Here is a 115,343-nt window from a genome sequence, read left to right as displayed (position 1 = left end):
GCACCCTCGAAAACGCCGGGCTTTCGTCGCCCAGCCGCTCGTCCAGCGTGCGTTCCAGCTGCGCCAACGCCTGCGCGCAACCTTCCAGCTGGCCGTCCAATTCGGAATAGAACGACGGCGGCGTATCGCGCCGCGCCGCATCAAAGCGGTCTAGCGTGAGCTTGCCCCGGGTCAGCTCGTTGGCGTTGTCCGGCGTGCGCTTGACGGCGTTAGCCAACTGGCTGGCGGCCTCCCAGAGCACCGCGCCATAACGCGCGCCGTCCGCCTGCGTCAGCGGAATCTCGCCAATCAGTTGCTGCGACCGCGACAGCAGCCACGCCAGGTTGCCCACGCGTTGCTGCACGTCGCCATCCTCGGGCACGGGGTGCAGGCCATCCCAATAGTTCTGACACAGGCCGTCGATCAACAGATAACCGTCGCGCAAGCCCGCAAAGCCGCGCGTCTTGGCCCACGCTTCCGCCAGCCACGACGCAATGCGTATGTCCTTGCTACGGTTGCGCAGCGCCTCGGAACAGATGCGCGCCACTTCCGGCCAGTCGGCCTCTTTCAAATCAATGATCCAGTCGCCTTGGTCCAGCTGCGGATCGTCGTGCCGACGCGCTTCGCGTATGGCGTCGAATTCGGGCGAGAACACCAGGTCCACGCCGCAGGGCGCATCGCCGGGTATCGGAAGCAACAAGGCGTTGATGTCGGTCATAGTTCTGGAAGGCGGTAGCGGGGCTGGCGGCGTCAGAGCCAAAGGCGAAGACAACGCTGCCAGCGGCGGGAATGGCGGAAATGATCCCACATTCGCTTACGCATAACGTTCAAAGATGACACGTCCTATTACAAGGCGCATCACGATGCATCGTTATGATTTCGGCTCCTACCCAAGGAGCGTCCATGACGACGAAATCCATCCGCATGTTGCCCGACGGGCACTTCATTGCCGGCACCCCGCGCCGAGCGCCCGACGGCACCTATGTCGGCGGCGAAGGCCCCATCACCCGCGCCCCCGACGGCACGTACGTGGCAGGCACCCCGCAACGCGCGCCGGACGGCAGCTACAAAGGCGGCGGCGGCCCCGTGCGCATGGCGCCCGACGGCACATTCGTGGTCGGCCCTGCCCGGCGCGCGCCGGACGGCACGTATCTGTAAACAGATATCTCGCGCCATGTCCCAACGCCCCGTCATCCGCAAAGGCGACAAGACGTCGCACGGCGGCGTCGTCGTGACCGGCGATGAAACCGTCATCATCTTCGGCCAGCCCATGGCCCGCGTCGGCGACCGCGTCACCTGCCCCAAATGTGGCGACACGCACACCATCGTCGAAGGTGTGCACAACGTCAGCTCCGACCGCATGACCGCGCTGGAAGGCATGCGCACGTCCTGCGGCGCGACGCTGATCGCGAGCCAGAGTTTTTATCAGTTGGAGTTTGGGTGAGGCGTGCAATGCAATGACGGGCCGGGGGTAGGTATCCCTGTCCCGTCGGAATCGCGCAAAGCAAAAGGCCGGAAAGCAAAAAGCCCACCGCATGCGGTGGGCTTTTTTTGCCTGGTGCACCAAGTTTCCCGGGTACGACCAAAAATTCTGGTGGGCTGTGAGTGGCTCGAACACTCGACCTACGGATTAAGAGTCCGCTGCTCTACCAACTGAGCTAACAGCCCTGCAATGCACGCATTTCGATTCGTTTTCAACCGCGCGGCTATCTGTTGATGGCCTTGCTGCTGACTGCGTTTCGCTATGTGTGTAGTGCGAAGAAGCAAGATTATATGTAGGTTTTTTTGTTTGTGCAAGTCGGGTGCGAAAAAACTTTCACACCCGCTGCGTCAGGCTGCGTAGCCGCCGTCCACCGACAGGCTGGCGCCCGTGATGTAGCGCCCTTCCGGCCCCGCCAGGAAGGCCACCATGCCCGCGATGTCGCGCGGTTCGCCATAGTGGGGCAGCGACAGCACGGCGACGAGGTCGGCCGCGTGGTCGCCGTTCGCCGGGTTCATGTCGGTGTCGATCGGGCCGGGGTGCACGACGTTGACGGTGATGCCGCGTGCGCCCAGGTCGCGCGCCAGGCCTTGGCTGAGTCCGATCAGCGCGGTCTTGCTGGCCGCGTACAGCGCCACGCCGGGGCGGCCGGCGCGTTGGGACAGGCAGCTGCCGATGTTGATGATGCGGCCGCCGTCCGGCATGGATGCCTGCGCGGTGCGGATGGCCACGAACGGTGCGCGCACGTTGATGTTCATCGTGCGCTCGTATTCCTCAAGGCTGGTGTCGCCGATGACGCCGGTGACAAAAATGCCCGCGTTGTTGACCAGCACGTCCACCGGCCCAAGCAGCTTGATCGCTTGTTCCACGGCCTGCCTGACGGCCAGCGCATCTTCCGCATCGGCCTGGATGGCGCGCACCTGGCGTGCGCCGGCGGTCAATTCCGTTGCCAGTGCCTTGGCTGCGTCAGCCGAGGAAGGGCTGACGTAGGTGAACGCGACGTGCGCGCCCTCGGCGGCCAGCCGGCGCACGATGGCCGCTCCGATACCACGACTGCCGCCTGTCACGAATGCGACCTTTCCGTTCAAGTTGCCCATGTTTCATCCTTATTTGTAGTGATCGATACAAATATCATCGCCGCGAAATATTTGCGGCGTCAACAAATTTTTTATCGATCAACACAAAATAGGCGTCGCAGGTAAAATCCCGCCATGGCAGAACGTGGGCGCCCCCGGAGCTTTGACCGGGCCCAGGCCTTGCAAAAGGCAATGGAAGTTTTCTGGTCGAAGGGATATGAAGCAGCATCGCTGTCCGAACTCACGGAAGCGATGGGCATCAACTCGCCCAGCCTTTATGGCGCGTTCGGCTCCAAGGAAGACCTGTTTCGTGAAGCCGTCGAGCTATACCGTGAGACCGCCGGCGGGGGATCGCGGCGCGCATTGCAAGACGGCGCGACTGCGCGTGAAGGCGTTCAAGCCATGCTGATGGCAGCAGCCGAACGCTTCACCGCGCCGGGCACGCCGCCCGGCTGCATGATCGTATTGGGCGCGCCGTCCGGCAGCGTCAACCACGCCAGCGTTGGCGAATTCCTCTGCGATAGCCGGCGAGAGATGCAGGCCCGGATTCAGACCCGCCTTGCCGCCGGCGTTGCCGACGGCGAACTGCCTGCCGGCACCGACGTGAAAGCGCTGGCGGCGTTCTACACGACCGTGTTGCACGGCATGTCGATCCAGGCGCGCGACGGCGCCGGCCGCAAGACTTTGCAGTCAGTGGCTCGGCAAGCCATGTGCGCCTGGGACGCCCTGACGGGCAGCCGGCCGCCTTCAGGCGTGCCTCCGGGCCACGCCCGTTCCTGACGGCCGCGACCATGTTCCGCATCGACCTTCGGCGCCTTATCCTTTGGATCTGCCTGCTGTCGGTCGTTTTGGTGCTGGCCGGCGGATTGCACGCCAGCTACCTGGTGCAGCGCGACCTGCTGCTGCACAACGCGCTTGAGGTCAACCGCGTCTACGCGTCCAAGCTTGCCGTCACCACCGACCTGTTCCTGGCGGACGTGCGGCGTTATCTGGCGTATAGCGCCGACGTGCTGACCGACATGGAAGCGCGCCCCGGCTTGATGGTCGAAGAAACGCGGCGCCAGCAAGCGCAGATGGGGCAGTTCAATTCCACCGTGGTGGTCTCGCCGACGGGCAAGGTCATTGCGGCATCGTCGGCGTATCCGCAACTGCTGGGCCAGCAACTGACCAGCGAGCCGTCGCGCAATGCCATCCGCACGCAGCAGCCGAATATCAGCGAACCCTATCAGGCCAGCAACAACCGCTGGCTGATTCTGTATTCGCATCCGATTTTCTCGCGTGATTACCGGTACCTGGGGTACATCGCCGGCACGCTGTATCTGCACGAGGACAACGCGCTGGATCGCCTGCTGGACAAGCATTTCTATCGCGATGATTCCTTCGTGTACGTGATGGATCGCAACGGCACGCTGATCTATCACCCGGATCGCAGCCTGCTGGGCCACAAGGCGCCGGACATCGACGCATTGGCGGCGGCGCGGCGGGGTGAAACGGGTGAAATGCGGTTTACCGATCAGCAAGGCCGCGACATGCTTGCGGGTTACGCCCCCGTGCCCAGCACCGGCTGGAGCATCGTCGCGCAGCGGCCGGTCGCGGGCACCCTGCAACCCTTGAGCGACCTGCTCATGGCCACCGCGCGCAATACCCTGCCCTTGCTGCTGTTGTCCATCATCACGATCTGGGTACTGTCGGGCTGGATTGCCCGGCCGCTGGGCGAACTGGCGGGCATCGCCAAGCGCATGGAGGACCCGGATTCCGCCGACCGCATCCGCGACGTGCGGTCGTGGTATTTCGAGGCGGCGCAGCTCAAGCGCGCGCTCATCATCGGCTTGGCGTCGATCCATCACAAGATTCGCGACCTGCGCCGTGAAAGCACCACCGACACGTTGACGGGGCTGCTGAACCGGCGCGGCCTGGACGAGGCCATGGCGCTCTTGCAAGCGGGCGAATCGCCCGTGGCGCTGCTGGCTATCGACATCGACCACTTCAAGACCATCAATGACCGCTATGGGCACACGGCGGGCGACCGGGCCTTGCAGGCGTTGGCAGCCGTCATGAGCGAAGGCTCGCGGGTGGGCGACACCCTGGCGCGCGCGGGTGGCGAAGAATTCGTGGTGCTGATGCCGGGCGCCTCGCTGCATTCCGCGGCGGCTGCCGCCGAACGGCTGCGGCAGCAGATCGCCTCGCGGCAGCCGCCGGATTCCATCGGGTCGCCGCTGACGGTGTCGGTGGGCGTGGCGCGCTATCCCGAACACGGCGCCACGCTAGAAGCGGTCTACCGGCGGGCGGACAAGGCGCTTTATCACGCGAAGAACAACGGCCGCAACGCCGTGTGCGTGGCGGATGACGCCGAACCGGAAGGTGCCCGGCGCGTGTCGCCGAAGTAGCGATGCCGCAGGTGGCGGCGCGGCGGCGGCGCGGCGGCGCGGCGGCACGGCGGCCCTTTAGCCGAGGGCCGCCATCCTGACCGACCTACTTCCCCGTCTGCGCCGGCGCGGTCGGCGGCTTGCGCATCTGTTCCAGCAACGGCCCGCACGCGTTTTCGTCGTTGGTGCTGGGCGCGATCAAGGCCAGCAGGCCGGCGGCTGGGGTCAGCAACACGCCCAGCGCCACCATGCCCGCGCCGCGCGCGGCCAGCGGGCCCACGTGCACGCCCACATCGGGGTCGCCGAACGTACCGCGCACGTACAAGGGTGAACGCAGTGAAAAGATGCGGAAGCCCTTGCTGTCGGGCGTGACGTCCATATCGATTTTTTCGTTCTTGAAATCGGCCGTGCCGGTGATGCTGATCAGCGCGTTTTCAGTGTCGAAAACAAAGACGCGCGGCGTCATCACGCCGTTTTTCATGGCCAGGTCGGCGGCGCCGCAATTGATCTTTACCTCGTCGTCGCCAAACAGCTTGGACACCACGTAGTTGCCCACATTCAGGCCGGCGATCTCCATCAGGCTGCGGCTGATGACGCCATCGTTGACCAGCATTTTGATGTCGCCGGTGGACGTGCCCAGCAGCGCCCCCACGGAATTGCCGGTGCCGCTGACGGCAAGATCCCCGTTCAGTTCGCCCAGCGTCTTCTGCATGGCTTCGGTGGCGGGGAACAGCTGCTTGAGCCGCAGGCGGCGCGCATGCAGGTCCACGCGCCCGGCCATGGCCTCGTGGGCACCATCCAGATTGATGGTGCCGTTGATGTTGCCCCCCGCGATGCCGAACTTGAAGGGGTCCAGCGTCAGCTTGCCGTCCTGCAAGACCACGTGCACCGACAGGTCTGACAAGGGCAGCTTGCTGTCGTGGATGATGCGGCCGGCGTCCAGCGAGACATCGGCATCCATGTCGCGCCAGCGGTCGGTGCGAAACGCCTGCGTGGGCAGCACCTTGCCGCCCTTGGGCTTGGCCGGCGCGTCCTTCGTCTTGTCGGCGGGCGCGGCGGCGGTGCCGTCTGCCGGCACCCCGATCAACGGCCCCAGGTCGACCATGCGCAATTGCTTGGACGACAACTTGCCCGTCAGCTTGGGCCGCGGCGCCCCCATGGCAAAGGTGATGTCGCCATGCAAGTCGCTATTGCCGACCTTGCCGTTGAAGTCCTTGTAGTCAAACACGGCGCCGCCCGGGTTTTGCAGCTTGGCCACCAAATGCCCATCCGTGGAATACGGCGGCGTATCCGGCAAGGTCACGCCCGTTAGCGGGTACAACTGCGCCATGGATGCGCCGGCCAGCTTCAGGCGCAAGTCCAGCGCGCCCAGGTTGGCGGGGTCGGTCACGGTGCCGGTGATCGACGCCTTGGTGCCGCCCACGGCGACATCCGCCTGGACCGGAAAGGGTTGCTTGGGATCTTGCAGGGCCAACATGCCGCCGACCTTGCCTTCGCCTTTGGTGTCCAGACCTTTGTATTTGCCGTCAACCTTCCAGCCGAAGACATAGTCGCGCGGCGCCGGGGCCTGGCCGTCCTGTGGCGCGACGGCGGCGCCCGCCACGTCGGCGAACGGGACAGGCTTGCCCAGCGGATCGACCAGCACCGTCAGGTCGGCTTTAAGCGTCTCGTCGACGAAACCAACGCGGCCCTTGTCGAAACCGATCTCGTTGATGTCCAGCACCCACGGCGACGGCTCGCCGGATTCAGGCAGCGTGAATACCCAGTTGGCGCGGCCATCGGCCAGCCGTTGCAGATCGGCGGCGGGCTCGGTCAGCTGGATTCTGCGAATGACGACGCGCTGGCGCAGCAATGGCAACAGCGCCAGGCTGAACTCGCCGCGCTTGAGGGTGGCGAAGGTCGGGGCCTTGGCCCAGGGCGCATTGCCGATCGAAATATCGTTGGCGACCACGTGCGGCCACGGCACCCAGGCCCGCCAACCGCCCTCGTCCCGTTCACGCTGCCACTTGACGCTGAGATCGCCATTGATGGCGAACGGCCTGCCGATGGCAGCGCTGGCGCGTTCGTTGATCATGGGCTTGGCGCGGTTCCAGTCAAAGGTGGCGATCACCACCGCCAATACCAGCACGAGCAGGGCCAGAGCCCCTACAATCCCGATCGCTATTTTTCTTGTTCGCGTCATGGCGTTCATCCTTGGCGTTATGGCCGGCCCATCACCGCCGACCCCATTTACCAACAAGGGTATCGCGGCCCGGGGCAAGGGTTAAGCTTGCCGGCCCCATAATGTGTGCGGATCTTTCCAAGCGGCGGCGCTGCGTACCGGCCGACATGGCGGTCGTCGCCTTGCCTGACGCAGCATGCGGCGTGCCCGGTAAAGGTGAAGCACAATAAGGGCCGTTACAAAGCGAAATAGCCGAAGCGGTGACCGGCGTGGTCGGGCGCGCGGATTCGCTGAATTTTCTACGCGGTCCCTGATCCAATGCCCGCAAGATTGGTTTCGGCCCACCGGGCCGGATGCAGAACAACCTGGAGGCCCAATGCGGCATTCAACCCTGATTTTCGTAGTGGCGGCATTTGCGCTGCTGACGTTGAGCCGCTTGGCGCTGGCCGCCTGGCAGTGGCAGCGCGTGCGCAATGCCGGTGGCCTGGTCCCCTTGTTGCTGGGCGGTTTGCGCATCGACGCGCATCAGATCGCCGTGCTGGCCGCGCTGCCGGCGGTGCTGTCGCCTTTCTTTGGCCACTTTCCGATTGCCGCCTCGCTTGCCGGATATTGGTACCTGGTGGCCTTCATGCTGCTGGCCTTTCTGGAAGTGGCCTCGCCGCCCTTCATCCTGGAATACGACTCCCGGCCCAACCGCCTGTTCGTTGAATACCTGAAGCACCCGCGCGAGGTTTCGGGCATGCTGTGGCGCGGCTACAAGCTGGTGCTGGTGGGCGCCTTTGCCGCCCTGGCGCTGATCGGCTGGGGCGCGTACGCCCTGTTCGGACACGCCCAGGCCGACGCGGCGCTGACCTGGTGGCAGATGCCGATTGCCAGCGTGGTGATCCTGGCGGTAGTCATCCTGGCCATACGCGGCACGCTGGGCCATCGCCCGATCAACCCGTCTTCGGTGGCCTATTGCTCGGACGGCATGCTGAACACGCTCGCGCTCAATTCGCTCTACAACGTGTTCTACGCCGTCTACAGCATGAAGAACGAAAAGTCGGCCTCGGCGGTGTACGGCGGCATGGACGATGACCAGATGCACGATCTGGTGCTGGCGCAAGCCGGCCTGCCCAATCCGCCCGCCAACCCCGACTACCCCAGCCTGCATCGCCAACCCGCCACGCGCAAGACGGCGCGGCCGCTGAACCTGGTGATCATTCTTGAAGAGAGCCTGGGCGCGCAGTACAGCGCGGGCTTGGGCGGCGCCAACCTGACGCCGGAACTGGATGCGCTGGCGCGCGAAGCCTGGGCGTTTACGCGCGCCTATGCCACCGGCACGCGCTCGGTGCGCGGGCTGGAAGCCGTGGTGACGGGCTTTTTGCCCACGCCTGCCCAGGCCGTCTTGAAGCTGCCCCGTTCGCAGCGCGGCTTTTTCTCGCTGGCTGACCTGCTGGGCCGTCATGGCTACCATTCGCGCTTCATCTACGGCGGCGAATCGCACTTTGACAATATGAAGGGCTTCTTCCTGGGCAACGGCTTCAAGCAGATCGTTGACCGCGCCGACTTCGTCGACCCCGCGTTCGTGGGCACCTGGGGTGCGTCGGACGAAGACATGTTCAATCAGCTTGACCGCCTGCTGCGCGAGGACGGCGACAAGCCCACCTTCACGCTGGCGTTCAGCGTATCGAACCACACCCCTTGGGAATACCCCGCCGGCCGCATCCAGACGGAAGGCAACCCCGCCACCGTGGAGAACACGGTGCGCTATGCGGACTGGGCGCTGGGCCGCTTCTTTGAACGCGCCAAGGCATCGCCGTACTGGGAGAACACCGTGTTCCTGGTGGCGGCCGACCACGATTCGCGCGTGTTCGGCGCCAGCCTGGTGCCGGTGCGCCACTTCCATATTCCCGCCGTGATCCTGGGCGCCGGCGTCGAGGCACGCCGCGACGACCGCCTGATCAGCCAGATCGACCTGCCGCCCACCTTGCTGTCGCTGATCGGCGTGGACACCGAACACCCGATGATCGGCCACGACCTGACGCGCAGCACACCGGGCCGCGCCATCATGCAGTACGACAACACGTACGGGTATCTGAAGGAAAACGACTTGCTGGTGCTGGCGCCCAACAAAACGCCGGTGCAGTACCGCTACACCGCGCCCGAAGACTACGCGCCCGTTGCCCTGAACCCCGAGCTGGCCACCGAAGCGCTGGCCCACGCGCTATGGCCCAGCTGGGCGTATCGCGAAGGCCGTTACAGCCTGCCCGGGCTGACGCCCGAAACGGCGGCCACGCCGGTGGACGCCGCCAAGCGCTGATCTACGCGCCACGCGCTGATCAGCGCGGGCGCAGGAACCCCTTGCGCGCCTTGTCGCTGGGCGCATGGCAATGGCAGTCGGGGGTGTGGTCGTTGACCATGCCCACCGATTGCATGAAGGCGTAGACGGTGGTGGGCCCGACGAACTTCCAGCCCAGCTTTTTCAATGCCTTGGACAGCGCGATGGATTGCTCTGACGTTGACGCGCCCAGCGTCGATGGCGACCCGTCGGGCGCTTCAAAGCGCCAGAAGAACGCGGCCAGGGACCCTTCCCGATCGATCATTTCCAACGCGCGCGCCGCGTTGTTGATCACGGCTTCAATCTTGCCCCGATGGCGCACGATGCCGGCATCGGCCAACAGCGCCTGGATGTCTTTCTCGCCAAACTTCGCGACGCGGGCGGGGTCGAACTCGGCAAAGGCACGACGAAACGCCGCGCGCTTGTTCAGGATGGTGCGCCAGCTGAGGCCGGACTGAAAACCTTCAAGGCAAAGCTGTTCGAACAGCGCGCGATCATCCCCTTGCGGGCGCCCCCACTCGGTGTCGTGATAGGCCATGTATTCGGCGGATGTATCCACCCAGCCGCAACGGGCAAGGCCGTCGGGGAATTCGTTTTTGGCGTTCAAGGCAAAGCTCCAGGCTGCGGTCAGGTATCGATGCTAACGCAGCAACGTCCCCGAAAAAAGTCGTAGCAGCCGCAGTCTGAATCCAGCTACTATTTGCGCGCTGATCCCGTGCCGGCCCTGTCCGCGCGCGCCCCGGATCCCAAACGGGCTTGCACCAACAGCAAGCCCGTTTCGCGTCCATCCCGGGGTTGGGCAGGCTTGCCAAACTTCTCCCCTCTCTCATGTCGCTGCTAGAGACCGCTGTTCTGACGTTCGTGTCGCCCGCCATCCTGGCCGGTGACAAGGCCGATGCCAACCCTTGCCTGGACTGCGGCGCCTGTTGCTCGCACTTTCGGGTGTCGTTCTATTGCGGCGAGCTGGCGGGCGAAAACGGTGGCCACGTGCCGGTGGAATTGGTCACGCAGATGAGCCCGCTGCGCGCCTGCATGAAGGGCACCGAAATGGGAGGCGGCCGCTGCATTTCACTGCGTGGCGAACTGGGCAAGCCCGGCATCCACTGCGCCATCTACGAAGACCGCCCCACGCCCTGCCGGGAATTCGATATCTGGATGCCCGATGGGTCGCCGAACCCGGACTGCCAGCGCCTGCGCGCAGGCCTGGGGCTGGCGCCCGTTGCGCCCCGCCCCGATGCGGAAAACGACCCGCAAGGCCCGATGCACCCGGATCAACCCGCCGCGGCGTAGCAACGCGCCCGCCGCACCGTCAATGCGGTTGCAGCCCCGCCAGATAACGCGTGGGCGTCATGCCGAAAGCCGCCCGGAAACTGCCGATGAAGGCGCTGGTGCTTTCGTAGCCCACCGACAAGGCCGCCTGCGTTACCGAGCCGCCCCGGCACAGCATTTCAAGTGCGCGCAGCAAGCGCGCCTGCTGCCGCCACTGCCCCAGCGTGACGCCGGTTTCTTGCCGGAACCTGCGCATCAAGGTGCGTGACGACATGTTCAGCCGCTGCGCCCATTCATCGATGCCCGCCATGTCGTCAGGCGTATCCAGCAGCGTGTTGGCCAGGTCCTGCAGACGTGGGTCAACGGGCATCGGCAGCAGTTGCGGCGTATGCGCGCGAGAGTCCAGTTCGTGCAACAGCACGTCAAACAACTGAGCCTGGTAGGCGCCGGAAATTTCGCCCGGCTGGCTGCCGCTGAACCGGTCAACCAGGGCTTCGATAAGTTTGGATGACGGCCATGACCGGCAGTGCGCCGGCAACCGGTGGCAGACGTCGGGCCGCACGTAGAGGAACGTGCCGCGGGCATCGCCGAACCAGCGGGCGCCATGCGGCGTGCCCGGCGGAATCCAGCCCAGGCTGCCCGGCATCACCGTCCAGACCTGCGAGCCGGCCTGAACCACCACCAGGCCTTCATGCACCAGCGTCAGCATGCCTTCGTCATGCACGTGCAAGGGCACGGCGATGCCCTTGGACTCGCGCCGCCCTTGCACGCTGAACGATGTCAGCAGCGTATCGGGGCGCGCGTTGGCGATGGCCATGTGAAGCATGGTTGGCAACTTTGAGCTACAGGTTGACGGGTTCCCGTTAGCGGGCGAAGTTGAAAATGTACATCATTCTCATCAGTCGGGCATCAGCCCCCCGAAGGAGAAAACGATGGACACTACGCGGCTGCGCGACGCCGGCATTAAAGCCACCTTCCCGCGTCTGAAGATTCTTGATCTGTTTTATCAGCACGCCGATCAACACATGAGCGCGGCCGACATTTACCGCAATCTGATCTCGGACCGCAGCAGCATCGGCCTGGCCACGGTGTATCGCGTGATCACGCAACTTGAAGACGCCGGCCTGCTCAAACGCACTCAGCTCGACGCGCACAACACCGTGTTCGAGCTTAACGACAAAGGGCACCACGACCATCTGGTCTGCAAGCACTGCGGACAGATCCTGGAATCCAGCGATCCCGCCATGGCGCAACTGGTGCGCAAGATTGCCAAGCGCAGCGGTTTCCTGCTGGACTCCTACAGCCTGGTGCTCTACGGCAGTTGCGGCTGCAAAGCCGCCGCGCCGCTCGCCCAAGGAGAATTCGAATGAACCGCGATCATTTTTTCTTTCATGATCTATCGCGCTTTCCCATCGTGACCGCCAAACACGGCGGCGCCCCCGACGGTTATTCGGCCAGCTGGATACGCGAGATGGAAATGCTGGTGGACAACCCGCAAAGCTTCGTCATGGTCATGCCAGACATGCGTATGGAAGCCGGCCACGACGACCGCAAGGCGATGATCGATTGGCAGACGCGCAATATGCAGCGCTTGAAAGCACGTTGCCGCGCCTTTATTGCGGTTGAACGGGAACCTGATGCGCTGAACCGCATCCGCCAACGCGGCGAGAAAATGGCGCGCGCGTTCGGCATGCCGTTCCTGGCGGTGGCCACCAGCGCCGAAGCCCTGCAATGCGCGCGAGAACTGCTCGGCCACAGCGGCCCCAGTGGATTCGTCGTGGATTGAATTTGCGTAGATCGCGGCAGTACCTGCGCGCCTTCGGGCGCGTTTTGCATTTCCGGCGCTGCGCAAAAACGCCGAGGTTGCCGAAATTCGAATGCAATATTGATTATTTTGCGATTGTGGCAAAAGGCGTTGCTGGCATAAATTCCGTCTTTGGCACTTCCGCTGGTCCCTGCCCGCCGGGACTTGCGTGCGACGGCCGTTTCCGATGCCATCCGCCCCGCGCGCCATTTTTGCGGCTGCCAACCGCTTGGACTCGACATTGAGATTTACGGCATCCACGTCAATGAAGCGATTCCACTTCGATAGCACCGCGCTTCGTTATTTTCTTACCGTCGTCGACACCGGGTCCGTCAATGGCGCCGCCGCGCGGCTGAACGTGGTCAGCTCGGCGGTCAGCCGGCAGATCGCGGGGCTGGAACAGCGCCTGCAAAACCAGCTGTTTGAACGCCATCCCAAAGGCATGCGCGTGACCGAGGTGGGCCGCATCCTGGCGGACCATGCACGGCGCGTGGAAGCCGATGCCGCACGCACGTATGCCGAAATCGGCGGCCAGAACGGGCGATACACGCAAACCGTGAAGATCGCCGGCGCCCATGGCATTGCGGCGCGCGCGCTGCCGCCTAAATTCGCGGCGTTCCAGACAGAGCATCCGTCGGTGCGCTTTAACCTGACCGTGCTGGACGCCGGGCTGGTCACTGAAAGAGTGCGCTCGGCGCAGGCCGACATCGGCGTCACGTACAGCCACGCAGCCGAAAAGGACATTGCCGTCATCTGTGCACGGCCGGCCGAGATCGTGGCCGTGATGCGCCCCGGCCATCCGCTGGCCGCCCATGGCTCGTTGCATTTGACGCAGCTGTCGGCCTATCCGCTGGCGTTGCCCGAAGGCGGCAGCGCGTTGCGCCGGCTGCTGGACATGGCCTCAAGCCTGTACAACACCACCCTGTCGCCCGCCTTCACCTCCAATCACCCCGATGCGGTCTACCACTATGTGCTGACGGGCAACGCGGTGACCTTGTGCGCCCGCTTGACCGCCGCCGCCCAGCTGACGGCCGGCACATTGGTTTGCCGGCCCGTTCAAGACGCGCTGCTGAACGGCGGCCAGATCCAGATCCAGACCCACGTATCGCGCCCGCTGCCCGACGCGGCCCAGCGGTTTTTGCGGTATCTGCGCAGCGACACCGAAGGATTGTTCTAGGCACGGGCGCGCCGCCGCCAGCTGCGTTGCCGAAACGACAACGGGGCGCTGAGAAATGATCAATTGTTAAAGTTGTAATCTAAATTTACAGTCGACGCGGGTTTATCACTTGATCTTGGCGGCGGCTTTGCGCCGACCGCCCTTGCTGGAGTCTCGCGCATGTTTAAGAACCTGAAAATTCGGACCGGGCTGTTGTCCGTCCTTACGCTGTTCGTCCTGGCGCTGGCCGCCGCCACCGGCATGGGCTGGTCATTCGCCAAGGTGGCCGATGAAGCGGTCGACAACCTCAATCTGGTGTCTACCGAGCAGACCCGCCCGCTTTACGAGACGCAAGTCCTGCTATTGCGTACCCGCATCACGCTGGTGGCCGCCTATCTGGACGTGCAGGCCGGACGCACCGCCCAGGCGCAGGCCAGCGTCGAGCAGGCGGGCAAGTTCCTGGCCAGCGCGCGCAAACGCTATGCCGTATTCCAGACGGTGCCCAAGCTGACGGATGCCGCCCGCAAAATGACGGCGGACATGGACGGCGTATTCGACGCCTATGTCCGCAGCATCGACGCGCTGGGCGATGCGCTGCAAAAGCAATCCGCCGAAGGCTACGTCGCGGCGGTGGCCGAGGCCCGCGTTGCGGACGCGCGATTCGAAGAACGGCTTGGCGCCATCCTGTCCCACACCGAGCGGCGCGCCGTGGCGATCAACGACGCGTCGGACCGCCGCTATCTGCAAGCCGAAACCGCCGCCATCGTCATGTTGAGCCTGGCGTTGATTCTTGCCATCGGTTGCTGGCGCTTCATCAGCCGCCAGGTGCTGTCGCCGTTGAAAGAGGCCGCGGTGCACTTTGACCGCATCGCCTCGGGCGACCTGACGCAGCGCGTCCACACCGGGGCCGACAACGAGATCGGCGTGTTGTTCTCGGCCCTGAAGCGCATGCAGGAAAGCCTGACGCGCACCGTGGCTGAAGTGCGCCGCAGCGTGAACGAGATCAACACGGGCGCGGCCGAGATCGCGTCGGGCAATACCAATTTGTCTTCCCGCACGGAAGAGCAGGCTGCGTCGCTGGAAGAAACGGCCGCCAGCATGGAAGAGCTGGCCACGGCGGTCAAGCAGAACACCGAACACGCCCACCAGGCCAACGCGCTGGCGGCGGAAAGCCGCGGGGTGGCAATGCGCGGTGGCGAAGCGGTGCACCAGGTGGTGGAAACCATGTCGCGCATTTCGGATAGCTCGCGCCGCATCGCCGAGATCGTTTCGGTCATCGACGGCATCGCGTTCCAGACCAATATCCTGGCGCTGAACGCTGCCGTGGAAGCGGCCCGGGCCGGCGAGCAAGGCAAGGGCTTTGCGGTAGTGGCGGGCGAAGTGCGGTCGCTGGCGCAACGCAGCGCGCAAGCCGCGCGCGAGGTCAAGGACCTGATCGAACAGTCCACCACCAACGTGGACAGCGGCGCCGAACAGGTGCGCCAGGCGGGCGAGACCATGCAGGAAATCGTGTCGTCCGTGCAGCGCGTTACGCAGATCATGGCGGAAATCACCGAAGCGTCGACGGAGCAATCGCAAGGTATCGACCAGATCAACCGCGCGGTTACGCAAATGGACGACGTGACGCAGCAAAACGCCGCCTTGGTCGAGCAAGCCGCCGCTGCCGCATCGTCGCTGGAAGACCAGGCCAAGCGTCTGGCCGCTACGGCCGCGTTTTTCAAGGTGCCAGCTGAAACCATTATCGACGTCACGCGGCAGGCGGTTGCGTTACGTCACGCCCACGCGCACTGAGGCGATGACCGCCGCCTCATGCAAATGGCCGATATTGCCCCGTCACCCCATCCATTTGTATGAGTATTTTTTCCCTAAGCCGTTTTCCGGTTTAAGACTTGCCGGCCTGTGGCCGTTGTTAAAGGTGTAGGCGCCGTTATCCACGCGGCGCCTTGCCCCCCACCACAACGAGCCGCCCGCCCAATGAATCGCGCCCTTGCCTGTATTTTTTGCCATTCAACGCTGGCCCAGGGCGCGCCGTTGCTGGAAAAAAACGGTGCAGCCATCTGCAAGCGCTGCGTCGACCAATTCTCGGAACGCTTTTCGGAACGCGCCTGGGTCATGGCGGCCACGCTGGAAGAACAGCTGGACGTGCTGCTGGAAGAAAGCCGGCGGGCGTTGACGCAAAGCGAAGCGCTGTCCGAACGGGCACGCAGTTGCGGCCTGAGCCTGCACTTGCTGTCGGGCGCATCGGCGCGCACGCCATCCTGACGCAACACGTATTCCAGGGACGCATGGCATTGGGATATATGGACGCTTATATCGGCCTTCCTTAGGGCTTTGAAGCTGTCAGCTATCCGTAAGATCGCCTGCGCACGTTGCAAAACACTGTTGGGCTGATTATTAAAAGCTGCACGCCTGACGCGTTTTTGTTTTTTGTCGACATTATCGAACGTGCCGGCCCGTCCGCTTTCCCTTCGTCTGTGAAATGGCCCTCCCGCGTTTAGTACCCAGTATTAAGCGTGCACCGTTTTGCCGTCGCCCATCTCATTACCGAAAAGCAAAAATGCCTTCCTACGAAATGAAAAAACGGGCGATCTGTCTTGCCCTGCAATCACTTGGCCTGAGCGGCGCGTGGTCGTTAAGCCTGCTGGCCGCGACGCCCGCGCTGGCCCAGAACATCACGTGGACCGGCACGCAGAACAGCGATTGGCAAGACGCGCAAAACTGGTCCACCGCGACGCTTCCTGGTGCCGCCGGTTATTTATTCATCAATAGCGTGGCACCCAACGCACCGGTTATCAACAACAGCGCCGGACAGGCGGGCATATTGTTTCTGGGCGCAGTCGGCGGCCCATCGTTGACGTTGATAAATGGCGGGACGTTAAACAGCGACAGTGCCATCGTCGGCAATTCGAATAATGGCTTTACGGCCGGCACGTCCGAGCTTGAATCTGGTACGGCCAGCATCAGCGGCACCGGCTCGCAATGGAACGCCACCTTTTTAACCCTCGGTTTATATGGCGCGGGCACGTTGAACATTACCGCGGGCGGCAAAGCCGTCACGGCCAACACCGTGTCGCTGGGCGCGCACGCCACGTCCCACGGCACGCTGAATATTTCGGGCGTGGGCAGCGCGTTGCAGGCGGGGCAGATTACCGTCAGCGACAGCGGCGCCAGCGTGTTGCGAATTTCGGATCACGGCACGGCGCAGGGTTCCTCCTTGCTGGTCGCCAATAGCGCCGGCTCGGTGGGTACCGTCGAGATCCTCGGCGCCGGGGCCTCATTACAGACCAGCGGCAGCATGACGATCGGCGCGCGCGGCACGGGCACCGTCACCATCACCGGCGGCGCGTCGGCCACATCGGCCACCCGAACCTATTTGGGCTCATATGCCGGCGGTGTCGGCAAACTGGCGGTGTCCGGCGTTGGCAGCCGGTTCTCGTCGGTGAACGATATGGTCGCCATCGGCATGGATGCAGGATCGAAAGGCGAACTGACGGCAACGGACGGCGCGCTGGTCGACACGTTTCAGATCGTGGCGGGATACAGCGCGGCAAGCGAGGGCACCGTCGTCGCCGACGGCCCGCAAACCAAAGTCAGAACGAACAGCGCATTCCTGGTGGGCTATCAGGGCAAAGGCACCGTCAGCCTGTCCAATGGCGCCATGCTTGAAACGGCTAACCGCGTCCGGATCGGTGACGCTACCGGCTCGACCGGCACCCTGAATATCGGCGCCGCCGCCGGCGATGCCGCCACGGCTCCCGGCGTGGTGCAGGCGGCGCTGGGCGTGCGCTTTGGCAATGGGACCGGCAAGCTGGTCTTCAACCACACCGGCACGGATTATGTCTTTGCCCCCGCAATCAATTCCTTGTCACCGGGAATGGGCACGATCGACGTGCTGGCGGGCACGACCATCTTCACGGGCGATTCCAGCGCCTTCAGCGGGCAGACCCATGTGCAAGGCGGCGCCCTGACGGTGAACGGCATCCTGGGCGGCACGTTGAACGTAGCCGGCGGCGCGTCATTGCGCGGGGTCGGCCAGGTTGGCACGACCACGCTGCAAAGCGGCGCCATTCTGTCGCCCGGCAAGCTTGGCGGCGCGCTGACCGTAGCGGGCGACCTGACATTCTCGCCAGGATCGGTCTACCAGGTGATGGCGGATTCGCAATCGTCGGCAAGCAGCCGCGTAGTGGTCAGCGGCACGGCGAATCTGGCGGGGTCCGCCGTCCATATCGGCCCGGATGGCGGGTTCCAGACGCAGCGCGAATACACCATTCTTAGCGCCGGCACGATCAACGGGCGGTTCGACTCCTTGTCGTCCAACTACGCTTTTCTGGACCCGGCGTTGCATTACGACGCCCAGAACGTCGTGATGCAGCTTGGCCGCAAGCAGGTGCCCGTGGACCCGGGTACGCCCGGCACCCCGGAAACGCCGACCCGCCCCATCGCCTTCGCCGACGCGGCGCAAAGCGGCAACCAACGTGCCGTGGCTAACGCGCTGGACAGCCTGCCCGCCGGCAACCCGCTGCACGACTACATCCTGACGCTGCCGGAAGGCGCCACCAGCGCCGCGTTCAACAGCCTGTCCGGCGAAGCGCACGCCAGCGTGACCTCCAGCCTGACCGGCTTTAACAACACGGTGCGCACCGTGCCGCTGGCCTATCTGCGCGCCAATATGGGCGCCGGCATGCGGCCGGGCGCCCCCACCGCGCAAGCCGGCGGCACGCCCTTAGCGTCCGCCTTGCCTTCGTCAAACGCGCAGCCCGCCTGGGCCGAAGTGATCGGCAACTGGCAAACCTTGAAAGGCAACAGCGATGCCGGCCAAGTCCGCCAGAAGACCGGCGGCGTCTTCGCCGGCGTGGACCATGCCCTGGGCGGCGGCTGGCGCCTGGGAGGCGCGCTGGGCTTTACCGACGCCGACATACGCGTTGACGACCGCTCGTCCAAAGCCGACGTCGCCGGGTACAGCGCGGCCGTGTTCGGCGGCAAAGTGTTTGAGATGGGGCCGGGCAAGTTGAATCTGATGCTGGGCACGTCGTACACCTGGCACGACATATCCACCGAACGTCACGCCAACGTGGCAGGTGCTTCGCAAAAGCTGACGGCCGATTATGGCGCCAGCACGACGCAATTGTTCACGGAACTGGGCTACGCCCTGCCCGTTTCGGAACACGTCAGCATCGAGCCCTTTGCCGGCCTGGCATGGAGCGACACGCGCACCCGCGGCTTCTCGGAATCAGGCGGTTCAGCAGCGCTGCGCGGGGAAAGCGACAGCACCACGCAGACCAGCAGCACGCTGGGCTTGCGCGCACTGACGAACTTTACGGTGGGCCAAACCGAAGGCCGCCTCCAGGCGACGTTGGGGTGGCGACATGCTTTTGGCGATGTGCAGCCCCAATCCGTGATGTCTTTTGATGGCGGACAAGCCTTTACCGTGGCGGGCGCGCCCATCGCACGCAATGCCGCGCTGGCCGAGTTGGGCGTCGAAACCGCAGTCACCAAAAACGCGACGATTGGTTTGACCTACAGCGGCCAGTTCGGCGGTGGTAACCGTGAAAACGCGGGGTCACTGCATATGACATGGAGATACTGACCGGCGCGTTTTGTTTTGTCGTTCAATAATAATTAGTGTTTCAAACTTCGCATTTTATATAACAGGATGGTATCTGCGGGCCATTTATTAATACAGCGGTTGGTATCCGCCGCGCCTGCGATTTCAGAATGGATGGTATCTGTTTGCAGGCGTTTTGTTATATAAAAGAACTGGTATAAATTGCGTCCTTTTTTTCGTTAACCCATTCGGTCCACACATATTGGCCTGTTACGTAGAAATACGTTTAAAACAATCCAGCAATGTTTGTGCCGTGGATTATTAATCGAGACAAAGGACGCAGTTTTGATATACGGCACGAAGAAGTGGCTGACGGCGACACTGGCGCTGGGTACAACTTACTGCGGCGGCGTCATGGCCGCCGACTTGACGGTTTCGCCCGGTAATACGCAAGTGTTCGACGGGTCGGCCAATTACGCCGGGGGCGTGGACGTCAACGGCGGTACGCTGGTTATCGGTGGCAATGGCGGTGGCGCGGGCGTCACGCTGGCCGGCAACGTCAACGCATCATCGAATGGCACGGTGGCGGGCTTCGGCACCGTCAATGGTGACTTGAACGTCTCCGGCGCGCGGGTTGCTCCCGGCTACGAAGTCGGCACGCCAACGGGCGTTTCCAACGGCAACCTGGTCGTCAACGGCAACCTGTCGATGAACAACAGCGTGTTTGCCTTCGAGACCGGCTACGCGGGCCTGCCCATCACCCAACCCGGCACGGGCGACAACATCACGGTCCGTGGCGACGCCGCCATCAACAACACGACGCTGAACGTCACGGTGAATACCTTGGGCGTGAACGCGGGCTATTACCGCATCCTGTCGTACGGCGGCAGCTTGTCGGGCAACGGGCTGACGCTGGGCAGCGTCACCGGCGACTCGGCACCCGGGGCCACCATCCAGTCGTTGACGGGCGATAAGCAGATCAACCTTATCCTGGGCCCCAGCACGACCAATCTGTGGAACGGCAACGGCGCGGCATCCGCCACGCGCGCGGGTGGCGGCAACGGCACCTGGAGCGCCGCAAGCACCAACTGGAACAGCCCCGGCAACGCCACGGGCGCGCTGCCGGATGGCGGCTACGCGATTTTCACGGGCGCGGCCGGCACGGTTACCGTGGACGGCGGCGCGGGCCCTGTCCGCGTGTCGGGCATTCAGTTCGCTACCGACCGCTACCGCCTGCAAGGCGCGCCCATCACGCTGGTGGGCAACGGCGGCAACCCGCCGGCGATCGTCGTGGGCGATGGCACCTATGCCTCGGGCCAGTTCGTCGACATTATCGACAACCCCTTGCAGGGCACACAGGGCTTCGTCAAGACCGGCCCGGGCTCGGTCATCCTGACCGCCGACAGCAGCGGCCTGACCGGCCCCATCCTGATCGCGGACGGCGCACTAGAAATCGACGGCAAGTTGAACGGCCCCGTGGATATCGGCCGCGAAGTCGTGCTGGCCGGGGTGGGCCAATTGGGCAGCACCACGCTTTACCCGACCGCCGTGGTGTCGCCGGGCAATGATGGATCGCCCATCGGCACGCTGACCATCAACGGCAACCTGAACTTTGGCCAGGACACGATCTATCGCGTGCACGCCGACCCGGCCAGCAGCGCCAGCGACCGCATCCACGTCACCGGCGTTGCCTACCTGGACGGCAGCGTCGCGCATGTGGGCCCGGACGGCAACTACGCGCCGCGCACAACGTACAACATCCTGACGGCGGATGGCGGCATCCAGGGCCGGTTCACGGGCGCGTCGAGCGGCTATGCATTCCTGACGCCCACCCTGAGCTACGACGCCAAGAACGCCTTCATGACGCTGACGCGCAACGACGTGCCGATCGGCAGCGTGGGCAACACGGGCAACGAAAACAGCGTGGGCGGCGCACTGGACCAGGAAGCACCGGCCGCGGGCGGCAACGGGTCCGCGTCGGCGGGTAATGGCTCGGCGCCGGCAGGCGGCGGGTCGGCGTCCACCGGTAATGGTTCGGCGCCAGCAGGCGGTGGGTCGACATCCACGGGTAGTGGTTCGACGCCGGCAGGCGGCGGGTCGGCGTCCACGGGTAATGGTTCGACGCCGGCAGGCAATGGTTCGGCGCCTGCGGGGAACGGTTCGACGTCCACCGGTAATGGCTCGGCGCCGGCAGGCAATGGATCAACGGCCACGGGTAATGGATCGGCGTCGGCAGGCACCGGCTCGACGTCCACCGGCAACGCGTCGACCGCAACCGGCGGCACTTCGGCCTCCACCTCCACCCCCTCCGCATCGACGACGCCCCCTGCCACCGGCAACGGCGCCACGCCGACTACCTCCGGTTCCACGGTCGTCGCCAGTGGCAGCACATCCGGCAAAGCCACGGCCGCCAGCCAGGTAACCAACGCGGTGCTGGCCATGACGCCGGGCCAAGCGCGAGCGGCCTTGGCGATGCTGTCTGGCGAAGCGTACGCCAGCACCACCAGCATCCTGCAAAGCCAGTCGGATGCCGCGCGCACCCTGCCCCTTTCGCACCTGCGCGCCAACCTGGACGCACCCGCGATGGCGGGCCGGCCCACGGCGCAACTGGGGTCACCCTCGTCCAACGCGCTACCGCAAAGCGGTGCGTACCCCGTATGGGCGCAGGCGTTCGGCAACTGGAGCACGTTCAAGGGTGACGGCAACGCGTCCAGCGTCAACCAGTCGGCCGGCGGCTTCTTCTTCGGCGCCGATGGCGACGTGGGCAATGGATGGCGGATGGGCGGCGCGCTGGGCTACATCGGCAGCCACAACTCAATGGCTGACGTGTCGTCGCGCACGAACGTCGACAGCTACACGGCATCGTTGTTCGGCGGGCGCAATTTCAGCGCAGGCCCGGGCGCCATCCGCTTCATGGCGGGTGCCGCGTACACGTGGCACGACATCGACGCCAAGCGCAACGTGGCGGCCGGCAGCCTGAATCAACGACTGGAATCGTCTTACCACGCGTCGTCGACGCAGCTGTTCACCGAACTGGGCTACAAGCTGCCGATGAGCGACACGACCAGCATCGAACCCTACGCCGGCTTGGCGTGGAACCAGCTGCGCACGCGTGATTTCAAGGAGACGGGCGGCACGGCGGCATTGCACGGTTCGGGCAACACGGACGACGTGACCAGCACCACGCTGGGCCTGCGCGGTTCGTGGGATTTCGCATCCAACCGCGCGCCGGGTCGACTGACCGCAACGCTGGGCTGGCGCCATGCGATGGGCGATGTGAGCCCCAAGCAGGAATTGGCGTTTGAAGGCGGCAGCACGTTCTCGGTGACAGGCGTTCCCATCGCGCGTGACGCGGCAGTGGTGGGCTTGGGCGCTGAAATGGCCATCGCCCGGAACACCACGGCGGGCGTGGCCTACGACGCGCAGTTCGGCGGCGGCAACCGCCAGCAGTCGGGCGTGCTGAAGTTGGCGGTTCGGTTCTAAGAAGGAAAGTCCGGAAGCGGGCTCATCGAGCCCGTTCTTGGATGCCGCCTTGGACGCCGGCTTTGCGCGGCGGTCCTGGATGCCGGTCTTGGCCGGCGGTCCTGGATGCCCTTCTTGGGCGCCGTTATTGGTCACCCGTTATTGGTCACCCCGTTCTTGGTCGCCCCGTTATTGGTCGCCCCGTTCTTGCCGTCCGTTCTTGCCGTCCGTTCGTAAAGGCAGATCCAAGCAATCCCCCCCCAAGAGGTTCCACGAAGCGCCTCCGACCCGCAGATGAAAAAAAACGCCGCAAAAAAAACGCCGCAAAAAAAAACGCCGCTAGTGATAGCGGCGTTTTTTTCATTGCGGGTCTTGCGGTGTTCTGTGGTGGGCTGAGCGAGACTCGAACTCGCGACCAACGGATTAAAAGTCCGCTGCTCTACCGACTGAGCTATCAGCCCGACCGAAGCCAGAAATTATGGCGGATTTCTTCGGACTTGTCAAAATAATGACGCCCCGTTCCGCTCAAGCCATCCGTGCGCCCATAAAAAACGGCCGCTTGCGGCGGCCGTTTTCGAGCGGTGCGGCGTCCTGGATTACCAGGCGGCCACCACCGCGCCCTTGTACTTGGTCTCGATGAACTGCTTCACGGCCGGGCTGTGATAGATGCTGACCAGCTTGGCGAATTCGGCGCGGTCCTTGTCCTTTTCACGCACGACCAGCACGTTGGCGTAGGGCGAATCCGGCGATTCCTGGGCGATGGCGTCCTTGGTCGGGTTCAGGCCGGCTTCCAGCGCGAAGTTGGTGTTGATGGCCGACGCGTCGGTGTCGTCCAGCGAACGCGGCAATTGGGCGGCGTCCAGTTCGATGAAGCGCAGCTTCTTCTTGTTTTCCACGACGTCGATCGGGGTCGCCTTCAGGCCCGCTTCCGGACGCAGCTTGATCAAGCCATTGGCTTGCAGCAGCAACAGGGCACGACCACCGTTGGTCGGGTCGTTCGGCAGCGCAATGCGCGCGCCGTCTTTCAGTTCGGCCAGCGACTTGATCTTCTTGCTGTAGATGCCGATCGGGAAAATCACCGTCTTGGCGATGCTGACCAGCTTGTAGCCGCGGTCGGCGTTGGCGTTGTCCAGATAGGGCTGATGCTGGTAGCTGTTCACATCCAGGTCGCCCGCGGCCAGTGCCACGTTGGGCTGCACGTAGTCGGTGAATTCGATGATCTGGATGTTCAGCCCTTGCTTGGCGGCTTCGGCCTTGACCACATCAAAGATCTGCGCGTGCGGGCCGGCGGTGACGCCAACCTTCAACGGCTTGTCCTGTGCCAGCGCGGGCTGGGCGAATACGGCGGCGCCAAGCGCGAATGCAGCCAGCGACTTCAAAACCTTGATGCTCATGTTGCGATATCCCGAGTAACGGAAGTAGAAAGAAGATTGAAGCAAGAGTGAAGCGATGTCGCGTTCAGCGATGCGACATGCGGCGCACGAAACGGTCGCCCAGGCTTTGAATCGCCTGCACCAACACGATCAGCACGATCACGACCGCGGCCATGACGTCCGATTGAAAACGCTGGTAGCCGTAGCGAATGGCCAGGTCGCCCAGGCCACCGCCACCAATGGCGCCGGCCATTGCCGAATAGCCGATCAGGCTGACCACGGTGACGATGGTGGCGGCGATCAGGCCAGGCAAGGCTTCGGGCAACAGTACCTTCAGGATGATCTGCATCGGCGATGCGCCCATGGCGCGCGCCGCCGTGATCAGGCCCGGGTCCACTTCCCGCATGGCGTTTTCAGCGATGCGGGCCATGAACGGAATCGCGGCCACCGACAGCGGCACGATCGCGGCCGTGGTGCCGATGGACGTCTGCGCCACCAGCCGCGTGAACGGAATGATGGCGACCATCAGGATCACAAAGGGCACCGAACGCGTGGCGTTGATGATGGCGCCCAACACGTGGTTCACCGGCTGGTTCTCCAGCATGTTGCCGCGCGCGGTGACGGTCAGCGTCACGCCCAGCGGAATGCCGATGACCACCGCTATCGCGCTGGCCACGCCCACCATCAACAAGGTGTCAAGCAGCGACGTAATAAGCAGGTCGATCAGTTGCGGACTCATGAGCTATTTCTTCAACGGTAATGTCACGGGCGGTCAACGCGGCAATCGCGTCCTTGACCGCGGCGGGCGTGCCTTGGGCCAGCACGAACATCGTGCCCACGGCCACACCCTGGATGTCTTCAACGCGGGCCTGCACCAGGCCCACGTCCAACGAAAACTGCTTGGATAGATCGGTCAGGAACGAGCCCGACGAATCCGTGCCGGTCAGCGACAGGCGCAACAAGCGCACGGCCTGGCCGGGCTGTGCGGCGGCCAGCGCGGCGATGCGCTCTTTCACGGCGGCCAAGGTGGCGTCGGTCAGGTCGGAGGCGGTAGCGGCCGACACCATGCCGCGCGTGACGTCATGGCGCGGCTGCGCGAACACTTCGCGCGTGCTGCCGATTTCCACCACTTCACCTTGCGACAGCACGGCCACCCGGTCGCACACTTCGCGCACTACTTCCATCTGGTGCGTGATCATCACGACCGTCACGCCCGTCTTGCGGTTGATGTCGCGCAGCAGCGCCAGGATGTTGTGCGTGGTTTCCGGGTCCAGCGCGGACGTGGCTTCATCGCTGAGCAGCACGTCGGGGTTATTGGCCAAGGCACGCGCGATACCGACGCGCTGCTTCTGACCGCCGCTGATCTGGCTGGGATAACGGTCACGCAGATGCTCCAGGCCCACCAGCGCCAACAAGCGCTCGACGCGGGCCGGGATCTCGGCCTTGGCCACGCCGGCGATTTCCAGCGGCAGCGCAACGTTGCCGTACACCGTGCGGCGCGACAGCAGGTTAAAGCCCTGGAACACCATGCCGATACGACGGCGCTGACCACGCAGCTGCGCCTCGTTCAGTCCGGTAAGTTGCTGTCCGCCGATGGCAATCGTGCCTTCGTTCGGGCGCTCGAGCAGGTTGATGCACTGGACCAGCGTGCTTTTACCGGCCCCGCTGGGGCCGATGATGCCGAAGACCTCGCCCTGCTCAATGTGCAGGTTGATGCCTCGCAGCGCCTGGAATTGTCCATGCGGCGTGGCATAGGTCTTGGATAGGTTCTCGATGTGAATCATGGCAAGCGATTTTGTATCTTTTCTCTTCTGAAGAGAACGACCGTTTTTTTCATTTTTAATAACTATAAGTAATATGGCGCGCCGTACCGCGCCCGCGATTCATTGGCCCGCGTCACCGCAGGAAGGGTCGCGATACGGACACGGCAAAACGCGTAAAGGGCAGTCAGGAAGGAAAGCCTTCCTGACTGCCCCTTTTATGACGATGACCGGGGAGCCGGCCGCGCCGATGTCAGCGTGCGCGCGAAATGCGGACTTCCGCCCCCCGGCGCTTGACCTCAAGGCCTTCGGACGGCGAAATACGAAGCCCTTCCAGCCCCTTGATGTAGCTGGAGCCCTGCATCTGCATCACGCGGATCTTGTTGCGCATGACAACCGGGTTGTGCACCGGCATGCCGAACATCCAGACTTCGTCCAGGATACGGGCCGAATTGAATTCGCCCGTATGCTGCGCGGCGGGCCCCAGACAGAGCATGTGCCCTTCACGGCCAAAAACCGGGAACTGGCCCAGCTCGCAGTCGATCGTCCAGGTGGTGCCGCCTTCGTAGCGATGGCCGGTGTTCAGATCCCACCAGGCTTCGCCCTTGGGCAGATACACGCGCACCTGCTTGCCCGGTTCGGTAACCGGCGCCACCAGCAGGGCCGGGCCCAGCAGATATTGCAGATCCCATTCGTGGGCGTGCGGGTCGTTCGGGAACGACAGCGCCATGGACCGCTGCACCGGCAAACCGGTGCGGGCGGAATCCTCGATGGCGCCCAGCACATAGGGAACCAGGCGATAACGCCATTGCATCCAGGTGCGGGCTTGCGCCAGGGTGTCTTCGTCGAAGTCCCAAGGCATCAGGCCTTCCACGCCCTGGAACGAGAAGTTGGCCGAGAACACACCCACGGTCAACCAGCGCAAATACAGTTCGGACGTCATGCCGGCGCGATCGCGCGAGGCCGAACCAATGCCATGGACCTGCACGGGCAGGCCGCTGGCGCCGATCGACAAGGCGGTGCGCAAGGTATGGCGCAGGCCATCCCAGGAGTTTTCCGCCTGCGGCCCCACCTGCCACGGCAGGCGCTGCGCGGCGGGGAACAGGTCAGAGCTGGGCACGACGCCTTCGGGCGGCACTTTCAGGCCGGCCACGGCATCGAACAACGCGCGGCGCACCAGCAGCGGGTACATCGTGCGCAACGCGGGGCCCGTTTCGCCGTTGCGTGCCGTCACGCCATCGGGGATGGCGATCTGGGCGTCGCAAGCGGGCGCGTCCAGGCCGTCGTCGATCAGCTGGCGATGACGCTCGACCCACAGGTTGTAGATGTCGCGATAGGTCAGGTCCAGCAAGCCGAAGGGCTGACCGGAGGTGGCGGCGATGCCGTCGAACACCTGCGCGGCGCCGTCTTCCTTGGCCAGCAGCCAGCCGCGATCTTCCAGTTCCTCGAACAACGGGCTGCTCTTGAGCACGCCGGGGAAACCGGAGGCCGCGACATGCACGTTGTGCTTATGGAAAAGCGCCAGCATCTGCTTGGCGTCAGGGAAGCGCTGGGCGTCCCATTCGAAAACCGCCTTGTCGGACTGGAAGCCCCACGCCACCGGCTGCGCCAATGTGACGGCGTCCACCGGAATCTGGTTTTCGCGCATGCGCGCCACCAGGGCGACCGTCTGCGTAGGCATTTCGCCGGCAGCCTGGGTCAGCCACGCGCCCATCGCCCACAGCACGGGCTGGCCGGCGCGGCCGGTCAGCGCGGTGTATTGGTTCAGGATTTCGGCGGGCTCGCCGGCGAACAGGAACACGTCCAGCACGGCATCGTCAACGGTCAGCACGTAGGCCGAATCCGCCGGCGCGACGCCCACGGCATGTTCCACGCGACGCATCGTGTTGACGTAGACGCCCCAGCCGCGCGGGCTCCATGCCAATGGCAAGGCGCGATGCTCGGGGTCGTCAGAGACAACAGATTCTTCGCGGCGGTTCAAGTCGCCCGGGGTTTCGCCCAGGCCAAAGACACGCTCGTCGGCCAGCAAGGTGAACCCCGCCGTCCAGACTGCGTCGTCTTCCTTGTCCAGCGCGTTATGCCCGAACGCGGGCGTATGCGCCGAGACTTCCGACTCGAATACCCGTTCGTCGTTGCGATACATCGCAACGCGCACGGGGTTGGACTGGATCTCCAGGGCGACGTCGCCCTGGGTGATGCGCCAGCCATCGCCGCCATCGCGCGGGGCAATGGTGGCTTCGCCCACGGCCTCTTGGCGCGCGAGCAGCATCTCGGCCACGGCGCGCGCACGCGCGCCGGGCTTGTCATCGTTCAGGTGGTTCGCCTCGCCGCAGCGCAGGCGAAAAACACCAGGCGCATGCGCCTCGACTACCAGGTGCAACCCATCGCCCGCGTCGAAATCAAAACGACTGGGGCGGGACGTCAGCAGCTCGATGTTGTCGAGCTGGGTAGTATGGGCAAAGTCGAACTTGGGCGGCACAGAGCATCCCCCGGCTTAAGCCAAAAACCATCAAAAGACGCTATTTTGACGGATTTGAGCTTTGAAATAAACTCGGTCCCTCTTCTGGATGGCTTTCTCATCCTTAAAAAGGGGTCGTAAAGCCCTCGGCCAACGCTTCTCGGCCTAGAGCCGCGCGCCGCCGAAACGCCAACATCAGGCCCATTACGGTCTATTTGGCGCCAAATCCTGGCAATTACCGCAATTCTACGCCACCTGGCTCCGGCCCCTGCCAGAGACCGAACTTTTTTTCACCTTGGTGAAATAAGTTGGGCCAGATCGGTTTCCAGCACATCCGGCTCGCCGCTCAGGCGTGCCGCGATCACATCGCCCATCAGCGCCGACCACGACAAGCCCCGCGACGCATAGCCCACGGCTATCCACAGCCCGGGCGCGTGCCGCAATTCCCCCACGGCGGGCAGCCGCCCAGGCAACACGGCGCGCCAGCCCGCCCACCCCGGCAGCGACCCGGGCACCAAGGCCTCAAAACCCGGAAAGGGGCCGCCCAGCAGCCCAGCCGCCTTGGCCAAGGTGGTCCGCTGGCCCGGCTCGGTGACCAAGGCTTGGGCCGCGCCGTGTTCGTAAGTGCTGCCGACCACGCAACCTGCACCCACGTCCGGCAGCAGATAGCCTTCGCCCCCCACAATGCAGCGCGGACCGCCGTCAAGCGCCGCAGCGGGCACCAGCGTGACTTCGCCCGCCAGCGCGTGCATCTGCGCCACGCGCGGCAGAGGGTCCAGCAACCCGCTTTGCTTCAATACCGCTTGCGCACCAAAGGCGTTGGCCAGGATGACGGTTTGCGCCTGCGCCAATTCTTTGCCCTGGGCGTCCAAGACACGCCAGCCCTGCCCCGACGCCTCGACACGGGCCGCGTTGCCCGGCACAACGCCGACGCCGGGCGTTTGCAGCAACGCGTCGATAAGACGGTTGGGCTGAACCAGCATGCCTTGTCCGAAGTACACGCCGCCCCGGGCCACCGGCAGGCCGGCCAAGGCGCTGGCTTCGTCACGGTCGACCACCCGCACCCAATCGGGCGGGAACGCCAAGGTTTGCAATGTGCCGGCCAGCGCGGCGGATTTGCCGGCGTCGCGTTCAACCTGGACCGTACCGCAAACCCGGGGCGCGGCATCGCCGCCCAGCCCTTGCCAGCGGGCCTGCGCGCGTTGGCTTCCGGCGCGGGACAGGCGTGCGCGTGCATTGTCGTCGCGTGCCACCACGGGCGTCAGGGCGGCGGCCACATGGCCCGCATGCGCGGGCTTGCCCACGGCCCGGGCCGCATCCAGCACCGTTACACGCCAACCGCGCCCGGCCAGCGACTGCGCGATGCCGGCCCCCGCCAGCCCTGCGCCGATCACCACGGCATGCTTGACGGCCACCGGCCCGGCGATGGCGGCGGCTACCTGGCCCGGCGCGCGGGCGATGCCCTCGGTCATATGCCATTTGCCGCCGTAGCCGGGCGTGCGCCGCACGTCAAAACCCGCGTCCTGCAGGGCCTGCCGCAGCTCGCCGGTGCATGCCCAGGTGGCTACGGTGGCGCCGGGCGCGGCCAGTTGCGCAAGATCGCGCAGCAAGGGCGCGGACCACATGCCCGGATTGCGCTCTGGCGCGAAGCCGTCCAGGAAGAAGGCGTCCACGCGCGCCGACAGGCGCGGTGCAATCACCCCGGCATCGCCAAAGCCCAGCGTCAACGTCACCGCGCCGTTCTCGAATTCGAGCCGATGCAGCCCCGGCAGCAGCGCGGGCCATTGGTCCACCAGGCGCTGCGCCAACTCGGCCAGTGGCGTGGCGGCGTAGCGAGCCAACAAGGCGGCAAGGTCATCGCGGGTAAAGGGATGCCCCTCCATCGACACCACATGCAGCGCGGCAGGCCGCTGGGGATCTTGCCGCCAGGCGTGCCACAGCGCCAGAAAGTTGAGTCCCAGGCCGAAACCGGTCTCGCAAACGGTAAATGCGTCGCGTCCACGCCAGCGCGCCGGCAGCCCGTTACCACGCAGGAACACGTGTTCGGCCTGCCCCACCGATCCGGGGTGCGGGTGATAGACGTCGCCGTACACGGCGCTGTACAGCTTGCCGTCGGCGTCGAATTCGATCACTGCGGGGGTCAGGGGAACGTAAGGCGCGGACATGGGGTTTTTCGAAAGAATGGACAGAGTTGTGACAAACGCGAATTATCGACGGGCCGCCGCGCAGACGTTGGATGGACGCCACGCGGCGCCCGGCTTTCGCGCGGCTGCCGCGGGTTTGACGCAATCATGGGCTTACACTGGTTTGCATGGACACCTATGATCAGCCCCGCTCACTGGCCCAGCCCATCGACCTGTGCGCCGCGATCGATGCGGCAGTTACCGCAGCGCATGGCGGCGCGGCCATCTTGCAATCCTACGCGCATCATCGCGCCGATCTCGTGATCGACCGCAAGGCGCGCAACGATCTCGTCTCGCAGGCGGACCGCGAAGCCGAGGCCGTCATTATTCAGGAACTGCGCGAGCGTACGCCCAAGTTCGGCATCGTGGCCGAAGAGACGGGCGGCAAGCCGCAAGGCAGCGCCACCTGGTACATCGACCCGCTTGATGGCACCACCAACTTCCTGCACGACATTCCCCACTACGCCGTTTCCATCGCGCTGATCGCGCACGCGGGCACGGCGGTATCAGCCACCGAAACGCTTGCCGAAGACACGCCCGTTATTGGCGTGGTGTACGACCCGAATCGCGAAGAACTGTTTACCGCCGTGTACGGCATCGGCGCCTGGTTGAACGGCCGCCGCATCAAGTGTTCGCGCACGCAGACCATCGAAGATTCCGTGCTGGCCACCGGCTTTCCGTTCCGCGACTTTTCCTTTGCCGACCAATACATGCCCATGCTGAACGACGCCATCAAGCGCGCGCGCGGCGTGCGGCGCATGGGCGCGGCCGCGCTGGACCTGGCATGGACGGCTTGCGGCCGCTACGACGGGTATTGGGAGATGGGGCTGGCGCCGTGGGACGTGGCCGCCGGCACGCTGATCCTGCGCGAAGCGGGCGGCACGTGTTCAGACATGCACAAGCTGGATCCCTGGCCTATCGGTGGACGCGTCGTGGCGGGCAACCCCGCCATCGAACGCGCCCTGCACGACATGATTGCGCCGCATCTGGACAACGGGCCGGCAGCCGCCTAGCGAGCGGTCGCGCCCGCATTTGCGCCTGTGTTCGCGCCTGGGTTGACGCCAGATGGCGACGCGGCGGGTGCGGATGAAGACGCGTCGGGCCGCAATTCGCGGCGCAGGATCTTGCCCACGTTGCTCTTGGGCAATTCGTCGCGGAATTCCACGAAGCGCGGTCGCTTGTACCCCGTGAGCTTTTCGCGGCACCAGTCCTGCACCTGCGCCTCGGTCAACGACGGGTCGCTCTTGACCACGAACACCTTCACCGATTCTCCGGAGTGTTCGTCCGGCACGCCGATGGCCGCGCATTCAAGTACGCCCGGCATCTGCGCCACCACGGCCTCGACCTCGTTCGGATAGACCTTGAATCCGGACACCGCGATCATGTCCTTTTTGCGGTCCACGATGCGCGTATAACCCTTATCGTCCATGATGCCGATGTCGCCCGTGCGAAAGAACCCGTCGGCCGTCATCGATTGCTGCGTTTCTTCGGGCTTTTGCCAATAGCCCAGCATGACCTGCGGCCCGCGTATGCCCACTTCGCCGCGTTCGCCCAGCGGCACTTCGTGACCCGCATCATCAAGAATGGCCACATCGGTGGACGGCAACGGCAGGCCGATCGAACCGGAATATGCCGTGGCGTTGGTGGGGTTCACCGTCGCCACCGGCGACGTTTCCGACAAGCCATAGCCTTCGATCAAAGGGCGGCCCGTGATCTTCAGCCAGCGTTCGGCCACCGGTTGCTGCACGGCCATGCCGCCGCCCAGCGTCAAGCGCAGGGCCGAAAAATCCAGCTTGGCAAAGTCGGCGTTGTGGGCCAGCGCATTGAACAAAGTGTTGACGCCCGGGAACAGATTGATCGGCACCTTGCGCCAGGCCGCAATCAGCGAAGGCTGGTCGCGCGGGTTGATGATCAGCACGTTGCGCATGCCCGCATGCAAGCCATACAAGCCGCAAACCGTCATCGCAAACACGTGATACAGCGGCAGCGCGCTGATGATGGTGAGCTGGGAATTTGCCAGATCGTGCACGACGGGCTGCGCGACCGCTTCGGTTTGAAGCACGTTGGCCGTCAGGTTGCGGTGCGACAGCATCGCGCCCTTGGGTACGCCTGTGGTGCCGCCCGTGTACTGCAACACCGCCACGTCATCCATCGTCAGCGCGGGCGGCGTGAATGGCAGGTTGGCGCCGGCGGCCAAGACCTTGGGCAAGGACTGCGCGCCATCGATGTTCCAGGCGGGAACGATCTTCTTGATATGGCGGGCCACGAAGTTGACCAGCGGCGCCTTCAGCCCACCGAGCAGATCGCCCGGCCCCGTCACGACAATATGCTTGAGCCGACCGCGATTCTTCACGCCCTGCAAGGTGTGGGCAAAGTTTTCCAGGATCAGGATCACGGACGCGCCGCTGTCTTGCAACTGGCGTTCCAGTTCGTCGGCTGTGTACAGCGGGTTCACGTTCACCACGACCATGCCCGCGCGCAGCGTGCCCAGCATGCCGACCAGGTAGGCCGGCACGTTGGGCATCATCAGCGCCACGCGGGCGCCCTTTTCCAGGCCCAGGCTTTGCAACCATCCGGCGAAGGCGCGCGCATGCCGATCCAGCTGCGCATAGGTGATATCGCTGCCCATCGCCGTGCAGGCGATGCGCGTGGCGTACTGTTTGCAAGCGCGGTCGAGCAGGTCGGCCAGCGAGGAATAACCCTCGGTGGAGATCTCTGCCGGCACCCCCTGCGGGTAATGGGCAAGCCACGGACGCGTCATGGTGTTTGTCTCCATTAAATAGATTTTTGAATGATGATAACCTTGTTGCGTTCCCTTTTTTCGCCCGACCTTTCCCCATGAAACTGCTCGAACCCATCGTCGCCTGGCACCAGGATATTTCGAAGATCCGCCGCGACATCCACGCGCATCCCGAACTGGCTTTCGAAGAATTCCGCACCGCCGACGTGGTGGCGGCCAAGCTTGAAGAATGGGGCATCGAGGTCGACCGTGGCTTGGGCGGCACGGGCGTGGTCGGCATCATCCGCGGCAACCAGCCCGGCGATCGCGCAGTGGGCCTGCGCGCCGACATGGACGCGCTGCCCATGCAAGAAGTGAATAGCTTTGCGCACGCCAGCAAGAACGACGGCAAGATGCACGCCTGCGGTCATGACGGCCACACCGCGATGCTGCTGGCCGCCGCGCAATACCTGGCGCAACACCGCGATTACGCCGGCACCGTCTATGTGATTTTCCAGCCGGCCGAAGAAGGCGGCGGCGGCGCCAAGCGCATGATCGACGACGGCCTGTTCAAGCGCTTCCCCATGGAAGCCGTGTTCGGCATGCACAACTGGCCCGGCATGAAGCCCGGCCAATTCGGCTTGACGCCCGGCCCCATCATGGCGTCCAGCAACGAGTTTTCGATTGTCGTCAAAGGCAAGGGCACCCACGCCGGCATGCCCAACCTGGGCATCGACCCGGTCATGGCCGCTGTGCAGTTGGCGCAGTCGTTGCAGACCATCATCACGCGCAACCGCAATCCGCTGGACGCCGCGGTGCTCAGCATTACGCAGATCCATGCCGGCAGCGCCGACAACGTCGTGCCCAACCACGCTGAACTGCGCGGCACCGTGCGCACGTTCACGCTGGACGTGCTGGACCTGATCGAACGCCGTATGGAAGAGATCACGCGCCACACCTGCGCCGCCATGGATTGCGAGGTGGAGTTCACGTTCCAGCGCAACTACCCGCCCACCATCAACCACGCCGAAGAGGCCGCGTTCTGCGCCGAGGTGCTGCGCGACATCGTGGGCGAGGCCAACGTCAACGACCACGTGCAGCCGACGATGGGCGCGGAAGACTTTGCGTTCATGCTGCAGGAACTGCCGGGCTGCTACGTCTGGATCGGCAATGGCACGGGCGAACACCGCGACAGCGGCCACGGCCTGGGCCCCTGCATGCTGCATAACGGCAGCTACGACTTCAACGACGAACTGCTGCCGCTGGGCGGCACGTATTGGGTTCAGCTGGCCTTGAAGCGCTTGGCCAAAGCCTGACCGCTACCCGCCGTCCGCCGCCCCGACCGCCAGGCACATCGCCAGAAAGCGTTCAGCGGCGCGGGCGGCCGCATCCGCATGCGGCACCAGGATGCTCAGGGTGCGCGTCAACGGCCGGGGCAACAAGCGCAGCGCCGCCAGGGCGCCGTCTTCATGCCGCATCGACATGACGGACACAAAGCCCACGCCCAGCCCCGCCCGCACCGCCTGCTTCACCCCTTCCACCCCCGCCAATTCCAGCCCCACCGACGGCGCCAGACCGGCATCGGCAAAGGCGCGCTCGACCAGCCGACGCACGCCGGAACCGGGCTCGCGCATAACCAGGGCAGACGCCGCCAGATCACGCAAGGTCACCGCGCCCTTGGACGCCAGCGCGTGGTCGGCGCGCACGATCGCCACCACTTCGTCCTGGCGCCACGCATGTACGGCCGTGTCGGCGGGCAGCCCCGAGGGCACATCCCCTTCAATAAAAGCCAGGTCCAGCGCGGGCAAGCGCTCGACGATTTCGCGGGTGTTGCCATCTGACAGATGCAGGCTGACCGCCGGAAAGGCGGAACGGAAGTCGGCCACCAGCCGGGGCAGCAGATAGCTGGCGGGCGTGGTGCTGGCGCCCAGCCGCAACGCGCCCGTTTCCAGCCCGCGCCACGATTCCCGGACGGCCTGCGCCTGCCGGTACACCTGCCGCAGCTGCCGTGCCTGTTCGGCCAGACGCTCGCCGGCCTCGGTCAGCGCAATGCCATGGCCGCTGCGCCGGTACAGCGGTTCGCCAAACCAATCTTGTAGCGCACGCAACTGCCCGGATACGGCCGGCTGAGACAAATTCAACACCTGCGCCGCGCGGCTGATGTTGCCGGTATCGGCCACGCAGGCGAATGTGAGGAGTTGGTCAGGGGTCATGGATTGCGGCGCTTATTATCAGAATTTCCGATATTACATATCCGAATTGAAGATTTTTCAAATAACGGCCCACGACTTAATATTTCGTCTAGTTATTTAGATATGCCGCAAAGGCCCGTCATGAGCACCTCTTCCAGCACCGCCGTTCCCCTGCCCGCCTCGGCGGCGCCCGCCGCAGCCGCCCCGGGCACCGCCACACCCTGGCGCGACAAGCTCAATGGCGTGTTGTTCGTCGGCCTGATGGCGGCTGCCGTGATGCAACTGGCGGACTTGCCCGCCATTCGCCAGCTGGGCTTTTCGCCGCTGGTCGTGGGCATCGTCTGCGGCATGCTGTATGGCAATTTCCTGCGCGGCACCATGCCGGCGGACTGGGGCGTGGGCGTGAACTTCACGGCGCGCCGCCTGTTGCGCATCGCCGTGGCGTTCTACGGATTGAACATCAGCATCCAGCAGATCGCCGCCGTGGGCCTGCCCGGCCTGGCCGTGTCGGTCGCGGTAGTGCTGGGCACGTTGGTAATTGGCACGGTCGTGGGGCAGCGCCTGCTAGGCCTGGACCGCGACACCGCCATGCTGACCGCCGCCGGCAGCGCCATTTGCGGCGCGGCGGCGGTGCTGGCGTTCGAACCCACGCTGCGGGCGGCGCCCCACAAAAGCGCGGTAGCCGTGGCCACGGTCGTGCTTTTCGGCACGCTCTCCATGTTCCTGTATCCGATTCTTTATCACGCGGGCTGGCTCGGCCTGGACACGCAGGCGCTGGGCATCTATATCGGGGGCACCATCCACGAAGTGGCGCAAGTGGTGGGCGCGGCCAGCAATATCGACCCGGCCACCACCGAAGTCGCCACCATCGTCAAAATGACCCGCGTGGCGCTGCTGGTGCCGGTGCTGCTGGTGTTGGGCATGTATCTGCGCAGCGCGGCCAGCCAGTCGGGCGGCCAGGCCAAGGGCGGCAAGCTGCCCATTCCGTGGTTCGCCGTCGGCTTCCTGGTGCTGGCCATCATCAATTCGCTGAACATCATCCCCGCCGACGCCATCGCCGCCATCCGCCGCCTGGACATCTTTGCGCTGACCATGGCCATGACCGCCCTGGGCATCGAAACGCGCTTTGCCCAGATCAAGAAGGCGGGCCCCCGCGTGATGGCCCTGGGACTCATTCTGTATGCCTGGCTGTTGGTTGGCGGCTACGGCATCGTGAAGTTGGCGACCTGATTTTCAGGCCGTCGCGGCAAAGCGCCGCGACGGCCTGCGCCGCGCACGCCGCTGTCTCGTTTTTCCTGCATAATCGGCTGGTTCCCATGCATTGGAGTCGGCCGCATGACCTCCAGCCCGAAAACCCCGTTTACGACTTTGCCCGCCAATCGCGACGCGGTATTGCGCGTCATGCCGATGCCGGCCGACGCAAATATCCACGGGGACGTTTTTGGCGGATGGATCATGGCCCAGGTGGACATCGCCGGCTCGATTCCCGCCGCGCGCCGCGCCGCCGGCCGAGTCGCCACCGTGGCGGTCAACGCCTTCCAGTTCAAAGAGCCCGTCTTCGTGGGCGACCTGCTCAGCTTTTACGCGGCCATCGTCAAGACCGGCACCACTTCGGTCACCGTGTCCGTCGAGGTCTACGCGCAGCGCCAACGCCTGGACGCTGAAGTCGTCAAGGTCACCGAGGCCACGCTGACCTACGTCGCCACCGACGAAGCGCGGCGCAGCCGCCCCCTACCTTCTCTTTGAGCCGTAACGCATGACGCAGTCCGCCGCCGCGCAGAAACCGCCCGCGACGCCCCGCCGCCTCGACCCGGAAGACGCCCAGACCGCCCTGGCCGAAGTGCAGGAACGCCTGCGCCGCCAGCAGTTGGTGGCCGACCTGGTGCATCGCCAGGAAGAAGGCGATGCCAAGGCGCCGCTGGTCGAAGACCTGGTCCACCGCCAGCACGAAGCCGAACTCAAGACGCTGCTTGACGGCCTGCACCCGGCCGACATCGCCTTCATCCTGGAATCGCTGCCCAAGGACGAACGCCAGGCCATCTGGAAGCTGGTCAGCCCTGAGCACGACGCCGACGTGCTGCTGGAAGTCGAAGACTGGGTGCGCGAATCGCTGATCGAAGCGATGGACCGCCAGGACCTGGTTGCCGCCACCGGCAACATGGACGCCGACGAGTTGGCGGACCTGGCGCCCGACCTGCCGCCCGACGTGGTGGCCGAAGTGCAAAAGGGCCTGACCGAAGAAGAACGCGCGCAGCTGCTGGAAGCCATGGGCTATCCGGAAGACAGCGTGGGCGCGATCATGGACTTCGAAATGGTCCGTGTGCGCGAGGACGTTACGCTGGAAGTGGTGCTGCGCTACCTGCGCCGCCTGCACGAGCTGCCCGATCACACCGACCAGATCTTCGTCGTGGACCGCCAGGACAAGCTGCAAGGCATTCTGCCCTTGTCGCGCCTGTTGGTCAGCGAACCCGAGACGGAAGTGCGCGCCGTCATGAACTCGGACTTTCTGGCGCTGAACCCGCTGGATTCCGACGCCGACGCCGCCGGCGCGTTCGAACGCTACGACCTGGTGTCCGCGCCGGTAATGGACGACCAGGGCCGCCTGATCGGCCGCGTCACCATTGCGGACGTCGTGGACGTGATGCGTGAAGACTCGCAAGAACAAGCGCTGTCGCGTGCCGGTCTGCAAGAAGAAGACATCTTCGCGCCCGTCACCACCGCCCTGCGCAACCGCGCACCCTGGCTGCTGTTCAACCTCTGTACCGCCGCCACGGCATCTTTCGTGGCCTCCCAATTCGAAGGCACGGTCAGCCAGATCGTGATCCTGGCGTTTCTGATGTCGATTGTTGCGGGTATCGGCGGCAACTCGGGCAACCAGACCATGACGCTGATCATCCGGGCGCTGGCCATGGGCCGGATCACCGGGCGCAACCTGTGGCAGCTGGTCAAGCGTGAGCTTTTCGTGACGTTGCTGGTCGGCCTGTGCGGCAGCCTGGTGGCGGCGCTGTTCGCCTGGGTCATCTCGCATTCGCTGTCGATCGCGCTGGTGATGATGGCGGCGATGATCTGCAACATGCTGGTCGGTGCATCGGTGGGCGTGCTGGTGCCGATGGTGCGCGCGCGGTTCGGCAAGGATCCTGCAATGGGGTCGTCGGTGCTGCTGACTTTCGCCACCGATTCATTGGGCTTCTTCATCTTTCTGGGCTTGGCCACGATCTTCTTGCTGTAGCTCGGCCACCACAGAAAATTCTTGTTTTTGCGCAGGTGTGCCGCCCCCTTCCTGGGGCGGTGGCTACGCACGCCGATGCATGACAGCCATCTGACAGGGATGCAGCGATGACTACATGTACAGTCATCGAATTGTCATCTTTACCCCTGTTTACCCGCAATGAACGCCAAATTTCGGGCAGCGATCCTCTGTCTGCTGCTCTCGACTTTCACCGCCGCCGCGCAGGCCTGTGAAAGCCTGCCCTCGTGGGCGCAATCCGCTTGCAATCGCCTGGACCAGATCTGGACCGAAGGCGGCCACGACCTCTACGTTTCCGGCTACGCCTGGCACAACCGCGCCACGTACAGCAAAGAAAAAATCGACAGCTTCAACGAGCTGGCATGGGGCGGCGGCTATGGCCGCAGCATCTACGACGAAGACGGCGACTGGCAGGGCCTGTACGCCATGGCGTTTCTGGATTCGCACAGCAAGGTCGAGCCCATTGCCGGCTATGGCTTCCTGAAAATCGGACAGGTCAGCGAGAACTTCCGGTTGGGCGCGGGCTATACCGTCTTCCTGACCGCGCGGCACGACATCATGGGCTACGTGCCGTTTCCGGGCATCCTGCCGCTGGTGGGCGCCGGCTACAAAGACGCGATGTTCTACGCCACCTATATCCCCGGCGCGTCCGGCGCGGGCAACGTGCTGTATATGTTCGGGCGCTGGCACTTCTAAGGCGCCACGCGCAAGCTTAAAACGCCTGGCCCAGCCTGCGCACCAGATCGCCCAGCCGCCAGTCGTCGATCCCGTGGGCGCGCAACGCGCGTTCGGTTTCCACCACGTAATCCAGGCAAGGCCCGGAGTGTCCCACGGCGCTGCGCACGGACGCGATCAGGCGATCGTCGCAAAGATCGGCGGCATATTCGTCGCAGGCGCGATTCAGCAGGAATACCAGCCCGCGCACCGGCGCGGATTCGGTGTGGCAGGTCAGCCAGCGGGGCGTATAGGCGCCCGTCACCATCTCGCGGCGCCACAGCGCCTGGAACACGTCGGGCACATCGGCGGCGGCGATTTGATACGCCACGCCCCGGCAGCAACCGCCCCGGTTCAAGCCGAACACCAGCCCCGGGTTGTCAGGAGAACCACGATGATCGCGCGACCACAGGCACAAGGACCGGTGATAGCCGCGCACGGTTGCCAGGCGGCGTTCGCGCCACGCAAAGCCGGGATGCCAGATCAGGGAACCGTAGGCGAACACCCACAAGTCGTCGACGCCGTTCCAGCCGGCCAACAGGTCGTCCACCGATAGCGCTTGCCGCGTTTTTTCCAGACCGGCACAGCCGGCGGGTACTGCGAACGACATAGGGTCCTCTGATATCCCGATTCATTCCCCAGCAGGGAATGAGCGATATCCTACGCCGACGGCCGCGCAAAAGAATTGCGAGATAGGCGTTTTGCAACGCGCCGAAAGAAATTTGCATCCGCCTCAACTGCCCGCAATGAAAAAAATTTGCGCGGCGCGTTGCTACACCGCGTCCAGCGGTAATTCGGTGGTGCTTTTGATGATTTCCATCGAGAAGCTGGCGCTGACGTCCAGCAAGTCCACGGCGCCGATCAGCCGGCGGTAGAAGCGGTCATACGCCGCCATGTCCTCGACCACAACCTTGAGCAGGTAGTCGATGTCGCCCGCCATGCGGTGAAATTCAACGACATTGGGCAAGGCCATGACTGCGTTGATCAGGCTTTGCGTCCATTTTTCGTTGTGCTGGCTGGTCTTGATCGAGACAAAAACGGTCAGGTTCAACCCCAGCGCGCGCGGGTCCAGCAAGATGGCGTTGCGCGCAATGACCCCGTCGTCCTTGAGCTTCTGAATTCGCCGCCAGCATGGTGTGACCGACAGATTCACCTGTTCGGCGATTTCCGCGACCGAGCACGTGGCGTCCTTTTGCAGCAACCCCAATATCTTGATGTCGGTCTGGTCCATGGGCTTTTTCTCGAACGGCATGGGTGCCAATCTTGCCTGTTAGTCCCGCGCGCGTCCAGCGCGAGGCCCGGCTTGCGCCTAGTACGTGCCGGGGTAGCCGCCGCCGTCGATCAGCACGCTTTGTGCGGTCATATAGCCGGCCTGCGCCGAGCACAGATACGCGCACAGCGCGCCCACTTCCTCGGGCTGCCCGTAACGCCCTGCCGGGTTGCTGCGCGCGCGTTCGTCCCACAGTTGCTCGAACGTCTTGCCGCCCGCCTCGTCCAGCATGCCCTGGATGTGGCGAATCTGTGCATCGGTCGCGAAGGCGCCGGGCAGCAGGTTGTTGATGGTGACGTTGTGCCGCACGGTCTGGCGCGCCAGGCCACCCACGAAACCGATCAGCCCCGAACGCGCCCCGTTGGACAGGCCAAGTTCCGCATGCGGCGCCTTGACGCTGCGCGACACGATATTGACGATGCGGCCAAAACGGCGCTCGACCATGCCGTCCACCACGCGCCGGATCATGTCGATGGGGCCCAGCATCATGGCGTCCAGCGCCGCGATCCAATCGTCCCGGGACCAATCACGAAAATCGCCGGGCAGCGGGCCGTCGGCGTTGTTGACGAGGATGTCCGGATGCGGGCACGCCGCCAGCGCCGCATCGCGGCCAGTTGCCTGGGTCAAGTCGGCCGACACCCAGCCCACGCCGATGCCGGTTTCCTTCGAGATCTCGGCGGCCGCCTGCTCTAGCGTCTGCGGGTTGCGTGCCGCGATAGTCACCGCCACGCCCTCGCGCGCCAGCTGCAAGGCGCACGCGCGCCCCATGCCCCGGCTGCCACCAAACACCAAAGCCGTCTTGCCACTGATCCCCAGATCCATGCCCGATTCCCCGTTGACGTGTTGCAGACCACGCGGCGTCGCCGCGCCAAAGCGGATCAGTATAGGACCAGCGGCAGTGCGCGCAGGCAAAAAAAAGGGCCCCGAAGGGCCCTGGGTACCGCTGCGCGATCAGGCGCGAATCAGCCCATCCACTGGCTGACCGGCGCGGCCGCGTCCTGCAAGGGCTGCGCCACCACGTCGATCAGCGCCGGGCCGTCATGTTCCATGGCGGCCTTGATGGCGGCGTCCAGCTTGGCGGGATCTTCCACGCGCCATGCCTTCACGCCATAGGCTTCGGCAATGCGGGCATGGTCGGTGCGGTTGAAGTCCACGCTGTAGTAGCGCTCGTCGTAGCCGGCCTTCTGGCTGGCCTTGATCCAGCCGTAGACGGAATTGGAAAACACGATCATCAGCAACGGCGCCTTGTGGCGGACGATGGTTTCCAGTTCGCCAACGGTAAAGCCGAAGCTGCCGTCGCCCATGACCGATACGCATTTGGACTGCGGGCGGCCCACCCACGCACCCAGCGCGGCCGACATCGAGAAGCCCAGCGCGCCATGTGCGCGGTTGGTAATGAAATGCCGGCCGGGGCGCGACACGTCGTAGTACGCCGAAAAGTACGGGCACGGCGTGCCCGGGTCCGCGCACACCACGGCATCGTCGGGCAGCAGCCGGTTCAGCGATTGCACGACGCGCTCGGGGCGAATCGGGGCCTCGAGGCTGTTGGCCAACGGCTCCAACTGCGCCCGACGCGCGGCCTTGGCGCGGCCGGCCAGCACAGCGCCATCCACGGCGTCCGAATTGCGGTGCGCCAGACGCGCCTCTACTTCGGCGCCCAGGGCCTCCAACGCCAGCTTGGCGTCGCCCACCAGGCCCACTTCGGTCAGGTAGTTGGCGCCGATCACCATCGGATCGACGTCGATGTGCAGGATCGGCACGTCGCGGTTCGGGAAGCGCCAGTGTTCCGTGGACGTGGACCCGGCCCGGCAGCCCACGAACAGCACCACGTCGGCTGCGGCGACCACGTCGCGCGTGGCCATCACGCCGCCGTTGGAGCCGACCACGCCCGCGTTCAGGGGATGCGTGTCGGCCAGGCTGCCCTGCCCGCTCACGGTCACGCACACGGCGGCCTTCAGCGCTTCGGCCAATTCCTGCAACGCGCCGCTGGCGCCGGCGATGACCACACCGCCACCGCAGATGATGACGGGCGACCGCGCGCCCACCAGGCGCTGCGCGGCACGCGCCACGTCCGCGGGGTCCGGCGCCACGCGCATGGCGGGGAAGCGGCCGTGTTCGGGCTGCGCCCAGATGTCGGACGCGTCCACTTGCTGCTTCATCACGTCATACGGAAAGCACAGGTGCGCCGCGCCGGGCTTGCCGGTCGTCATGGCGCGGAACGCCGCGCGCACCATGCCGGGGATCTGGTCGGCGCGGTCGATCGTGCGGTTCCACTTTGTCAGCGGGCGGTACAGCGCTTCCTGGTCAAGTTCCGTCAACGGATACTTGCCGCGCGAGCCCACCGCGACGTCGGACGTAATGCCCAACACCGGAATCGACGATTCATTGGCCTCGACCAAACCAGGCAACAGGTAGGTGGCGCCGCCACCGCTGGGGCCTTCACACACGCCGACCTTGCCGGTCACGCGCGCATAGGCGTCGGCCATGTAGCCCGCGCTACGTTCGTCGCGCGTCAGGATGTGCTGCATGCCGTGATCCAGGCGGTACAGCGCGTCGTAGAACGGCAGGCTGGTGTCGCCGCACAGGCCAAAAATATGTTTGACGCCGTTGTGTTGCAGCATCCGCACCATGGCTTCGGCGCCGGTCAAATTTTCCATGTCATCTCCACGAGTATCGCGGACGGGACCGGGCGGCGCGCCGCCCGGCTTACCGTCGCTCAGTTATCCAGATTGATGTTGCTGCTCTTGATGAAGGCGCTCCAGCGGTCGTATTCCGACTTCACGTAGGCGTCCAGTTCGGGGCCGTTCGACGCCACGATTTCGAAGCCCGCTTCCGTCACCTTCTTCTTGATGTCCGGGTCAGCCAGCACCGCCTTGAAGTCGGCCGTCAGCTTTTTCACGGTCGCGTCGGGCGTGCCCTTCGGGGCGAACATGCCGCTCCAGGAATACGCGACAAAGCCCGGAAAGCCCGATTCGATCACCGTCGGCACGTTGGGCAATTCAGGCAGGCGCTTTTCGCCGGCCACGGCCAGGGGCTTGATCTTGCCGCCCTGGATCTGCCCGCGCAGCGCCGCAAAGCTCAGCCACGTCATATTGGCCTGCCCGCCCACCACGGCCTGGATGGCCGGGCCGCCGCCGCCATACGGCACATGCAGCAGTTCAACCTTCGACAGGCGCTTGAGTTCTTCGGGCGCCAGATGGTTCAGCGAACCCACGCCGGTGGACGCGTAGTTGAATTTGTTGGGCGATTCCTTCGCCGCTGCGGCCAGGAACTCTTTCAGGTTATTGCCGGGCACATTGGGGTTGGCGCCGATGACCAGCGGAAAACGCACGGTCTGCGAGATGGCAACAAAGTCCTTGAAGGTGTCGTAGGGCAGCTTGGGCTTTACGGCCGGGTTGATGCCGTGATTGTCGAAGCTGACCAGCAACGTATTGCCATCGGGTTCGGCGCGCGCCACGAAAGCGGTGGCGATCTGGCTGGCCGCGCCGGGGCGGTTTTCAACCACGACCGCGCGCCCACCCAGTTGCTGCGACAGACGCGGCTGCAAAATGCGCGCCAGGATGTCGGTGCTGCCGCCCGGCGGGTACGGCACCACCAGGATCAACGGCCGTTCTTCGGCGGCGACGGGTGCGGCCACCATGGCGCCCCCGGCGGCAGCCAGCGTGCATAAGCCCGCCAGGATCCGCTTCATTGTGTGATTCATTATTTTTCCCCTGCTGTTGTGGTGTTGGCCGGCGCTACCGTGGCGGGTTCGGCCTGGTCCCGCATGTAAATCGTAGAAAAGCCTGTGCGTATCACGTCGGTAATCTGATCCAGCCGGCGTCCGATATGCGCGCCCATCAGCGCGGGCAACGCGTCCATGTCGCGCTGTTCCAGCGCCTGCACGATGCGCAGGTGTTCGGCCTGGGTGTGGCTGCGCCGGCCCTGCTGCATATCGATCCAGCGCACGAAGTGAATCCGGGCGTTGACGCTTTCCAGGGCCCGCACGAATTCTTCATTGCGCGACAGCCCCGCCAGATGCAGGTGAAACGCTTCGTCCAGTTCCAGCAAGCGGGTGGCGTCGCTGTCTTCCGGCACATCGCGCGACCGCTCGACAAATGCCCGCAACTGGGCCAGTTCTTCATCGCTGGCACGCTCGCACGCGGCGCGCACGATGCCCGCTTCCAGCACCGAGCGGTATTCGTACAGGCTGTGAATCTGCTTGGCGTCCAGCAAGCGGGCGATAAATCCGCGGTTGACCGAGCGGGTCAGGAAGCCTTCAACCATCAACTGGTTCAGCACCTCCCGCAGCGGCGTACGGCTGACGTTCAAACGGCGCGCCAGCTCAACTTCGTTGATGCGTTCGCCGGGCTTGAAATCAAAGCGCACCGCCATCGCCTTGACCGCGCCGTACAGCTCGGCCTGGCCCGCGGAGGTGCGGGCAGCGGGACGATGGACGGTGGGCGACTGCGTCATGGAGCGAAATCCGGCTGGCAAATAGAGGAGATCGGGCTGGGGAAATGCGGCGGGATGAAGTGCATACTAAAGTGCATACACTTTGCCTTGCAAGCAGGGTTTGCCCGCAAGAGACGGGTGCGGGCGCTGCGGGCAAAAAGGGGACGCACCGCGACACGGCTGCGAAAAGAGCAGCCCGGGATCACAAGTGTGGAAGTCAGAAAACGGGCGCGGCGCGACCGACACGCCCGTTGGGAAGCTACAGGCCGGTGTCCAGCGTGTAGTGGGCGCCGTCGCGGTTTTCCAGCGTCAGCGTGGACAACACCGGCGTCACCGCTGCCGCGTCTTGCTGAACGTGAATGCGCAGATTGGCCAGCGGCACGTCCCAGCCGCCCGAAGCGGCTTCGGCGGACACGTCCGCCACCCGCGCCAGGCGCTCGGCCACCGCTTGCGCATCCGCCGCGCGCGCGTCGATGCGAATCAGGCTGCGCGCGCCATTAGGATGCGCCATCAATGCCGGCGACCACACGCATTCCGGCGTCAGGTGTCGGCAGAAATACATGCGGATGCCGGGCAAGGGCTGCTCGGCAAAACGCACGGTATGGAACTTGGCCTGCACTTCCTGGCCGTCCAGCATCGCCGGGCGAGTCAGTTCTTGTACAGGGTTCACGGCGAACCCGGCTGCCTTGAGCCGTTCGTAGGTGGCGTCGGCGTCATAGGTGCGAAACACCAGTGCTTCCAGCCCGAACGGCGAATCCGCGATTTCCTTGCGGGCGGGCGGCGCCCCCGGCGGCCATCCCAGCAATTCCACATACGTGCCTTCCAGCACGATCAGCCGATTGCAGGACCCCAGGTTATGCACCGCCTTGTCGCTCAGGTGAAAGCCCTGGCGTTCAAAGTGCGGCGCCAGCGCATCCAGCCGGTCGCGCACCATCACGACGGCGTGGTCGAATTCGGTGCGGCCGACAGAATGCAGCATGGCGTTATCCCCTGATCAGACCAGCTTGCCGTGGCACTGCTTGTACTTCTTGCCGCTGCCGCACGGGCACGGGTCGTTGCGGCCAACCTTGGGCAGCGCGTTGCGCACGGGCTGCGCGCTGTCGTCCGATTCCGTCTGGGCCAGTGCCTCGTCGTAGTCGGAATGGTGGTATTGCACGTTTTGCACGTGCGATTGCGCCGCTTCCGCTTCGGCTTGCTCGACCTGCTCGGACGACTGCACGCGCACCGTCATCAACACGCGCACGACGTCGTCGCGAATGCGATCCAGCATGCCCGAGAACAATTCGAAGGCTTCGCGCTTGTATTCCTGCTTGGGGTTCTTCTGCGCGTAACCGCGCAGATGGATGCCCTGGCGCAGGTAGTCCAGCGACGACAAGTGTTCGCGCCAGTGCGTGTCGATCGATTGCAGCATGATCGAACGTTCAAACTGCGACCACGATTCAACGCCCACCTGGTCAACCTTGGCCTGGTACGCATCGCGCGCCGCGGCCACCACGCGTTCGCGCAGGTCTTCGTCGGTCAGGTTGGATTCTTTCTCCAGCATTTCCGTCAGCGGAAGGTGCAAGTGCCAGTCGGCTTCCAGCGCCTTTTGCAGGCCGGGGACGTCCCACTGGTCTTCGACCGATTCCGGCGGCACGTACGTGTTGAACAGTTCGACCACGGCGGCATCGCGCAGGTTGTTCACCGTGGCGCTGACGCTAGCGGCTTCCAGCACGTCGTTACGCTGCGAATACAGCACCTTGCGCTGGTCGTTGGCAACGTCGTCGTATTCCAGCAATTGCTTGCGGATGTCGAAGTTGCGGCCTTCCACCTTGCGCTGCGCGGTTTCGATCGAACGCGTCACCATGCCCGCCTCGATGGGCTCGCCCTCGGGCAGCTTCAGGCGTTCCATGATGGCGCGCACGCGGTCGCCCGCGAAGATGCGCATCAGCGAGTCTTCCAGCGACAGGTAGAAACGGGACGAACCCGGGTCACCCTGGCGGCCGGCGCGGCCACGCAGCTGGTTGTCGATACGGCGCGATTCGTGGCGCTCGGTGCCGATGATGCGCAGGCCGCCAGCGGCCTTGACCTGCTCGTTCAGCGGCTTCCATTCAGCGCGGATCTTCTCGATGCGCGCATTCTTTTCGGCTTCCGACAGCGATTCGTCGGCGCGGATCAGGTCGACCTGCTTGTCCACACTGCCGCCCAGCACGATGTCGGTACCCCGACCGGCCATGTTGGTGGCGATGGTGATGTGACCCGGCTTGCCGGCTTCGGCAACGATCTCGGCTTCGCGGGCGTGCTGCTTGGCGTTCAGCACTTCGTGCGGCAGCTTGGCCTTTTTCAGCAGGCCCGACAGCAGCTCGGAGTTTTCAATACTGGTGGTGCCCACCAGCACGGGCTGGCCGCGCTCGTGGCAGTCGCGGATGTCTTCGAGGATCGCGTTGTACTTTTCCGGATCGGTCTTGAAGACCTGATCGTTCTGGTCCTTGCGGATCATCGGCTTGTTGGTCGGGATGATGACCGTTTCAAGCCCGTAGATTTCCTGGAATTCGTACGCTTCCGTATCGGCCGTACCGGTCATGCCGGACAGCTTTTCGTACATGCGGAAGTAGTTCTGGAACGTGATGGATGCCAGCGTCTGGTTCTCGTGCTGGATCTTCACGCCTTCCTTGGCTTCAACGGCCTGGTGCAGGCCATCGGACCAACGGCGGCCCACCATCAGGCGGCCCGTGAATTCGTCGACGATCACCACTTCGCCGTCCTGCACCACGTATTGCTGATCGCGGAAGAACAGGTTGTTGGCGCGCAAGGCCACCATCAGGTGGTGCATCAGGGCAATGTGGCGCGGGTCGTACAGCGATTCGCCTTCCGGCAGGATGCCCAGGCGGGCCAGGATGGCCTCGGCATTCTCGTGGCCGGCTTCCGACAGGTAAACCTGCTGGCTTTTTTCGTCGACCCAGTAATCGCCTTCGGGTTCCGGCTCTTGCGGCTTGGGCTCGCTGGCCATGCGCTTGAGCAGCGGCGGCACCGCGTTCATGCGGATGTAGAGCTCGGTGTGATCCTCGGCCTGGCCCGAAATGATCAGCGGCGTACGGGCTTCGTCGATCAGGATCGAGTCCACTTCGTCGACGATGGCGTAGAACAGCACGCGCTGGCGGCGGTCCTCAACACGGTATTCCATGTTGTCGCGCAGGTAGTCGAAGCCGAATTCGTTATTGGTGCCGTAAGTGATGTCGGCGGCGTAGGCGGCCTTTTTCTCTTCGTTAGGCTGCTGCGGCACCACCACGCCCGTCGTCATGCCCAGGAAGTGGTACAGGCGCCCCATCCATTCCGCGTCACGGCGGGCAAGATAGTCGTTCACCGTCACCACGTGCACGCCCTTGCCGGCGCATGCATTCAGGTAAACGGGCAACGTAGCCATCAGCGTTTTGCCTTCCCCCGTGCGCATTTCGGCAATCTTGCCGCTGTGCAGCGCGATGCCGCCCAGCAACTGAGAGTCGAAATGGCGCATCCCGAACACGCGCTTGCCGGCTTCGCGCACGACGGCGAAAGCTTCGGGCAGCAGGTCGTCAAGCGACGTACCTTGGGCGTATCGGGATCGGAATTCGTCAGTTTTGGCCGCCAGCTCCGCATCGGAAAGCGCGGAAATCTTGGGCTCGAGCCCATTGATCTGGGTTACCAGCTTGCGATACTGCTTAAGCAGCCGGTCGTTGCGGCTACCTATGAGTTTTTTGAGCAGAGAAACCATGCGTATGTCGGCCGCACGAGCCACGCCGCGCCTGCAAAGGGCAAGGGCAGCGCCTCCCGTGACTTTGATTTATTGGTTGAGCGGGGGTCCGCTGGGAAACGAACCAGTTTAACGCACCTGGCGCGTAATAGCCTGGCCCTATGGCCAGAGTGCTGAAGATGACCGGTTTGACCGGTCAGCGCGCCGCAGGTTCAGTCGCGGCGGCCTGGGCCACGGCGGGCGGCGCGTTCTGCTGCGATCCCAGGAACAAACGGGGGTCCAGCGGTTGTCCGGCAAGGCGGACCTCAAAGTGCAGATGCGGGCCGGTCGAACGGCCGGAACTGCCCACGCGAGCCACTTGCTGGCCGCGTTCCACCAGTTGCCCCTGCTTGACCATCAGCGACGACGCATGCGCGTAGCGCGTGATCAAGCCGTCGCCATGGTCGATTTCGACCATATTGCCAAAGCCGGGCTGGAACTTGGCTTCCAGCACCACGCCGCCGGAAGCGGCCAGGATCGGGGTGCCCGAAGGCGCCGCGAAGTCCAGGCCTTCGTGCATGGCGGTGCGACCCGTCACCGGATTGCGGCGCCAGCCGTAGGAGGAACTCAGATAGGGATAATCGGTGATGGGCATCGCCGTGGGCATGCGGGCCTGGTCGGCCGACCGCTTGGTCAGCGCCGCGTCCAGCAGCTTCAGGTTGTCGGATTGCTGCGCCAGCCGCGCCTGGATTTCGTCCAGCTGGCGGCCCAGCGCTTCGGCGGACGCCGCGCTGGGCGGCGGGTGGTCGGTGAACAGGTCATCCATGACCTGGGTCGCTTCCGGCTGGGTCAGCGCTTCGGGCTGCGCCACGGCCAGTTGCTTGGCTAGTTCCGGGTCGGTGTACGCCACGCCCGCCACCTTGGCCACGCGCTGGCCCAAGCCGTCGATGCTGACCAGCTTGGCTTGCAGGGCGCCTACCTTGGCGGCCAGCAGGTTCATGTTTCCACGCAGGAAATCGGTATCGCGACCCGGCTGTTGTGCCAGCGGCCAGCCCACGGTGTGTACCGCCGGCAGGATGGGAGTAAGGTAGCGCTGTAGCGCGGCGCCAAAGATGGCGGCTGTCATCAGAGCGGCCCCAAGCAGCAACGCCAGCCGCGCGCCACCCAGGGTGAAATGCCCGTCCCGCCCGTCGCGGGCGTGCATAATCACGATTTTCAAGATTGCTTCCTAATTCTCTAGAGCCGGGATGAATAGACCCACTTCATACCGTCAACGTTCCAGTTCCAGCCGGCGGAAAGAAAATACCGCTCTGGGATGGCTGGGTCATGACATGCGGGGCGCCGGAGTGTTGGCGACTGCCCGCAAGCACTTGCAAATTCAGTATGCGGTGGCGGCGGTTCTGCCCGCCCCGCTAGGTGCCGTCTGCCAGGTGGGCAAACTGGAAAACCAGTGCCTGCATCTTGTGGTGCCCAGTGCCGCGCACGCAGCCAAGATGCGTCAGTTGGCGCCGCGCGTGGCGCGTGCCCTGGCCGATCAAGGCTGGAACCTTAACGAAATTGCCGTCAAGGTACAAGCGGGGTTACCGAAGCCCGGCGCCCGTCAGCCGCGCCCTCCCAAAGAGGCGCAACCCCTGGGCAATACCGCCTTGGGCGCGTTCGAGACGCTGCACGAAAAACTGCGCCCCGGCCCGTTGGCCGACGCGGTTGCCAAGCTCTTGAGGCATCACAAGAGTAGCTGAAGCTATCCGGCTTTGTCCGGCGCGCACGGCGCATGGAAACGAAGCGAAACCAAGTTCTTGTCGGACTACGACGATGGTTTGCAGCCGGATGGCGACTGTTGCATCAGGGGATGATGACCGGCCCCGCCCATTGGTCGGACAAGGCGGTAAACGGACGAAATCGGGGCATCGCGCCCCCGCCCGCATCCCGTCAGGAACCCGGCGTTACGCCAGCTTCCATTCGTGGCGGAAGGCTTGCGGCGCTTCAGCCTGCGATTCATAGGTGATCAGTTCCCAGGCATCTTGCTGCGCGAGCAGCGCACGGGCCAACTGATTGTTCAGGCCGTGGCCCGACTTGCACGCCACGTAGCGGGCCACCAGGGGCTTGCCCAACAGATACAGGTCGCCGATGGCGTCCAGGATCTTGTGCTTCACGAATTCATCGTCATAGCGCAGCCCGTCGCTGTTCAGCACCCGGTATTCGTCCATGACGATGGCGTTGTCCAGGCTGCCGCCACGGGCCAGGCCCATCGAGCGCAGCGCTTCCACTTCATTGACGAAACCGAACGTGCGCGCGCGGGCAATTTCACGCACGTACGAATGCGTGGCGAAATCGATCTCGGCAAAATTGGCGGTGGAATCAATGGCGGGGTGGCGGAAGTCGATCGAGAAGGCCAATGCGTAGCCTTCGTGCGGTTCCAGCCGCGCCCATTTTTCGTTGCGGCCTTCGCCTTCGCGCACTTCCACCGTCTTTTTGACGCGGATGAACTGCTTGGGCGCGTTCTGCTCGACGATGCCCGCCGAGCGCAACAGATAAACAAAGGTTGCCGCACTGCCGTCCATGATGGGGACTTCTTCGGCAGTGAGGTCGATATGCAGGTTGTCGATACCCAGGCCGGCCAAAGCCGACATCAGGTGCTCTACCGTGGATACGCGGACGTTGCCCTGTTGCAGGACGGACGCCATGCGCGTGTCGCCCACACCGGTGGCCTGAGCAGGCAGGTCCACGACTTCGGGCAAATCAACACGGTGGAAAACAATGCCCGTATTGGGCTGTGCCGGACGCAGGGTGAGCTCTACCCGCCGTCCGGAGTGGACGCCGACGCCTGTCGTGCGGACGAGATTCTGAATGCTGCGCTGTCGGAACATGATGCTTGGGTATTAGAGCCAGGAAGCCGGCACGAAGAGTACAGATTGCCGGCGTAACTGACGTATTGTAACGCTGTCCGATCCTTGGCGCCATCAAGCAACCCGGATCGACCGATACTTCCGTCCCTTTATAGAACCGTGCAAGGGAAACACGGACCGCTCCGCCTCCGGCTCGCCCGCGGGGACAAGCGAGCCGGAGATGAGGGAGTTGCGATTCAGAGCCTGTAGTCGGCTCTTTCGTTTAATCCGCCTGCTTGCGCAGGAATGCCGGGATGTCGAAATGATCCATGCCCGAGCTTTCCAACGCACGCACCTGGGCCGACGCCTGGCTGCGCGGGTTGCGCATGACAGACGGCATATCCAGATTGCGGTAATCGCCACCTTGACCAGCCGGCATCGTGCCCATGGGCATGTTGTCGGTACCGGTACGCAGCACTTCAGCCGTGCTTTGCACCAGTTGCGGACGCGCTTGCGCACGGCCCAGGCCGGTTGCAACCACGGTCACGCGCAGGTTTTCACCCATGGATTCGTCGTAGGCCGTACCGAAGATCACGGTCGCGTCGTCCGAAGCGTAGCTGCGGATCGTTTCCATGATTTCGCGCGTTTCGCGCATCTTCAGCGAGCGGCTGGCGGTGATGTTGACCAGCACGCCACGCGCGCCGTTCAAGTCCACGCCTTCCAACAACGGGCAAGCAATGGCGTGCTCGGCGGCGACACGTGCGCGGTCCGCGCCCGATGCCGATGCCGTGCCCATCATGGCCTGGCCCTGCTCACCCATGATCGTCTTGACGTCTTCGAAGTCGACGTTGACGTTACCTTCGACGTTGATGATTTCGGCGATGCCCGCGCAAGCGTTGTGCAGGATATCGTCGGCCGAACGGAAGCAGTCTTCCTGCGTCGCGTCCTCGTCCATCAGTTCATAGAGGTTCTCGTTGAGGACCACGATGAGCGAATGCACGTGCTTGGCCAGTTCGGCAATGCCGTCCTCGGCCATCTTCAGGCGCTTGTTGCCTTCAAACGTGAAAGGCTTGGTGACCACGCCAACGGTCAGGATGCCCAGTTCCTTTGCCACTTCGGCCACGACCGGACCCGCGCCGGTGCCGGTGCCACCGCCCATGCCGGCGGTGATGAAGACCATGTGAGCGCCGTTCAGCGCAGCACGGATCTCCTCGCGCGCGGTTTCAGCCGACGCACGCCCTTGCTCGGGCTTGGCGCCCGCGCCCAGGCCGGTACGGCCCAAGCGAATCTGCACCGGGGCATTGGTTGCCGCCAGCGCTTGCGCATCGGTGTTGGCGCAGATGAAATCCACGCCGTGCACGCCGCTGCGAATCATGTGCGCGACGGCATTGCCGCCCGCACCGCCCACACCAACGACCTTGATTACGGTCCCTTTGGTGTTGTTCTCAAGCATCTCAAAGTTCATCATGATGACTCCCTCACAAGTCCGATTTTGCAAATCACAAAAATTCCCCAACAACCTATATTTTGTGAATCGCCTCAAAGCCGATGCCGACTGCTATGGTCCGCGACGGGTTTGAGACGCCTCCCCTTTCTGGTCCGCCCCGCGATACTGCCGCGACGCGTTCCAAGGAGCAGGCCCCAACCTGCCCCTTCCTCTTTAATTCATGAACCATTCCTTCATGCGCGCTAGCAGGCTTTTGAAATTGCCTGTCTGAGCGGCGACCTTGCGACCTCGCACACGCTGCATCCGTGCTTCCTGCAACAAACCCATGACCGTCGAGAAGCGCGGGTTGCGCATCACGTCGGCCAAGCTTCCTTCGTATTCGGGTACCGCCACACGCACCGGCTTGAGGAACACGTCCTCGGCCAGTTCGATCATGCCGGGCAACTGCGCCGACCCACCGGTCAGGACAACGCCCGAAGCCAGCAGATCTTCGTAGCCGGAATCGCGCACCACCTGCTGCACCAGCGTGAACAGTTCTTCGACGCGCGGCTCGATCACGGCGCCCAATGCCTGGCGCTTGACCTGGCGCGGGCCGCGATCGCCCAGGCCGGGCACTTCGACGGATTCGTCCGGGCTGGCCAGCACCTGCTTGGCCACGCCGTAGCGCAGCTTGATCTCTTCGGCGTCCGGCGTCGGCGTGCGCAGCATGGCCGCGATGTCGTTGGTGATCTGGTCGCCGGCAATCGGCAACACCGCGGTGTGGCGAATGGCGCCGCCGGTGAAGATGGCGACATCGGTGGTGCCGCCGCCGATGTCCACCAGCACGACGCCCAGTTCTTTTTCGTCGGCCGTCAGCACGGCCAGGCTCGAGGCCAGCGGTTGCAGGATCAGGTCCTGCACTTCCAGGCCGCAGCGGCGCACGCACTTGACGATGTTCTGCGCGGCGCTGACCGCGCCCGTCACGATGTGCACGCGCACTTCCAGGCGCAGGCCGCTCATGCCGATGGGCTCGCGGATGTCTTCCTGGCCGTCAACGATGAACTCCTGGGTCAGCACATGCAGCACTTGCTGGTCGGTAGGGATGTTCACCGCCTTGGCGGTCTCGATGACGCGGGCAACGTCGGTGGCGGTGACTTCTTTGTCCTTCACAGCGACCATGCCGCTGGAATTGAAGCTGCGGATATGGCTGCCGGCAATGCCGGTGTAGACGTCGCGAATCTTGCAATCTGCCATCAGTTCGGCTTCTTCAAGCGCGCGCTGAATGGAATTCACAGTGGTCTCGATGTTGACGACCACGCCCTTGCGCATGCCGCGCGATTCGTGCTGGCCAAGGCCGAGCACTTCGAATCGCCCTTCGGGCAAAATTTCAGCCACCACAGCCACCACCTTGCTGGTGCCGATATCGAGGGCGACGATAAGGTCCTTGATGTCACGGGTCATGGCGTTAGCGTTTCTTGGGAGGTTTCGGTGTGGATTTGGATTTGGTTTCCGACGCGGGCAACGGAGCCAGCGCCAGGGCGAAACCATTCGGATAGCGCAGGTCGGCCTGCGTGATGGTGCGCCCTTCCAGGCGCCCCGACACGACGGGCCACGCCTGCACAAAGCGTTGAATACGAGCCGCGAACGGCAAGGCGCCGGGCAGGCCATGCGGGTCCGGCGCGTCGGCGCCCGGGTCGCGGCCCAGGTCCAGCAGCATGCCGTTGGACAGCACCACCCGCCAGGCATAGCGCGGGCTCAGCTCCAACTGTTTGACATGCATGTCCAGCGGCGCGAACCACCGCGCCAATTCGGCGTAGCGCTGCACCACCAGCGATTCCGTGCCCTCGGGGCCCGAGAACTGCGGCAGCACGGTTTCGTCGTCCACCTCGCCCGTGTTGGCCGTGAACGCTTCGCCCCAGGTGTTGATCATCTGGTTTTCGTTCCACAGCGCCAAGGGCTGCTGTTCCTCGATCCGCACGCGCAGCACGTTGGGCCAGATGCGGCGCACGGTGGCATGGCGTACCCACGGCACCGACTCGAAGATCTCGCGCGCGTCGTCCAGGTCCACCGTGAAGAAGTTGCCCTTGAAGCGACCCGCGATGGCCGAGCGCACCGCTTGCGGCGACACGTAGTGCAATTCGGTGTCCGGCATCGATTCCAGCTCGATGGCCGTCAGCGTGAAGAACGGGCGTTGCGCTACCCAGACCACGCCCGCGATCAGCATGGCGCAAACCGCCAGCACGGCTAGCGTGTTGGCGATCAGGTTGGTAGTGCGAGCGTCGTTCCACACGGATTATCCAGGTCAAGCGTTACGCGGGGCGCTGTGCACTTTGCACGAGGCCTCGGACAAAATCGCCACGCAGAGTTCGGCGTAGCTGATCCCCACGGCCTTCGCGGCCATCGGCACCAAAGAATGGCTGGTCATGCCAGGCGAGGTATTCATTTCAAGCAGCCACGGCCGGTTGTCACGGTCGAGGATGAAGTCGGCGCGGCCCCAGCCTTCGCAGCCCAGCGCCTGATAGGCCTTAACGGCAATTGCGGCGACTTCTTCAGCCACGCCGTCCGGCAGCGTTGCCGGGCAGAAGTACTGCGTGTCGTCCGAGAAATACTTGTGTTCGTAGTCGTAGTTGCCACCGGGTGCGGCGATCTCGATGACGGGCAGCGCGCGCGCGCCCTTGCCCGAACCCAGCACTGCCACCGTCAGCTCGCGGCCGGTGATGAATTGTTCGGCCAGCACCTCGCTGTCAAAACGCGCGGCGGCGGCATAGGCTTCTTTCATGTCGGAATAGCCCACGACCTTGGTGATGCCCACGGTCGACCCTTCATGCGGCGGCTTGATGATCAGCGGCAGGCTCAGACGGTCCGGCACCAGGCGAAGTTCCGTGTCGGCGTCCAACACTTCGAATTCGGGCGTGGGCAGGCCGTTTTGCAGCCACACGCGCTTGGTCATGGTCTTGTCCATGGCCAGGGCGGATGCCATCGGGCCGCTGCCCGTGTACGGAATGCCCAGCAATTCCAGCGCGCCCTGGATCGTGCCGTCTTCGCCGTAGCGGCCATGCAGCGCGATGAAGACACGGTCAAAACCTTCGGCGGCGAGCTCAGCCAGGCTGCGCTCGCCCGTGTCGAACAGGTGCGCGTCCACGCCGGCGCTGGCCAGCGCCTGCTGCACGCCCTTGCCAGACATCAGCGACACGTCGCGTTCAGCGGAGCGTCCGCCGTACAACACACCCACTTTGCCGAATTGCGCGCTCATGCCAGTTCTCCTACTTGGGCGGGGACCTTGCTGATCGAACCCGCTCCCATCACGATCACGACGTCGCCGTTGCGCACGAAGTCGACCACAGCCTGCGGCAGTTCAGCCACGTCTTCGACGAACACTGGCTCGACCTTGCCCGCCACCCGCAACGCGCGCGACAGCGCACGGCCGTCCGCGGCCACCAGCGGCGGTTCGCCGGCGGCGTAGACCTCGGTCAGCAACACGGCGTCGGCCGTGCCCAGCACCCGTACAAAATCTTCAAAGCAATCCCGCGTACGCGTGTAGCGGTGCGGCTGAAAGGCCAGCACGATGCGGCGATCGGGCCAGGCGCCGCGCGCGGCGGCCAGCGTGGCGGCCATTTCCACGGGGTGATGGCCGTAGTCATCAATCACCGTGAAGGTGCCGCCGCCATGGGTGGCCGGCACCGGAAATTCGCCCGTCTGGGTGAACCGGCGGCCCACGCCCTTGAAGGCGGCCAGCGAATCGCGGATGGCGTCATCGGACACGCCCAGCTCGGTTGCGACGGCAATCGCGGCCAGCGCGTTGCGCACGTTATGCAGGCCGGGCAGGTTCAGTTCCACCTGCAACGGCGGCAGCAGCGTGTCGCGATGCGTGCGCTGCACGTTAAAGCGCATGCGCGTGCCGGACGGCTGCACTTCATAAGCGCGCACCTGCGCGTCTTCGTTCAAGCCGTAGGTAGTGATCGGGCGCGACACGAAGGGCATGATCTCGCGCACATTGGCGTCATCCGAGCACAGCACGGCGCTGCCGTAGAACGGCAGTCGCTGCGTGAATTCGATGAACGCGCTTTTCAGGCGCGCCACATCGTGCCCATAGGTGTCCATGTGGTCGGCGTCGATGTTGGTCACGATGGCCATCACCGGCAGCAGATTCAGGAACGACGCGTCGGACTCATCCGCTTCGACAACGATGTAGTCGCCCTGCCCCAACCGCGCGTTGGCGCCGGCCGAATTCAAGCGGCCACCGATCACGAAGGTGGGGTCCAGGTCGCCGGCGGCAAGCACGCTGGCGACCAGGCTGGTGGTGGTGGTCTTGCCATGCGTGCCCGCCACGGCGATGCCGCGCTTCAGGCGCATCAGCTCGGCCAGCATGATGGCGCGCGGCACCACGGGGATACGCGCAGCGCGCGCAGCGATGACCTCGGGGTTGTCGCCCGCCACCGCGGTGGACGTGACGATGGCGGCCGCGCCAGTGACGTTGCTGGCCACATGGCCGATGGCGATCTTCACGCCCAGACCGGCCAGACGGCGCGTGACCGCCGATTCGTTCAGGTCGGAACCGCTGATCGTGTAGCCCAGGTTGAGCAGGACCTCGGCAATGCCGCTCATCCCCGAGCCGCCGATGCCCACGAAATGGATATGTTGAATTCTGTGTTTCATGATGAACGCCCCGCTGCTTGTTCGCAGACATCGGCGATATGGGCCGCGGCTTCCGGCTGCGCATGCGCGCGCGCACGGCCGGCGACGGCCTGGAGTTCTTGTCGGGAACGCTGGGCCAGCCAGTCCGCCAGCCACTCGGGCGTCAGGGCGGATTGTGGCTGTAGCCAAGCGGCCTCTGCATCGCTCAAAAAGCGCGCATTGGCGGTCTGGTGGTCATCGATGGCATGCGGCAGTGGCACGAACAGGGCGGCGACGCCCGCGGCAGCCACTTCGGACACCGTCATGGCGCCCGCGCGGCAGATCAGCAGGTCGGCATCGCCCATGGCGCCCGCCATGTCTTCGATGAACGCGCGGCAGTCGGCCTGCACGCCCGTCTGGGCGTAGGCTTGTTGCAGCGCGGGTAAATGTTGTTCGCCGGCCTGATGGACAACGACCGGGCGGCGCTCTTGCGGCAAGCGCGCCAGCGCCTGCGGCACGGCAATGTTCAGCGCCTGCGCGCCCAGGCTTCCGCCCACCACAAGCAGGCGCAACGGACCGGAGCGGCTGGCGTAACGCACGGCCGGATCGGGCAGCGCGCACAGGTCGGCGCGCACCGGGTTGCCCATCGCCTCGCCCTTGGGCAGCACGCCCGGGAACCCGCTGAGCACGCGGCGCGACATCTTTGCCAGGCACTTGTTCGCGGTGCCGGCAACGGCATTCTGTTCGTGCACCACCAGCGGCGTGCCGCGCAGGGCCGCGATCACGCCCCCGGGGAACGCCACGTAGCCGCCCATGCCCAGCACCACGTCGGGACGCACGTCCGCCAGACGCGACCAGGCTTGCGCAAAGGCGCGCAGCAGCAGGAACGGCAGTTTCAGCAGCGCGGACGCGCCCTTGCCACGCACGCCTTGAAAGCGCAGCGGCACCAGTTCAATACCGCGCGGCGGCACGAGCTTGCCTTCCATCTTGTCGGGGTTGCCCAACCACATCACGCGCCACCCACGCGCGCGCAGCACATCAGCCACGGCCAGGCCGGGCATGATGTGGCCGCCGGTGCCGCCGGCCATGATCAGGATGGTGCGCGCGGCGGTCATACCCGTCCCCCACGCATCATCACGCGATTTTCCACGTCGACCCGGATCAGCATGGCCAGTGCGCACAGATTCATCACCACGCCCGAACCGCCGTAGCTCATCAGCGGCAAGGTCAGGCCCTTGGTGGGCAGCAAGCCCAGGCACACGCCCATGTTGATGAAGGACTGCACGCCGAACCACATCGCCACGCCATGCGCCACCAGACCCGCGAACGTGCGTTCCATGGCGATGGCCTGGCGTCCGATATCGAAGCCGCGGTAGACGATGATGGCGAACAGCGTGATCACCAGCATGACGCCGGCAAAGCCCAGCTCTTCGCCCACTACCGCCATCAGGAAGTCGGTGTGCGCTTCGGGCAGGTAATGCAGTTTTTCAACACTGGCGCCCAGACCCACGCCCAGCCATTCGCCACGGCCCAGGGCAATCAACGAGTGCGACAGCTGATAGGCGCTGCCGTAGGCGTTGTCTTCGTTCCAGGGGTCCAGGTACGCGAACAGCCGCGCACGGCGCCACGGCGACAGCCAGATCAACATCAGGAAGGTGCTGACCAGCACGCCCAACAGGCTGCTGAAGTACTTGCCGTTGATGCCGCCCAAAAACAGGATGCCGATGGCAATGGCCACGATCACCATGAAGGCGCCCAGGTCGGGCTCAAGCAGCAGCAGCATGCCCACGCCCGCCAGCGCAAACGCCATCGGCAGAAAGCCGCGCGCAAACGCCTGCATGTGTTCCTGCTTGCGCACCGTGTAGTCGGCGGCGTAAAGCAGGGCCGCCAGCTTCATCAATTCAGACGGCTGGAAATTCAGCGGACCCAGCGGGATCCAGCGGTGCGCGCCGTTGACTTCGCGGCCGATGCCGGGGATCAGCACCGCTACCAGCAGCACCATCGCCACCACGAACAGCGGCACCGCCATGCGCTGCCAGACCCGGATCGGGATGGCCAGCACGACCGCGCCCGCAACCAGACCCGCGCTGACGAACAGGCCATGGCGGATCACGAAGTAGTAGCGGCCATAGGACGCGTAGCGCGGGCCATCAGCCAACGCGATCGACGCCGAATACACCATCAGCAAACCCAGCAGCAACAAGGTCGACGCCGCGATGACCAGCGGCAGATCGAAGTTGCGCATCTTGGTACGGCCGGGCCGTACGGCGTTGACGCTGGCGGTGAGATCGGCGATCAGGCTCATGCCACTTCTCCGCGATCACGGGCCAGGTCTTCGACCTCTTCCATGAACACTTGCCCGCGGTGCGGATAATTGCGGAACATGTCCAGGCTGGCGCAAGCGGGCGACAGCAACACGGCGTCGCCCGGCTGCGCCAATTCAGCCGCCCCGCGCACGGCGGCATGCAACGAATCAACAGTGATGCAGTTGACACCGGTGGACGCCAGCACACGGCCGATCTCGGGGCCGTCCACGCCGATCAGCATGACGGCGCGCGCATGGCGCGACACCACGGGAATCAGCGGAGAAAAGTCCTGGCCCTTGCCTTGCCCGCCGGCGATCAGCACGACTGGTTGGCCCAGGCCTTCCAGCGCGGCCACCGTGGCACCGACGTTGGTGCCCTTGCTGTCGTTGATATAGTCCACACCGCCGATCTGACGCACGAAAGATGCGCGATGCGGTTCGCCCGCGTATTCGCGCAGGGTACGCAGCATGGCGCCCCAGCCCAGGTCCAGGCAGCGGGCCAGTTGCAACGCGGCCAGTGCGTTCAAGGCGTTGTGGATGCCCCGAATGCGCAACGCGTCCACGGGCATCAGGCGGCTTTTGCGGCCATTGGCACGCACGGGTTCGGTCGCGTCTTTCTTGCGGCGCGTGGGCGGTGCGGGTTCGTCGAAATCGCTGGGCTCGCAGGCAACCAGCCAAGCCACGCCCTGCCCGAGTTCAAGACCCATGTCGCCGACCAGCTCGGGCATGTCGCGGCCAAAGCTGCGCACGTTCAGCGCGTTCACGGTGGGCACCATGGCCACGGTAAGCGGGTCATCACGGTTGACGATGGCGATACGCGCCATCTTCAGGATGCGGGCCTTGGCGGCGGCGTAAGCGTCCATGCCGCCATGCCAGTCCAGGTGGTCTTGCGTTACGTTCAGCACGACGGCGGCGTCGGCCATCAACGAGCGCGTCGTTTCCAGTTGGAAGCTGGACAGCTCCAGCACCCACACCTGCGGCAGCGCATCGTTGTCCAGCGCGTCCATCAGCGCGGTCAGCGCGGCAGGGCTGATGTTTCCGGCGGCCACCACCGACAGGCCGCTGGCGTCGATCAAGTCGCGCGTCAGAGCGGTAACGGTGGTCTTGCCGTTGGTGCCGGTTACGGTCAACAGGCGCGGACGGTATTCGCGCGTTTCGGCCAGATCGGCCAACGCGCGGGCAAAGAGTTCGATTTCACCAACCACCTCGATGCCGCGGGCCTCGGCCTCGCGCAGCAGATCGGCGGCGGGTGCTTGCGTGGGCGCCAGGCCGGGGCTGAGGACGATTTGCGTCACGCCATCCAGCAGCGCGGGATCAAACGACGCATCGCATCCCAGCTGGTACTGCACATCACTTTGCGCCAGCACCTCTTGCAGCGCGGCAAGGCCACCCGGTTCAGCGCGCGTGTCGGCCACACGCAAGCGGGCGCCCAGGCGGGCGCACCAGCGTGCGGCGGCGACACCCGTCTCGCCCAATCCGAGGATCAGGACAAGCGGCGCGTCAGCGCGGGAGGTTTCCATCGTATTCATCGCAACTTCAGGGTTGAGAGGCCAATCAGCACCAGCATCATGCTGATGATCCAGAAACGCACGACCACCTGGGTTTCTTTCCAGCCGCCCACTTCAAAGTGATGATGCAGCGGGGCCATGCGGAATATGCGTCGACCTGTTCCATAACGTCGCTTGGTGTACTTGAACCACGTCACCTGGATCATCACCGACAGCGTTTCCACCACGAACACGCCGCCCATGATGAACAGCACGATTTCCTGGCGCACGATGACCGCGATGGTGCCCAGCGCGCCGCCCAGGGCAAGCGCGCCGACGTCGCCCATGAAGACCTGGGCCGGATACGCGTTGAACCATAAAAAGGCGAGTCCCGCGCCCCCTATCGCCGCGCACAGCACCATGAGTTCGGACGCACCGGGTATGTAGGGGAACAGCAAGTACTTGGAATAGTCCACGCGGCCGACCACGTAGGCGAAGATGCCCAGCGCGCTGCCCACCATCACGGTGGGCATGATGGCCAGGCCATCCAGGCCGTCAGTCAGGTTCACGGCATTGCTGGTGCCGACAATCACGGCCCAGGTCAGCGCCACGAACCCCAGCACGCCCAGCGGATAGCTGACGGACTTGAAGAACGGCACGATCAAGTCGGCACGCGTGGGCAGCGACATCGTGAAGCCGCTACCCACCCAGGCCTTGAACAAGGGCCACAGGTCGGTGTTGGCGGGCGCCGACACGGCAAACGCCAGGTACACCGCGGCCACCATGCCGATGGTGGCCTGCCAGAAGAATTTTTGCCGTGCGGGCATGCCTTCGGGATCGCGATAGACAACCTTGCGGTAGTCGTCCATCCAGCCGATCCAGCCAAAGCCGAACGTGACCAGCAGCACCACCCACACGAAGCGGTTGGTCCAGTCGGCCCACAGCAAGGTGCTGATGGCGATGGAAATCAGGATCAGCACGCCGCCCATCGTGGGGGTGCCGGTCTTGACCAGATGCGTTTCCGGGCCATAGGCGCGCACGGCCTGGCCGATCTTCATTTCGGTCAACTTGCGAATCACACGCGGACCGGCCACCAGGCCGATCAGCAACGCCGTCGCGCACGCCAGCACGGCGCGCAACGTGATGTATTCGAACACGCCCAGGGCGCGCACATCATCGGAAAGCAGACGGGCTAGCTCAAGCAGCATGCTGCTCTCCCTGCGCCTTGGCCGTCTGTTCGTCGTTCGTGGAAAAAGCCTTCACTACCCGCTCCATGCGCATAAAGCGCGATCCCTTTATCAATACGCTGGACGGGCGCAAGCCGCGCAAGGCGGCCACCACTTCGTCTACCGATGTGCACGCTTGCGCGCCGGGTCCGTATGCGGCCGCGGCCGCCCGGCTGGCATCGCCCAGCGTGATCAACGCGTCAAGCCCTTGCTCGCGCGCATAGTGGCCCGCCTCGGCGTGCAAGGCGGGGCCGTTGTCCCCGATTTCACCCATGTCGCCCAACACCAGGACACGCGTGCCGGCGATTCGCGCCAGCACGTCGATGGCCACGCGAACCGAATCGGGGTTGGCATTGTAGGTGTCATCGATCAGCAACGTTCCGTCGCTTAATTGTTTGTGCTGCATGCGGCCGGCCACCGGCGCAAAGCCCGCCAGCGCGCGCACGGCAACGTCCAGCGGCGCGCCTGCTGCGATGGCGCTGGCGATGGCGGCCAGCGCATTGCGCAGGTTGTGCAAGCCGGGCACGGGCAAGACCAGGTCCGCAACGCCCACCGGCGTCACAACGCGGCAACGCGTCGAGCCCACATCGGCAAGGATCTGCTCGGCGTAGACGTCCAGCCCGGGCTGCAAGCCGAAGCGCAACACGCGGCGCGGTTCGGCCAGCGCGTCCCAAATGGCGCAATAGGGTTCGTCGCCGGGATACACGGCAACGCCGTCATCCGGCAACGCAGCGATGGCAGCGCCGTTTTCGTGCGCCACCGCTTCCACGGTGTGCATGAATTCCTGGTGTTCGCGCTGTGCGTTGGTCACCAGCGCGACCGTGGGCGCGGCCATGTCGGCCAACTGTGCGATTTCGCCCGGGTGGTTCATGCCCAGTTCAAACACCGCGGCGCGATGTTCGGCGCGCAGGCGCAGCAGCGTCAGCGGCACGCCGATGTCGTTGTTCAAATTGCCGGCGGTGGCCAAACGGCCCGACTCGCCCTGCCATTCGGCCAACATCGCCGAGATCATTTCCTTGGTGGTCGTCTTGCCGTTGCTGCCGGTCACCGCCACCACGGGCAGCGTGAACTGCGCGCGCCACGCGGCACCGATGCGCATCAGCGCAATGCGGGTATCGCCCAGCACCAATTGCGGCAGCCGGGCGTCGGGCACCGCGTGCGCCACGACGGCCGCGCAGGCGCCGCGGCCTTCGGCCTGGTCCAGATAGTTATGCGCGTCGAAGTTCTCGCCGACCAGCGCCACGAACAACTCGCCCGAGCCGATGCGGCGGGTATCCGTGGACACGCCCTTGACCTGCGGCAGCAGCAGCGACAGGCGCGCCCACTCGCGGTCATCAAAGGGCAGTTTTTCGCCGCCGACGTCCTGGTACGTTTCATGGCCCTTGCCCGCCAGCAGCACGACATCGTCTGGCGAGGCGGACCAGATGGTCTGCATGATGGCGCGCGCGCGATCAACCTGGGCGTCGGCGTGCGCCGCGTCCGGGATGCCGGCCAGGATCTGGTCGACGATGGTTTGCGGGGATTCGGTGCGCGGATTGTCGCTGGACACCACAACGTGGTCCGCCAGCTGCGCGGCGATACGGCCCATTTCCGGGCGCTTGCCCGGATCGCGCTCGCCGCCGCAACCAAACAGGCAGATCAAGCGGCCGGACCGGGCGACGGCCACGGGGCGCAGCGCGGTCAATGCGCGCGACAAGGCATCCGGCGTGTGCGCGTAGTCCACCACCACCAGCGCGCCCCGGCCAGCGGAAGACTGGGGCGACACCGCTATCGGCTCCACGGTCTGCAAGCGCCCGTCAACCGGGTCCGTCGCGGCCAATTCGCGCGCGATCTGTGCAAACGGCAGGCCCAGCTTGTACAGCACGCCGGCCACCAACAGCAGGTTCGACACGTTGTGCGCGCCCAGCAGGCGCGTCACGATCTGGGCCTCGCCGTGCGGGGACACCAACGTAAAGATCTGGCCCTGCGATGTGGCCTGCAAATCCCGCGCGCGCATCGCAGCGGGGATGTCGGGCGAATCGCTCAGGCTGTAGCCCATCGTGGCCATGCCTTGCGGCAGGCTTGCCAGCAGGCGGCGACCGGCTTCGTCGTCGGCATTGACGACGGCGGCGGTCAAGCCAGGCCATTGGAACAAACGCGCCTTGGCGGCTTCGTAGCGTTCCATCGTGCCGTGATAGTCAAGATGGTCGCGCGTCAGGTTGGTGAAGGCGGCCAGCGCCACGCGCACACCGTCCAGGCGGCCTTGCTCGATACCAATTGACGACGCTTCCATGGCCACGGCCTGGGCGCCGGCGTCGCGCATCGCGGCCAGCGTGCGGTGCACGGTCAGGACGTCGGGCGTGGTCAGGTCGCCGCCCAGCGTGCGGCCGTCCGGCAGCACGGCGCCCAAGGTACCGATGGTGCCGCAAGGCTTGTCGTTGCGGCTGAGCGCGTGCGCAATCCATTGCACCGACGAGGTCTTGCCGTTGGTGCCGGTCACGGCCACCACGGCCAGCGCGGCCGACGGGCGGCCGTACCAGGTGTCGGCCAATTCGCCCAGCAAGGCGCGCAGCCCCGTCACCGGCAGCATCGGCGTGCCCAACGCGGCGTTCTGAAGCGCTTCGGTGGCGGGCGCTTCGAACAAGACGGCGCTGGCGCCAAGCGCCAGTGCCTTATCTATATAGAGACGTCCGTCGCTGGACAGGCCCGGGCAGGCAACGAACACGTCGCCCGGCTCGATATCGCGCGAGTCCAGTTTCAGATGCGCCGTCAACGAGACGCGCGCATGCAACCACGCCACGGTTTCAGCAACCGTGGCGACAGGGGTAGAGAGGAAGCCGTTGGCGCTCATCTGCCTGGCTCCTTGAGACCAGCAACAATCGTGGATTCAAAAGGCGCGTCGGGCCGCACCCCCATCAACCGGAGGCTTCCGCCCACGATGTGGGAGAACACCGGCGCGGCGATGGCGCCGCCGTAATAACCGCCAACCGTGGGCTCGTCGATGGACACGGCCACAACGATCTTCGGATCGGACACTGGCGCAAAGCCTACGTACGAGCTGCGATAGCGCTGCGTGCTGTATTTACCGTCGACGATCTTGCGCGCGGTGCCGCTCTTGCCGGCCACGCGGTAGCCCTGCACCTGGGCGGCCTTGGTGCCTTCGGGGCCGGCGGCGGCTTCGAGCATCGCGCGCACCATGGCGGTGGTCTTGGGCGTGTAGATCTTGACGCTGGTCGGGTCGCTGTCGCGCTTGACCAGCGTCAGCGACACCATGTCGCCGTTACGGGCGAAGACGGTGTAAGCGCGCGCCACTTGCAGCAGCGACACGGACAGGCCGTAGCCGTAGGCCATGGTGGCCTTTTCGATCAGGCGCCAACGGTCCCAGGGACGCAAACGGCCGGGTGCTGCGCCGGGGAATCCCACTTGAGGGGCCTGGCCCAAGCCTAATTCGGTGAAGCGGTCCCACATTTCACGGGATTCCAGCTTCTCGGAAATCATCGTCATGCCGATGTTGCTGGACTTGCGCAACACCCCGGCAACGTCCAGCGTGCCGTTGCGGCTGACGTCGCTGATCGTGCTGCCTTGATAGGTGAAGCGGCCATTGCCCGTTTCGAACAGGGTCGACGTCGTGATGCGGCCCAGGTCCAGCGCCAGCGCGGCCGTGAACGGCTTCATGATGGAGCCGGGCTCGAACGTGTCGGTAATGGCCTGGTTGCGCAGCTTGGAACCATGAAAGGTTTCACGCTTGTTCGGGTCAAACGTCGGCACGTTGGCCAACGCCAGGATTTCGCCGGTATGCACGTCCACGACCACGGCGGTGGCGCCCTTGGCCTGGTGCTTTTCCATGGCGTCCTTCAATTCCTTGAACACCAGGTACTGCAAGCGGGTATCGATCGACAGGCGCAGGTCGCGCCCATCAACGGGCAACGTCACGGCCTGCACGTCTTCGATGACGCGGCCCAGCCGGTCCTTGATGACGCGGCGGCTGCCCGGGCGGCCCTGCAATTGCTGGTTGAACGTGAGTTCAACCCCTTCCTGGCCCTGATCTTCAACGCTGTTGAAGCCAACCACATGGGCCATGACGTCGCCGTCGGGATAGTAGCGGCGCGTTTCGGGCTGCTGATGGATGCCCGGCATGTTCAGCTGCTTGATCTTGTCGGCCACGTCCATTGCGACCTGGCGCTTCAAGTAGACGAAGTTCTTGTCTTCGTCGACCAGGCGATGGCGCAGGTCGGCCACCGGCGTTTCCAGCAACTTGGCCAGCGCATCCATTTGCGCGGGCGTGCCTTGCTTGGCGTCTTCCGGGATTGCCCAGATAGCGCGCGCCGGCACACTGGAGGCCAGCACCGCGCCGTTGCGGTCCATGATCTTGCCGCGCGTGGCGGCCAGCGTCAGCGTGCGTTCGTAGCGGCGTTCGCCCTGCTGCTGCAGGAACTCCGTCGACAAACCCTGCAAGAACAAGGCGCGCCCGGCCAGCACCGTGAAACCGCCAAACAGCAGTATCAGCACCAGGCGCGCGCGCCACGTGGGCAGTTGCCCGCGCAGTACAGGGTTATCGAAGAAGGGAACGCGTTTCATTGCGCGCCTCCGGTGGCAGCGCCGGACGCCTGATTTACATACAGCGTACGGTCCGGGACGATGGAGATCATCTTCAGGCCGTCGCGTGCAATGGCGTCCACCCGCGCATTGCGGGCAAGCTCGGCGCGCTCAAGCTGCAAGCGGCGCCAGTTGGTTTCCAGGTCGCGCGCCTGCGCCTGATCGCGTCCCAGCTCAACAAAAAGCTGGCGCGACTGATACCGGCTGGTGACCAGGGAAATGGCCGACAGCATCAGTAGCGCCGCAACGATCAGGTTGACACGACCCATCAGCGCCGCCCCCCTTTGCCACCGCGGCGAGGCGGCGGAGCCAGGTCGCTGCCAGGCAAGGAGCCGATCTTCACAAACGCAAAACCGCCCTCGGGGGGCAGCGGTGTTTCGGTGCGTTCGGCAACCCGCAAGACGGCAGAGCGGGCGCGGGCGTTGCCGGAGACTTCGTCGTCTTCGGCCTGCACCCTTCCCAGGGAACGAAGGATAGGCTGGGGCATCTCGCTTTCGCGCAGCGGCAGGCGTGCATGCGCGGCGGCCGGCCGAGCCGCCGCCACGATGCACTGCTTGACCATGCGGTCTTCAAGCGAATGAAAGCTGATCACCGCCAACCTCCCTCCCGGAGCAAGCAGGTCTAGAGCTGCCGCGAGGGTGCGCGCGAGCTCTTCGAGTTCCCGATTGATGTAAATCCGTAAAGCTTGAAAGGTGCGTGTGGCCGGATGCTGCCCCTTTTCGCGCGTGCGGACGGCGCTGGCGACGCACTCGGCAAGCTCGAGCGTGGTGCACAGCGGCCTTGTTGCGCGGCGAGCAGCAATCGCCTTTGCAACCTGAAAAGCAAACCGTTCTTCGCCATAATCCGCTATGACCTCCCGCATCTCATCCACACTGGCTTGCGCCAGCCATTCCGCCACCGTGGGACCACGAGTGGTGTCCATCCGCATATCGAGCGGGCCGTCTCGCATGAACGAGAAGCCGCGCTCGGCGTCATCGATCTGAGGCGACGACACGCCCAGATCCAGCATCACGCCATCGACCTTGTCGATGCCGAGCTGCTGCAATTCTTCTGCCATGGTGGCAAAGCCGCCATGTACTACCGTGACCCGCGGGTCCGCAGCCGCCAACGCATTGGCTACCGCGATCGCCTCGGGGTCCTTGTCGAACACCACCAGCCGCGCGGACTTGCCCAAGCGCCCAAGCAGTTCGCGACTGTGCCCGCCGCGGCCGAAGGTGCCGTCGACAAACACGCCGCGTTCCGCCCGCGTAGCCGTATCCGGCTCGGTCTGGGAGTGCGACCGTGTCGCGCCTTTGCCGCCAAAGTCTGGCAGCAGTAGTGCGTCCACCGTCGGCTCCAGCAGAACGGGCCGATGTTCGAATTCCATAAAATTTTTCAGAACGAAAACTGGTTCAACACATCCGGCATACCCTTGGCCAAGTCTTCCGCCTCGCGGCTGGCCAGAGTAGCGGCGTCCCACAGCTCGAAGTGCGCGCCCAGACCGAGCAGCATCACATCGCGCGTCATACCGGAAGCGTTGCGCAGTTCAGGAGCGATCAGGACCCGGCCGGAGCCATCCAGTTCGACATCCTGAGCGTTGCCCAGCAACAGCCGCTGCAACGCACGAGCCGTCATGGGAAAAGCGGCGATCTGCTCGCGCTTCTTTTCCCATTCAGGCCGCGGGTACACCAGCAAGCAGCCGTCAGGGTGGCGGGTCAGGGTCAGCCGGCCATCGGCCTGCGACATGAGCGCGTCACGATGCCGGGTCGGAATCGAGATCCGCCCCTTCGCATCCAGCGTGAGTGCGCTGCTTCCCTGAAACACCACTTTTACCCCACTTAATTGCACAATTTCCTACTATTTCCCACTCTACGGTATGGCAATGGGGCGGTCAAGCGAGTGGTTGCAATTTTTTCAATCACAACAAGGACTTAGGCCAATATGTAAAACCGCAAAAAGAAAAACCTCCTGATTTATCAGGAGGTTGCGGCACACACTAAAAGTCCTTCGTCAGAAGTAGCGGCTAACGATGCCTTTGCATTGTTTTACGCCGCGCCCTTTGCACCGGTTGGCGAGGCTTCCCGCCGAACGCCCCATTTTGGCGCCGGGAAAAAATCGCCGGCGCATGCCGCGCGGCCAGGCATTGATGCCCGGCGCCGCGCGGGTGGGAATATTCGATGCAAGACGGGTCTATAGGCCGGATTCTGTACACCAGGTTGCCCTGGCGGACGATCATTCCTCTGCGCGGATCATTGCTGAGCCGCTCTAGCCATCTACCCGCATGCTTGGACGGAGCCGCCCTTCGCGACCCGAGGGCCGCACGCATGCCTATTTGATGTTGCTCCGGATAGAGGTTGCCGCGTTTCACCCTGAGACGCCGCCATTCGTTGCCGAACGACGCGATACGGAGATGGCCGTACCTGTGCGCGCAAAGCGCGCCCGCTTCCCAGTCTCGTCTCTGTGGCCCTATTCCTCAACCGCGCCCGAGGACGCGGCCGGACGGCCGTTAGCCGTTATCCTGCCCTGTGGAGTCCGGACCTTCCTCGATGGATTCGCATCCACCGCGATCGCCCGACCCGTCTTGCGGTTCGTATTCTATTACAGGTAGCGGCACTGTCCCCGACACGCCCCGGTCTTGGCCCATTCAACGGCTTGCCGAGGTTCCTGCGACAATACGCGTTGATCCGCTTAGAAGCCGCAGAAAAGACCGACTACATGGCCCTCGCTACCCTCATCACCCTGACCGACATTCAGCTGGCCTATGGCCACCACCCGTTGCTGGACCATGCCGACTTCGCCATTCAGGCCGGCGAGCGCATCGGCCTGATTGGCCGCAATGGCGCCGGCAAGTCGTCGCTGCTCAGGCTGTTGGACGGCCGCACGCTGCCCGACGACGGCGACATCGCCCGCAGCTCGGGGTTGCGCGTGGCCACCGTCGAACAGGAACCCGAGCTGGACGAAAACGCCACCGTATTCGACGTGGTCTGCAACGTGGAAGGCGACCATGAAGACTGGCAACGCCCTTCTCGCGTACGCGCCATGCTGGAAAAGCTGGGCTTGCCCGCGGACGTGCAGATCGCGGGCCTGTCGGGCGGCACGCGCAAGCGCGTCGCGCTTGCACGCGCCCTGGTTGAAGAACCCGACCTGCTGCTGCTGGACGAACCCACCAACCATCTGGACTTCGAAGGCATTGCCTGGCTGGAAGAGATGCTGCGCGGCTGGCGGGGCGCCGCCGTCATCATCACCCACGACCGGCGCTTTCTGGACGCCGTCACCACCCGCATCGTCGAACTGGACCGCGGCCGCCTGCTGAGCTTTCCCGGCAACTTCTCGCAGTGGCAGGAACGCAAGGCCCAATGGCTGGAATCGGAACGCCTGGAACAGGCCCGCTTCGACAAGCTGCTTGCGCAGGAAGAAGTCTGGATCCGCAAGGGCGTCGAGGCCCGCCGTACCCGCAATGAAGGCCGCGTGCGCCGCCTGGAAAGCCTGCGGGTCCAGCGCGCTGAACGTCGTGAACGTATTGGCGACGTCTCGTTGGCACTGGCTGAGGGCCAACGTTCGGGCAAGCTGGTTGCCGAGCTTGAGCATGTCGGCAAGACCTTCGGCGACAAGGTGGTCGTGAACGACTACTCCACCACCATCCTGCGCGGCGACCGCATCGGCATCATCGGGCCCAACGGCGCCGGCAAGACCACGCTGCTCAAGCTCATCCTGGGCGAGATGCAGCCCGACAGCGGCACGACGCGAATGGGTACCAATGTGGCCGTCGCGTATTTCGATCAGATGCGCGCGCAGCTGGATGAAAACGCGTCGCTGGTGGACATCATCAGCCCGGGCAGCGAATGGGTTGAAATCGGCGGCACCCGCAAACACGTGATGACTTATCTGGGCGACTTCCTGTTCTCGCCCGCCCGCGCCGGCTCGCCCGTGCGCAGCCTGTCCGGCGGCGAACGCGCCCGCTTGCTGTTGGCGCGCCTGTTCGCCCGCCCTGCCAACGTGCTGGTGCTGGACGAACCCACCAACGACCTGGACATCGAAACGCTTGAGCTCCTGGAAGAGCTGTTGCAGGAATATGCCGGCACCGTGCTGCTGGTCAGCCACGACCGGGCGTTTTTGAACAACGTTGTCACGCAGACCATCGCCTACGAAGGCGACGGACACTGGCGCGATTACGTCGGCGGATACGATGAATGGGTGGCGCAGCGGCCCGCGCCTGCCGCAGTGGAAACCGATGTGGAAGCCACCGCCAAGCCCGCTGACGAAAGCGCCGCGCGCGCCAAAGTGGCCCGTGCCAAGCCGGCCAAGGCCAGCAAGATCAATGCATGGGACTTGCGCGAGCTTGAAGGCCTTCCCGATGCCATCGCCGCGCTGGAGGCGCAGCAGGCGGAACTGGCCGGCAAGTTGGCGGACGGCAGCCTCTACCGCGACGCGCCGGCGGAAGTCGAGCGCATCAACGGCGAACTGGCCAAGCTGGAAAGCGAGCTTGAAGAAAAGTTCGCGCGTTGGGAATTGCTGGAAGCACGCCGCGACGGCACGCTGTAAAACGCAGGCACGACTTTTTTCGGCAGCTTATATTTCGGTCATCTATATATAGGCACATCTATATCGGCCTATTGACCGCCCGCGACACAGCAAAAAATCGGGGTGATCGGCAACATGCCGATCACCCCGATTCACGTTAGTGGCCGCGCCCGAGCGCGCCCCGTGCCGCTCAAGCGTGAGCGCGCCAAGCCAGCGCCTCGCCCGCCGCCAACGGCACCAGCGTCGTGTTGCCGAATGCCAGTTCTTCGGGCACCTGATACGTTTCGCGCACCAGCGTCAGCGTGCCGGTATTGCGCGGCAGACCATAAAAATCCGGACCATGGAAGCTTGCAAAGCCTTCCAGCTTGTCCAGCTTGCCCACGGCATCAAACGCGGTCGCATACAGCTCCATCGCGTGCAGCGCGGTGTAGCAACCCGCACAGCCGCAGGCGTGTTCCTTCAAGCCGCGGGCGTGCGGCGCGCTATCCGTGCCCAGGAAAAACCGGGGGCTGCCGCTGGTGGCGGCCTCGACCAGGGCAAGGCGGTGCGTTTCGCGCTTCAGGATTGGCAGGCAATACCAATGCGGGCGCACGCCACCTTGGAAGATCGCGTTGCGGTTGTAGAGCATGTGCTGAGGGGTGATCGTCGCGGCCGTCGGCCCTTCAGCATCACGCACATATTCGGCGCCTTCTTTCGTCGTGATGTGTTCGAACACGACCTTCAAGGCCGGGAATGCGCGGCGCAAGGGTTTCATGACGCGTTCGACAAAAATGGCTTCGCGGTCGAATACGTCGATAGCAGGATCCGTCACCTCGCCGTGCACGAGCAGCGGCATTCCGCATTTTTCCAATGCTTCCAGGGCCTGCGTGCACTTGCCCAACAAGTCAGTCACGCCGGCGTCCGAGTTGGTCGTCGCACCAGCGGGATAGAGCTTCACCGCGTAGACCTGACCGGATGCATGCGCGTTGCGGATCTCTTCGGCTGAGGTGTTGTCCGTCAGATAAAGCGTCATCAGCGGAGTGAAGGCGTCGGCGTTGCCGCCCGCCTTGCGCAACGCTTGAAGGATGCGATCCCGATATGCCAGCGCCTGCTCGGTGGTGGTCACCGGCGGCTTCAGATTCGGCATGATGATGGCTCGCGCAAACTGGCGCGCGGTGTCGGCCACCACGGCTTCCAGTGCCGCGCCATCGCGCAGATGCAGGTGCCAATCATCAGGGCGGGTGATAGTAAGCTGAGTCGTGCTTTGAGTAGACATGGAAGAGGCTTCTTAATCTGCCAGCGGCATGCCCCGTTCTGCCAGCGCGGCAAACATCGCGCTGCCCAGGGGAATGACCGCATCGTTGAAATCAAAATGAGAGTTGTGCAGCACGCAGCCGGACTCGGCGCCGCCTTGGCCCAGGCGGAAGTATGCACCCGGCTTGCTCTGCAACATGAACGAGAAATCTTCGGAGCCCATCGACGGCACCAGATCGCGCACCACGTTTTCTTTGCCGATCATCTCGGTGGCGATGTCGGCCACCAGGTTCGCATGCTGCGGCGTGTTCAAGGTGGCGGGATAGATGCGTTCGTAGATCAGTTCAGCGGTCCCGCCGAACGCGCTGGCGATTGCGGTGACCAGCTCTCGCATGCGAGTCTCGACCATTTCCTGGACCGACTTGCGAAACGTACGCACAGTGCCCACCAACTTGGCTTCGCGCGGGATGACGCTCATGGCGCCGGGATGGCCCGCCTGCATCGACCCGATCGACACCACGGCGGAATCCAGCGGGTTCACGTTGCGCGATACGATCGTCTGGAGCGCCGTGATGATCTGGCCGGCGATGGTTACCGGATCAATGGTTTGATAAGGATGCGCGCCATGGCCGCCGCGCCCGGTGATCTGGATCTCAAAACGATCTGCCGCCGCCATCATCGGCCCAGGGTTGATGCCGATGGTACCTGGCCGCAAGCCGGGCCAGTTGTGCAGGGCATAGATGGCATCACACGGAAACGTGTCGAAAAGGCCATCCTCCAGCATCGCGCGCGCACCGCCTCGGCCTTCCTCGGCGGGTTGGAAAATCAAGACCGCCGTACCGTCAAAATTGCGCGTCTGAGCCAGGTATTTGGCGGCACCGATCAGCACCGCCGTGTGCCCGTCGTGACCGCATCCGTGCATCAAGCCAGGCTTGGTGGACTTATGACCGAAGTCATTGTCCTCGGTCATCGGCAAGGCGTCCATGTCCGCGCGCAGCCCGATCATGCGGCCGCTGTCGCAGCGCCGGCCACGTATCACGCCGACCACGCCCGTCTTGCCTATCCCCCGATGCACTTCGATGCCCAACGCTTCCAACGCGCCGGCGACGATCCCGGAGGTTCGCACCTCTTCGAAACCCAGTTCGGGGTGGGCATGCAAATCGCGTCGCAGCGCAGTCAACTCGTCATGAAAAAGTCGAATTGATTCCAAGGCAGATCGTGCGTACATAGGAGGTTACAGAATGGCGTGATAGAGGGGACGGTGCGTATATTTTAGTTGCTACAGAGGATAAATGCCTTTGTCTTTACCAGAGAGACACGTTATGCTCCGGCCGCAGGACAATTTTTCCAACAGCCAGAGAAGGAGCGCCGCATTATGGCCACAACCTCCAAACCCGCGACCGCGCGCAAGCCGAACGCTGCATTCATGAAGCCCCTGACCCCCAGCGCCGAGTTGGCCGCTGTCATCGGCTCGGAAGCCGTGCCGCGTACCGAGGTCACCAAGAAGATCTGGGAATACATCAAGAAGCACAACCTGCAAGATGCCAGCAACAAGCGCAACATCAACGCCGATGCCAAGCTGCGCCCGATCTTTGGCAAAGATCAGGTCACGATGTTCGAACTGACCAAACTGGTCAACGCACATCTGAAGTAAGCAGGCAAAGGGCGTACCCCGTACGTCCCTGCCTCCTGGATTGTCGCGACGCCCTGGCTTTTCGCCGGGCTAGCCAACCCTCTGTTCAGCTGCGCCATCTTCGGCGCACCATCCCAAATCCACGTTCTGTGGATGCGGCGAAGCTCAATCCCCATACCGCCCCAGCACTTTCGGATCGCCCCGTTTGCGCCCCGTTTGACGCGCCGTTGTGTCTGCTCGTGTGTGTGTCCAAGCCCTTGCGTCGGGACGCGCTTAACGCTTGTCTGCGCGCGACGCGTCTTTGCGAGGGCATCGCGATCACAGCCAATTCGTGGACGTAAAAAAGCCGGCATTTCTGCCGGCCTTCTAAGCGCCTACAAGACGCTTTTTCCCAATCACGCGTAGGGAGTCGGTGAGCTGCCTTCCAACAGCGCCAGCCAGCCTTTGATCAAGCGATACAGCACCCACACGACCGTCGCGATCAAGCTGATCCAGCCAATGAAGATGTACACCGCGATGGCGCTGATCGCCAGCCACAGCATCGCCCACCAGAACGTACGCAACATCCAATCGAAGTGGCCAGCGTAAACCGTGCCGGCGGCGTCAGAGCGTTTCAGGTACATCAGCACCACGGCCGCCAATGTCGCAATGCCCAGAATTCCACTTGTCAGAAATCCCAGGGCGAATAAACCGTATGCCACATGGGTCAGCGTGCGCAGGTCCAACGTTGTGCCGGGCACGGGGGTCTGGGGATCACTCACGATAACGCTCCAACGAATTGACTCGGACAATCTTACCGCACAATACCCACCCATCCACGGGCGTTGTTATTTCGGCACATTCAGCATTGGCGCGGCTTGCAGCGTGATTGATAGCGCCCTTGCGGCGTCAATTGGTCGTTCATTTGCGAGCTCATTTTGAGCCTGAGTTCGAACTATTATCGCCAAAGACAAAGCCCCACCGTGAACGGCGGGGCTTTGAGGGATAAGAGCTTGACGATGACCTACTTTCACAGACGTCCGTCCACTATCATCGGCGCGAAGGCGTTTCACTGTCCTGTTCGGGATGGGAAGGAGTGGTACCACCTTGCTATGGTCGTCAAGCGTAACTGCTTGAGTGGTTGCCTTGAGCGTCAACCTCTCGAATCTTTGTGTACTGCCTGGCACTGCATGAACATCCAATCACATTCGTGATGTGACGCCGAGTAGCTGTCATCACGCTTGACCGCGTTCTCACTTATACAAAAACAAAACCCCACAGGATTACCTGTGGGGTTTTGCACAATAAAAGCCTGACGATGACCTACTTTCACAGACGTCCGTCCACTATCATCGGCGCGAAGGCGTTTCACTGTCCTGTTCGGGATGGGAAGGAGTGGTACCACCTTGCTATGGTCGTCAGGCGTAACTGGTTGAGCGGTTGCGGGTTAGCGCAACGGCTCCAATCTTGGAAGAAACACAACGTGTGGATGATCAGAGGCTGGCTCGATGATCATGCACAGGGGGGTCGTAATTGGTGTTGGCTGGCTGCTGACGGTGCAGCCAGATTTTGTATTGAACGACACTTGGAACGCTATATCACCAGGTCAATAACCATCAGTGTTATAGGATCAAGCCTCACGAGCAATTAGTATCGGTTAGCTTAACGCATTACTGCGCTTCCACACCCGACCTATCAACGTCCTGGTCTCGAACGACTCTTTAGGGGGATCAAGTCCCCGGGATACCTAATCTTCAGACGAGTTTCCCGCTTAGATGCCTTCAGCGGTTATCTCTTCCGTACTTAGCTACCCGGCAATGCCATTGGCATGACAACCGGTACACCAGAGGTACGTCCACTCCGGTCCTCTCGTACTAGGAGCAGGCTCCGTCAAGTATCCAACGCCCACGGCAGATAGGGACCAAACTGTCTCACGACGTTTTAAACCCAGCTCACGTACCTCTTTAAATGGCGAACAGCCATACCCTTGGGACCGGCTACAGCCCCAGGATGAGATGAGCCGACATCGAGGTGCCAAACACCGCCGTCGATATGAACTCTTGGGCGGTATCAGCCTGTTATCCCCAGAGTACCTTTTATCCGTTGAGCGATGGCCCTTCCATTCAGAACCACCGGATCACTATGTCCTGCTTTCGCACCTGTTCGACTTGTCAGTCTCACAGTCAAGCACGCTTATGCCATTGCACTATCAGCACGATTTCCGACCGTACCTAGCGTACCTTCGAACTCCTCCGTTACACTTTGGGAGGAGACCGCCCCAGTCAAACTGCCCACCATGCACTGTCCCCGATCCGGATAACGGACCAAGGTTAGAACCGCAAACAAACCAGGGTGGTATTTCAAGGATGGCTCCACGTGATCTAGCGACCACGCTTCAAAGCCTCCCACCTATCCTACACAGGCCGGTTCACAGATCAATGCAAAGCTACAGTAAAGGTTCATGGGGTCTTTCCGTCTAGCCGCGGGTAGATTGCATCATCACAAACACTTCAACTTCGCTGAGTCTCAGGAGGAGACAGTGTGGCCATCGTTACGCCATTCGTGCAGGTCGGAACTTACCCGACAAGGAATTTCGCTACCTTAGGACCGTTATAGTTACGGCCGCCGTTTACCGGGGCTTCGATCAAGAGCTTGCACCCCATCACTTAACCTTCCGGCACCGGGCAGGCGTCACACCCTATACGTCGACTTTCGTCTTTGCAGAGTGCTGTGTTTTTAATAAACAGTCGCAGCCACCGATTCTCTGCGACCCCATCATGCTAAGCGCGCAGGCGCTTCACACTACCGGGGTATACCTTCTCCCGAAGTTACGGTATCAATTTGCCGAGTTCCTTCTCCTGAGTTCTCTCAAGCGCCTTGGAATATTCATCCCGTCCACCTGTGTCGGTTTGCGGTACGGTCTCGTACAGCTGAAGCTTAGAGGCTTTTCTTGGAACCACTTCCAATCACTTCGCAAGCAATGCTCGCTCGTGCCATACCCTTGATTTACGCGCCCGGATTTGCCTAAGCGCCATCTTCGATACAGCAACAGGGACATCCAACACCCTGATGATCTTCCGCGATCCGTCCCCCCATCGCACTGTACGACGGTACTGGAATATTAACCAGTTTCCCATCAGCTACGCATCTCTGCCTCGCCTTAGGGGCCGACTCACCCTGCGCCGATGAACGTTGCGCAGGAAACCTTGGACTTACGGCGAGGGGGCTTTTCACCCCCTTTATCGCTACTCATGTCAGCATTCGCACTTCTGATACCTCCAGCAGCCTTTACAAGCCACCTTCGCAGGCTTACAGAACGCTCTCCTACCGCGTGCACTAAAAGTGCACACCCGCAGCTTCGGTTTATCGCTTAGCCCCGTTACATCTTCCGCGCAGGACGACTCGATCAGTGAGCTATTACGCTTTCTTTAAAGGATGGCTGCTTCTAAGCCAACCTCCTGACTGTCTATGCCTTCCCACTTCGTTTCCCACTTAGCGATAATTCGGGACCTTAGCTGGCGGTCTGGGTTGTTTCCCTCTTGAGTCCGGACGTTAGCACCCGGTGCTCTGTCTCCCAAGCTGTACTTGCGGGTATTCGGAGTTTGCCATAGTTTGGTAAGTCGCCATGACCCCCTAGCTATAACAGTGCTCTACCCCCCGCAGTAATACTTGAGGCACTACCTAAATAGTTTTCGGAGAGAACCAGCTATTTCCAGATTTGTTTAGCCTTTCACCCCTATCCACAGCTCATCCCCTAATTTTTCAACATTAGTGGGTTCGGTCCTCCAGCACGTGTTACCGTGCCTTCAACCTGGCCATGGATAGATCATCTGGTTTCGGGTCTACACCCAGCGACTGAATCGCCCTATTCGGACTCGCTTTCGCTACGGCTTCCCTATTCGGTTAACCTTGCCACTGAATGTAAGTCGCTGACCCATTATACAAAAGGTACGCAGTCACCCCACAAGGAGGCTCCTACTGTTTGTATGCATACGGTTTCAGGATCTATTTCACTCCCCTTCCGGGGTTCTTTTCGCCTTTCCCTCACGGTACTGGTTCACTATCGGTCGATCACGAGTATTTAGCCTTGGAGGATGGTCCCCCCATCTTCAAACAGGATTTCACGTGTCCCGCCCTACTTGTCTTACGCTTAGTTCCACACACAAGATTTCATCTACAGGGCTATCACCTGCTACGGCCGGACTTTCCATTCCGTTCGACTATCTTGCGCGCTAAAACGTAAAGGCTCTTCCGATTTCGCTCGCCACTACTTTCGGAATCTCGGTTGATTTCTTTTCCTCGAGCTACTGAGATGTTTCAGTTCACCCGGTTCGCTTCCACTAGCCTATGTATTCAGCTAGGGATACTGCATTGCTGCAGTGGGTTTCCCCATTCGGACATCTACGGATCAAAGCTTGTTTGCCAGCTCCCCGTAGCTTTTCGCAGGCTACTACGTCCTTCATCGCCTGTGATCGCCAAGGCATCCACCATATGCACTTAGTCGCTTGATCCTATAACGCTGTAGGCTATAGGACCTGAGTATTAGCGCTTGTGCCGTTCATAAGTTTCAAAGCAGTCTGAGGTTATTCACCCCAGTCTTGAGAACTTGGAACAAAATAATGCAATCACAACCCGTACTTATTTTCTTCGGCTTGCGCCGAGTACTTAATAAGTACATTTCGTTGTGCTTCTTCCAGATTGTTAAAGAACGAATATAGCTGTTAGGTAAAACCTAACTCATAACGCTGACAACAGCGCTATGAGTTAGCCTCTACATCACCACCGGGGCGATTATGAGAATCAATGGTGGAGGTGAACGGGATCGAACCGATGACATCCTGCTTGCAAAGCAGGCGCTCTCCCAGCTGAGCTACACCCCCATATCCTGCATGGCAGAATACTTGGTGGGTCTGGTTGGATTCGAACCAACGACCCCCGCCTTATCAAGACGGTGCTCTAACCAACTGAGCTACAGACCCAAAACCTTCTCGGATCAGTAGTCAGGTAGCTGAAGACCCAGGGAAGATTCCCTCGACCCAAGCCTACAACTGATCCCAGCTATATCAAACAACCGATAAGAGTGGACGCTTAACACGAGCACTTAAGCTCTGAAAGGAGGTGATCCAGCCGCACCTTCCGATACGGCTACCTTGTTACGACTTCACCCCAGTCATGAATCCTACCGTGGTAATCGCCCCCCTTACGGTTAGGCTAACTACTTCTGGTAAAACCCACTCCCATGGTGTGACGGGCGGTGTGTACAAGACCCGGGAACGTATTCACCGCGACATGCTGATCCGCGATTACTAGCGATTCCGACTTCACGCAGTCGAGTTGCAGACTGCGATCCGGACTACGATCGGGTTTCTGGGATTGGCTCCCCCTCGCGGGTTGGCGACCCTCTGTCCCGACCATTGTATGACGTGTGAAGCCCTACCCATAAGGGCCATGAGGACTTGACGTCATCCCCACCTTCCTCCGGTTTGTCACCGGCAGTCTCATTAGAGTGCCCTTTCGTAGCAACTAATGACAAGGGTTGCGCTCGTTGCGGGACTTAACCCAACATCTCACGACACGAGCTGACGACAGCCATGCAGCACCTGTGTTCCGGTTCTCTTGCGAGCACTTCCAAATCTCTTCGGAATTCCAGACATGTCAAGGGTAGGTAAGGTTTTTCGCGTTGCATCGAATTAATCCACATCATCCACCGCTTGTGCGGGTCCCCGTCAATTCCTTTGAGTTTTAATCTTGCGACCGTACTCCCCAGGCGGTCAACTTCACGCGTTAGCTGCGCTACCAAGGCCCGAAGGCCCCAACAGCTAGTTGACATCGTTTAGGGCGTGGACTACCAGGGTATCTAATCCTGTTTGCTCCCCACGCTTTCGTGCATGAGCGTCAGTGTTATCCCAGGAGGCTGCCTTCGCCATCGGTGTTCCTCCGCATATCTACGCATTTCACTGCTACACGCGGAATTCCACCTCCCTCTGACACACTCTAGCTCGGTAGTTAAAAATGCAGTTCCAAAGTTAAGCTCTGGGATTTCACATCTTTCTTTCCGAACCGCCTGCGCACGCTTTACGCCCAGTAATTCCGATTAACGCTTGCACCCTACGTATTACCGCGGCTGCTGGCACGTAGTTAGCCGGTGCTTATTCTGCAGGTACCGTCAGTTTCACGGGGTATTAGCCCATGACGTTTCTTTCCTGCCAAAAGTGCTTTACAACCCGAAGGCCTTCATCGCACACGCGGGATGGCTGGATCAGGGTTTCCCCCATTGTCCAAAATTCCCCACTGCTGCCTCCCGTAGGAGTCTGGGCCGTGTCTCAGTCCCAGTGTGGCTGGTCGTCCTCTCAAACCAGCTACGGATCGTCGCCTTGGTGAGCCGTTACCCCACCAACTAGCTAATCCGATATCGGCCGCTCTAATAGTGCAAGGTCTTGCGATCCCCTGCTTTCCCCCGTAGGGCGTATGCGGTATTAGCTACGCTTTCGCGTAGTTATCCCCCGCTACTAGGCACGTTCCGATACATTACTCACCCGTTCGCCACTCGCCACCAGACCGAAGTCCGTGCTGCCGTTCGACTTGCATGTGTAAGGCATCCCGCTAGCGTTCAATCTGAGCCAGGATCAAACTCTTCAGTTTAATCTCTGTATTTGTTTCGTATTCTTGGTCCGAATAAATCCGAACCAGGTCATACGTCGCTACTCAAAGGAAGTGAGGTATGTTCTTAAACTTGACGTCTAAGGTACTTCACTTCTAGTGAGCACTTGATTTCATTGTGCTTGTGAAGCAAGCCAAGGTTTAACCCCGGACTTAAATCACAGTGCATCGCATCAAGCGCCCACACTTATCGGTTGTTTAATTGTTAAAGAGCGGTACTGCAAATTCGGTACTACAAACTGCTTACTGCTACCTGCTGATCCTGCCCGCGCTGCGCGGCTTTTGCCTTGCGTCGCTTGCTGTTTTCAGCAGCAGAGAAACGAGATTATGAAGGGTTTTTTATCGCTTGTCAAACCAGTGTCACATCTGTTCGCTTGGAGCGGGTCATCTGTTGCACTGCCTGGCTTACGTAGCCTTCAGGCCTCTCACCAGCGTTTCCGCCAGCTCCTCTCTTTTAGCAGCTGTCGAAATATCGGGGCAGTTACCCTGAACTTTCGGCAGCAGCCAAGCCCGCTACTATAACATCTTTTCTACAAGTTATGCAACTGGCCCTTGCCTATTTTGCACCGTCTTGCACGCTGCTGTTTTCTGAATCTCTTCATCTTACAGCGGCGAGAAGTATAGCTTCTCACTTATATAGAAAACAAAACCCCACAGGATTACCTGTGGGGTTTTGCACAATAAAAGCCTGACGATGACCTACTTTCACAGACGTCCGTCCACTATCATCGGCGCGAAGGCGTTTCACTGTCCTGTTCGGGATGGGAAGGAGTGGTACCACCTTGCTATGGTCGTCAGGCGTAACTGGTTGAGCGGTTGCGGGTTAGCGCAACGGCTCCAATCTTGGAAGAAACACAACGTGTGGATGATCAGAGGCTGGCTCGATGATCATGCACAGGGGGGTCGTAATTGGTGTTGGCTGGCTGCTGACGGTGCAGCCAGATTTTGTATTGAACGACACTTGGAACGCTATATCACCAGGTCAATAACCATCAGTGTTATAGGATCAAGCCTCACGAGCAATTAGTATCGGTTAGCTTAACGCATTACTGCGCTTCCACACCCGACCTATCAACGTCCTGGTCTCGAACGACTCTTTAGGGGGATCAAGTCCCCGGGATACCTAATCTTCAGACGAGTTTCCCGCTTAGATGCCTTCAGCGGTTATCTCTTCCGTACTTAGCTACCCGGCAATGCCATTGGCATGACAACCGGTACACCAGAGGTACGTCCACTCCGGTCCTCTCGTACTAGGAGCAGGCTCCGTCAAGTATCCAACGCCCACGGCAGATAGGGACCAAACTGTCTCACGACGTTTTAAACCCAGCTCACGTACCTCTTTAAATGGCGAACAGCCATACCCTTGGGACCGGCTACAGCCCCAGGATGAGATGAGCCGACATCGAGGTGCCAAACACCGCCGTCGATATGAACTCTTGGGCGGTATCAGCCTGTTATCCCCAGAGTACCTTTTATCCGTTGAGCGATGGCCCTTCCATTCAGAACCACCGGATCACTATGTCCTGCTTTCGCACCTGTTCGACTTGTCAGTCTCACAGTCAAGCACGCTTATGCCATTGCACTATCAGCACGATTTCCGACCGTACCTAGCGTACCTTCGAACTCCTCCGTTACACTTTGGGAGGAGACCGCCCCAGTCAAACTGCCCACCATGCACTGTCCCCGATCCGGATAACGGACCAAGGTTAGAACCGCAAACAAACCAGGGTGGTATTTCAAGGATGGCTCCACGTGATCTAGCGACCACGCTTCAAAGCCTCCCACCTATCCTACACAGGCCGGTTCACAGATCAATGCAAAGCTACAGTAAAGGTTCATGGGGTCTTTCCGTCTAGCCGCGGGTAGATTGCATCATCACAAACACTTCAACTTCGCTGAGTCTCAGGAGGAGACAGTGTGGCCATCGTTACGCCATTCGTGCAGGTCGGAACTTACCCGACAAGGAATTTCGCTACCTTAGGACCGTTATAGTTACGGCCGCCGTTTACCGGGGCTTCGATCAAGAGCTTGCACCCCATCACTTAACCTTCCGGCACCGGGCAGGCGTCACACCCTATACGTCGACTTTCGTCTTTGCAGAGTGCTGTGTTTTTAATAAACAGTCGCAGCCACCGATTCTCTGCGACCCCATCATGCTAAGCGCGCAGGCGCTTCACACTACCGGGGTATACCTTCTCCCGAAGTTACGGTATCAATTTGCCGAGTTCCTTCTCCTGAGTTCTCTCAAGCGCCTTGGAATATTCATCCCGTCCACCTGTGTCGGTTTGCGGTACGGTCTCGTACAGCTGAAGCTTAGAGGCTTTTCTTGGAACCACTTCCAATCACTTCGCAAGCAATGCTCGCTCGTGCCATACCCTTGATTTACGCGCCCGGATTTGCCTAAGCGCCATCTTCGATACAGCAACAGGGACATCCAACACCCTGATGATCTTCCGCGATCCGTCCCCCCATCGCACTGTACGACGGTACTGGAATATTAACCAGTTTCCCATCAGCTACGCATCTCTGCCTCGCCTTAGGGGCCGACTCACCCTGCGCCGATGAACGTTGCGCAGGAAACCTTGGACTTACGGCGAGGGGGCTTTTCACCCCCTTTATCGCTACTCATGTCAGCATTCGCACTTCTGATACCTCCAGCAGCCTTTACAAGCCACCTTCGCAGGCTTACAGAACGCTCTCCTACCGCGTGCACTAAAAGTGCACACCCGCAGCTTCGGTTTATCGCTTAGCCCCGTTACATCTTCCGCGCAGGACGACTCGATCAGTGAGCTATTACGCTTTCTTTAAAGGATGGCTGCTTCTAAGCCAACCTCCTGACTGTCTATGCCTTCCCACTTCGTTTCCCACTTAGCGATAATTCGGGACCTTAGCTGGCGGTCTGGGTTGTTTCCCTCTTGAGTCCGGACGTTAGCACCCGGTGCTCTGTCTCCCAAGCTGTACTTGCGGGTATTCGGAGTTTGCCATAGTTTGGTAAGTCGCCATGACCCCCTAGCTATAACAGTGCTCTACCCCCCGCAGTAATACTTGAGGCACTACCTAAATAGTTTTCGGAGAGAACCAGCTATTTCCAGATTTGTTTAGCCTTTCACCCCTATCCACAGCTCATCCCCTAATTTTTCAACATTAGTGGGTTCGGTCCTCCAGCACGTGTTACCGTGCCTTCAACCTGGCCATGGATAGATCATCTGGTTTCGGGTCTACACCCAGCGACTGAATCGCCCTATTCGGACTCGCTTTCGCTACGGCTTCCCTATTCGGTTAACCTTGCCACTGAATGTAAGTCGCTGACCCATTATACAAAAGGTACGCAGTCACCCCACAAGGAGGCTCCTACTGTTTGTATGCATACGGTTTCAGGATCTATTTCACTCCCCTTCCGGGGTTCTTTTCGCCTTTCCCTCACGGTACTGGTTCACTATCGGTCGATCACGAGTATTTAGCCTTGGAGGATGGTCCCCCCATCTTCAAACAGGATTTCACGTGTCCCGCCCTACTTGTCTTACGCTTAGTTCCACACACAAGATTTCATCTACAGGGCTATCACCTGCTACGGCCGGACTTTCCATTCCGTTCGACTATCTTGCGTGCTAAAACGTAAAGGCTCTTCCGATTTCGCTCGCCACTACTTTCGGAATCTCGGTTGATTTCTTTTCCTCGAGCTACTGAGATGTTTCAGTTCACCCGGTTCGCTTCCACTAGCCTATGTATTCAGCTAGGGATACCGCATTGCTGCGGTGGGTTTCCCCATTCGGACATCTACGGATCAAAGCTTGTTTGCCAGCTCCCCGTAGCTTTTCGCAGGCTACTACGTCCTTCATCGCCTGTGATCGCCAAGGCATCCACCATATGCACTTAGTCGCTTGATCCTATAACGCTGTAGGCTATAGGACCTGAGTATTAGCGTTTGTGCCGTTCATAAGTTTCAAAGCAGTCTGAGGTTATTCACCCCAGTCTTGAGAACTTGGAACAAAATAATGCAATCACAACCCGTACTTATTTTCTTCGGCTTGCGCCGAGTACTTAATAAGTACATTTCGTTGTGCTTCTTCCAGATTGTTAAAGAACGATATAGCTGTTGAGTAAAACCCAACGCATAGCGCTGCAAGCAGCGCTATGCGTTAGCTTCTACGCGGGGCCAAACAAGATTGACCCCAGCTACAAAAAACAACCGATAAGAGTGGACGCTTAACACGAGCACTTAAGCTCTGAAAGGAGGTGATCCAGCCGCACCTTCCGATACGGCTACCTTGTTACGACTTCACCCCAGTCATGAATCCTACCGTGGTAATCGCCCCCCTTACGGTTAGGCTAACTACTTCTGGTAAAACCCACTCCCATGGTGTGACGGGCGGTGTGTACAAGACCCGGGAACGTATTCACCGCGACATGCTGATCCGCGATTACTAGCGATTCCGACTTCACGCAGTCGAGTTGCAGACTGCGATCCGGACTACGATCGGGTTTCTGGGATTGGCTCCCCCTCGCGGGTTGGCGACCCTCTGTCCCGACCATTGTATGACGTGTGAAGCCCTACCCATAAGGGCCATGAGGACTTGACGTCATCCCCACCTTCCTCCGGTTTGTCACCGGCAGTCTCATTAGAGTGCCCTTTCGTAGCAACTAATGACAAGGGTTGCGCTCGTTGCGGGACTTAACCCAACATCTCACGACACGAGCTGACGACAGCCATGCAGCACCTGTGTTCCGGTTCTCTTGCGAGCACTTCCAAATCTCTTCGGAATTCCAGACATGTCAAGGGTAGGTAAGGTTTTTCGCGTTGCATCGAATTAATCCACATCATCCACCGCTTGTGCGGGTCCCCGTCAATTCCTTTGAGTTTTAATCTTGCGACCGTACTCCCCAGGCGGTCAACTTCACGCGTTAGCTGCGCTACCAAGGCCCGAAGGCCCCAACAGCTAGTTGACATCGTTTAGGGCGTGGACTACCAGGGTATCTAATCCTGTTTGCTCCCCACGCTTTCGTGCATGAGCGTCAGTGTTATCCCAGGAGGCTGCCTTCGCCATCGGTGTTCCTCCGCATATCTACGCATTTCACTGCTACACGCGGAATTCCACCTCCCTCTGACACACTCTAGCTCGGTAGTTAAAAATGCAGTTCCAAAGTTAAGCTCTGGGATTTCACATCTTTCTTTCCGAACCGCCTGCGCACGCTTTACGCCCAGTAATTCCGATTAACGCTTGCACCCTACGTATTACCGCGGCTGCTGGCACGTAGTTAGCCGGTGCTTATTCTGCAGGTACCGTCAGTTTCACGGGGTATTAGCCCATGACGTTTCTTTCCTGCCAAAAGTGCTTTACAACCCGAAGGCCTTCATCGCACACGCGGGATGGCTGGATCAGGGTTTCCCCCATTGTCCAAAATTCCCCACTGCTGCCTCCCGTAGGAGTCTGGGCCGTGTCTCAGTCCCAGTGTGGCTGGTCGTCCTCTCAAACCAGCTACGGATCGTCGCCTTGGTGAGCCGTTACCCCACCAACTAGCTAATCCGATATCGGCCGCTCTAATAGTGCAAGGTCTTGCGATCCCCTGCTTTCCCCCGTAGGGCGTATGCGGTATTAGCTACGCTTTCGCGTAGTTATCCCCCGCTACTAGGCACGTTCCGATACATTACTCACCCGTTCGCCACTCGCCACCAGACCGAAGTCCGTGCTGCCGTTCGACTTGCATGTGTAAGGCATCCCGCTAGCGTTCAATCTGAGCCAGGATCAAACTCTTCAGTTTAATCTCTGTATTTGTTTCGTATTCTTGGTCCGAATAAATCCGAACCAGGTCATACGTCGCTACTCAAAGGAAGTGAGGTATGTTCTTAAACTTGACGTCTAAGGTACTTCACTTCTAGTGAGCACTTGATTTCATTGTGCTTGTGAAGCAAGTCAAGGTTTAACCCCGGACTTAAATCACAGTGCATCGCATCAAGCGCCCACACTTATCGGTTGTTTAATTGTTAAAGAGCGGTACTGCAAATTCGGTACTACAAACTGCTTACTGCTACCTGCTGATCCTGCCCGCGCTGCGCGGCTTTTGCCTTGCGTCGCTTGCTGTTTTCAGCAGCAGAGAGGCGAGATTATGAAGAAGTTTTTATCGCTTGTCAAGTCAGCTTCGTTCGCTTTCGCGCCACCGCTTTCTTGCCTGCGACCTCTTCAGGTCTGCTCTCTTTAGCAGCTATCGAAACATCAGAACACCCATCCGGGTAAACCCTAAGTTTTCGGCAACTGCCAAGCCTGAAACTATAACACGACTTTTGCAGATTATGCAACCGGCTCTTGCCTAATTTGCATCCTATCTTGCAACCCCGCCACCGGCTTTCGCTAGGGCGGCTCTGGAAACCAGAGGTCGGTTACTACTCAGGTGGCTCGCGATTTCGATCCGGGTAAACCCTTGCTCGTCATCACCAGCCAAGCCCAAGACTATAGCACGATTTTTGCAGATTGTGCAACTGGCTTTTGCCTGATTTGCACCATTCCTTGCAATCCCACCTGACTGCCATCGCTGGCTGCTTGGCGGCAGGCCGGAGCCCGTCGTACTGCTTGGCTTCGCGGTTCAAAAATGTCTGAACTGCGAAGGAGCGAGACTATAGCACGGAATTTTTGGCGTTCCGGCCAAGTTGACACCCGTTTTGCAGAAAAATGAACTTTTAAAGGGACGCACCCTCTTTGCGGCCGTCCGGAGCCATATCTTCGGAACCGTACGGAGGGCACCTAGTGCAGGCCCACGGGGAGCGCCCCTCTATGTCTACCGACGAAGCCTCTATATAGAAGGCGTCTATATATAGAGAGACATCAAAGACGCGCCTACAGACGCAGCTCCGTCGTTTCCTTGATTTGCTGAAGCGCAAAGAAGGAACGCATGTCGATGACTGCCGGGTGGCGCATCAGCGTGTCCATTGCGAAGCGTGAAAAATGCGCCAGGTCGGCTACCTGTATCCGGAGAAGGTAGTCCATATCGCCAGACATCGCATAGCACTCGACTACCTCTGGCCACAGCTGTACGTCCCGTGCGAAGTCGCTCATTGGTGCGTGACTGGAACCGCTGTGCTTGTTCAAGCGAATGTTCACGTATGCCAACAGTCCCAGCCCGACCTTCTCGGCATCGATCAGGGCGACGTACTTTTTGATGAAGCCCTTTTCTTCCAGCCGTCGGACCCGTCTCAAGCATGGGCTGGGGGATAAGGAAACGCGGTCAGCCAGTTCCTGGTTGCTTAAGCGACCGTCGCGCTGCAGTTCGGCCAGGATCCTGAGATCTGTCCTGTCAAGCTCGATATCAGACATTTATTGCCCCGAAGTTTTCTATTGCAGCAATATTATTGCCGAAGACCGGGGCTTCGAAGCCATCTTTGCAATTGTCTGCCCGCCGATCCTACCTACAATCTCCTTCTAGACTTGAAGAACAAGTCGTCCTGAAAAATGATGCAAGGGAGCAGACATATGAGCAGCGCATTTCAACCGTGGGACAACCCAATGGGCACCGCCGGGTTCGAGTTCATTGAGTACGCCGCGCCGGACCCCGCCGCGTTGCGCAAGGTGTTCGAGCTGCTTGGCTTCAAAGCCATCGCCAAGCACCGCCACAAGGATGTCACGCTGTATCGCCAGGGCGGCGTCAACTTCCTGATCAACGCCGAGCCGGATTCCTTTGCACAACGCTTCGCGCGACTGCACGGTCCGTCGATCTGTGCGATCGGTTTTCGCGTGCAAGACGCCAATGCGGCATACAAGCGCGCCTTGGAACTGGGTGCGTGGGGCTTCGACTCGCACAGTGGTCCGATGGAATTGAACATTCCCGCCATCAAGGGCATCGGCGATTCGCTGATTTACCTGGTTGACCGCTGGACCGGCAAGGAAGGCCACGGCGGTATTGGCGACATCAGCATCTATGACGTGGACTTCGTGCCCGTGGACCCGGACAATGCGCAGGCCGACCTGAATCACCGCGGCGCGGGCCTGACGCTGGTGGATCACCTGACGCACAACGTCCACAAGGGCCGCATGGCCGAGTGGTCGGAGTTCTACGAGCGCCTGTTCAATTTCCGCGAAGTGCGCTACTTCGATATCGAAGGCAAGGTGACGGGCGTGAAGTCGAAGGCCATGACTTCGCCTTGCGGCAACATCCGCATTCCGATCAACGAAGAAGGCACGGAAGAGAAAGGACAGATCCAGGAGTATCTGGACCTGTACCGCGGCGAAGGCATCCAGCATATCGCGATGGCCACGGATGACATCTACAGCACCATTGAGGCGCTGCGCGAGTCGGGCGTCGTGTTTCTGGATACGCCGGAAACGTACTACGAGCTGCTGGACCGCCGCCTGCCCAACCACGGCGAAGACGTTGCCCGCCTGCAGAAAAACCGCATCTTGTTGGACGGCGCGCCGGGTGGTGGCCTGCTGCTGCAGATCTTCACGGAAAACCAGATCGGGCCGATCTTCTTTGAGATCATTCAGCGCAAGGGCAACGACGGATTCGGCGAAGGCAATTTCAAGGCCCTGTTCGAATCGATCGAGCTGGACCAGATGCGCCGTGGCGTTGTGAAGAACGTCGAGTAATCGCTTCCCCTGCCGGCGCGCGGTGCTCATGCAGCGGCGCCGGCCTTGAAACCTCACCAAATGGTGAGGTTTTTTTTGCCCCCGGCACACGCGCGGGCACCGGCGAAGATGGACTCAGCGCTTCAGGCGATCCTGGAATTGCTTGCGGAACTTCGCGACCTTGGGCGCGATCACGAACTGGCAATAGCCTTGTTCGGGATGCAAAGCAAAGTAATTGCTGTGGTAGTCCTCGGCTTGCCAGAACCGGGCCGGCGGCAGCAGCTTGGTGACAATGGGCGCGTCATACACCTGCTGCGCCTCGACCTCGGCGATGACCGCTTCGGCCTGCTCGCGCTGCGACTCGTTCTGCCAGAAGATGGCCGACTCGTACTGCGGGCCAATGTCATTGCCCTGGCGCCCCGGCGTGGTGGGATCGTGGGTAGCGAAAAACACACGCAGCAAATCGCTGAACGACAACTCCGACGGGTCGAATTCGATTCGGGCCACTTCGATATGCCCGGTCTCTTTGCCGCACACTTGCTCGTAGCTGGGGTTGTCGACGTGCCCGCCGCTGTAGCCGGGCAAGACGCTTTTGACTCCACGCAGATCAGCGAAGACCGCTTCGACGCACCAGAAGCAGCCGCCGCCAAGGACGGCGACCTCGTTGCCGGGGGAAGGTTGTTCTGCCATGACGATTCCTCTCTTATAGGCGACCCGTTCGTGGGCCGCGCCCCCGCGCATCGTGCGCGGGACGTAAAGATTAAGACTACTGCTTGGCGGGCGCCAGCGACAATATCCATTCGGCCAGCAGGCGGGCGTCTTCCTGGCTGACATGCGTTTGGGCAGGCATGGGAACCGCGCCCCACGCGCCACGACCGCCACCGCGAATCTTGCCGGCCAGGTAATCCACCATGGCGTCGCCCTGCCCGGCATAACGTTCCGCCACGCTCTTCAGCGGAGGCCCCACGCGCTTGGCTTCTACTTGATGGCAGGCCATACAGGCCTTGCTTTTGGCCAAATCCAGGCCGGTGGTTTGTGCCTGGACCGCGCCCGCGCTCAACACGCAGGCGGCGGCCACCCACAGACTAATCTTCAAATGCATCGGTAACTGCCCCACGGCTCGCGGTGCTGGCGAGCTTGCCGAATTTGGCAAGCACACCGCGTGTATAACGCGGCTTGGGCTGGACCCAGGCCTGGCGACGAGCCGCCAGGTCTTCGTCGCTGATGTTCAACTGCAGCAGCAGTTTGTGGGCATCGATGGTAACCGAATCGCCTTCCTGGATCAGGGCGATCGGGCCGCCAACGAAGGCTTCAGGCGCGACGTGGCCGACCACCATGCCCCACGTGCCGCCGGAAAAACGGCCATCGGTGATGAGCCCGACCGTTTCGCCCAGGCCCTGCCCCACCAGGGCAGACGTAGGCGCCAACATTTCGCGCATGCCGGGCCCACCCTTGGGACCTTCATAGCGGATGACAACGACGTCACCATCCTTGATCTGCCGCGCCATGATGGCCGTCATCGCGTCATCTTCGGAATCGAAGACGCGTGCCGGGCCGGTCATGACGGGATTTTTCAGCCCCGTGATCTTGGCCACACAGCCTTCCGGCGACAAATTGCCCTTGAGAATCGCCAGATGCCCTTGCGGATACAGCGCGCGGTCCAGCGGCATGATGACGTCCTGATCCGCGCGTGGCGTATCGGGTACATCCGCCAGCGTCTCTGCGATGGTCTTGCCGGTGATGGTAATGCAGTCGCCATGCAAGAGGCCGGCATTAAGCAGCAGCTTCATGACCTGCGGGATGCCGCCCGCGCGATGCAGATCGGTGGCGACGTATTTGCCCGACGGCTTCAGGTCGCACAGAACGGGAACACGCTTGCGGATCCTTTCGAAGTCGTCGATGGTCCACGGCACCTCGGCGGCATGGGCAATAGCCAGGAAGTGCAACACGGCATTTGTCGAGCCGCCAGTGGCCATGATGACGGACACGGCGTTTTCAATGGATTCGCGCGTAATGATGTCGCGCGGTCGAAGATTGCGCCGCACCGCATCGACCAGGACGCGCGCCGACTCGGCGGCCGACACGACTTTCTCGTCGTCCTCGTTGGCCATTGTGCTGGAATACGGCAGGCTCATGCCCATGGCTTCGAAGGCAGAGCTCATGGTGTTGGCGGTGTACATGCCGCCACAGGAACCCGAGCCAGGTATCGCGCATTTTTCGATTTGCTTGAAGTCGGCTTCGGGCATGCGCCCCATGGTGTATTCGCCCACTGCCTCAAACACGGACACGATGGTCAGGTCGTTGCCTTTGTAATGGCCGGGCTTGATGGTGCCGCCATAGACGTAGATGCCGGGCACGTTCGTGCGCGCCAGGGCGATCATGCCGCCCGGCATGTTCTTGTCGCAGCCGCCGATGACCACCACGCCATCCATCCACTGGCCTTGCGCAGCGGTCTCGATGCAGTCAGCGATAACCTCGCGCGACACCAGTGAATACTTCATGCCCTCGGTACCCATCGACATGCCATCGGATATGGTGGGCGTGCCGAACACCTGGGGATTCGCGCTGGATGCGCGGATGGCATCGATGGCCGCGTCCGCCAACCTTTGCAGGCCGCTGTTGCACGGCGTGATCGTGGAATGGCCGTTAGCCACGCCGATCATGGGGTTGTCGAAGTCGGCTTCCTTGTAGCCCAACGCGTAGTACATGGCGCGGTTGGGCGCGCGCGCGACGCCATGGGTGATGTGGCGGGAACGTTCATTGTTCGGCATGGTCTGTCTCTCCTGTCGGCCGTCGGGGCGCGGACATGGCGAACGCACCCGGGGAGCTGGCTCGCTTGCACGCATGCGAATCTTCAGTGCTCGCCGGTTATTATCATTCAACTTTATTGTGTCGGGCAGAACATGCTGCAATATCCAAAATTCGATCCCGTAGCCCTGCAGATCGGGCCGCTGGCCATTCATTGGTACGGGCTGATGTATCTGGCGGGTTTCGCCCTGGTGTATGTGCTTGGGCGTCGGCGCATCACAAGCGGCCACACCACGTCGCTGAACATGCGCGACCTTGAAGACCTGATTTTTTACAGCGTGCTGGGCGTGGTGCTGGGTGGCCGGCTTGGCTATGTGCTGTTCTACAAGCCTGCGTACTACCTGGCGCATCCGCTGGAAGTCGCCTATCTATGGCAGGGCGGCATGTCGTTTCACGGCGGGCTGATAGGCGTGATCGTCGTCATGCTGCTGTTCGCCCGCAAGAAGAAGCTGCCGTTTTTCGCCATCAGTGATTTCATCGCGCCGCTGATCCCGCTGGGTCTGGGTTTTGGCCGACTGGGCAACTTCATCAATGGCGAGCTTTGGGGTCGTCCGACCGACGTGCCGTGGGCCATGGTGTTCCCGGACAGCGGCGACGGACTGGCGCGCCATCCGTCCCAACTGTATGAGCTGGGCCTGGAAGGCATCGTGCTGTTTGCGTTGCTGTGGTGGTTTTCCAGCAAGCCGCGCCCGCTGGGCCAGGTTAGCGGGCTGTTCCTGATGGGCTACGGAACGTTCCGCTTCCTGGTGGAATTCACCCGCGAGCCGGACAACTTTCTTGGCCTGCTCGCGGGGGGCTTAAGCATGGGACAGTGGCTGTCCGTGCCGATGGTCGCCTTGGGCGCCATCATGTTCACCCTCACTGCAAAACGATCGTCCCGTTAACAGCGACGCTGACCGTGACGTCTCCCGCTTCCAGCGGGACGTCCGGGCTGAAGCCGCCGGAAGCGTCTTTAGCCATGGCGGCCGCGCCCAGCATGCGCGGCATCGGTACCGGGCCACCCGAACCACCAAGCTCGAGCTTGGACAGGCGATAGCCAGAAAAGCCGAACGCGTTTGCCGCGGCCAGGGCGCGATCCTTGAACGCCTGCGCCGCTTCTTTCAGCAGCTTGCGTTCTTCGGCCTCGCGCGCTTCACGCGACAGCGAAAACGCGATGTTCGAGATGGCGGTCTTATCCGATAGCTTGGACGCCAACGCGGCTGCCGCGTCGAAGTCCCTGGACTCCAGCACCACTTCGCCCTGGCCACGCCAAGAACTGATCTTGCCCTTGCTGTTCGTGTTCGGCCACACGTTGAAACCGCCCGTGCGGACGTCAACGCCCTTGGTGTCACGCGCGCGCTTGACGACGTCATCCAGGATGGCCGTCAGCTTCTTGCCCGCCGCAGGCTGATCGGGGGCATCGACTTCAGCAGTCAAAGAAATGCGAACGGTGTCCTGCTTGACCTCGGATGAGGCCGCGGCTTGCAGCGTCATTTCGGGAGAACGATTCGTGGACGATTCCGCTGCCGCGGGCGCCACGGCACCTTGCGCTTGTGCGTATGCCGGTTGCACGGCGGCGATGGCGGCCACGGCTGCGCACGCTGCGCCGAGTTTCGTCAGCGAAAAAACAGGGTGTTTGAACATGGACGGGTCCTAGGAAAGAGGACAGAGGGGAAGAACTTGGGGGATTTTTGGCACCCGACGCGGACCTGCGCTGTTGGCAGGCCCGCTGGGATAGATGCCCCGCCTGTGCCGTCAAGGCCGGCATCTCGAACCCTGAGGTTCAAGGTGGTCGCGTTCCGAAGAGCGTCGGGTTCGTCTACGAGAGACAATCACTCCAGCTCTGCACTCCCGCAACCAATATGCCAAAAGACATAGGTTCAGAGAATGTATGGCCTAGTCACGGACACGGCAGGGACAAACTGAAAATTCTTGAATACAGCTTTATGAACGTTAGAGCAGTTTTTCCTGACCCGACAAGGCGTCATCGAGTACTGCGTTCATGTCCTCAATTCTACGCTTGAAGTCGCCAACCGCCAAACCCCCTAGCGGACCATCGGGCGCTTTCATCGCAAGCAGCTCGCCGGCGACTTGCAAAGCGGCCATGACGGCAATGCGTTCGTTGCTGGAAATCTTGCCGGTTCCCTGGATGCGCAGCATCAACTGGTCGACATGACGCACGGCGGCCATCAACGTGGGCTTCTCTTCAGCAGAGCAAGCCAGTGAATAGTCGCGTCCTAATATGGTTACGTCTACGCGTTCCATCAGTGTTGCTCTCCAGACGGTGCGCCCGGCAGGCGGGCCAGCACGGCGTCAATGCGCTCGCGGGCCGAAGCGGCGGCCACGCGCAAGCGCTGTAGTTCGTTGTCGCGAGATTGCAAGGTGCCTTGCAGTTCGGATTCGCGGGCGGCGAAGCGCGACTCAAGCGCTTGGCGTTCGGCGGATTCGCGGGCAAGCTGCTCGCGCAGGGCAACTTCCGCCTGCTGGGCTTGCTCGAGCATTGCGGTGACGGCGCCGTCGTGATCCTGAAGCTTGGTTTTCAACGTGACGATGTCAGCCTCGCGCTCGGCGGCGCGCTGCTTCAGCACACGCTGTTCAGCTTCGAAGTCGTTCAAGCGTAGGCGCAACGCATCACGCTCTGCGTGGAGTTGGCGGGTGCGTTGCACCAGTTGCCCGATTCGGGCGGCGAGTTGGTCTAGATCTTGCAGCATGGGCGCTATCGTAAACCATCCTGAGGTAGACCGGGCCTCTTCACGCAAGGTGAGAAACCCGGCAATATTCGGTAGGAATTACGGTTGTGATGTCGGCGGCGCGAGGCTAACCGATTCCGGCCCAAGAAGAAAAGTCCCCTCCTCCAAAATCCCCGCATCCGGCCGATCCGGCTTTCGCATTTCTTTCTATAAACTTTCACTTAGCTTTCAAAAATCCCTCAATCTTCCCGCGCCGTTACATCTCGGGGTCGGGAGTTCCCGAATTCTAGGGAAAACCCCAGCCTTTCACGGACCTTACAGGGTTTGCAGCGTGGCAGGCGTCCATTACCATTCGCCCTTTCAAGAAACCACGCCGTCGCTTTCAGAATAACTAATGGCACCCTGAAGTGCCTTTTTTGTGCCTGTCACTCGCCTTTCGGCGAGCCCCCTCCGGCTACAAACTTTTTTATCTACATGCTGTAAACAGGAGCCAACCAATCATGCAGCTACGCAATCGACAGGACTTCTGGTCTGGGGTGATGTTCATCGCCCTTGGACTGGGATTTGCCTGGCAGGCCAGCAGCTACCAAATGGGTACTGCTGCCCGAATGGGCCCAGGGTACTTTCCTTTCTGGCTAGGCATTGTTCTGGCTTTGCTGGGCGCCATCGTGCTGCTTGGCTCGCTTTCCAAGAAAGCGCAGGAAACACACGTCGACAAGTTCGACTGGCGCATCGTTTTTCTCGTCGTGGGTTCGGTGGTCTTGTACGGATTCATCCTCAAGCCGCTGGGCATCTACCTTTCGGTATTCATCCTGGTTGTCGTAAGCAGCCTGGCCAGCCATGAGTTCAGCTTGAAGGTCGCCGTCGCCAACGCGGTCTTCCTGGTGGTGTTCTCGTATCTGGCATTCGTCAAGGGGCTGGGGCTGATCTTCCCGCTGTGGCCGTCCTTTCTGGGCATGAACTAAGGAGCAACCGGTCATGGAATTGTTTGACAACCTGATGTTGGGCTTCTCGGTGGCGTTCACGCCCGAGAACCTGGCCTATGCACTGCTGGGCTGCATTCTGGGTACGCTGATTGGCGTGTTGCCCGGTATTGGCCCGGTCCCGACCATCGCGATGCTGCTGCCGATCACGTATGTGTTGCCCCCGATTGCCGGCCTGATCATGCTTGCAGGCATCTATTACGGCGCGCAATACGGCGGTTCGACCACGGCGATTCTTGTGGCGCTGCCAGGGGAAACGTCCGCGGTGGTGACCGTGCTGGACGGCCACCAGATGGCCCGTAACGGCCGTGCCGGTGCCGCCTTGGCTATCGCTGCACTGGGCTCGTTCTTTGCCGGTTGCGTGGCCACGCTGCTGTTGGCCGCCTTCGCGCCCCCGCTGGCTGAAGTGGCCTTCAAGTTCGGCCCCGCCGAGTACTTCTCGCTGATGTGTCTGGGTCTGGTCGGCGCCGTGGTGCTGGCTTCCGGCTCGCTGCCCAAGGCGATCTCGATGATCATCCTGGGCCTGCTGTTGGGCATGGTCGGCACCGACGTCAACTCGGGCGTTGCCCGCTTCGACTTCGGCATCCCCGAACTGCAAGACGGTATCGACTTCGCCATCGTGGCCATGGGTGTGTTCGGCTTTGCCGAAATCATGACCAACCTGGAGCAGAAGGAAAACCGCGTCGACATCACCGACAAGATCGGCTCGCTGTACCCGAACAAGCAGGAATTCAAGGAAGCCGCTCCCGCCGTGCTGCGCGGTACGGCCCTGGGTTCGGCCCTGGGTATCTTGCCCGGCGGTGGCGCCGTGCTGTCGTCCTTCGCTTCCTACACCCTGGAAAAGAAGATCTCGAAGAATCCGGAACGCTTCGGCAAGGGCCACCCGGCCGGCCTGGCTGGTCCGGAATCGGCGAACAACGCTGCCGCGCAGACGTCGTTCATTCCGCTGCTGACGCTCGGTATCCCGGGTAACGCCGTGATGGCGCTGATGGTCGGCGCAATGACGATTCACAACATCCAGCCCGGCCCGCAAGTCATGACGAGCCACCCGGAGCTGTTCTGGGGCTTGATCGCTTCGATGTGGATCGGCAACCTGATGCTGGTGGTGCTGAACCTGCCGCTGATCGGCCTGTGGGTCAAGCTGCTGAAGGTGCCCTACCGCATCCTGTTCCCGGCGATTCTGGTGTTCTGCACGATCGGTGTGTATTCGTTGAACTACAACTCGTTCGACATCTTCACAACGGCTATCTTCGGTGTCATCGGCTACGTGTGGTCGAAGCTCAAGTGCGAAGGCGCACCGCTGCTGCTGGGCCTGGTTCTGGGCCCCATGATGGAAGAAAACTTCCGCCGTGCCTTGCTGCTGTCGCGTGGCGATTTCAGCACCTTCGTGACGCGTCCGCTGTCGGCATCGCTGCTGGCCGTGGCTGCCTTCCTGGTGATCCTGGTGGCCCTGCCCGCCATCCGCAAGAAGCGCGAAGAGACCTTCGTCGAAGAAGAGTAAGACGCGAACCCGCCGCCTTGCGCGGCGGTGTCGGCGCGATCCAAACCCCTGGGCTTGTCCCAGGGGTTTTTTTATTGGGCTGACCTGGCGAAAGCTGCCAAAGGCTACGCAGGACTACGCCCCGCCGGATTCGGGAAGCCGCTACGGTAAAGTACGGGTTTACCCCACGCGATGATTCGGCATGAATTTCGACTGGAACAACCCGTACCCCACCACCCGCATTCCCGTTTTCGCCCGCAACGTCGTCGCCACGTCGCAGCCACTGGCGGCGCAGGCGGGCTTGCGCATCCTGGCCCAGGGCGGCAATGCCGTTGACGCGGCCATCGCCACCGCCGCGACCCTCACCCTGACCGAACCAGTCAGCAACGGCCTGGGTTCCGACTGCTTCGCCGTCATCTGGGACGGCGCCAAGCTTCATGGCCTGAATGCCTCCGGCCCCGCCCCCAGCGCCTGGAATGTGGATTATTTTCGGCGCAAGCACCAAGGGGCGATTCCCATGCGCGGCTGGGACAGCGTCACCGTGCCCGGATGCGTGGCCGGCTGGGCCGCCTTGCATGAAAAGTTGGGCAAGCTGCCGTTCGCCGAGGTGTTGGGCCCCGCCATCGAATACGCCGAGCGCGGTTACGCCGTGTCTCCCGTCGTGCACGAAAAATGGGCGGCGCAAGCTGACCTGCTACAGCCCCAACCGGGCTTTGCCGACCATTTCCTGCCGCGCGGCCGGGTTCCCCACGTGGGCGAACATTTCGTGTTGGCGGGCGCCGCCGCTACCCTCAAGCGCATTGCCGCAACAGGCGGGCGCGATTTCTACGAAGGCGAAACCGCGCACAAGCTGGTGGCACACGCGCAGGCGCACGACGCGGGGCTGACCTTAGCGGACCTGCGCGATTATTCGCCCGAATGGGTAGCGCCCATCAGCCAGCCGTACCGTGGCCATACACTGCACCAGATTCCCCCCAACGGCCAAGGCATCGCGGCCCTGATCGCGCTGGGTATCTTGCAGAATTTCGACCTGGCCGCGCGCCCTGTCGATCATCCCGACACCCAGCATCTGCTGATCGAAGCCATGAAGCTGGCGTTCGCCGACGTTTATGCCCATGTCGCCGACTCCCGCCACATGCGCATGACGCCCGAGCAAATGCTGCGGCCCGATTACCTGGCTGCACGCGCACGCCTGATCAATCGAAACGCGGCCCAGGACTTCCTGTCCGGCCATGCACCGCAAGGCGGCACGGTGTACCTGACCACCGCCGACAAGAGCGGCATGATGGTCAGCTTCATTCAATCGAACTACATGGGCTTCGGTTCGGGAGTGGTGGTGCCGGGCACCGGCGTCAGCCTGCAAAATCGCGGGCACTGCTTCAGCACCCGCCCAGAGCACCCGAATGTGGTGGCCGGCGGCAAGCGCCCTTTTCACACCATCATTCCGGCGTTTCTGATGCGGGACGGCGCGCCGGTAATGAGCTTTGGCGTCATGGGCGGCAACATGCAGCCGCAGGGGCAGGTGCAGACGCTGGTGCGCATGCTGGACTACGGCCAGCAGCCGCAAGCCGCCTGCGACGCACCGCGCTGGAAGTGGAACCACGGGCTGACCATCGACGCCGAACCCACTCTGTCGACCGCGGTGGCGCAAGGCCTGCGCGCGCGTGGCCACGTGCTGGAAAGCGTGGACGACCCTTACATGGACTTCGGATCCGGTCAGTTCATCTGGCGGCTGGGGGATCCTGCCGTTGATGGCTATGTCAGCGCCAGCGATAGCCGACGCGATGGACTCGCCGCCGGCTTTTGATTGCGTTAAGGTTAGTGTCCTCGGACAGACCTTACTCACATAGAGCGGAGTTTCCTGCATGGCAACGATCGGTACCAAGAGCTACGACGCGGTCGTAGCCCAGAAAGTCGCTTTTCTCGGCCTGGGCGTCATGGGTCTGCCCATGGCTGGCCACCTGGCCCGCGCGGGCCACACCGTGACGGTGTACAACCGCACGCCCGCCAAGGCGCAAGCCTGGGCCGCTGAATTCGGCGGCGGCCACGCAGCCACGCCACGTGAAGCCGTGGCCGGCGCACAAATCGTGTTTGCCTGCGTGGGCAATGACGACGACCTGCGCAGTGTGGTCCTGGGGCCTGACGGCGCTTTTGCGGGCATGGCGCCGGGCGCCGTGTTCGTCGATCACACCACCGCGTCAGCCGACGTTGCCCGCGAGCTCTACGCACAGGCCAAGGATCTGGGCCTGAACTTCGTGGACGCGCCTGTCTCGGGCGGACAGGCCGGCGCCGTCAACGGCGTTCTGACCATCATGTGCGGCGGCGAAGCCGCGGTGTTCGACGCCATCAAGCCGGTGGCGCAGAGCTTCGGCCGCGCGGTCACGTTGGTAGGCCCCCCGGGCTCTGGCCAATTGGCCAAGATGGTCAACCAGATCTGCATTGCGGGCATCGTGCAGGGCTTGTCCGAAGCCGTGGCGTTTGGCCAGGCTGCCGATCTGGACATGAAGCTGGTGCTGGACGTGATCAGCAAGGGCGCCGCGCAAAGCTGGCAGATGGAGAACCGGGGCGGCACCATGGTCGACGACAAGTTCGAATTCGGATTTGCGGTCGACTGGATGCGCAAGGACTTGGGGTTGGTGCTGGCCGAGGCCCGCAACAACGGCGCCCGTGTGCCGGTGACGGCATTGGTGGACCAGTTTTATGGCGACGTCCAAAAAATGGGCGGGGGTCGCTGGGATACTTCTAGCCTGGTGAAGCGCCTGCGCGACTGAGCGTTGCGCGGGTAACGTCGCCGGAACGCGGCGACAAAAAAGGCGAGCCGGTTGGCTCGCCTTTTGTTTCTACATCATGGCATCACAACATCACGACACCCGTGACTGCCTGCATCCCGCGATCAGGCTGCCAGGCCCGCCGGTGCTGAATCCAGGACCAGTGCATCAATGCGCTGCTTGGCCAAGGTCACCCCTTCCAAGGCTGCCACTTCGCCCATCGCCATGCCTTCGGCCGCGATGAACGTCACGGCGTCCATGCCCAGGAAACCCAGCATCTGCCGCAGGTACGGCGTCATCGTGTCGGACGGCGTGCCTTCGGCCTTGCCGCCGCGGGCCGTCAACACGAACACCTGCTTACCCTTGACGAGGCCTTCCGGCACGCCTTCGGGCGTATAACGGAACGTGACGCCAGCGCGGGCCACGTAGTCCAGGTAGCTCTTGAACTGCGCCGGCAAATTAAAGTTGTACACGGGCACGGCGAACACGATGCGGTCGGCTTCCATCAGTTCCGCGACCAGCGAATCGCTCAACTCAACGATGCGTTGCTGTTCCACGGTGCGGGCATCGGCGGGCGTGAACAACGCACCGGCCGTGTTGCCGTCAAAGTACGGAATCGGTTGTGCGCCGATGTCGCGAACTTTCACGCTGGCGGCGGGGTTGGCGGCCTTCAGGCGGGCGATCAGGTGGTCAGCCAATTCCTTGCTGTGCGAACGGTTGCCGAGGATCGAGGAAAGGATAACAAGGGTCTTCATAGCGAATTTCTCCAGTTGGCCCGCCAGGGGCGGGCGTCGGAATCTGACAGCGCCACATCCGGTTCAAAGGGAAATCCGGACTGGGGCTGGGCGCCGGGTGGCGGTGGCAGATCCCGAATGCATGGCGTCACTGTAGACCGGTTCATTATTCGCATAAACCGGGATATGATGAACTGTTCGTTCCAGGAATAGAACAATCATGCAAGATCTAAACGACCTCTATTACTTCTCCCAAGTCGTTGAGCAGGGCGGATTCAGCGCCGCCGCCCGCGCGCTGGACATTCCCAAATCCCGCCTATCCAGGCGGATTTCGCATTTGGAGGAAAGTCTGGGCGTACGCCTGCTGCAACGCACGACACGACGCCTGCGGCTGACTTCCGCCGGGGAACGGTATCTGCACTACTGCCGCGAAATGGCGGCGTCCGCGCGCGCCGCCGACGACGCTATGCGCCAACTGCAAGCGGAACCGGCCGGCCCCGTCATCGTAAGTTGCCCGGTGTCGATTGCGCAGGACGTGCTGGCGCCGCTGTTGCCCGAATTCCTGGATGCGTGGCCGGCAATTTCCGTGCAGTTGCTGGTAACGAACCGGCGGGTTGACCTGATCCGGGAAGGCGTGGACCTGGCGTTGCGAGTCCGAACCAAGCTGGACACCGACGCCGAACTGGTCGTGCGCCATCTGGGCACGGCGCGCGGCACGCTAGTGGCCAGCCCCGGCTACTTGCAGCGCCGGGGCAGCCCGGACACACCGCAAGATCTGGCCTCGCACACCACGTTGAGCTTTTCCGACCCGCAGAACGAAGTGCGATGGCCGCTGCGCAATGACAAGGGCGAAGAAGTGCAGATCGAGCTGAAGCCGCAGCTATCGTGCAACGACTTCATTGTGCTGACCGAAGCAGCCGTGCGTGGGCGTGGCATTGCACTCTTGCCGTCTATCGCCACGCAAGAACAGCTGCGCCGTGGCCAGTTGGTGCCGGTGCTGCCGCAATGGCAATCGCCCGAAGGCATTGTCCATTGCATTTATCCATCGCGGCGGGGCATGATGCCCGCCGTCCGGACGCTGTTGGATTTCCTGTCGCAACGCCTGCCTTCGATGTACCAGCGGCTGGAAAAAGCCGTGACGCCCGCGACTCAGTAGCCGCGCGTGCGTTCGACCACGCCGGTGATGGCTTCGCCGCGCATCAGTTGAGCGACCTTGCCCGCAATCTGCTCGATGCTTTCGTCGCGCAACGTACGGGCCGCGATGTGCGGCGTGACGTGCACGCGCGGGTCGCGCCAGAAAGGATGATCGCGGGGCAGCGGCTCGGTGTGGAAAACGTCAAGCGTCGCGCCGGCGATCTCGCCTTCTTCAAGCATCTGCACCAGATCCTCTTCAACCAGATGCTCGCCACGGCCGACGTTGACCAGGTGCGCCTCGGGCAGCAATTGCGACAGCGTCTCGCGGTTGAGGATGCCGCGCGTGTCGGGCGTCAGTGGCAACACATTGACCAGAAAGCGCGTGCGGGCCAGGAAGGCCGGCAGCGCGGCTTCGCCTGCAAACGATTCGACGCCGGCAATCTCGCGCGGCGACCGCGACCAGCCAGCCACCGGGTAGCCAAATTCCGCCAGGGTTTGCGCCACACGCGCGCCCACCTGACCCAGCCCCAGCACGCCCACCGGCCAATCCGACTGTGCGGTGCCTTCTCGCGTGTCCCAATGCTGACGGGCCTGCGCTTCGTCAAACGCCTGGAAATCACGCGACACGCGCAGCAGCGCGTACAACGCATATTCGGCCATCTGCACCGACATGCCGGCGTCTTCCAGGCGCACGATACGCACGTGCTCGGGAATCTCGGGCATCTTCAACAGGGCGTCTACGCCCGCCCCCAGATTGAACAGCGTCGTGATGCCTGTCTCGTGCTTGAAAAGCTCTGCCGGAGGACGCCAGACCAGCGCCACTTCGGCGCCTGACGGCGGGCCATCGGGATTCCACACCGAGATGCGGCACCCGGGCATCGCGGCTTCCAAAGGCGGCACCCAAACGTCGGGATCGTGGTGGGGGCAAGCGAAAAGAATATGCATGTTGGCGGCTCTGCAAGGCGTTTCGGAAACCGCAAGCATGCAGGATGGCGTCACACAAATCAAACGGCCCGGCATGAAGCCGGGCCGTCGTTGTACGGATGTAAGCGCCGCTTAAACCGTTTGCGGCACTTCCGGTTTGGTCTTGTCCTTGCCCTTGCCACGGCGCGCGAACGCCCACACTTGCAGCAGGATCAGCAAGGCGCTGGCGGCGATGAACCACGCGCTGATCGGGCGTTGCACGAACACCATCAGATCCCCGCGCGACAGCAGCAGGGCACGGCGGAAATTCTCTTCCACCATGGGGCCCAGCACGAAGCCCAGCAGGATGGGCGCCACCGAGAATTCCAGCGTCATAAGAATCGCGCCGATCACGCCGAAGGCCAGCACTTCCCAAATCTGGAAGAGACTGTTTTGCGTGCTGAACACGCCCACTGCAATGAAGAACAGCGCGGACGGGAACAGATAGCGGTACGGCACTTGCAGCAACTTGACCCACACGCCGATCAGCGGCACGTTCAGCACCATCAGCAGCACGTTACCCACCCAGAAGCTGGCGATCAGGCCCCAGAAAATGTCCGGATGCTCGGTGATCAGCTGCGGACCCGGCTGGATGCCCTGGATCAGCAAGGCGCCCAGAATCAACGCCATCACCGCGTCGCCGGGAATGCCCAGGCTCATCGTGGGAATGAAGTCCACCTGCGTCTTCGAGTGCGACGACGCTTCCGGCGACGCCACGCCGGCGATCATGCCGGTGCCGAACTTTTCGGGCGTCTTCGAGATCTTGCGTTCCAGCGCATAGGCGACGAAGGTGGTGATGGTGGGACCCGTGCCCGGCATGGCGCCAAACAGCGTACCCACCGCCGTACCACGAACCATCGGCCAGAAAGCCGTCTTCAATTCCTGCTTGGACGGCCGCATGTCGCGAATGCGCAGCTTGGCGCCGCTACCGATGATGGTCATGCGATTGACGCTCATCAGGAAGTCGGCCACGCCGAACAGGCCCATCGAGATCGCTACCAGTTCCAGGCCGTCGGACAAGTCCAGCAGGCCGAACGAGAAGCGGATGGTACCGGTGTTCACATCCGTGCCGACCACGCCGCACATCAGGCCGAACAGCGTCATCGCCACGCCCTTCAGCGGCGAGCCGCGCGACATCGTCGCACCCGCCAGCAAGCCCAGCAGCATGATCGAGAAGATCTCGGTCGGGCCGAACTTGAAGGCCACTTCCACCAGCAAGGGCGACGCGAAGATCATGACGATGATGCCGACCGAGGCCGCGAAGAACGAACAGATCATCGTGATGCCCAGCGCGGTCCCTCCCTTGCCTTGTTTGGTCAGGGGGTAGCCGTCAAGGCAGGTGACCGCGTGCGGCGGGTGCGAAGGCAGGTTGAGCAGAATCGCGCCGATGGCGCCACCATATTGCGATCCGTAGAAGATACCGGCCAGCATCAGAATGGCGGGCACGGGCTGCATGACGTAGGTCAACGGCAACAGGATCGAGATCGCCGACAAGGCGCCCATGCCGGGCAACACGCCGATCAGGTTTCCGACCAGCACGCCAAAGAACGACCACATCAGGTTGTGCCACTGGAACGCAACGCCGAAGCCGTACCAAAGGTCCATCAAAGATTGAGAGATCATGGCGCTTCAACCCCAACGAAACAGCGGCAGCTGCAATTGCAGCGCCCACCAGAAAACGACGACCGCGATCGCGGACATGGCGATCGACAACAGAATTGCTTGCTTGATGGTGTTCTTGCGATCACCCAACGCCGAGATGAACACGATGGCGAAGGTGGCGGGCAGCAGGCCGCCGTAGTGGCCCAGCAGCAGGAACGCCAGGATCCCGAGCAGGATGCAGGCGCTGCCGCGCATGTCCGGCAAACCATGTGCGTGGCCGTCGCCCGGCGCGGGCGGCGTGGCATCGCCCGAGCGCGCGGATATCGCGATCAGCACACCGGTCAACGCCAGCAGGCCACCCAATGCGGCGGGGAAAAACCCGGGTCCCATGTGGCTCAGCGAACCGATGTGATAGTCGGTGCCGCCGTATATCGCCCCCAACCCGATCAGGACCATCAGCGCGCCGCCGTAGTAGTCCTTTCTGTTGATATTTTTTTGCACTTGCTTCCTCCTTCCGGTGCAGGACCGTGCCGGCCCTTGATGCGCCGCTCGACACGAGCCTCGCCCGGCCCTTTACAACGAACCGGAGCGCAGATTACGGAGGGAAGCTGCTAATTCGCTTTCTGTGCGCTGTCGCCTTCCTGAATTCGGGGGTTATCCCTGAGGAGCGGCAACGCGGGAAAGGGGGAAACAAGAAAAAAATTTGAAAGGCGGTAGCCAGCGGGTGGGGCAGGCAGGCGGCAGGCGGTAGGGCTTATTGCTCGCCTTTCAAGTCCATATCAAGCGGACGCGGGTACTGCGAAACCGTCGGCGCCAACGGTAGCCACAACACCGATGCCAGCCCGACGCCGCCCTGAGCGTTGCGCTCGCCGTCCCGCAGTTCGATGTCGCCATCGTTGCGGCGGGCATAGGCCCGCGCAATCGCCAGACCCAGCCCGGACCCCGATGACGCCACCGGCTTGTCCGTGCCGACCCGCTCAAATCGCGCAAAGGCGCGGCTGCGCAGCACCGGGTCCAGGCCCGGGCCGTTGTCCGACACCGAGACCTCGGCGCGGCTTTCCAGGCGGCTGACCGACACCGTGATGCGAGCGCCCGCGGGCGCGTAGTTGATGGCGTTGTGCACCAGGTTGGACAGCGCTTCATGCAGCTCGGCTTCGTTGCCCGACACCGGGGCGGACGTCTCCTGCCCTTCTTCGGAACCCGCCTGCACCCAGCCCAGGTCCTGCTGCTTTTCGTGCGCCAAGGGCAGGTATTGCAGCACCACTTCGCGCGACACGGCGTTCATGTCAAGCAGTTGGCGCGGCAGGGGTTCCGCCTGGTTGGCATGCGCCAGCGACAGCAGCTGCTCGGTCAAGCGTCGGGTGCGGCCCAGCTGGTCAACGATGGCGCGCAGCCCTTCGCGCGTGCGGGCGGGGTCGCGTTCACGAAGCGCGTATTGCGCCTGGGTCAACATGATGGCCAACGGCGTGCGCAGCTGATGCGAGGCATCGGCCAGAAAATGCGATTGTTCGTCCAGCACACGGCGGTATCGGGCGATGTGGTGATTGACGGCGTCGACCAGCGGCGCCACTTCGCTGGGTACACGAGAGGCGTCCAGCGGGGTCAGGTCATCGGGCCGCCGGTTGCGGATGTCGGCACGCAGGCGCCGCAGGGGCTTGAGCGCCCATGACACGCCCCACCACACCAGCACCACCACCAGCGCCAGCATGCGGGCGTCGCGCAAGATTTCCTGGCGACGCGCGTTGTTCTCGGCTTCGATCCGTTTGCCCGTGCTTTCGGCCACCACCACCATCACTTGCCGATGCAGGCCCTGGTAGTACAGGTCACGCACCACCGCCACGACCCGGACCGGATCGTTACGGTAGACGCCGTCGTAGAAAATAGGTTGCCCGTTAGAGCGGGGCCAGCTTGGAGGCCGCGGCATTTCCGGCATGCCCAACAGGGTCTTGCCCTGCTCGGTGGGCACGGGCGAGCCATCGGGCACCGGCGGGTCCATCTGTTCGATGCGGAAATACTTGCGCAGGCCCGCCCGGGATTCCAGCATGACTTGCGCGTACAGCGGCGTGGCCACTTGCAGATTGCCGTCGGGGGTGAATTCCAGGCTGCTTTCAAGCACGCGCGCAGGCTCGACCAGCGCGCTGTCATAGGCTTCGTTGGTGATCTCGGACAACGTGCGGTAGTCGTTCAGGCTGTCGATGACCAACAGCACCACCACGCCGGGCAGCAGCAAGATGATAAGCAGCGCGCGGATGCCCACACGCGGCAACCCGGGGATCCGCAGGCTCACTTAGGTTTCCGTGGACTCGCTGGCCACGCTTTCCAGCATGTAGCCCAAGCCGCGCACGGTGACGATACGGACGTCGCTGCCGGCCAGTTTCTTGCGCAGCCGGTGCAGCACGACCTCGATGGCGTCCGGATTGGCTTCGCTATCGTGCGTGAAGACCTTGCCGAATAGCTGGGATTTGTCCACGGGGTAGCCACTGCGGGTCAGCAATGCCGCCAGGGCGGCATGTTCGCGCGGGGTCAGGAACAGCAGGGAGCCGTCCAATGTGAACGCGCGGCTTTCACTGTCGTAGGACAGCGAGCCGCATTGCAGGCGGGGATGTTGGCGGCCGCGGCTGCGACGCACCAGGGCGGTCAGCCGCGCTTCCAGTTCTTCCAGGGCGAAGGGCTTGGTCAGGAAATCGTCCGCGCCAAGATTCAGCCCGCGCACCCGGTCTTGCAGCGCACCTTGGGCGGTAAGCAGCAAGACCGGCGTGCGGTCGTCGCGGTTGCGCATTTCGCGCAGGACGACCAGACCGTGCTTGTCGGGCAGGCGCAGGTCCATGACGATGGCGTCATATTCCGTGCCCGCCATGAAGGCTTCGGCGGTGCGGGCATCTGCCGCGTGGTCCGGCACAAACCCGCTTTGGGCCAGCGCGCGCATCAACCAGGACGCCATGTCCCGTTCGTCTTCAACCAACAATATGCGCATGACCGTCCGTTCCTTCGGGCAAATTCTCTGCTGCCCGCTGTCCGTGCACGCGTTGGCGCAGATAGCGGGTTTCGTGATGACGCCGAAAGAGGATCGCCGACAACTCGTTCAACGCCTGGGTATAGACGTCGCGCTTGAACTCGATGACAGCATCCAGGGGTACCCAATACTGGCTCCAGCGCCAGGCATCGAATTCCGGATGCTGCGTCGCGCGCAAGCACACATCGCTGTCACGTCCCACCAGGCGCAACAAGAACCAAATCTGTTTTTGTCCTTTATAGTGGCCACGCCACTCACGCCGGACGAAGTGATCGGGCACGTTATAACGTAACCAATCGCGTGTACGCCCCAAAATACGGACATGCTCGGGCTTCAAGCCCACCTCTTCATGGAGTTCGCGATACATGGCCTGCACCGGGCTTTCGCCATATTTGATGCCGCCCTGGGGGAACTGCCATGCATGTTCCCTGATACGCTTGCCCCAAAAGACCTCGTTTCGACTGTTGACGAGAATGATGCCGACATTGGGGCGGTAGCCTTCGCGGTCAAGCATGGGCCACCCCCACCGAATTCAATACAATTACAGTCGATTATACGTATCTGCTGCCACCTTTAAACATGCGCGCATCCAACTACCACATCAACACCCTCAAAGAAGCCCCTTCCGAAGCCGAAGTCGCCAGCCACCAGCTGATGACCCGGGCCGGGATGATCCGCAAGCTCGCGGGCGGCATCTACACTTACATGCCCCTCGGGCTGAAGATCATCCGCAAGGTCGAGGCGATCGTCCGGGAAGAAATGAACGCGTCGGGCGCCATCGAGCTGCTGATGCCGGTGGTGCAACCCGCCGAACTCTGGCAGGAATCGGGCCGCTGGGAGCAATACGGCGCCGAGCTGCTGCGCATCAAGGATCGGCACCAGCGCGATTTCGTGCTGCAGCCTACGTCCGAGGAAGTCATCACCGACATCGCGCGCAATGAAATTCACAGCTATCGCCAGCTGCCGCTGAATTTCTATCACATCCAGACCAAGTTCCGCGACGAACGCCGTCCGCGCTTCGGGCTGATGCGTGGCCGCGAATTCACGATGAAGGACGCCTATTCGTTTGATCGCGACGAAGCCGGCGCGCTCAAGAGCTACGACACCATGTACGCCGCGTACATGCGTATCTTCGGCCGCCTGGGCCTGCAATTCCGCGCCGTGGCTGCCGATACCGGCTCCATCGGCGGCACGCGCAGCCACGAATTCCAGGTCATTGCCGACACCGGTGAAGACCTGCTGGTCTACAACGCCGAAACCGACTACGCCGCCAACATCGAACTGGCCGAAGCCGTGTCGCTGTATCCCACCCGGGGTGCGGCCACGCAAGCCATGGCCGACGTGGCAACGCCGGGCGCGGCCAAGTGCGAAGACGTGGCCAAGCTGTTGGGGCTGCCGCTGGACAAGACGATCAAATCGATCGTGCTTGCCACCGACGGCGACAAGGGCCGCGTCGACATCTGGCTGCTGCTCTTGCGCGGCGACCACGAACTGAACGAAATCAAGGCGGGCAAGCTACCCGGCCTGGCGGGCTTCCGCTTTGCCACGGAAAGCGAAATCGTCGAGTACTTCGGCTGCAAGCCGGGCTACCTTGGCCCCGTCAAGACGGCCAAGCCGGTGCACGTGATCGCCGACCGCACGGTCGCCAACATGGCGGATTTCGTCTGCGGCGCCAATAAAGAAGATTTCCACATCCAGGGCGTGAACTGGGGTCGCGACCTGCCCGAGCCCGAACTGGTGGCCGACCTGCGCAACGTCGTCGCGGGCGACCCGTCGCCGGACGGCAAGGGCACGCTGTCCATCCAGCGCGGCATCGAAGTGGGCCATGTCTTCTATCTGGGCAAGAAGTACTCCGAAGCCTTGAAGGCCACCTTCCTGGACGAGACCGGCAAGCCGGCGGTGCTGGAAATGGGCTGCTACGGCATCGGCGTGACCCGCATCGTGGGTGCTGCCATCGAGCAAAACCATGACGCGCGCGGCATCATCTGGCCCCGCGCGATCGCGCCTTTTGAAGTGGTTATCTGCCCGGTGGGCTGGGGCAAAAGTGAAACGGTGCGTGACACCGCGCAGAAGCTCTATGAATCCCTGCTGGCGCGCGGCGTGGACGTCATTCTTGATGACCGCGATGCCCGCCCCGGCGTCATGTTCGCCGAGTGGGAATTGATCGGCGCACCGCTGCGTGTAACAGTTGGAGAACGCGGCTTGAACGATGGTGTGGTGGAATTGCAAGCGCGTCGGGAAACCGAAGCTGCCAAGATTCCGGTAGAGTCCGCGCTTGAAGCGGTGCTGACAAAACTCGACACCCTTTAAACCCTATAGTAGATACGGACTTTACCGCGTCCCGACCCGCTTCATTGCCTACCCGCACCGTGACCGATCCGAAGTCCAACGAATCCCTGCTGCAAGTCCGTGTCTATTACGAAGACACGGATGCGGGCGGGGTGGTTTTCTACGCCAACTACTTGAAATTCCTGGAGCGCGCCCGCACGGAGTGGCTGCGCGCCCTGGGAGTCAACCAGTCCGGGCTGGCCGTTAACGAACAACGCTTATTCGTTGTCCGCTCCTTGGACATGTCCTACCGGAAACCGGCCAAACTGGACGATTTGCTTACCATACGCAGCCGAATCACCAAACTCGGCCGCGCTTCGATACACTTCGCGCAGCGCGCGGAACGCGACGGGGAACTGCTTGCCGAAGGCAACATCCAAGTCTGCTGTGTCGACGCCATTCACATGCGGCCGGCAGAGTTGCCAGCCGCCGTTCGCGCAAAACTGGAATTCATTCAGGAATAACCATGCAAGTCACCAACGACATGTCGTTGCTTTCGCTGATTTCGCACGCCAGCGTGCCGGTCCAGCTGATCATGTTGATGCTGTTGGGCATTTCGATCATGTCCTGGACGTACATTTTCGCCAAGCGCCTTGCCATCAAGCGGGCCCATACCCAAACCCGCCGTTTTGAAGACGACTTCTGGTCGGGCGGCGACTTGTCCATGCTGCAACAGGCCGTGGCGTCGCGCCGCGACGAACAAGGCGCCCTGGCCCGCATCTTCGATGCCGGCATGACCGAATTCCTGAAAGCGCGCCGCGGCAATTCGGCCGGCGACGCCACCGCATTGCTGGACGGCCCGCGCCGCGCCATGCGCGCCGCCTACCAGCGCGAAATGGACGCGCTGGAATCGCACCTGAACTTCCTGGCCTCAGCCGGTTCGGTGTCGCCTTACATCGGCCTGTTGGGCACGGTCTGGGGCATCATGCACGCCTTCATCGGCCTGTCGAACATGCAGCAAGCCACGCTGGCTTCGGTGGCTCCCGGCATCGCCGAAGCGCTGATCGCTACCGCCATCGGCCTGTTTGCCGCCATTCCCGCCGTGGTCGCCTACAACCGCTTCACAAACGACATCGACCGCATCTCGATCCGTTTCGATAGCTTCGTCGACGAATTCCTGAACATTCTGCAACGGCAGGTGCGCTAATGCCCTCGGTAAGCTCACGCGGCAGGTCCGGCCGCCGCATGAAGGCCGACATCAACGTGGTGCCGTACATCGACGTGATGCTGGTGCTGCTGGTCATCTTCATGGTGACCGCTCCGCTGATCACGCCCGGGCTGATCCAGCTGCCTTCGGTTGGCGCGGCCTCGGATGTGCCGGTCAAGCCGCTGGAAGTGCAGATCTCTGAAGACGGCAAGATCGCGCTGCGCATGCGCGAGCCCGGCGCGACGATGCAAGACATCGCCCGCCCCGAGCTCGTGGCGCAGGTGCGTTCGCGTATTACCGCGGAAACGCCGGTGGTGATCGCCGCCGACGGCAAGGTGCCCTATGAGACGGTCGTCAAGGTGATGGACGAGCTACGCACCAACGGCATCACCCGCCTGGGCTTGCTGGTGGACCAGTCCGCCGCAGGCACGTCCCAGCCCGCATCCGCGAAAAAACGCTAACGCGCCGCCTTCCGCCGGCTTTGCCGGCATGCAACGCCCATGACGCCACCCATTATTCGACACCGCAGCGGCCCACCGGCCACCCCGCCCAACAACGACAACCGGAATGCGCTCATTCTGGCCGTGGCGGTGCACTTGCTGCTGCTCGTCGCCCTGATTTTTGGCGTGAACTGGCGCACGGAGGCCCCCGGCCCCGTCGAAGTCCAGCTCTGGGCCGACGGCAATTCGCCCGTCGCCCCGCCGCCCACGCCGCAACCCGAACAGCCCAAGCCGCAGCCTAAACCCGAGCCCAAGCCCGAGCCCGAAAAGGCGCCCGAGCCGCCGCCCCCTCCCCCGCCTCCCCCTCCTCCGAAGCCCGAGCCCGCGGCTCAGCCCAAGACCGAGGAAGTCGATCCCGAGATCGCCATCCAGGAAGCCAAGAAAAAGCGCGAGCAGGAAGAAAAGGCAAAGCAGGCCGCTGAGGCCAAGGAAAAGGCGCGCCTTGAAGAAGAGCGCAAGCAGGCAGAACTGAAAGAAAAGAAGCGCCTGGAGCAAGAACGCCAGGCGGCTGAGAAGGCCGCTGCCGAGAAGGCGGCCGCTGAAAAGGCCGCGGCAGACAAGGCTGCTGCCGAGAAAGCTGCTGAAAAGGCCGCTGCCGACAAGGCTGCCGCCGAGAAAAAGGCCAAGGAAGACACCGCCAAGAAGGCTGCCGCTGAAAAGGCTGCTGCCGACAAGGCTGCTGCCGAAAAGGCGGCCGCTGACAAAGCCGCTGCCGAAAAGGCCGCTGCCGAGAAAGCCGCCGCCGCCAAGAAGGCAGCTGCCGACAAGGCGCTCAAGGATGCATTCCGCAACGACGCGCTGGGCGCTGCCGGCATTCCCGGCGGCACGGCAGACCGCAACCAGGCGGGCGGCGGACGCGACAACGGCTACGCCGCCAAGGTCCGCGCCTGCATCCTTCCCGGCGTGGCTTACCAGCCCCCGCCGCGCAACGGCTCGGCCAATCCGACCGCACAATACCGGGTACAGTTAGGCACTGACGGGAAGGTTAACGGCGTGACCCTGACCGATTCTTCGGGCAACGCGGCATTCGACCGCGCGGTCGAAACCGGTATCCGCCGCTGCAACCCCTTCCCCAAGCCCTCCACGGGCGGCTACGACAAGTTCATTGACGTAGTGCACAAAATGTATGATTGACAGGAGATTGATGAATATGACTCCCGCTTATAGCCGACGAGGTTCCCTCCTCGCTCTCTGGCGATCGTATGGGCTCGGTTTGCTGATGCTTGCGCTGTGCCTGATGGCCGCCAAGCCCGCCCATGCGCAACTGCGTGTCGATATTTCCGGCACCGGCGCCACGCAATATCCGGTAGCGATCGCCGACTTTGCCGTTGACGACACCCACGGCCGCGCCCTGGCCGAAGTGATCCGCGCCGACCTGACCCGCACGGGCCAGTTCCGCCTGATCAACGCCGCGGGCTCCGGCTTGAATGTTGATTCCCCCATCGCTCATGACGACTGGCGCGGCAAAGGCGCCGACTTCCTGGCGTACGGCAGCATCACCCGTGGCGCCGATGGCCGCTACGACGTCCGCTACCGCCTGGCCGATACGGTCAAGAAAGGTCAGCTGGATGGCGTGGCATTTTCGGGCACGGAGCAGGAACTGCGCCGCGTCGCTCACCAGATCGCTGACCGCATCTACGAAAAGATCACCGGCGTTCGCGGCGTGTTCTCGACCCGCATCGCCTACGTGCTGAAGAAGGGTGCCACCTACGAACTGCAAGTGGCCGACGCCGACGGGCAAAACCCGCAAGTTGCGCTGCGCTCGCGCGAGCCCATCATTTCGCCCTCGTGGTCGCCCGACGGATCCAAGCTGGCCTACGTGAGCTTCGAGTCCGGCAAGCCCGTTGTTTACGTGCACACGCTGGCTACCAGCGCCCGCGTACCGGTTGCGAACTTCAAGGGCAACAACAGCGCACCCGCTTGGTCGCCCGACGGCTCCAAGCTGGCCGTGGCCCTGACGCGCGATGGTTTGTCGCAAATTTACATCGTTGGAGCGTCGGATGGCGCCAATCCCACGCGAGTTACGCGTTCTCCCGGGATTGACACTGAACCGACCTTTACGCCAGACGGTGCTTCCATTATCTTTACGAGTGACCGCAGCGGCGGGCCGCAAATCTATCAGACCGGCTCGACAGGTGGCGAAGCTCGCCGCCTCACGTTTAATGGTGGTTACAACATATCACCCCGAATTTCCCCCGATGGATCGACGCTGCTGTACGTTGCAAGACGCGACGGCGCGTTTCGAATCGCGTCGTTGAACCTGTCCTCAGGCTCCGAATCCTTGATCACTGATGGTCGTGACGATCAGTCGCCAAGTTTCGCGCCGAATGGCATGCAAGTCCTTTACGCCGCCATCCAAAATGGACGTAGCGTACTTGCGGGTGTTTCGAGCGATGGCCGCGTACGGCAGACGCTTTCGGTACTGAACGGGGAAATACGTGAACCGACTTGGGGCCCATTTACCCGATAACACGTGTGACTCTCTTTGCAAAGGAACTATCATGAAGTCGCGCATTGCCAAAAGCCTGACCATTGCCGCTCTGGCTGCCACTCTGGCAGCTTGCAGCTCCGTCCCTCTCGACGATAAAGCGGGTCAGGGCGGAGGCGCTGGCCAAGGATCTTCGGCCTCTGGCCAAATCCTTGATCCCTTTAACCCCCAAAGCATCCTGGCGCAACAGCGCTCGGTGTACTTTGATTTCGACAGCTACACCGTGTCGGACCAGTACCGCGGATTGGTCGAAACCCACGCCCGCTACCTGGCTTCGCACCAGCAGCAGAAGGTCAAGATCGAAGGCAACACCGACGAACGCGGCGGTGCTGAGTACAACCTGGCCCTGGGCCAGCGTCGTGCAGACGCCGTGCGTCGCATGATGACCCTGCTGGGCGTCAGCGACAACCAGATCGAAACCATCAGCTTCGGCAAAGAAAAGCCGAAGTCGACGGGTACGTCGGAAGCCGACTTTGCTGAAAACCGCCGCGCCGATATCAACTATCTGCGTTAAGCTTTTCGCTTAAGTCAAAGAGCCCTACCACGCGTCGGGACGGTCAGCCGGCCGTCCCGACGTTTGTTTTTATACCCGGGAATATTCATGCGCGATAAAGTTCTGTCCCTGCGTCCTCTGATTGTGGCCTCCGGCCTTGTGCTTGCGGCATTGGCGGCGCCCGCCCACGCTTTTTCCGACGATGAGGCCCGCAAGGCCATCCTGGATTTGCGCCAGCAGGTGCAGCAGCAGAACGAGCAAAGCCAACGGGCCAAGCTGCAACTGGCTGATCAGATTCAATCCCTGCAGCAAGAGGTCGCCCAACTGCGCGACCAGCTCGAATTGGTGTCGCGCCAGCAGCCCAGCGCCAAGCCGGGCGCCCCCAGCGGCACCAACCCGCCGGGCACCGCCGCCGGCGATCCGCAGGAACAAGCCGCCTATGACGGCGCCATGGACCTGTTCCGCAAGGGCCAATACAAAGAAGCCGCCGAATCGCTGGCCGCTTTCACGGCCCTGTACCCGAACAGCCAACTGGCCCCCAGCGCGCAGTTCTACCTGG

Annotated in this window: 90 protein-coding genes, 4 tRNA genes, 7 rRNA genes and 2 other RNA genes (2 of these 103 cut by a window edge); 37 read left to right on the top strand and 66 right to left on the bottom strand. The window is 62.5% G+C overall.

The genetic code is table 11. The annotated features are described in order from the left end of the window. Positions 1-697 carry the 5' portion of a type VI secretion system protein TssA gene (gene tssA, locus DVB37_RS03645; RefSeq protein ID WP_120153861.1) on the bottom strand. Its footprint begins 431 nt before the window's first position, so the window shows 697 of its 1,128 coding nt (coding positions 1-697); its start codon is at positions 695-697; its stop codon lies off the left edge, out of view. Between the two features lie 185 nt (positions 698-882). On the opposite strand from tssA, the gene DVB37_RS03640 reads away from it, so the two are divergent. Both DVB37_RS03640 and DVB37_RS03635 read left to right on the top strand, forming a co-directional pair. After that, the gene (locus tag DVB37_RS03640; RefSeq protein ID WP_104143413.1) at positions 883-1,137 is read left to right on the top strand and encodes a hypothetical protein; all 255 of its coding nucleotides are present in this window, start codon (positions 883-885) and stop codon (positions 1,135-1,137) included. 16 nt (positions 1,138-1,153) lie between these two features. Continuing rightward, positions 1,154-1,423: a PAAR domain-containing protein gene (locus tag DVB37_RS03635; protein ID WP_046804224.1), complete on the top strand. Its 270-nt coding sequence runs from the start codon at positions 1,154-1,156 to the stop codon at positions 1,421-1,423. A gap of 148 nt (positions 1,424-1,571) precedes the next feature. Here the strand turns inward: DVB37_RS03635 and DVB37_RS03630 are convergent. Together DVB37_RS03630 and DVB37_RS03625 are read right to left on the bottom strand one after the other, a co-directional pair. Then, positions 1,572-1,647: transfer RNA gene (locus DVB37_RS03630), tRNA-Lys, on the bottom strand. 162 nt (positions 1,648-1,809) lie between these two features. Further along, complete coding sequence (locus DVB37_RS03625; protein WP_120153859.1) at positions 1,810-2,556, bottom strand: SDR family NAD(P)-dependent oxidoreductase; 747 nt, start codon at positions 2,554-2,556, stop codon at positions 1,810-1,812. Positions 2,557-2,670: 114 nt separating this feature from the next. On the opposite strand from DVB37_RS03625, the gene DVB37_RS03620 reads away from it, so the two are divergent. Continuing rightward, positions 2,671-3,315, top strand: coding sequence for a TetR/AcrR family transcriptional regulator (locus DVB37_RS03620; RefSeq protein WP_120153857.1), 645 nt, complete (start codon positions 2,671-2,673; stop codon positions 3,313-3,315). An 11-nt stretch (positions 3,316-3,326) separates the two neighbouring features. Further along, entirely contained in the window at positions 3,327-4,922 is a 1,596-nt protein-coding gene (locus DVB37_RS03615; RefSeq protein ID WP_120157381.1) for a sensor domain-containing diguanylate cyclase, read from the top strand. 85 nt (positions 4,923-5,007) lie between these two features. Here DVB37_RS03615 and DVB37_RS03610 read toward each other — a convergent pair whose 3' ends face one another. Further along, positions 5,008-7,083: an AsmA family protein gene (locus tag DVB37_RS03610; protein WP_120153855.1), complete on the bottom strand. Its 2,076-nt coding sequence runs from the start codon at positions 7,081-7,083 to the stop codon at positions 5,008-5,010. Between the two features lie 355 nt (positions 7,084-7,438). Between DVB37_RS03610 and DVB37_RS03605 the strand changes: the two genes are divergently transcribed. Beyond that, entirely contained in the window at positions 7,439-9,364 is a 1,926-nt protein-coding gene (locus DVB37_RS03605; protein WP_120153853.1) for an LTA synthase family protein, read from the top strand. A gap of 19 nt (positions 9,365-9,383) precedes the next feature. On the opposite strand, the gene DVB37_RS03600 is transcribed toward DVB37_RS03605, so the two are convergent. Continuing rightward, a complete protein-coding gene (locus DVB37_RS03600) occupies positions 9,384-9,989 on the bottom strand; it encodes a DNA-3-methyladenine glycosylase I (protein ID WP_120153851.1) in 606 nt (201 codons plus the stop codon). 221 nt (positions 9,990-10,210) lie between these two features. On the opposite strand from DVB37_RS03600, the gene DVB37_RS03595 reads away from it, so the two are divergent. Next, the gene (locus DVB37_RS03595) at positions 10,211-10,672 is read left to right on the top strand and encodes a YkgJ family cysteine cluster protein (protein ID WP_046804230.1); all 462 of its coding nucleotides are present in this window, start codon (positions 10,211-10,213) and stop codon (positions 10,670-10,672) included. 19 nt (positions 10,673-10,691) lie between these two features. Here DVB37_RS03595 and DVB37_RS03590 read toward each other — a convergent pair whose 3' ends face one another. After that, a complete protein-coding gene (locus DVB37_RS03590; protein WP_082134428.1) occupies positions 10,692-11,477 on the bottom strand; it encodes an AraC family transcriptional regulator in 786 nt (261 codons plus the stop codon). Between the two features lie 106 nt (positions 11,478-11,583). Here DVB37_RS03590 and DVB37_RS03585 point away from each other — a divergent pair, with 106 nt between their 5' ends. The 7 genes from DVB37_RS03585 to DVB37_RS03555 all read left to right on the top strand — a co-directional run bounded on the left by DVB37_RS03585 (position 11,584) and on the right by DVB37_RS03555 (position 22,639). Continuing rightward, a complete protein-coding gene (locus tag DVB37_RS03585; protein WP_046804231.1) occupies positions 11,584-12,021 on the top strand; it encodes a Fur family transcriptional regulator in 438 nt (145 codons plus the stop codon). Next, the gene (locus DVB37_RS03580; RefSeq protein ID WP_046804232.1) at positions 12,018-12,437 is read left to right on the top strand and encodes a hypothetical protein; all 420 of its coding nucleotides are present in this window, start codon (positions 12,018-12,020) and stop codon (positions 12,435-12,437) included. The genes DVB37_RS03585 and DVB37_RS03580 overlap by 4 nt, the downstream gene beginning before the upstream one ends. A 283-nt stretch (positions 12,438-12,720) precedes the next feature. Further along, positions 12,721-13,632, top strand: a complete 912-nt coding sequence (locus DVB37_RS03575; RefSeq protein WP_120153849.1) for a LysR family transcriptional regulator — start codon at positions 12,721-12,723, stop codon at positions 13,630-13,632. A 159-nt stretch (positions 13,633-13,791) separates the two neighbouring features. Further along, positions 13,792-15,402, top strand: coding sequence for a methyl-accepting chemotaxis protein (locus DVB37_RS03570; RefSeq protein ID WP_120153847.1), 1,611 nt, complete (start codon positions 13,792-13,794; stop codon positions 15,400-15,402). A gap of 183 nt (positions 15,403-15,585) precedes the next feature. Continuing rightward, entirely contained in the window at positions 15,586-15,873 is a 288-nt protein-coding gene (locus DVB37_RS03565) for a ClpX C4-type zinc finger protein (protein ID WP_046804235.1), read from the top strand. A 295-nt stretch (positions 15,874-16,168) separates the two neighbouring features. Continuing rightward, the gene (locus tag DVB37_RS03560) at positions 16,169-19,198 is read left to right on the top strand and encodes an autotransporter outer membrane beta-barrel domain-containing protein (protein ID WP_162941151.1); all 3,030 of its coding nucleotides are present in this window, start codon (positions 16,169-16,171) and stop codon (positions 19,196-19,198) included. Between the two features lie 303 nt (positions 19,199-19,501). After that, the gene (locus tag DVB37_RS03555) at positions 19,502-22,639 is read left to right on the top strand and encodes an autotransporter domain-containing protein (protein ID WP_120153843.1); all 3,138 of its coding nucleotides are present in this window, start codon (positions 19,502-19,504) and stop codon (positions 22,637-22,639) included. 364 nt (positions 22,640-23,003) lie between these two features. On the opposite strand, the gene DVB37_RS03550 is transcribed toward DVB37_RS03555, so the two are convergent. The 6 genes from DVB37_RS03550 to mnmC all read right to left on the bottom strand — a co-directional run bounded on the left by DVB37_RS03550 (position 23,004) and on the right by mnmC (position 30,374). Continuing rightward, positions 23,004-23,079: transfer RNA gene (locus DVB37_RS03550), tRNA-Lys, on the bottom strand. A gap of 135 nt (positions 23,080-23,214) precedes the next feature. Continuing rightward, a complete protein-coding gene (locus DVB37_RS03545) occupies positions 23,215-24,012 on the bottom strand; it encodes a MetQ/NlpA family ABC transporter substrate-binding protein (RefSeq protein ID WP_104143395.1) in 798 nt (265 codons plus the stop codon). 64 nt (positions 24,013-24,076) lie between these two features. Next, positions 24,077-24,730, bottom strand: coding sequence for a methionine ABC transporter permease (locus tag DVB37_RS03540; RefSeq protein WP_006226291.1), 654 nt, complete (start codon positions 24,728-24,730; stop codon positions 24,077-24,079). Then, positions 24,687-25,775, bottom strand: a complete 1,089-nt coding sequence (locus tag DVB37_RS03535) for a methionine ABC transporter ATP-binding protein (RefSeq protein ID WP_046804292.1) — start codon at positions 25,773-25,775, stop codon at positions 24,687-24,689. Before DVB37_RS03535 ends, DVB37_RS03540 begins: the two co-directional genes overlap by 44 nt. Positions 25,776-26,004: 229 nt before the next feature. Continuing rightward, positions 26,005-28,230: a TIM-barrel domain-containing protein gene (locus DVB37_RS03530; RefSeq protein WP_046804293.1), complete on the bottom strand. Its 2,226-nt coding sequence runs from the start codon at positions 28,228-28,230 to the stop codon at positions 26,005-26,007. A gap of 269 nt (positions 28,231-28,499) precedes the next feature. Next, positions 28,500-30,374 (bottom strand): FAD-dependent 5-carboxymethylaminomethyl-2-thiouridine(34) oxidoreductase MnmC, encoded by a 1,875-nt coding sequence (mnmC, locus tag DVB37_RS03525; protein WP_120153841.1) that lies wholly within the window; start codon positions 30,372-30,374, stop codon positions 28,500-28,502. Between the two features lie 146 nt (positions 30,375-30,520). Here mnmC and DVB37_RS03520 point away from each other — a divergent pair, with 146 nt between their 5' ends. Continuing rightward, positions 30,521-31,405, top strand: a complete 885-nt coding sequence (locus DVB37_RS03520) for an inositol monophosphatase family protein (protein ID WP_046804295.1) — start codon at positions 30,521-30,523, stop codon at positions 31,403-31,405. Here DVB37_RS03520 and DVB37_RS03515 read toward each other — a convergent pair. Then, on the bottom strand, positions 31,402-33,153 hold the full coding sequence (locus tag DVB37_RS03515; protein ID WP_120153839.1) for an AMP-binding protein: 1,752 nt from the start codon (positions 33,151-33,153) through the stop codon (positions 31,402-31,404). The two genes, DVB37_RS03520 and DVB37_RS03515, sit on opposite strands and share 4 nt — an antisense overlap. A gap of 77 nt (positions 33,154-33,230) precedes the next feature. On the opposite strand from DVB37_RS03515, the gene DVB37_RS03510 reads away from it, so the two are divergent. Further along, a complete protein-coding gene (locus DVB37_RS03510; RefSeq protein ID WP_104143391.1) occupies positions 33,231-34,427 on the top strand; it encodes a M20 aminoacylase family protein in 1,197 nt (398 codons plus the stop codon). A gap of 3 nt (positions 34,428-34,430) precedes the next feature. On the opposite strand, the gene DVB37_RS03505 is transcribed toward DVB37_RS03510, so the two are convergent. Then, on the bottom strand, positions 34,431-35,324 hold the full coding sequence (locus DVB37_RS03505) for a LysR family transcriptional regulator (RefSeq protein ID WP_046804298.1): 894 nt from the start codon (positions 35,322-35,324) through the stop codon (positions 34,431-34,433). 120 nt (positions 35,325-35,444) lie between these two features. Here DVB37_RS03505 and DVB37_RS03500 point away from each other — a divergent pair, with 120 nt between their 5' ends. The 4 genes from DVB37_RS03500 to pagP all read left to right on the top strand — a co-directional run bounded on the left by DVB37_RS03500 (position 35,445) and on the right by pagP (position 39,246). After that, positions 35,445-36,533, top strand: a complete 1,089-nt coding sequence (locus DVB37_RS03500; protein ID WP_120153836.1) for a YeiH family protein — start codon at positions 35,445-35,447, stop codon at positions 36,531-36,533. 105 nt (positions 36,534-36,638) lie between these two features. Further along, a complete protein-coding gene (locus DVB37_RS03495; protein ID WP_046804300.1) occupies positions 36,639-37,049 on the top strand; it encodes an acyl-CoA thioesterase in 411 nt (136 codons plus the stop codon). 10 nt (positions 37,050-37,059) lie between these two features. Further along, positions 37,060-38,532, top strand: a complete 1,473-nt coding sequence (gene mgtE / locus DVB37_RS03490) for a magnesium transporter (protein ID WP_046804301.1) — start codon at positions 37,060-37,062, stop codon at positions 38,530-38,532. Positions 38,533-38,691: 159 nt separating this feature from the next. After that, complete coding sequence (gene pagP, locus DVB37_RS03485) at positions 38,692-39,246, top strand: lipid IV(A) palmitoyltransferase PagP (RefSeq protein ID WP_104143389.1); 555 nt, start codon at positions 38,692-38,694, stop codon at positions 39,244-39,246. A gap of 16 nt (positions 39,247-39,262) precedes the next feature. Here the strand turns inward: pagP and DVB37_RS03480 are convergent, their stop codons facing one another. The 9 genes from DVB37_RS03480 to DVB37_RS03440 form a co-directional block, all read right to left on the bottom strand. Continuing rightward, positions 39,263-39,874 carry a gamma-glutamylcyclotransferase gene (locus DVB37_RS03480; protein ID WP_046804303.1) on the bottom strand — a complete coding sequence of 204 codons (612 nt, stop codon included), beginning with the start codon at positions 39,872-39,874 and terminating at the stop codon, positions 39,263-39,265. 162 nt (positions 39,875-40,036) lie between these two features. Beyond that, complete coding sequence (locus DVB37_RS03475; RefSeq protein ID WP_046804345.1) at positions 40,037-40,495, bottom strand: Lrp/AsnC family transcriptional regulator; 459 nt, start codon at positions 40,493-40,495, stop codon at positions 40,037-40,039. A gap of 78 nt (positions 40,496-40,573) precedes the next feature. Continuing rightward, positions 40,574-41,356 carry an SDR family oxidoreductase gene (locus DVB37_RS03470; protein WP_046804304.1) on the bottom strand — a complete coding sequence of 261 codons (783 nt, stop codon included), beginning with the start codon at positions 41,354-41,356 and terminating at the stop codon, positions 40,574-40,576. Positions 41,357-41,496: 140 nt separating this feature from the next. Then, on the bottom strand, positions 41,497-43,191 hold the full coding sequence (locus DVB37_RS03465) for a thiamine pyrophosphate-binding protein (RefSeq protein ID WP_046804305.1): 1,695 nt from the start codon (positions 43,189-43,191) through the stop codon (positions 41,497-41,499). A 59-nt stretch (positions 43,192-43,250) separates the two neighbouring features. Further along, the gene (locus DVB37_RS03460) at positions 43,251-44,225 is read right to left on the bottom strand and encodes a tripartite tricarboxylate transporter substrate binding protein (RefSeq protein WP_370638747.1); all 975 of its coding nucleotides are present in this window, start codon (positions 44,223-44,225) and stop codon (positions 43,251-43,253) included. Positions 44,226-44,236: 11 nt separating this feature from the next. Then, positions 44,237-44,989 (bottom strand): GntR family transcriptional regulator, encoded by a 753-nt coding sequence (locus tag DVB37_RS03455; RefSeq protein ID WP_120153832.1) that lies wholly within the window; start codon positions 44,987-44,989, stop codon positions 44,237-44,239. Positions 44,990-45,227: 238 nt separating this feature from the next. Then, positions 45,228-45,947: a VOC family protein gene (locus tag DVB37_RS03450; protein ID WP_046804308.1), complete on the bottom strand. Its 720-nt coding sequence runs from the start codon at positions 45,945-45,947 to the stop codon at positions 45,228-45,230. 15 nt (positions 45,948-45,962) lie between these two features. Continuing rightward, positions 45,963-48,698, bottom strand: a complete 2,736-nt coding sequence (gene secA, locus DVB37_RS03445) for a preprotein translocase subunit SecA (RefSeq protein WP_046804309.1) — start codon at positions 48,696-48,698, stop codon at positions 45,963-45,965. Positions 48,699-48,873: 175 nt separating this feature from the next. After that, positions 48,874-49,860 carry a M23 family metallopeptidase gene (locus tag DVB37_RS03440; RefSeq protein ID WP_046804346.1) on the bottom strand — a complete coding sequence of 329 codons (987 nt, stop codon included), beginning with the start codon at positions 49,858-49,860 and terminating at the stop codon, positions 48,874-48,876. A gap of 127 nt (positions 49,861-49,987) precedes the next feature. Here DVB37_RS03440 and DVB37_RS03435 point away from each other — a divergent pair, with 127 nt between their 5' ends. Next, entirely contained in the window at positions 49,988-50,395 is a 408-nt protein-coding gene (locus tag DVB37_RS03435; protein WP_006217476.1) for a DciA family protein, read from the top strand. Positions 50,396-50,599: 204 nt separating this feature from the next. Here the strand turns inward: DVB37_RS03435 and lpxC are convergent, their stop codons facing one another. The 16 genes from lpxC to rnpB all read right to left on the bottom strand — a co-directional run bounded on the left by lpxC (position 50,600) and on the right by rnpB (position 69,676). Then, complete coding sequence (gene lpxC / locus DVB37_RS03430; RefSeq protein ID WP_046804311.1) at positions 50,600-51,523, bottom strand: UDP-3-O-acyl-N-acetylglucosamine deacetylase; 924 nt, start codon at positions 51,521-51,523, stop codon at positions 50,600-50,602. Positions 51,524-51,764: 241 nt separating this feature from the next. Next, complete coding sequence (ftsZ, locus tag DVB37_RS03425; RefSeq protein WP_046804312.1) at positions 51,765-52,949, bottom strand: cell division protein FtsZ; 1,185 nt, start codon at positions 52,947-52,949, stop codon at positions 51,765-51,767. Positions 52,950-53,141: 192 nt separating this feature from the next. Further along, positions 53,142-54,368 carry a cell division protein FtsA gene (gene ftsA / locus DVB37_RS03420; RefSeq protein WP_006217473.1) on the bottom strand — a complete coding sequence of 409 codons (1,227 nt, stop codon included), beginning with the start codon at positions 54,366-54,368 and terminating at the stop codon, positions 53,142-53,144. A gap of 4 nt (positions 54,369-54,372) precedes the next feature. Then, entirely contained in the window at positions 54,373-55,197 is an 825-nt protein-coding gene (locus DVB37_RS03415) for a cell division protein FtsQ/DivIB (protein WP_046804314.1), read from the bottom strand. Between the two features lie 12 nt (positions 55,198-55,209). Continuing rightward, positions 55,210-56,160, bottom strand: a complete 951-nt coding sequence (locus tag DVB37_RS03410; protein WP_120153830.1) for a D-alanine--D-alanine ligase — start codon at positions 56,158-56,160, stop codon at positions 55,210-55,212. Continuing rightward, on the bottom strand, positions 56,157-57,563 hold the full coding sequence (gene murC, locus DVB37_RS03405; RefSeq protein ID WP_120153828.1) for a UDP-N-acetylmuramate--L-alanine ligase: 1,407 nt from the start codon (positions 57,561-57,563) through the stop codon (positions 56,157-56,159). Before murC ends, DVB37_RS03410 begins: the two co-directional genes overlap by 4 nt. Then, a complete protein-coding gene (gene murG, locus DVB37_RS03400) occupies positions 57,560-58,636 on the bottom strand; it encodes an undecaprenyldiphospho-muramoylpentapeptide beta-N-acetylglucosaminyltransferase (RefSeq protein ID WP_120153826.1) in 1,077 nt (358 codons plus the stop codon). The genes murC and murG overlap by 4 nt, the downstream gene beginning before the upstream one ends. Next, the gene (gene ftsW, locus DVB37_RS03395; RefSeq protein ID WP_046804318.1) at positions 58,633-59,826 is read right to left on the bottom strand and encodes a putative lipid II flippase FtsW; all 1,194 of its coding nucleotides are present in this window, start codon (positions 59,824-59,826) and stop codon (positions 58,633-58,635) included. Before ftsW ends, murG begins: the two co-directional genes overlap by 4 nt. Next, complete coding sequence (gene murD / locus DVB37_RS03390) at positions 59,823-61,355, bottom strand: UDP-N-acetylmuramoyl-L-alanine--D-glutamate ligase (RefSeq protein ID WP_120153824.1); 1,533 nt, start codon at positions 61,353-61,355, stop codon at positions 59,823-59,825. The genes ftsW and murD overlap by 4 nt, the downstream gene beginning before the upstream one ends. Then, positions 61,352-62,521: a phospho-N-acetylmuramoyl-pentapeptide-transferase gene (gene mraY / locus DVB37_RS03385; RefSeq protein WP_046804320.1), complete on the bottom strand. Its 1,170-nt coding sequence runs from the start codon at positions 62,519-62,521 to the stop codon at positions 61,352-61,354. The genes murD and mraY overlap by 4 nt, the downstream gene beginning before the upstream one ends. After that, the gene (gene murF / locus DVB37_RS03380) at positions 62,511-65,369 is read right to left on the bottom strand and encodes a bifunctional UDP-N-acetylmuramoyl-L-alanyl-D-glutamate--2,6-diaminopimelate ligase MurE/UDP-N-acetylmuramoyl-tripeptide--D-alanyl-D-alanine ligase MurF (protein ID WP_120153822.1); all 2,859 of its coding nucleotides are present in this window, start codon (positions 65,367-65,369) and stop codon (positions 62,511-62,513) included. Before murF ends, mraY begins: the two co-directional genes overlap by 11 nt. After that, positions 65,366-67,096 (bottom strand): penicillin-binding protein 2, encoded by a 1,731-nt coding sequence (locus DVB37_RS03375; protein ID WP_120153820.1) that lies wholly within the window; start codon positions 67,094-67,096, stop codon positions 65,366-65,368. Before DVB37_RS03375 ends, murF begins: the two co-directional genes overlap by 4 nt. Then, complete coding sequence (gene ftsL / locus DVB37_RS03370) at positions 67,093-67,383, bottom strand: cell division protein FtsL (RefSeq protein ID WP_046804323.1); 291 nt, start codon at positions 67,381-67,383, stop codon at positions 67,093-67,095. The genes DVB37_RS03375 and ftsL overlap by 4 nt, the downstream gene beginning before the upstream one ends. Beyond that, entirely contained in the window at positions 67,383-68,480 is a 1,098-nt protein-coding gene (gene rsmH / locus DVB37_RS03365; protein WP_120153818.1) for a 16S rRNA (cytosine(1402)-N(4))-methyltransferase RsmH, read from the bottom strand. Before rsmH ends, ftsL begins: the two co-directional genes overlap by 1 nt. A gap of 8 nt (positions 68,481-68,488) precedes the next feature. Continuing rightward, a complete protein-coding gene (mraZ, locus tag DVB37_RS03360; RefSeq protein WP_006226256.1) occupies positions 68,489-68,917 on the bottom strand; it encodes a division/cell wall cluster transcriptional repressor MraZ in 429 nt (142 codons plus the stop codon). A gap of 353 nt (positions 68,918-69,270) precedes the next feature. Further along, an RNA gene (rnpB, locus tag DVB37_RS03355) (RNase P RNA component class A) lies at positions 69,271-69,676 on the bottom strand. Positions 69,677-69,808: 132 nt separating this feature from the next. Between rnpB and DVB37_RS03350 the strand changes: the two genes are divergently transcribed. After that, entirely contained in the window at positions 69,809-71,635 is a 1,827-nt protein-coding gene (locus DVB37_RS03350) for an ATP-binding cassette domain-containing protein (protein WP_120157380.1), read from the top strand. Positions 71,636-71,804: 169 nt separating this feature from the next. On the opposite strand, the gene pyrC is transcribed toward DVB37_RS03350, so the two are convergent. Then, the gene (gene pyrC, locus DVB37_RS03345; protein WP_104143376.1) at positions 71,805-72,869 is read right to left on the bottom strand and encodes a dihydroorotase; all 1,065 of its coding nucleotides are present in this window, start codon (positions 72,867-72,869) and stop codon (positions 71,805-71,807) included. Between the two features lie 12 nt (positions 72,870-72,881). Continuing rightward, positions 72,882-74,075, bottom strand: coding sequence for a M20 aminoacylase family protein (locus tag DVB37_RS03340; RefSeq protein WP_104143374.1), 1,194 nt, complete (start codon positions 74,073-74,075; stop codon positions 72,882-72,884). Between the two features lie 147 nt (positions 74,076-74,222). Between DVB37_RS03340 and DVB37_RS03335 the strand changes: the two genes are divergently transcribed. Next, complete coding sequence (locus tag DVB37_RS03335; RefSeq protein WP_006217453.1) at positions 74,223-74,501, top strand: SWIB/MDM2 domain-containing protein; 279 nt, start codon at positions 74,223-74,225, stop codon at positions 74,499-74,501. Between the two features lie 374 nt (positions 74,502-74,875). On the opposite strand, the gene DVB37_RS03330 is transcribed toward DVB37_RS03335, so the two are convergent. The 11 genes from DVB37_RS03330 to DVB37_RS03280 all read right to left on the bottom strand — a co-directional run bounded on the left by DVB37_RS03330 (position 74,876) and on the right by DVB37_RS03280 (position 88,426). After that, positions 74,876-75,295, bottom strand: coding sequence for a membrane protein (locus DVB37_RS03330; RefSeq protein ID WP_046804327.1), 420 nt, complete (start codon positions 75,293-75,295; stop codon positions 74,876-74,878). A gap of 175 nt (positions 75,296-75,470) precedes the next feature. Continuing rightward, positions 75,471-75,583 (bottom strand): 5S ribosomal RNA (gene rrf / locus DVB37_RS03325). Between the two features lie 186 nt (positions 75,584-75,769). Beyond that, positions 75,770-75,882: ribosomal RNA gene (rrf, locus tag DVB37_RS03320) — 5S ribosomal RNA — on the bottom strand. Between the two features lie 203 nt (positions 75,883-76,085). Next, positions 76,086-78,970 (bottom strand): 23S ribosomal RNA (locus tag DVB37_RS03315). Between the two features lie 293 nt (positions 78,971-79,263). After that, a tRNA-Ala gene (locus tag DVB37_RS03310) sits at positions 79,264-79,339 on the bottom strand. A 22-nt stretch (positions 79,340-79,361) separates the two neighbouring features. Continuing rightward, positions 79,362-79,438: transfer RNA gene (locus DVB37_RS03305), tRNA-Ile, on the bottom strand. A 132-nt stretch (positions 79,439-79,570) separates the two neighbouring features. Further along, positions 79,571-81,101: ribosomal RNA gene (locus DVB37_RS03300) — 16S ribosomal RNA — on the bottom strand. A 704-nt stretch (positions 81,102-81,805) separates the two neighbouring features. Then, positions 81,806-81,918: ribosomal RNA gene (rrf, locus tag DVB37_RS03295) — 5S ribosomal RNA — on the bottom strand. Positions 81,919-82,121: 203 nt separating this feature from the next. After that, positions 82,122-85,006: ribosomal RNA gene (locus tag DVB37_RS03290) — 23S ribosomal RNA — on the bottom strand. 342 nt (positions 85,007-85,348) lie between these two features. Continuing rightward, a 16S ribosomal RNA gene (locus DVB37_RS03285) occupies positions 85,349-86,879 on the bottom strand. The 16S, 23S and 5S rRNA genes sit together here with 2 tRNA genes alongside, the layout of an rRNA operon. A gap of 1,070 nt (positions 86,880-87,949) precedes the next feature. Continuing rightward, positions 87,950-88,426 (bottom strand): Lrp/AsnC family transcriptional regulator, encoded by a 477-nt coding sequence (locus DVB37_RS03280; RefSeq protein WP_006221896.1) that lies wholly within the window; start codon positions 88,424-88,426, stop codon positions 87,950-87,952. 156 nt (positions 88,427-88,582) lie between these two features. Here DVB37_RS03280 and hppD point away from each other — a divergent pair, with 156 nt between their 5' ends. Continuing rightward, positions 88,583-89,695, top strand: a complete 1,113-nt coding sequence (hppD, locus tag DVB37_RS03275) for a 4-hydroxyphenylpyruvate dioxygenase (protein ID WP_046807628.1) — start codon at positions 88,583-88,585, stop codon at positions 89,693-89,695. 114 nt (positions 89,696-89,809) lie between these two features. Here the strand turns inward: hppD and msrA are convergent, their stop codons facing one another. From msrA to ilvD, 3 genes are all read right to left on the bottom strand, one after another. Then, positions 89,810-90,364 (bottom strand): peptide-methionine (S)-S-oxide reductase MsrA, encoded by a 555-nt coding sequence (gene msrA, locus DVB37_RS03270; protein WP_046807627.1) that lies wholly within the window; start codon positions 90,362-90,364, stop codon positions 89,810-89,812. 76 nt (positions 90,365-90,440) lie between these two features. Beyond that, complete coding sequence (locus DVB37_RS03265; protein WP_046807626.1) at positions 90,441-90,776, bottom strand: c-type cytochrome; 336 nt, start codon at positions 90,774-90,776, stop codon at positions 90,441-90,443. Continuing rightward, the gene (gene ilvD / locus DVB37_RS03260) at positions 90,760-92,445 is read right to left on the bottom strand and encodes a dihydroxy-acid dehydratase (RefSeq protein WP_120153816.1); all 1,686 of its coding nucleotides are present in this window, start codon (positions 92,443-92,445) and stop codon (positions 90,760-90,762) included. Before ilvD ends, DVB37_RS03265 begins: the two co-directional genes overlap by 17 nt. Before the next feature lie 132 nt (positions 92,446-92,577). On the opposite strand from ilvD, the gene lgt reads away from it, so the two are divergent. Then, positions 92,578-93,366, top strand: coding sequence for a prolipoprotein diacylglyceryl transferase (lgt, locus tag DVB37_RS03255; protein ID WP_046807624.1), 789 nt, complete (start codon positions 92,578-92,580; stop codon positions 93,364-93,366). Here the strand turns inward: lgt and DVB37_RS03250 are convergent. The 4 genes from DVB37_RS03250 to DVB37_RS03235 form a co-directional block, all read right to left on the bottom strand. Then, positions 93,341-94,105, bottom strand: a complete 765-nt coding sequence (locus DVB37_RS03250; protein ID WP_104145123.1) for an SIMPL domain-containing protein — start codon at positions 94,103-94,105, stop codon at positions 93,341-93,343. The two genes, lgt and DVB37_RS03250, sit on opposite strands and share 26 nt — an antisense overlap. A 92-nt stretch (positions 94,106-94,197) precedes the next feature. After that, positions 94,198-94,382: non-coding RNA, 6S RNA (gene ssrS, locus DVB37_RS03245), on the bottom strand. 32 nt (positions 94,383-94,414) lie between these two features. After that, positions 94,415-94,726 (bottom strand): cell division protein ZapA, encoded by a 312-nt coding sequence (locus DVB37_RS03240; protein ID WP_006217444.1) that lies wholly within the window; start codon positions 94,724-94,726, stop codon positions 94,415-94,417. Further along, complete coding sequence (locus DVB37_RS03235; protein ID WP_046807622.1) at positions 94,726-95,172, bottom strand: hypothetical protein; 447 nt, start codon at positions 95,170-95,172, stop codon at positions 94,726-94,728. Before DVB37_RS03235 ends, DVB37_RS03240 begins: the two co-directional genes overlap by 1 nt. Before the next feature lie 479 nt (positions 95,173-95,651). On the opposite strand from DVB37_RS03235, the gene DVB37_RS03230 reads away from it, so the two are divergent. The 4 genes from DVB37_RS03230 (at position 95,652) to DVB37_RS03215 (ending at position 100,385) form a co-directional block, all read left to right on the top strand. Next, positions 95,652-96,116, top strand: coding sequence for a tripartite tricarboxylate transporter TctB family protein (locus DVB37_RS03230; RefSeq protein WP_120153812.1), 465 nt, complete (start codon positions 95,652-95,654; stop codon positions 96,114-96,116). A gap of 13 nt (positions 96,117-96,129) precedes the next feature. Then, entirely contained in the window at positions 96,130-97,635 is a 1,506-nt protein-coding gene (locus tag DVB37_RS03225) for a tripartite tricarboxylate transporter permease (RefSeq protein ID WP_104145126.1), read from the top strand. A gap of 181 nt (positions 97,636-97,816) precedes the next feature. Continuing rightward, positions 97,817-99,421: a gamma-glutamyltransferase family protein gene (locus DVB37_RS03220; protein WP_120153810.1), complete on the top strand. Its 1,605-nt coding sequence runs from the start codon at positions 97,817-97,819 to the stop codon at positions 99,419-99,421. Positions 99,422-99,479: 58 nt separating this feature from the next. Further along, positions 99,480-100,385, top strand: a complete 906-nt coding sequence (locus DVB37_RS03215) for an NAD(P)-dependent oxidoreductase (RefSeq protein ID WP_120153808.1) — start codon at positions 99,480-99,482, stop codon at positions 100,383-100,385. Positions 100,386-100,507: 122 nt separating this feature from the next. On the opposite strand, the gene DVB37_RS03210 is transcribed toward DVB37_RS03215, so the two are convergent. Next, positions 100,508-101,137, bottom strand: coding sequence for an FMN-dependent NADH-azoreductase (locus DVB37_RS03210; RefSeq protein WP_046807617.1), 630 nt, complete (start codon positions 101,135-101,137; stop codon positions 100,508-100,510). A gap of 199 nt (positions 101,138-101,336) precedes the next feature. Here DVB37_RS03210 and DVB37_RS03205 point away from each other — a divergent pair, with 199 nt between their 5' ends. Beyond that, the gene (locus DVB37_RS03205; protein ID WP_046807616.1) at positions 101,337-102,272 is read left to right on the top strand and encodes a LysR family transcriptional regulator; all 936 of its coding nucleotides are present in this window, start codon (positions 101,337-101,339) and stop codon (positions 102,270-102,272) included. Here the strand turns inward: DVB37_RS03205 and DVB37_RS03200 are convergent. The 6 genes from DVB37_RS03200 to DVB37_RS03175 form a co-directional block, all read right to left on the bottom strand. Then, a complete protein-coding gene (locus tag DVB37_RS03200) occupies positions 102,266-103,195 on the bottom strand; it encodes a glyoxylate/hydroxypyruvate reductase A (protein ID WP_046807615.1) in 930 nt (309 codons plus the stop codon). The two genes, DVB37_RS03205 and DVB37_RS03200, sit on opposite strands and share 7 nt — an antisense overlap. Before the next feature lie 111 nt (positions 103,196-103,306). Next, the gene (locus DVB37_RS03195) at positions 103,307-104,836 is read right to left on the bottom strand and encodes a tripartite tricarboxylate transporter permease (RefSeq protein ID WP_046807614.1); all 1,530 of its coding nucleotides are present in this window, start codon (positions 104,834-104,836) and stop codon (positions 103,307-103,309) included. Between the two features lie 6 nt (positions 104,837-104,842). After that, the gene (locus DVB37_RS03190; RefSeq protein ID WP_104145207.1) at positions 104,843-105,271 is read right to left on the bottom strand and encodes a tripartite tricarboxylate transporter TctB family protein; all 429 of its coding nucleotides are present in this window, start codon (positions 105,269-105,271) and stop codon (positions 104,843-104,845) included. Positions 105,272-105,569: 298 nt separating this feature from the next. Then, positions 105,570-107,072 carry a sensor histidine kinase gene (locus DVB37_RS03185; RefSeq protein ID WP_046807630.1) on the bottom strand — a complete coding sequence of 501 codons (1,503 nt, stop codon included), beginning with the start codon at positions 107,070-107,072 and terminating at the stop codon, positions 105,570-105,572. A 30-nt stretch (positions 107,073-107,102) separates the two neighbouring features. After that, complete coding sequence (locus tag DVB37_RS03180) at positions 107,103-107,789, bottom strand: response regulator (RefSeq protein ID WP_046807613.1); 687 nt, start codon at positions 107,787-107,789, stop codon at positions 107,103-107,105. After that, on the bottom strand, positions 107,770-108,342 hold the full coding sequence (locus DVB37_RS03175; protein ID WP_006217428.1) for an RNA pyrophosphohydrolase: 573 nt from the start codon (positions 108,340-108,342) through the stop codon (positions 107,770-107,772). The genes DVB37_RS03180 and DVB37_RS03175 overlap by 20 nt, the downstream gene beginning before the upstream one ends. A 65-nt stretch (positions 108,343-108,407) precedes the next feature. On the opposite strand from DVB37_RS03175, the gene DVB37_RS03170 reads away from it, so the two are divergent. The 8 genes from DVB37_RS03170 to ybgF all read left to right on the top strand — a co-directional run. Next, entirely contained in the window at positions 108,408-110,138 is a 1,731-nt protein-coding gene (locus DVB37_RS03170) for a proline--tRNA ligase (RefSeq protein ID WP_046807612.1), read from the top strand. A 59-nt stretch (positions 110,139-110,197) separates the two neighbouring features. Next, a complete protein-coding gene (gene ybgC, locus DVB37_RS03165) occupies positions 110,198-110,620 on the top strand; it encodes a tol-pal system-associated acyl-CoA thioesterase (protein ID WP_104145132.1) in 423 nt (140 codons plus the stop codon). 2 nt (positions 110,621-110,622) lie between these two features. Next, positions 110,623-111,303 carry a protein TolQ gene (tolQ, locus tag DVB37_RS03160; protein ID WP_046807611.1) on the top strand — a complete coding sequence of 227 codons (681 nt, stop codon included), beginning with the start codon at positions 110,623-110,625 and terminating at the stop codon, positions 111,301-111,303. Next, positions 111,303-111,764 carry an ExbD/TolR family protein gene (locus tag DVB37_RS03155; RefSeq protein WP_039882755.1) on the top strand — a complete coding sequence of 154 codons (462 nt, stop codon included), beginning with the start codon at positions 111,303-111,305 and terminating at the stop codon, positions 111,762-111,764. The genes tolQ and DVB37_RS03155 overlap by 1 nt, the downstream gene beginning before the upstream one ends. Positions 111,765-111,803: 39 nt before the next feature. Continuing rightward, the gene (gene tolA, locus DVB37_RS03150) at positions 111,804-112,937 is read left to right on the top strand and encodes a cell envelope integrity protein TolA (RefSeq protein ID WP_120153806.1); all 1,134 of its coding nucleotides are present in this window, start codon (positions 111,804-111,806) and stop codon (positions 112,935-112,937) included. Between the two features lie 16 nt (positions 112,938-112,953). After that, positions 112,954-114,273 carry a Tol-Pal system beta propeller repeat protein TolB gene (tolB, locus tag DVB37_RS03145; RefSeq protein WP_046806173.1) on the top strand — a complete coding sequence of 440 codons (1,320 nt, stop codon included), beginning with the start codon at positions 112,954-112,956 and terminating at the stop codon, positions 114,271-114,273. Between the two features lie 31 nt (positions 114,274-114,304). Continuing rightward, positions 114,305-114,805, top strand: coding sequence for a peptidoglycan-associated lipoprotein Pal (pal, locus tag DVB37_RS03140; protein WP_006217420.1), 501 nt, complete (start codon positions 114,305-114,307; stop codon positions 114,803-114,805). A gap of 87 nt (positions 114,806-114,892) precedes the next feature. Continuing rightward, a protein-coding gene (ybgF, locus tag DVB37_RS03135; protein ID WP_046806162.1) for a tol-pal system protein YbgF crosses the window boundary here: on the top strand, positions 114,893-115,343 show its 5' portion. 236 nt of this gene lie beyond the right edge of the window; only the first 451 of its 687 coding nucleotides appear in the window; the start codon lies at positions 114,893-114,895; the stop codon falls past the right edge of the window.

The sequence above is a fragment of the Achromobacter sp. B7 genome (assembly GCF_003600685.1).
Taxonomy (GTDB): Bacteria; Pseudomonadota; Gammaproteobacteria; order Burkholderiales; family Burkholderiaceae_B; genus Achromobacter; species Achromobacter spanius_B.
This window is presented reverse-complemented; position numbering and strand designations above follow the sequence as displayed.

Coding starts and splice junctions, on each gene's coding strand:
- DVB37_RS03375 (WP_120153820.1), bottom strand. CDS start 67,096: ATGAAACGCGTTCCCTTCTTCGATAACCCTGTACTGCGCGGGCAACTG.
- DVB37_RS03470 (WP_046804304.1), bottom strand. CDS start 41,356: ATGGATCTGGGGATCAGTGGCAAGACGGCTTTGGTGTTTGGTGGCAGC.
- murD (WP_120153824.1), bottom strand. CDS start 61,355: ATGAATACGATGGAAACCTCCCGCGCTGACGCGCCGCTTGTCCTGATC.
- mnmC (WP_120153841.1), bottom strand. CDS start 30,374: ATGTCCGCGCCTTACGTTCCCCTGACCCCCGCAGTGATCGAATTCGAC.
- DVB37_RS03240 (WP_006217444.1), bottom strand. CDS start 94,726: ATGGAACGCGTAGACGTAACCATATTAGGACGCGACTATTCACTGGCT.
- DVB37_RS03250 (WP_104145123.1), bottom strand. CDS start 94,105: ATGTTCAAACACCCTGTTTTTTCGCTGACGAAACTCGGCGCAGCGTGC.
- DVB37_RS03575 (WP_120153849.1), top strand. CDS start 12,721: ATGAAGCGATTCCACTTCGATAGCACCGCGCTTCGTTATTTTCTTACC.
- tolB (WP_046806173.1), top strand. CDS start 112,954: ATGACTCCCGCTTATAGCCGACGAGGTTCCCTCCTCGCTCTCTGGCGA.
- DVB37_RS03215 (WP_120153808.1), top strand. CDS start 99,480: ATGGCAACGATCGGTACCAAGAGCTACGACGCGGTCGTAGCCCAGAAA.
- DVB37_RS03640 (WP_104143413.1), top strand. CDS start 883: ATGACGACGAAATCCATCCGCATGTTGCCCGACGGGCACTTCATTGCC.
- DVB37_RS03195 (WP_046807614.1), bottom strand. CDS start 104,836: ATGATCTCTCAATCTTTGATGGACCTTTGGTACGGCTTCGGCGTTGCG.
- DVB37_RS03450 (WP_046804308.1), bottom strand. CDS start 45,947: ATGCTGCATTCTGTCGGCCGCACCGAATTCGACCACGCCGTCGTGATG.
- DVB37_RS03535 (WP_046804292.1), bottom strand. CDS start 25,775: ATGATTCACATCGAGAACCTATCCAAGACCTATGCCACGCCGCATGGA.
- lpxC (WP_046804311.1), bottom strand. CDS start 51,523: ATGTTCCGACAGCGCAGCATTCAGAATCTCGTCCGCACGACAGGCGTC.
- mraY (WP_046804320.1), bottom strand. CDS start 62,521: ATGCTGCTTGAGCTAGCCCGTCTGCTTTCCGATGATGTGCGCGCCCTG.
- DVB37_RS03495 (WP_046804300.1), top strand. CDS start 36,639: ATGACCTCCAGCCCGAAAACCCCGTTTACGACTTTGCCCGCCAATCGC.
- rsmH (WP_120153818.1), bottom strand. CDS start 68,480: ATGGAATTCGAACATCGGCCCGTTCTGCTGGAGCCGACGGTGGACGCA.
- DVB37_RS03510 (WP_104143391.1), top strand. CDS start 33,231: ATGAAACTGCTCGAACCCATCGTCGCCTGGCACCAGGATATTTCGAAG.
- DVB37_RS03210 (WP_046807617.1), bottom strand. CDS start 101,137: ATGAAGACCCTTGTTATCCTTTCCTCGATCCTCGGCAACCGTTCGCAC.
- DVB37_RS03580 (WP_046804232.1), top strand. CDS start 12,018: ATGAACCGCGATCATTTTTTCTTTCATGATCTATCGCGCTTTCCCATC.
- ilvD (WP_120153816.1), bottom strand. CDS start 92,445: ATGCCGAACAATGAACGTTCCCGCCACATCACCCATGGCGTCGCGCGC.
- msrA (WP_046807627.1), bottom strand. CDS start 90,364: ATGGCAGAACAACCTTCCCCCGGCAACGAGGTCGCCGTCCTTGGCGGC.
- DVB37_RS03330 (WP_046804327.1), bottom strand. CDS start 75,295: ATGGGTGGGTATTGTGCGGTAAGATTGTCCGAGTCAATTCGTTGGAGC.
- DVB37_RS03170 (WP_046807612.1), top strand. CDS start 108,408: ATGCGCGCATCCAACTACCACATCAACACCCTCAAAGAAGCCCCTTCC.
- DVB37_RS03505 (WP_046804298.1), bottom strand. CDS start 35,324: ATGACCCCTGACCAACTCCTCACATTCGCCTGCGTGGCCGATACCGGC.
- DVB37_RS03265 (WP_046807626.1), bottom strand. CDS start 90,776: ATGCATTTGAAGATTAGTCTGTGGGTGGCCGCCGCCTGCGTGTTGAGC.
- pyrC (WP_104143376.1), bottom strand. CDS start 72,869: ATGTCTACTCAAAGCACGACTCAGCTTACTATCACCCGCCCTGATGAT.
- murC (WP_120153828.1), bottom strand. CDS start 57,563: ATGAAACACAGAATTCAACATATCCATTTCGTGGGCATCGGCGGCTCG.
- DVB37_RS03500 (WP_120153836.1), top strand. CDS start 35,445: ATGAGCACCTCTTCCAGCACCGCCGTTCCCCTGCCCGCCTCGGCGGCG.
- ftsL (WP_046804323.1), bottom strand. CDS start 67,383: ATGGGTCGTGTCAACCTGATCGTTGCGGCGCTACTGATGCTGTCGGCC.
- DVB37_RS03335 (WP_006217453.1), top strand. CDS start 74,223: ATGGCCACAACCTCCAAACCCGCGACCGCGCGCAAGCCGAACGCTGCA.
- DVB37_RS03475 (WP_046804345.1), bottom strand. CDS start 40,495: ATGGACCAGACCGACATCAAGATATTGGGGTTGCTGCAAAAGGACGCC.
- DVB37_RS03635 (WP_046804224.1), top strand. CDS start 1,154: ATGTCCCAACGCCCCGTCATCCGCAAAGGCGACAAGACGTCGCACGGC.
- DVB37_RS03230 (WP_120153812.1), top strand. CDS start 95,652: ATGCAGCTACGCAATCGACAGGACTTCTGGTCTGGGGTGATGTTCATC.
- murG (WP_120153826.1), bottom strand. CDS start 58,636: ATGACCGCCGCGCGCACCATCCTGATCATGGCCGGCGGCACCGGCGGC.
- DVB37_RS03200 (WP_046807615.1), bottom strand. CDS start 103,195: ATGCATATTCTTTTCGCTTGCCCCCACCACGATCCCGACGTTTGGGTG.
- DVB37_RS03540 (WP_006226291.1), bottom strand. CDS start 24,730: ATGAGTCCGCAACTGATCGACCTGCTTATTACGTCGCTGCTTGACACC.
- DVB37_RS03560 (WP_162941151.1), top strand. CDS start 16,169: ATGCCTTCCTACGAAATGAAAAAACGGGCGATCTGTCTTGCCCTGCAA.
- DVB37_RS03585 (WP_046804231.1), top strand. CDS start 11,584: ATGGACACTACGCGGCTGCGCGACGCCGGCATTAAAGCCACCTTCCCG.
- pal (WP_006217420.1), top strand. CDS start 114,305: ATGAAGTCGCGCATTGCCAAAAGCCTGACCATTGCCGCTCTGGCTGCC.
- ftsZ (WP_046804312.1), bottom strand. CDS start 52,949: ATGATGAACTTTGAGATGCTTGAGAACAACACCAAAGGGACCGTAATC.
- DVB37_RS03595 (WP_046804230.1), top strand. CDS start 10,211: ATGTCGCTGCTAGAGACCGCTGTTCTGACGTTCGTGTCGCCCGCCATC.
- lgt (WP_046807624.1), top strand. CDS start 92,578: ATGCTGCAATATCCAAAATTCGATCCCGTAGCCCTGCAGATCGGGCCG.
- DVB37_RS03340 (WP_104143374.1), bottom strand. CDS start 74,075: ATGTACGCACGATCTGCCTTGGAATCAATTCGACTTTTTCATGACGAG.
- DVB37_RS03155 (WP_039882755.1), top strand. CDS start 111,303: ATGCCCTCGGTAAGCTCACGCGGCAGGTCCGGCCGCCGCATGAAGGCC.
- pagP (WP_104143389.1), top strand. CDS start 38,692: ATGAACGCCAAATTTCGGGCAGCGATCCTCTGTCTGCTGCTCTCGACT.
- DVB37_RS03520 (WP_046804295.1), top strand. CDS start 30,521: ATGGACACCTATGATCAGCCCCGCTCACTGGCCCAGCCCATCGACCTG.
- DVB37_RS03565 (WP_046804235.1), top strand. CDS start 15,586: ATGAATCGCGCCCTTGCCTGTATTTTTTGCCATTCAACGCTGGCCCAG.
- hppD (WP_046807628.1), top strand. CDS start 88,583: ATGAGCAGCGCATTTCAACCGTGGGACAACCCAATGGGCACCGCCGGG.
- tolQ (WP_046807611.1), top strand. CDS start 110,623: ATGCAAGTCACCAACGACATGTCGTTGCTTTCGCTGATTTCGCACGCC.
- DVB37_RS03440 (WP_046804346.1), bottom strand. CDS start 49,860: ATGCACGCCCGCGACGGGCGGGACGGGCATTTCACCCTGGGTGGCGCG.
- DVB37_RS03545 (WP_104143395.1), bottom strand. CDS start 24,012: ATGAGCATCAAGGTTTTGAAGTCGCTGGCTGCATTCGCGCTTGGCGCC.
- DVB37_RS03175 (WP_006217428.1), bottom strand. CDS start 108,342: ATGCTTGACCGCGAAGGCTACCGCCCCAATGTCGGCATCATTCTCGTC.
- DVB37_RS03180 (WP_046807613.1), bottom strand. CDS start 107,789: ATGCGCATATTGTTGGTTGAAGACGAACGGGACATGGCGTCCTGGTTG.
- DVB37_RS03605 (WP_120153853.1), top strand. CDS start 7,439: ATGCGGCATTCAACCCTGATTTTCGTAGTGGCGGCATTTGCGCTGCTG.
- DVB37_RS03455 (WP_120153832.1), bottom strand. CDS start 44,989: ATGACGCAGTCGCCCACCGTCCATCGTCCCGCTGCCCGCACCTCCGCG.
- ftsA (WP_006217473.1), bottom strand. CDS start 54,368: ATGACCCGTGACATCAAGGACCTTATCGTCGCCCTCGATATCGGCACC.
- ftsW (WP_046804318.1), bottom strand. CDS start 59,826: ATGAGCCTGATCGCCGATCTCACCGCCAGCGTCAACGCCGTACGGCCC.
- DVB37_RS03625 (WP_120153859.1), bottom strand. CDS start 2,556: ATGGGCAACTTGAACGGAAAGGTCGCATTCGTGACAGGCGGCAGTCGT.
- DVB37_RS03435 (WP_006217476.1), top strand. CDS start 49,988: ATGCGGGGCGCCGGAGTGTTGGCGACTGCCCGCAAGCACTTGCAAATT.
- DVB37_RS03610 (WP_120153855.1), bottom strand. CDS start 7,083: ATGACGCGAACAAGAAAAATAGCGATCGGGATTGTAGGGGCTCTGGCC.
- DVB37_RS03480 (WP_046804303.1), bottom strand. CDS start 39,874: ATGTCGTTCGCAGTACCCGCCGGCTGTGCCGGTCTGGAAAAAACGCGG.
- DVB37_RS03615 (WP_120157381.1), top strand. CDS start 3,327: ATGTTCCGCATCGACCTTCGGCGCCTTATCCTTTGGATCTGCCTGCTG.
- DVB37_RS03620 (WP_120153857.1), top strand. CDS start 2,671: ATGGCAGAACGTGGGCGCCCCCGGAGCTTTGACCGGGCCCAGGCCTTG.
- DVB37_RS03410 (WP_120153830.1), bottom strand. CDS start 56,160: ATGAGCGCGCAATTCGGCAAAGTGGGTGTGTTGTACGGCGGACGCTCC.
- DVB37_RS03350 (WP_120157380.1), top strand. CDS start 69,809: ATGGCCCTCGCTACCCTCATCACCCTGACCGACATTCAGCTGGCCTAT.
- DVB37_RS03220 (WP_120153810.1), top strand. CDS start 97,817: ATGAATTTCGACTGGAACAACCCGTACCCCACCACCCGCATTCCCGTT.
- DVB37_RS03225 (WP_104145126.1), top strand. CDS start 96,130: ATGGAATTGTTTGACAACCTGATGTTGGGCTTCTCGGTGGCGTTCACG.
- secA (WP_046804309.1), bottom strand. CDS start 48,698: ATGGTTTCTCTGCTCAAAAAACTCATAGGTAGCCGCAACGACCGGCTG.
- DVB37_RS03515 (WP_120153839.1), bottom strand. CDS start 33,153: ATGACGCGTCCGTGGCTTGCCCATTACCCGCAGGGGGTGCCGGCAGAG.
- tolA (WP_120153806.1), top strand. CDS start 111,804: ATGACGCCACCCATTATTCGACACCGCAGCGGCCCACCGGCCACCCCG.
- DVB37_RS03460 (WP_370638747.1), bottom strand. CDS start 44,225: ATGAAGCGGATCCTGGCGGGCTTATGCACGCTGGCTGCCGCCGGGGGC.
- murF (WP_120153822.1), bottom strand. CDS start 65,369: ATGAGCGCCAACGGCTTCCTCTCTACCCCTGTCGCCACGGTTGCTGAA.
- DVB37_RS03570 (WP_120153847.1), top strand. CDS start 13,792: ATGTTTAAGAACCTGAAAATTCGGACCGGGCTGTTGTCCGTCCTTACG.
- DVB37_RS03190 (WP_104145207.1), bottom strand. CDS start 105,271: ATGGTCCTGATCGGGTTGGGGGCGATATACGGCGGCACCGACTATCAC.
- DVB37_RS03205 (WP_046807616.1), top strand. CDS start 101,337: ATGCAAGATCTAAACGACCTCTATTACTTCTCCCAAGTCGTTGAGCAG.
- DVB37_RS03280 (WP_006221896.1), bottom strand. CDS start 88,426: ATGTCTGATATCGAGCTTGACAGGACAGATCTCAGGATCCTGGCCGAA.
- DVB37_RS03465 (WP_046804305.1), bottom strand. CDS start 43,191: ATGGAAAATTTGACCGGCGCCGAAGCCATGGTGCGGATGCTGCAACAC.
- mgtE (WP_046804301.1), top strand. CDS start 37,060: ATGACGCAGTCCGCCGCCGCGCAGAAACCGCCCGCGACGCCCCGCCGC.
- DVB37_RS03590 (WP_082134428.1), bottom strand. CDS start 11,477: ATGCTTCACATGGCCATCGCCAACGCGCGCCCCGATACGCTGCTGACA.
- DVB37_RS03235 (WP_046807622.1), bottom strand. CDS start 95,172: ATGCTGCAAGATCTAGACCAACTCGCCGCCCGAATCGGGCAACTGGTG.